This is a genomic window from Streptomyces sp. NPDC087845 (assembly GCF_044742755.1).
GTDB lineage: Bacteria > Actinomycetota > Actinomycetes > Streptomycetales > Streptomycetaceae > Streptomyces.
Genome location: NZ_JBIUVC010000010.1, coordinates 225,407 through 340,092, shown reverse-complemented (window position 1 = coordinate 340,092; position 114,686 = coordinate 225,407). Strand labels below are relative to the sequence as shown.

98 protein-coding genes, 1 tRNA gene and 4 pseudogenes (2 of these 103 running past the window's edge) are annotated in these 114,686 nt (G+C 69.4%); 52 read left to right on the top strand and 51 right to left on the bottom strand.

From position 1 onward, the window contains the following. A protein-coding gene (locus ACIOMQ_RS26310; RefSeq protein ID WP_402190611.1) for a PQQ-binding-like beta-propeller repeat protein crosses the window boundary here: on the bottom strand, positions 1-506 show its 5' portion. The gene continues 1,384 nt to the left of window position 1, outside the view; only the first 506 of its 1,890 coding nucleotides appear in the window; it begins with the start codon at positions 504-506; its stop codon lies beyond the left edge, outside the window. A gap of 227 nt (positions 507-733) precedes the next feature. Next, on the bottom strand, positions 734-2,551 hold the full coding sequence (locus tag ACIOMQ_RS26305) for an ABC-F family ATP-binding cassette domain-containing protein (protein ID WP_401266503.1): 1,818 nt from the start codon (positions 2,549-2,551) through the stop codon (positions 734-736). 151 nt (positions 2,552-2,702) lie between these two features. Here ACIOMQ_RS26305 and ACIOMQ_RS26300 point away from each other — a divergent pair, with 151 nt between their 5' ends. After that, positions 2,703-2,954, top strand: coding sequence for a type II toxin-antitoxin system Phd/YefM family antitoxin (locus tag ACIOMQ_RS26300; protein ID WP_401757394.1), 252 nt, complete (start codon positions 2,703-2,705; stop codon positions 2,952-2,954). Next, positions 2,951-3,211: a Txe/YoeB family addiction module toxin gene (locus ACIOMQ_RS26295; protein WP_362199798.1), complete on the top strand. Its 261-nt coding sequence runs from the start codon at positions 2,951-2,953 to the stop codon at positions 3,209-3,211. Before ACIOMQ_RS26300 ends, ACIOMQ_RS26295 begins: the two co-directional genes overlap by 4 nt. Here ACIOMQ_RS26295 and ACIOMQ_RS26290 read toward each other — a convergent pair. From ACIOMQ_RS26290 to rsmI, 5 genes are all read right to left on the bottom strand, one after another. Next, positions 3,199-4,098: a 4-(cytidine 5'-diphospho)-2-C-methyl-D-erythritol kinase gene (locus ACIOMQ_RS26290; RefSeq protein WP_402190606.1), complete on the bottom strand. Its 900-nt coding sequence runs from the start codon at positions 4,096-4,098 to the stop codon at positions 3,199-3,201. The two genes, ACIOMQ_RS26295 and ACIOMQ_RS26290, sit on opposite strands and share 13 nt — an antisense overlap. Next, complete coding sequence (rsmA, locus tag ACIOMQ_RS26285) at positions 4,095-5,090, bottom strand: 16S rRNA (adenine(1518)-N(6)/adenine(1519)-N(6))-dimethyltransferase RsmA (RefSeq protein WP_402190603.1); 996 nt, start codon at positions 5,088-5,090, stop codon at positions 4,095-4,097. Before rsmA ends, ACIOMQ_RS26290 begins: the two co-directional genes overlap by 4 nt. Positions 5,091-5,193: 103 nt before the next feature. Then, a complete protein-coding gene (locus ACIOMQ_RS26280) occupies positions 5,194-6,060 on the bottom strand; it encodes a TatD family hydrolase (protein WP_401266494.1) in 867 nt (288 codons plus the stop codon). 206 nt (positions 6,061-6,266) lie between these two features. After that, positions 6,267-6,650 carry a hypothetical protein gene (locus ACIOMQ_RS26275; RefSeq protein WP_362199786.1) on the bottom strand — a complete coding sequence of 128 codons (384 nt, stop codon included), beginning with the start codon at positions 6,648-6,650 and terminating at the stop codon, positions 6,267-6,269. A 177-nt stretch (positions 6,651-6,827) separates the two neighbouring features. Then, positions 6,828-7,706: a 16S rRNA (cytidine(1402)-2'-O)-methyltransferase gene (gene rsmI, locus ACIOMQ_RS26270; protein ID WP_401942741.1), complete on the bottom strand. Its 879-nt coding sequence runs from the start codon at positions 7,704-7,706 to the stop codon at positions 6,828-6,830. A 53-nt stretch (positions 7,707-7,759) separates the two neighbouring features. On the opposite strand from rsmI, the gene ACIOMQ_RS26265 reads away from it, so the two are divergent. From ACIOMQ_RS26265 to ACIOMQ_RS26235, 7 genes are all read left to right on the top strand, one after another. Then, the gene (locus ACIOMQ_RS26265; RefSeq protein ID WP_362199780.1) at positions 7,760-9,526 is read left to right on the top strand and encodes a phospholipid carrier-dependent glycosyltransferase; all 1,767 of its coding nucleotides are present in this window, start codon (positions 7,760-7,762) and stop codon (positions 9,524-9,526) included. 444 nt (positions 9,527-9,970) lie between these two features. Continuing rightward, complete coding sequence (locus ACIOMQ_RS26260) at positions 9,971-10,366, top strand: hypothetical protein (RefSeq protein ID WP_362199777.1); 396 nt, start codon at positions 9,971-9,973, stop codon at positions 10,364-10,366. Between the two features lie 371 nt (positions 10,367-10,737). Then, positions 10,738-11,013 (top strand): hypothetical protein, encoded by a 276-nt coding sequence (locus ACIOMQ_RS26255; protein ID WP_362199775.1) that lies wholly within the window; start codon positions 10,738-10,740, stop codon positions 11,011-11,013. A gap of 276 nt (positions 11,014-11,289) precedes the next feature. Further along, on the top strand, positions 11,290-12,927 hold the full coding sequence (locus ACIOMQ_RS26250; RefSeq protein WP_401266483.1) for a penicillin-binding transpeptidase domain-containing protein: 1,638 nt from the start codon (positions 11,290-11,292) through the stop codon (positions 12,925-12,927). Between the two features lie 225 nt (positions 12,928-13,152). Beyond that, a complete protein-coding gene (locus ACIOMQ_RS26245; RefSeq protein WP_401266481.1) occupies positions 13,153-13,650 on the top strand; it encodes a YbaK/EbsC family protein in 498 nt (165 codons plus the stop codon). Further along, a complete protein-coding gene (locus tag ACIOMQ_RS26240) occupies positions 13,647-14,498 on the top strand; it encodes an EamA family transporter (RefSeq protein ID WP_402190598.1) in 852 nt (283 codons plus the stop codon). The genes ACIOMQ_RS26245 and ACIOMQ_RS26240 overlap by 4 nt, the downstream gene beginning before the upstream one ends. Before the next feature lie 159 nt (positions 14,499-14,657). After that, complete coding sequence (locus ACIOMQ_RS26235; protein ID WP_402190595.1) at positions 14,658-14,867, top strand: DUF397 domain-containing protein; 210 nt, start codon at positions 14,658-14,660, stop codon at positions 14,865-14,867. Between the two features lie 203 nt (positions 14,868-15,070). On the opposite strand, the pseudogene ACIOMQ_RS26230 reads toward ACIOMQ_RS26235, so the two are convergent. Continuing rightward, positions 15,071-15,310, bottom strand: a pseudogene (locus ACIOMQ_RS26230) (hypothetical protein); the annotation flags it as partial. A 95-nt stretch (positions 15,311-15,405) separates the two neighbouring features. Here ACIOMQ_RS26230 and ACIOMQ_RS26225 point away from each other — a divergent pair. Then, a pseudogene (locus ACIOMQ_RS26225) lies at positions 15,406-15,990 on the top strand (Scr1 family TA system antitoxin-like transcriptional regulator); the annotation flags it as partial. After that, positions 15,939-16,130 (top strand): DUF397 domain-containing protein, encoded by a 192-nt coding sequence (locus ACIOMQ_RS26220; protein WP_402190671.1) that lies wholly within the window; start codon positions 15,939-15,941, stop codon positions 16,128-16,130. The pseudogene ACIOMQ_RS26225 and the gene ACIOMQ_RS26220, both read left to right, overlap by 52 nt. Before the next feature lie 92 nt (positions 16,131-16,222). Here ACIOMQ_RS26220 and ACIOMQ_RS26215 read toward each other — a convergent pair whose 3' ends face one another. Further along, a complete protein-coding gene (locus ACIOMQ_RS26215; protein ID WP_402190669.1) occupies positions 16,223-17,779 on the bottom strand; it encodes an MFS transporter in 1,557 nt (518 codons plus the stop codon). 292 nt (positions 17,780-18,071) lie between these two features. Here ACIOMQ_RS26215 and ACIOMQ_RS26210 point away from each other — a divergent pair, with 292 nt between their 5' ends. Beyond that, positions 18,072-19,064, top strand: coding sequence for an AsnC family transcriptional regulator (locus tag ACIOMQ_RS26210; RefSeq protein ID WP_362199749.1), 993 nt, complete (start codon positions 18,072-18,074; stop codon positions 19,062-19,064). Positions 19,065-19,115: 51 nt separating this feature from the next. On the opposite strand, the gene ACIOMQ_RS26205 is transcribed toward ACIOMQ_RS26210, so the two are convergent. From ACIOMQ_RS26205 to ACIOMQ_RS26185, 5 genes are all read right to left on the bottom strand, one after another. Then, positions 19,116-19,928, bottom strand: coding sequence for an SDR family NAD(P)-dependent oxidoreductase (locus tag ACIOMQ_RS26205; RefSeq protein ID WP_362199746.1), 813 nt, complete (start codon positions 19,926-19,928; stop codon positions 19,116-19,118). Next, positions 19,925-21,088, bottom strand: coding sequence for a serine hydrolase domain-containing protein (locus ACIOMQ_RS26200; protein ID WP_401266608.1), 1,164 nt, complete (start codon positions 21,086-21,088; stop codon positions 19,925-19,927). Before ACIOMQ_RS26200 ends, ACIOMQ_RS26205 begins: the two co-directional genes overlap by 4 nt. A 66-nt stretch (positions 21,089-21,154) precedes the next feature. Next, on the bottom strand, positions 21,155-21,925 hold the full coding sequence (locus ACIOMQ_RS26195; protein ID WP_401266456.1) for an energy-coupling factor ABC transporter ATP-binding protein: 771 nt from the start codon (positions 21,923-21,925) through the stop codon (positions 21,155-21,157). After that, the gene (gene cbiQ, locus ACIOMQ_RS26190; protein WP_402190592.1) at positions 21,922-22,683 is read right to left on the bottom strand and encodes a cobalt ECF transporter T component CbiQ; all 762 of its coding nucleotides are present in this window, start codon (positions 22,681-22,683) and stop codon (positions 21,922-21,924) included. The genes ACIOMQ_RS26195 and cbiQ overlap by 4 nt, the downstream gene beginning before the upstream one ends. A 1-nt stretch (position 22,684) precedes the next feature. Then, complete coding sequence (locus tag ACIOMQ_RS26185; protein WP_362199736.1) at positions 22,685-23,743, bottom strand: energy-coupling factor ABC transporter permease; 1,059 nt, start codon at positions 23,741-23,743, stop codon at positions 22,685-22,687. A gap of 182 nt (positions 23,744-23,925) precedes the next feature. Here ACIOMQ_RS26185 and ACIOMQ_RS26180 point away from each other — a divergent pair, with 182 nt between their 5' ends. Beyond that, on the top strand, positions 23,926-24,291 hold the full coding sequence (locus ACIOMQ_RS26180) for an SsgA family sporulation/cell division regulator (RefSeq protein ID WP_362199733.1): 366 nt from the start codon (positions 23,926-23,928) through the stop codon (positions 24,289-24,291). Positions 24,292-24,643: 352 nt separating this feature from the next. Here the strand turns inward: ACIOMQ_RS26180 and ACIOMQ_RS26175 are convergent, their stop codons facing one another. Both ACIOMQ_RS26175 and ACIOMQ_RS26170 read right to left on the bottom strand, forming a co-directional pair. Beyond that, the gene (locus ACIOMQ_RS26175; RefSeq protein ID WP_362199730.1) at positions 24,644-26,887 is read right to left on the bottom strand and encodes an MMPL family transporter; all 2,244 of its coding nucleotides are present in this window, start codon (positions 26,885-26,887) and stop codon (positions 24,644-24,646) included. Between the two features lie 138 nt (positions 26,888-27,025). Beyond that, a complete protein-coding gene (locus ACIOMQ_RS26170) occupies positions 27,026-27,598 on the bottom strand; it encodes a TetR/AcrR family transcriptional regulator (protein ID WP_362199727.1) in 573 nt (190 codons plus the stop codon). Between the two features lie 164 nt (positions 27,599-27,762). On the opposite strand from ACIOMQ_RS26170, the gene ACIOMQ_RS26165 reads away from it, so the two are divergent. The 3 genes from ACIOMQ_RS26165 to ACIOMQ_RS26155 all read left to right on the top strand — a co-directional run bounded on the left by ACIOMQ_RS26165 (position 27,763) and on the right by ACIOMQ_RS26155 (position 33,552). Next, complete coding sequence (locus ACIOMQ_RS26165; protein ID WP_362199724.1) at positions 27,763-31,053, top strand: S41 family peptidase; 3,291 nt, start codon at positions 27,763-27,765, stop codon at positions 31,051-31,053. 240 nt (positions 31,054-31,293) lie between these two features. Beyond that, on the top strand, positions 31,294-32,493 hold the full coding sequence (locus ACIOMQ_RS26160) for an NAD(P)/FAD-dependent oxidoreductase (protein WP_402190589.1): 1,200 nt from the start codon (positions 31,294-31,296) through the stop codon (positions 32,491-32,493). 162 nt (positions 32,494-32,655) lie between these two features. Next, entirely contained in the window at positions 32,656-33,552 is an 897-nt protein-coding gene (locus ACIOMQ_RS26155; protein WP_401266440.1) for an RNA polymerase sigma-70 factor, read from the top strand. A 133-nt stretch (positions 33,553-33,685) separates the two neighbouring features. Here ACIOMQ_RS26155 and ACIOMQ_RS26150 read toward each other — a convergent pair whose 3' ends face one another. Next, positions 33,686-34,165 carry an ATP-binding protein gene (locus tag ACIOMQ_RS26150; RefSeq protein ID WP_401266437.1) on the bottom strand — a complete coding sequence of 160 codons (480 nt, stop codon included), beginning with the start codon at positions 34,163-34,165 and terminating at the stop codon, positions 33,686-33,688. Then, positions 34,162-34,410 carry a hypothetical protein gene (locus ACIOMQ_RS26145; RefSeq protein WP_362199712.1) on the bottom strand — a complete coding sequence of 83 codons (249 nt, stop codon included), beginning with the start codon at positions 34,408-34,410 and terminating at the stop codon, positions 34,162-34,164. The genes ACIOMQ_RS26150 and ACIOMQ_RS26145 overlap by 4 nt, the downstream gene beginning before the upstream one ends. A gap of 117 nt (positions 34,411-34,527) precedes the next feature. On the opposite strand from ACIOMQ_RS26145, the gene ACIOMQ_RS26140 reads away from it, so the two are divergent. The 4 genes from ACIOMQ_RS26140 to ACIOMQ_RS26125 all read left to right on the top strand — a co-directional run bounded on the left by ACIOMQ_RS26140 (position 34,528) and on the right by ACIOMQ_RS26125 (position 37,419). Next, entirely contained in the window at positions 34,528-35,406 is an 879-nt protein-coding gene (locus ACIOMQ_RS26140) for a helix-turn-helix domain-containing protein (RefSeq protein WP_401942702.1), read from the top strand. Continuing rightward, a complete protein-coding gene (locus ACIOMQ_RS26135) occupies positions 35,363-35,566 on the top strand; it encodes a DUF397 domain-containing protein (protein ID WP_401942699.1) in 204 nt (67 codons plus the stop codon). The genes ACIOMQ_RS26140 and ACIOMQ_RS26135 overlap by 44 nt, the downstream gene beginning before the upstream one ends. 181 nt (positions 35,567-35,747) lie before the next feature. After that, positions 35,748-36,149: a hypothetical protein gene (locus ACIOMQ_RS26130; protein ID WP_362199703.1), complete on the top strand. Its 402-nt coding sequence runs from the start codon at positions 35,748-35,750 to the stop codon at positions 36,147-36,149. 235 nt (positions 36,150-36,384) lie between these two features. After that, positions 36,385-37,419, top strand: a complete 1,035-nt coding sequence (locus tag ACIOMQ_RS26125) for a threonine/serine dehydratase (RefSeq protein ID WP_401266425.1) — start codon at positions 36,385-36,387, stop codon at positions 37,417-37,419. A gap of 116 nt (positions 37,420-37,535) precedes the next feature. Here ACIOMQ_RS26125 and ACIOMQ_RS26120 read toward each other — a convergent pair whose 3' ends face one another. From ACIOMQ_RS26120 to ACIOMQ_RS26105, 4 genes are all read right to left on the bottom strand, one after another. Next, complete coding sequence (locus ACIOMQ_RS26120) at positions 37,536-37,802, bottom strand: hypothetical protein (RefSeq protein ID WP_362199697.1); 267 nt, start codon at positions 37,800-37,802, stop codon at positions 37,536-37,538. A gap of 85 nt (positions 37,803-37,887) precedes the next feature. Continuing rightward, the gene (locus ACIOMQ_RS26115; protein WP_362199694.1) at positions 37,888-38,781 is read right to left on the bottom strand and encodes an SDR family oxidoreductase; all 894 of its coding nucleotides are present in this window, start codon (positions 38,779-38,781) and stop codon (positions 37,888-37,890) included. Continuing rightward, positions 38,778-39,836, bottom strand: coding sequence for an alpha/beta fold hydrolase (locus ACIOMQ_RS26110; RefSeq protein WP_401987014.1), 1,059 nt, complete (start codon positions 39,834-39,836; stop codon positions 38,778-38,780). The genes ACIOMQ_RS26115 and ACIOMQ_RS26110 overlap by 4 nt, the downstream gene beginning before the upstream one ends. Further along, positions 39,833-41,356 carry a flavin-containing monooxygenase gene (locus ACIOMQ_RS26105; protein ID WP_402190584.1) on the bottom strand — a complete coding sequence of 508 codons (1,524 nt, stop codon included), beginning with the start codon at positions 41,354-41,356 and terminating at the stop codon, positions 39,833-39,835. Before ACIOMQ_RS26105 ends, ACIOMQ_RS26110 begins: the two co-directional genes overlap by 4 nt. A 168-nt stretch (positions 41,357-41,524) precedes the next feature. On the opposite strand from ACIOMQ_RS26105, the gene ACIOMQ_RS26100 reads away from it, so the two are divergent. Beyond that, positions 41,525-42,184, top strand: a complete 660-nt coding sequence (locus ACIOMQ_RS26100; RefSeq protein WP_362200007.1) for a MerR family transcriptional regulator — start codon at positions 41,525-41,527, stop codon at positions 42,182-42,184. Between the two features lie 34 nt (positions 42,185-42,218). Here the strand turns inward: ACIOMQ_RS26100 and ACIOMQ_RS26095 are convergent, their stop codons facing one another. After that, entirely contained in the window at positions 42,219-43,034 is an 816-nt protein-coding gene (locus ACIOMQ_RS26095; protein WP_362199685.1) for an exodeoxyribonuclease III, read from the bottom strand. 50 nt (positions 43,035-43,084) lie between these two features. Between ACIOMQ_RS26095 and ACIOMQ_RS26090 the strand changes: the two genes are divergently transcribed. Then, positions 43,085-43,567 (top strand): GNAT family N-acetyltransferase, encoded by a 483-nt coding sequence (locus tag ACIOMQ_RS26090; protein WP_362199682.1) that lies wholly within the window; start codon positions 43,085-43,087, stop codon positions 43,565-43,567. 60 nt (positions 43,568-43,627) lie between these two features. On the opposite strand, the gene ACIOMQ_RS26085 is transcribed toward ACIOMQ_RS26090, so the two are convergent. Next, a complete protein-coding gene (locus tag ACIOMQ_RS26085) occupies positions 43,628-44,413 on the bottom strand; it encodes an SAM-dependent methyltransferase (protein WP_401266416.1) in 786 nt (261 codons plus the stop codon). A 357-nt stretch (positions 44,414-44,770) separates the two neighbouring features. Continuing rightward, positions 44,771-45,340, bottom strand: coding sequence for a helix-turn-helix domain-containing protein (locus ACIOMQ_RS26080; RefSeq protein ID WP_362199670.1), 570 nt, complete (start codon positions 45,338-45,340; stop codon positions 44,771-44,773). Between the two features lie 71 nt (positions 45,341-45,411). Here ACIOMQ_RS26080 and ACIOMQ_RS26075 point away from each other — a divergent pair, with 71 nt between their 5' ends. From ACIOMQ_RS26075 to ACIOMQ_RS26065, 3 genes are all read left to right on the top strand, one after another. Beyond that, complete coding sequence (locus tag ACIOMQ_RS26075; RefSeq protein WP_362199667.1) at positions 45,412-46,305, top strand: NADP-dependent oxidoreductase; 894 nt, start codon at positions 45,412-45,414, stop codon at positions 46,303-46,305. Between the two features lie 93 nt (positions 46,306-46,398). After that, positions 46,399-47,523 (top strand): NAD(P)/FAD-dependent oxidoreductase, encoded by a 1,125-nt coding sequence (locus ACIOMQ_RS26070; RefSeq protein WP_362199664.1) that lies wholly within the window; start codon positions 46,399-46,401, stop codon positions 47,521-47,523. Positions 47,524-47,592: 69 nt separating this feature from the next. Beyond that, a complete protein-coding gene (locus ACIOMQ_RS26065; RefSeq protein ID WP_402190581.1) occupies positions 47,593-48,519 on the top strand; it encodes an NADP-dependent oxidoreductase in 927 nt (308 codons plus the stop codon). A 521-nt stretch (positions 48,520-49,040) separates the two neighbouring features. On the opposite strand, the gene ACIOMQ_RS26060 is transcribed toward ACIOMQ_RS26065, so the two are convergent. The 7 genes from ACIOMQ_RS26060 to galU form a co-directional block, all read right to left on the bottom strand. Next, positions 49,041-49,114: transfer RNA gene (locus ACIOMQ_RS26060), tRNA-Ala, on the bottom strand. 95 nt (positions 49,115-49,209) lie between these two features. Then, positions 49,210-50,340 carry a gephyrin-like molybdotransferase receptor GlpR gene (gene glpR / locus ACIOMQ_RS26055; protein ID WP_362199658.1) on the bottom strand — a complete coding sequence of 377 codons (1,131 nt, stop codon included), beginning with the start codon at positions 50,338-50,340 and terminating at the stop codon, positions 49,210-49,212. Positions 50,341-50,498: 158 nt separating this feature from the next. Next, positions 50,499-51,110 carry a GNAT family protein gene (locus tag ACIOMQ_RS26050; RefSeq protein WP_362199655.1) on the bottom strand — a complete coding sequence of 204 codons (612 nt, stop codon included), beginning with the start codon at positions 51,108-51,110 and terminating at the stop codon, positions 50,499-50,501. Between the two features lie 17 nt (positions 51,111-51,127). Further along, positions 51,128-51,685 carry a molybdenum cofactor biosynthesis protein B gene (locus ACIOMQ_RS26045; RefSeq protein ID WP_401266402.1) on the bottom strand — a complete coding sequence of 186 codons (558 nt, stop codon included), beginning with the start codon at positions 51,683-51,685 and terminating at the stop codon, positions 51,128-51,130. Continuing rightward, positions 51,682-52,182 carry a cyclic pyranopterin monophosphate synthase MoaC gene (gene moaC / locus ACIOMQ_RS26040; RefSeq protein ID WP_362199649.1) on the bottom strand — a complete coding sequence of 167 codons (501 nt, stop codon included), beginning with the start codon at positions 52,180-52,182 and terminating at the stop codon, positions 51,682-51,684. The genes ACIOMQ_RS26045 and moaC overlap by 4 nt, the downstream gene beginning before the upstream one ends. A 124-nt stretch (positions 52,183-52,306) precedes the next feature. Then, on the bottom strand, positions 52,307-53,620 hold the full coding sequence (gene glp / locus ACIOMQ_RS26035; protein ID WP_362199646.1) for a gephyrin-like molybdotransferase Glp: 1,314 nt from the start codon (positions 53,618-53,620) through the stop codon (positions 52,307-52,309). Between the two features lie 4 nt (positions 53,621-53,624). Beyond that, positions 53,625-54,527, bottom strand: a complete 903-nt coding sequence (galU, locus tag ACIOMQ_RS26030) for a UTP--glucose-1-phosphate uridylyltransferase GalU (RefSeq protein ID WP_362199643.1) — start codon at positions 54,525-54,527, stop codon at positions 53,625-53,627. Positions 54,528-54,632: 105 nt separating this feature from the next. Here galU and ACIOMQ_RS26025 point away from each other — a divergent pair, with 105 nt between their 5' ends. Next, the gene (locus ACIOMQ_RS26025; protein WP_362200004.1) at positions 54,633-55,220 is read left to right on the top strand and encodes a 5-formyltetrahydrofolate cyclo-ligase; all 588 of its coding nucleotides are present in this window, start codon (positions 54,633-54,635) and stop codon (positions 55,218-55,220) included. Here the strand turns inward: ACIOMQ_RS26025 and ACIOMQ_RS26020 are convergent. Next, positions 55,210-57,960, bottom strand: a complete 2,751-nt coding sequence (locus ACIOMQ_RS26020) for a penicillin acylase family protein (protein WP_362199640.1) — start codon at positions 57,958-57,960, stop codon at positions 55,210-55,212. The two genes, ACIOMQ_RS26025 and ACIOMQ_RS26020, sit on opposite strands and share 11 nt — an antisense overlap. A gap of 289 nt (positions 57,961-58,249) precedes the next feature. Here ACIOMQ_RS26020 and ACIOMQ_RS26015 point away from each other — a divergent pair, with 289 nt between their 5' ends. The 5 genes from ACIOMQ_RS26015 to ACIOMQ_RS25995 all read left to right on the top strand — a co-directional run bounded on the left by ACIOMQ_RS26015 (position 58,250) and on the right by ACIOMQ_RS25995 (position 63,669). Further along, complete coding sequence (locus ACIOMQ_RS26015) at positions 58,250-59,788, top strand: potassium/proton antiporter (RefSeq protein ID WP_401266392.1); 1,539 nt, start codon at positions 58,250-58,252, stop codon at positions 59,786-59,788. 434 nt (positions 59,789-60,222) lie between these two features. Then, entirely contained in the window at positions 60,223-61,506 is a 1,284-nt protein-coding gene (locus ACIOMQ_RS26010) for an MFS transporter (protein ID WP_362199637.1), read from the top strand. 66 nt (positions 61,507-61,572) lie between these two features. Further along, a complete protein-coding gene (locus ACIOMQ_RS26005; RefSeq protein ID WP_362199633.1) occupies positions 61,573-61,929 on the top strand; it encodes an FmdB family zinc ribbon protein in 357 nt (118 codons plus the stop codon). An 80-nt stretch (positions 61,930-62,009) separates the two neighbouring features. Next, a complete protein-coding gene (locus ACIOMQ_RS26000) occupies positions 62,010-62,843 on the top strand; it encodes an S-methyl-5'-thioadenosine phosphorylase (RefSeq protein WP_362199630.1) in 834 nt (277 codons plus the stop codon). A gap of 598 nt (positions 62,844-63,441) precedes the next feature. Beyond that, a complete protein-coding gene (locus ACIOMQ_RS25995) occupies positions 63,442-63,669 on the top strand; it encodes a hypothetical protein (protein WP_362199627.1) in 228 nt (75 codons plus the stop codon). Between the two features lie 442 nt (positions 63,670-64,111). Here ACIOMQ_RS25995 and ACIOMQ_RS25990 read toward each other — a convergent pair whose 3' ends face one another. Further along, positions 64,112-64,321, bottom strand: a complete 210-nt coding sequence (locus ACIOMQ_RS25990; RefSeq protein WP_362199624.1) for a hypothetical protein — start codon at positions 64,319-64,321, stop codon at positions 64,112-64,114. Between the two features lie 39 nt (positions 64,322-64,360). Beyond that, the gene (locus ACIOMQ_RS25985) at positions 64,361-65,146 is read right to left on the bottom strand and encodes a Rieske (2Fe-2S) protein (protein ID WP_401942851.1); all 786 of its coding nucleotides are present in this window, start codon (positions 65,144-65,146) and stop codon (positions 64,361-64,363) included. Positions 65,147-65,219: 73 nt separating this feature from the next. Between ACIOMQ_RS25985 and ACIOMQ_RS25980 the strand changes: the two genes are divergently transcribed. The 4 genes from ACIOMQ_RS25980 (at position 65,220) to ACIOMQ_RS25965 (ending at position 70,126) form a co-directional block, all read left to right on the top strand. Further along, positions 65,220-66,377 (top strand): low temperature requirement protein A, encoded by a 1,158-nt coding sequence (locus ACIOMQ_RS25980; RefSeq protein WP_401942674.1) that lies wholly within the window; start codon positions 65,220-65,222, stop codon positions 66,375-66,377. Between the two features lie 134 nt (positions 66,378-66,511). Beyond that, positions 66,512-67,705 (top strand): P1 family peptidase, encoded by a 1,194-nt coding sequence (locus tag ACIOMQ_RS25975; RefSeq protein ID WP_401942848.1) that lies wholly within the window; start codon positions 66,512-66,514, stop codon positions 67,703-67,705. A gap of 134 nt (positions 67,706-67,839) precedes the next feature. After that, positions 67,840-68,610 carry a DUF6227 family protein gene (locus ACIOMQ_RS25970; protein ID WP_362199612.1) on the top strand — a complete coding sequence of 257 codons (771 nt, stop codon included), beginning with the start codon at positions 67,840-67,842 and terminating at the stop codon, positions 68,608-68,610. 268 nt (positions 68,611-68,878) lie between these two features. After that, a complete protein-coding gene (locus ACIOMQ_RS25965; RefSeq protein WP_401942671.1) occupies positions 68,879-70,126 on the top strand; it encodes a serine hydrolase domain-containing protein in 1,248 nt (415 codons plus the stop codon). A 134-nt stretch (positions 70,127-70,260) separates the two neighbouring features. Here the strand turns inward: ACIOMQ_RS25965 and ACIOMQ_RS25960 are convergent, their stop codons facing one another. Next, positions 70,261-71,865 (bottom strand): MFS transporter, encoded by a 1,605-nt coding sequence (locus ACIOMQ_RS25960; protein WP_401757452.1) that lies wholly within the window; start codon positions 71,863-71,865, stop codon positions 70,261-70,263. A 92-nt stretch (positions 71,866-71,957) separates the two neighbouring features. Here ACIOMQ_RS25960 and ACIOMQ_RS25955 point away from each other — a divergent pair, with 92 nt between their 5' ends. Then, a complete protein-coding gene (locus tag ACIOMQ_RS25955; protein WP_362199603.1) occupies positions 71,958-72,920 on the top strand; it encodes a YafY family protein in 963 nt (320 codons plus the stop codon). A gap of 349 nt (positions 72,921-73,269) precedes the next feature. Here ACIOMQ_RS25955 and ACIOMQ_RS25950 read toward each other — a convergent pair whose 3' ends face one another. Then, positions 73,270-74,268 (bottom strand): sigma-70 family RNA polymerase sigma factor, encoded by a 999-nt coding sequence (locus ACIOMQ_RS25950; protein WP_362199600.1) that lies wholly within the window; start codon positions 74,266-74,268, stop codon positions 73,270-73,272. Positions 74,269-74,416: 148 nt separating this feature from the next. On the opposite strand from ACIOMQ_RS25950, the gene ACIOMQ_RS25945 reads away from it, so the two are divergent. Continuing rightward, positions 74,417-74,956: a GNAT family N-acetyltransferase gene (locus ACIOMQ_RS25945; protein WP_402190578.1), complete on the top strand. Its 540-nt coding sequence runs from the start codon at positions 74,417-74,419 to the stop codon at positions 74,954-74,956. Between the two features lie 96 nt (positions 74,957-75,052). After that, positions 75,053-76,135, top strand: a complete 1,083-nt coding sequence (locus tag ACIOMQ_RS25940) for a questin oxidase family protein (protein WP_401987128.1) — start codon at positions 75,053-75,055, stop codon at positions 76,133-76,135. A 31-nt stretch (positions 76,136-76,166) separates the two neighbouring features. On the opposite strand, the gene ACIOMQ_RS25935 is transcribed toward ACIOMQ_RS25940, so the two are convergent. Next, the gene (locus tag ACIOMQ_RS25935; RefSeq protein WP_362199594.1) at positions 76,167-76,952 is read right to left on the bottom strand and encodes a class III extradiol ring-cleavage dioxygenase; all 786 of its coding nucleotides are present in this window, start codon (positions 76,950-76,952) and stop codon (positions 76,167-76,169) included. Between the two features lie 136 nt (positions 76,953-77,088). Here ACIOMQ_RS25935 and ACIOMQ_RS25930 point away from each other — a divergent pair, with 136 nt between their 5' ends. After that, positions 77,089-77,601 carry a MarR family transcriptional regulator gene (locus ACIOMQ_RS25930; RefSeq protein WP_362199591.1) on the top strand — a complete coding sequence of 171 codons (513 nt, stop codon included), beginning with the start codon at positions 77,089-77,091 and terminating at the stop codon, positions 77,599-77,601. Between the two features lie 145 nt (positions 77,602-77,746). On the opposite strand, the gene ACIOMQ_RS25925 is transcribed toward ACIOMQ_RS25930, so the two are convergent. The 3 genes from ACIOMQ_RS25925 to ACIOMQ_RS25915 form a co-directional block, all read right to left on the bottom strand. Continuing rightward, positions 77,747-79,279, bottom strand: coding sequence for an MFS transporter (locus ACIOMQ_RS25925; RefSeq protein WP_362199588.1), 1,533 nt, complete (start codon positions 79,277-79,279; stop codon positions 77,747-77,749). Between the two features lie 262 nt (positions 79,280-79,541). After that, entirely contained in the window at positions 79,542-80,201 is a 660-nt protein-coding gene (locus tag ACIOMQ_RS25920) for a TetR/AcrR family transcriptional regulator (protein ID WP_362199585.1), read from the bottom strand. Between the two features lie 368 nt (positions 80,202-80,569). Next, a complete protein-coding gene (locus ACIOMQ_RS25915) occupies positions 80,570-80,749 on the bottom strand; it encodes a hypothetical protein (protein WP_402190674.1) in 180 nt (59 codons plus the stop codon). Here ACIOMQ_RS25915 and ACIOMQ_RS25910 point away from each other — a divergent pair. Then, positions 80,673-81,815: a M6 family metalloprotease domain-containing protein gene (locus tag ACIOMQ_RS25910; protein ID WP_402190666.1), complete on the top strand. Its 1,143-nt coding sequence runs from the start codon at positions 80,673-80,675 to the stop codon at positions 81,813-81,815. The genes ACIOMQ_RS25915 and ACIOMQ_RS25910 overlap by 77 nt on opposite strands. Here ACIOMQ_RS25910 and ACIOMQ_RS25905 read toward each other — a convergent pair. The 6 genes and pseudogenes from ACIOMQ_RS25905 to ACIOMQ_RS25880 form a co-directional block, all read right to left on the bottom strand. Beyond that, the gene (locus tag ACIOMQ_RS25905; protein WP_401266367.1) at positions 81,802-83,592 is read right to left on the bottom strand and encodes a class I adenylate-forming enzyme family protein; all 1,791 of its coding nucleotides are present in this window, start codon (positions 83,590-83,592) and stop codon (positions 81,802-81,804) included. The two genes, ACIOMQ_RS25910 and ACIOMQ_RS25905, sit on opposite strands and share 14 nt — an antisense overlap. Before the next feature lie 299 nt (positions 83,593-83,891). Next, a pseudogene (locus ACIOMQ_RS25900) lies at positions 83,892-84,677 on the bottom strand (macrolide family glycosyltransferase); the annotation flags it as partial. A gap of 546 nt (positions 84,678-85,223) precedes the next feature. Then, positions 85,224-85,775: a hypothetical protein gene (locus ACIOMQ_RS25895; protein ID WP_362199579.1), complete on the bottom strand. Its 552-nt coding sequence runs from the start codon at positions 85,773-85,775 to the stop codon at positions 85,224-85,226. Between the two features lie 422 nt (positions 85,776-86,197). Beyond that, the gene (locus ACIOMQ_RS25890; protein WP_401266364.1) at positions 86,198-86,440 is read right to left on the bottom strand and encodes a hypothetical protein; all 243 of its coding nucleotides are present in this window, start codon (positions 86,438-86,440) and stop codon (positions 86,198-86,200) included. Continuing rightward, a complete protein-coding gene (locus ACIOMQ_RS25885) occupies positions 86,440-86,790 on the bottom strand; it encodes a hypothetical protein (RefSeq protein WP_401266362.1) in 351 nt (116 codons plus the stop codon). Before ACIOMQ_RS25885 ends, ACIOMQ_RS25890 begins: the two co-directional genes overlap by 1 nt. Before the next feature lie 1,314 nt (positions 86,791-88,104). After that, positions 88,105-89,636 (bottom strand): annotated as a pseudogene (locus ACIOMQ_RS25880) (ISL3 family transposase). 641 nt (positions 89,637-90,277) lie between these two features. On the opposite strand from ACIOMQ_RS25880, the gene dpdE reads away from it, so the two are divergent. From dpdE to dpdD, 8 genes are read left to right on the top strand one after another with little or no spacing between them, the layout of a single operon-like run. Then, complete coding sequence (dpdE, locus tag ACIOMQ_RS25875) at positions 90,278-93,679, top strand: protein DpdE (RefSeq protein ID WP_401815731.1); 3,402 nt, start codon at positions 90,278-90,280, stop codon at positions 93,677-93,679. Further along, a complete protein-coding gene (dpdF, locus tag ACIOMQ_RS25870; protein ID WP_124722795.1) occupies positions 93,679-96,273 on the top strand; it encodes a protein DpdF in 2,595 nt (864 codons plus the stop codon). The genes dpdE and dpdF overlap by 1 nt, the downstream gene beginning before the upstream one ends. Next, entirely contained in the window at positions 96,273-97,139 is an 867-nt protein-coding gene (gene dpdG, locus ACIOMQ_RS25865) for a protein DpdG (protein WP_071339517.1), read from the top strand. The genes dpdF and dpdG overlap by 1 nt, the downstream gene beginning before the upstream one ends. Continuing rightward, positions 97,132-100,182: a protein DpdH gene (dpdH, locus tag ACIOMQ_RS25860; RefSeq protein WP_401815729.1), complete on the top strand. Its 3,051-nt coding sequence runs from the start codon at positions 97,132-97,134 to the stop codon at positions 100,180-100,182. Before dpdG ends, dpdH begins: the two co-directional genes overlap by 8 nt. Further along, positions 100,179-100,862, top strand: coding sequence for a hypothetical protein (locus ACIOMQ_RS25855; protein ID WP_193463172.1), 684 nt, complete (start codon positions 100,179-100,181; stop codon positions 100,860-100,862). The genes dpdH and ACIOMQ_RS25855 overlap by 4 nt, the downstream gene beginning before the upstream one ends. A gap of 6 nt (positions 100,863-100,868) precedes the next feature. Then, positions 100,869-105,344, top strand: coding sequence for a protein DpdJ (gene dpdJ / locus ACIOMQ_RS25850; RefSeq protein ID WP_402190569.1), 4,476 nt, complete (start codon positions 100,869-100,871; stop codon positions 105,342-105,344). Further along, positions 105,341-105,868 (top strand): phospholipase D-like domain-containing protein DpdK, encoded by a 528-nt coding sequence (dpdK, locus tag ACIOMQ_RS25845; RefSeq protein ID WP_079177548.1) that lies wholly within the window; start codon positions 105,341-105,343, stop codon positions 105,866-105,868. Before dpdJ ends, dpdK begins: the two co-directional genes overlap by 4 nt. A gap of 40 nt (positions 105,869-105,908) precedes the next feature. Then, a complete protein-coding gene (dpdD, locus tag ACIOMQ_RS25840) occupies positions 105,909-107,897 on the top strand; it encodes a protein DpdD (protein ID WP_402190563.1) in 1,989 nt (662 codons plus the stop codon). A 151-nt stretch (positions 107,898-108,048) separates the two neighbouring features. On the opposite strand, the gene dbpB (ACIOMQ_RS25835) is transcribed toward dpdD, so the two are convergent. Genes dbpB (ACIOMQ_RS25835) through ACIOMQ_RS25820 form a run of 4 tightly spaced genes read right to left on the bottom strand, consistent with a single transcriptional unit; the run spans position 108,049 to position 112,101 of the window. Next, the gene (gene dbpB / locus ACIOMQ_RS25835; RefSeq protein ID WP_193463174.1) at positions 108,049-109,152 is read right to left on the bottom strand and encodes a DGQHR domain-containing protein DpdB; all 1,104 of its coding nucleotides are present in this window, start codon (positions 109,150-109,152) and stop codon (positions 108,049-108,051) included. Between the two features lie 38 nt (positions 109,153-109,190). Then, entirely contained in the window at positions 109,191-110,411 is a 1,221-nt protein-coding gene (gene dpdA / locus ACIOMQ_RS25830) for a tRNA-guanine transglycosylase DpdA (protein ID WP_193463175.1), read from the bottom strand. Continuing rightward, the gene (dbpB, locus tag ACIOMQ_RS25825) at positions 110,408-111,541 is read right to left on the bottom strand and encodes a DGQHR domain-containing protein DpdB (protein WP_018551862.1); all 1,134 of its coding nucleotides are present in this window, start codon (positions 111,539-111,541) and stop codon (positions 110,408-110,410) included. The genes dpdA and dbpB (ACIOMQ_RS25825) overlap by 4 nt, the downstream gene beginning before the upstream one ends. After that, a complete protein-coding gene (locus ACIOMQ_RS25820; protein WP_229845971.1) occupies positions 111,541-112,101 on the bottom strand; it encodes a hypothetical protein in 561 nt (186 codons plus the stop codon). The genes dbpB (ACIOMQ_RS25825) and ACIOMQ_RS25820 overlap by 1 nt, the downstream gene beginning before the upstream one ends. Before the next feature lie 456 nt (positions 112,102-112,557). Here ACIOMQ_RS25820 and queC point away from each other — a divergent pair, with 456 nt between their 5' ends. The 4 genes in view from queC to ACIOMQ_RS25800 are tightly spaced (at most 3 nt apart) and all read left to right on the top strand, a layout consistent with a single transcriptional unit that may run on beyond the window. Next, entirely contained in the window at positions 112,558-113,253 is a 696-nt protein-coding gene (gene queC, locus ACIOMQ_RS25815; RefSeq protein ID WP_193463177.1) for a 7-cyano-7-deazaguanine synthase QueC, read from the top strand. Between the two features lie 2 nt (positions 113,254-113,255). Further along, positions 113,256-113,891, top strand: coding sequence for a 7-carboxy-7-deazaguanine synthase (queE, locus tag ACIOMQ_RS25810; protein ID WP_402190556.1), 636 nt, complete (start codon positions 113,256-113,258; stop codon positions 113,889-113,891). Next, a complete protein-coding gene (queD, locus tag ACIOMQ_RS25805; RefSeq protein WP_193463179.1) occupies positions 113,891-114,247 on the top strand; it encodes a 6-carboxytetrahydropterin synthase QueD in 357 nt (118 codons plus the stop codon). Before queE ends, queD begins: the two co-directional genes overlap by 1 nt. A 3-nt stretch (positions 114,248-114,250) precedes the next feature. Beyond that, positions 114,251-114,686, top strand: the 5' portion of a protein-coding gene (locus tag ACIOMQ_RS25800; RefSeq protein WP_402190553.1) for a GTP cyclohydrolase I FolE2. Its footprint extends 341 nt past the window's final position; 436 of the gene's 777 nt are visible here — the first part of the coding sequence; its start codon is at positions 114,251-114,253; its stop codon lies beyond the right edge, outside the window.

Sequence of the window (114,686 nt, the reverse complement as noted above, 5' to 3'; positions counted from 1 at the left end):
AGGTAGACACCGCCGCCGACGACCAGGAGCGCGGCGAGAGCAGCCCCGATGATCACTGCGGGCCTGCCCCGGAACGGTCCGCGGGAGGGGCCACTTGGACCGGGCGTCTGCGGTTGCTGCGGGTAACCGTGGGCGGGCGGTGCGGGCGCGCCGTACGGGCCGGGCTGCGGAATCCCGTACGGGCCCGGCTGTGCGGGGGCGTTGTAGGGGCCCGGTTGTGCGGGCGCGCCGTACGGGCCGGGCTGCGCGGGCTGACCGGACGCACCCGGCTGTGCGGGCACGTCGTACGGGCCCGGTTGCGCGGGCGGGTTGTACGGACCGGGCTGCGCGGGCGGGTTGTACGGTCCCGGTCGGCCGGGCGCGTTGTACGGGCCGGGCCGGGCGGAGCCGTACCCCGGTCCGGGTCCGGGCGGCGGGGGCGGCGGCGGCTGGGCCTGCCCCGGCGCCGGATCGTACGGGGCTCCGAAGCCTCCCTGCGGCGGTTGCTGGCCGGGCGGCTGGGTCATCAGCACGTCCCCCTTCGTGCGGACCGGGCCGGCATCTGCACCTGTGCCGGGCAAGCCTTCTTTCTACCACCCGCCCCACAGACCCCACCGGTCACACCTGTTCGCACCAATTCGCGCGGGTCACACGAGACATGCGGGTCACACGGGTCGTACCACTGCGACCGGTTCACACCACCGCGAACGGTTCACACCACTGCGACCCGTTCACACCGAAGGCGCCCCAGCGATCAGGCGTCCTCGGCCAGTTCCAGCCAGCGCATCTCCAACTCGTCGCGTTCCGCGACCAGTTCACGCAGCTCCGCGTCCAGCTTCGCCACCTTCTCGAAGTCCGTGGCGTTGTCCGCGATCTGTGCGTGCAGCGAGGTCTCCCGCGTCGAGATCTTGTCGAGCTGACGCTCCACCTTCTGCAGTTCCTTCTTCGCCGCACGTGCGGCCTGCGGGGAGACGGCCGCCACCGGCGCCGCCTTCTCCTTGGCCGCCGCGGGTGCGGCGGAGGGCGTGGCCGCCTCCTCCATCCGCTGCCTGCGCTCCAGGTACTCGTCGATCCCGCGCGGCAGCATCCGCAGTGTGCGGTCGCCGAGCAGCGCCATCACCCGGTCCGTGGTCCGCTCGATGAAGAACCGGTCGTGGGAGATCACGATCATCGACCCGGGCCACCCGTCGAGGAGGTCCTCCAGCTGGGTCAGGGTCTCGATGTCGAGGTCGTTGGTGGGCTCGTCGAGGAAGAGGACGTTCGGCTCGTCCATCAGCAGACGCAGGATCTGGAGCCGGCGCCGCTCACCGCCGGAGAGGTCGCCGACCGGGGTCCACTGCTTCTCCTTGGAGAAGCCGAACTGCTCGCAGAGCTGGCCCGCGGTCATCTCCCGGCCCTTGCCCAGGTCGACCCGGTCCCGTACCTGCTGGACCGCTTCGAGCACCCGCAGGTTCGGGTTGAGCTCGTGGACCTCCTGGGAGAGGTAGGCCAGCCTGACGGTCTTGCCGACGACGACCCGCCCGGCGGCGGGCTGGGTGTCGCCCTGCGTCCGGGCCGCCTCGGCGAGCGCCCGCAGAAGCGAGGTCTTGCCCGCGCCGTTGACCCCGACCAGGCCGATCCGGTCGCCGGGGCCGAGCTGCCAGGTGAGGTGGGTGAGCAGCGTCTTGGGGCCGGCCTGGACGGTCACGTCCTCCAGGTCGAAGACGGTCTTGCCGAGGCGGGCGTTGGCGAACTTCATCAGCTCGCTGGTGTCGCGCGGCGGCGGCACGTCGGCGATCAGCTCGTTGGCCGCCTCGATGCGGTAGCGCGGCTTGGAGGTACGGGCGGGGGCGCCGCGGCGCAGCCAGGCCAGCTCCTTGCGCATGAGGTTCTGCCGCTTGGACTCCTCGGTCGCGGCGATCCGCTCCCGTTCGGCGCGGGCGAAGACGTAGTCGCTGTAGCCGCCCTCGTACTCGTGGACCGTGCCGCGCTGGACGTCCCACATGCGCGTGCAGACCTGGTCGAGGAACCAGCGGTCGTGGGTGACGCAGACGAGCGCCGAGCGGCGGGCCCGCAGATGTCCGGCCAGCCAGGAGATGCCCTCGACGTCGAGGTGGTTGGTCGGCTCGTCGAGGACGATCAGGTCCTGCTCGGCGATGAGCAGCTTGGCCAGCGCGATGCGGCGCCGCTCGCCGCCGGAGAGCGGCGCGATGACGGTGTCCAGGCCGTGCTCGAAGCCCGGCAGGGCGAGCCCGCCGAAGAGCCCGGTGAGCACGTCGCGGATCTTGGCGCTGCCCGCCCACTCGTGGTCGGCGAGATCACCGATCACCTCGTGGCGGATGGTCGCGTCCGGGTCGAGCGAGTCGTGCTGGGTGAGGACTCCGAGGCGCAGCCCGCCGCTGTGGGTGACACGGCCGCTGTCCGCCTCCTCCAGCCTGGCCAGCATCCGGATGAGGGTCGTCTTGCCGTCGCCGTTGCGGCCGACGACACCGATCCGGTCCCCCTCGGACACGCCGAGCGACACGCCGTCGAGCAGGGCACGGGTGCCGTACACCTTGCTGACCTGCTCGACATTGACCAGATTGACGGCCATTTCACTCCTGCCCCGGGGGATCGATCGACTTCCCAGGGTACGGGGCCCGCGGGCGGGTTTCCGCGGGCGGCCTTGCCTTCCGGTGACCCCGGCTGTACGGCTTTCCGTACGTACAAGCTTCCTGTACGTCACTGCACACCGGGAGGCGCGTATGCGCACCATGACCTACACGGAATCGCGCGCCAAGTACGCCGTGACCCTGAGCGCTGTTGTCAACGACCGCGAAGAAGTCATAGTGACGCGCGCCGGCCACGAGCCCGTGGTGATCGTGGCGCTCGATGAGTACGAGTCCCTGAAGGAGACGGCCTACCTGTACCGCAGCCCCGAGAACGCGCGTCGCGTCCTGGCGGCGATCGACGATCTCGAGAACGGTGGCGGCACGGTACGGGAGCTCCTCGAATGAAGTTCGTCCGGCACGAATCCGCGTGGACGGACTACGTGTGGTGGCAGACCCAGGACCGGAAGGCCCTCAAGCGGATCAACGCCCTGCTCCAGGACATCGTCCGCAACGGAAACGAAGGGATCGGCAAACCGGAGCCCCTGCGACAGGATTTCCATGTGTACTGGTCCCGCAGGATCAGCGAGGAGCACCGGCTCATCTACCGCGTGATCGAGGACGAGGTACGTGTCGCCTCGTGCCGCTACCACTACGGCCGCTGAATCGTCGTCCCCGGCGCCGGGGACACCGCGGTCCGGGCGTTCCGGCACGTCCCCGAGGTGATCAGGGCCTCGGCCACCTTCCGCGCCGATTCCTCGTCCGCCACCAGGAACGCGGTGGTCGGCCCGGAGCCCGAGACCAGGGCGGCCAGGGCTCCGGCCGCGGTGCCCGCGGCGAGGGTGTCGGCCAGGGAGGGGCGCAGGGAGAGCGCGGCGGGCTGGAGGTCGTTGCTCAGGGCGCCGGCGAGGGCGGCGGTGTCGCCGGCCCGCAGCGCGTCCAGGAGCGCGTCGGACGCGGCGGGGGCCGGGACGTCCGTACCGGCCGTGAGCCGGTCGAACTCGCCGTAGACGGCGGGGGTGGAGAGCCCGCCGTCGGCGACCGCGAAGACCCAGTGGAAGCTTCCGCCGACGTCGATCGGGGTCAGCCGCTCGCCGCGGCCGACCCCGAGGGCCGCGCCGCCGACCAGGCTGAACGGAACGTCGCTGCCCAGCTCCGCGCAGATGGCGAGGAGCTCCTCCCGGGTGGCGCCGGTGGACCAGAGGGCGTCGCAGGCCAGCAGGGCGGCCGCACCGTCGGCGCTGCCGCCCGCCATACCGCCCGCGACGGGGATGTCCTTGGCGATGTGGAGGTGCACATCGGGTGTGATGCCGTGCCGCTCGGCCAGGGCGATCGCGGCGCGGGCGGCGAGGTTAGTCGCGTCCAGCGGGACCTTCGCGGCGTCCGGCCCCGAGCAGGTGACGCGCAGCTCGTCGGCGGGGCTGACGGTGACCTCGTCGTACAGGCCGACGGCGAGGAAGACATTGGCCAGGTCGTGGAAGCCGTCGGGGCGCGGGGCGCCGACCGCGAGCTGGACGTTGACCTTGGCGGGTACGCGGACGGTGACGCTCACTCGCCCCTCCCGGCGGGCTCGTTCCCGGCGGGCCCGTTTTCGGAGGGTTCGTTCCCGGCGGGCTCGTTCCCAGCCGGTTTGTTGCCGGAGGGCTCGTTCCCGGCGGGCCCGTTTTCGGAGGGCTCGTTCCCGGCCGGTTTGTTCTCGGCGATGGCGGCGAACTCCTCGACCGTCAGCGCCTCGCCGCGGGCCTGCGGCGAGATCCCGGCCGCGACCAGGGCCGCTTCGGCCGCGGGCGCGGAACCCGCCCAGCCGGCCAGGGCCGCCCGCAGCGTCTTGCGGCGCTGGGCGAAGGCCGCGTCGACGACCGCGAAGACCTCGGCCCTGCTCGCGCCCGTCGGGATCGGCTCGGTGCGCCGGACCAGCGAGACCAGACCGGAGTCGACGTTCGGGGCGGGCCAGAAGACGTTGCGGCCGATGGACCCGGCCCGCTTCACGTCCGCGTACCAGTTGGCCTTCACCGACGGCACGCCGTAGACCTTGTTGCCCGGCTTGGCGGCCAGCCGGTCGGCGACCTCGGCCTGCACCATGACGAGGGTCCGCTCGATCGACGGGAACCGCTCCAGCATCGTCAGCAGGACCGGCACGGCGACGTTGTACGGAAGGTTCGCGACCAGCGCGGTCGGCGCCGGGCCCGGCAGCTCCCGGACCAGCATCGCGTCGGAGTGCACCAGCGCGAACCGGTCCGCGCGTCCCGGCATCCGGGCGGCCACCGTGGCTGGCAGGGCGCCCGCCAGCACGTCGTCGATCTCGACGGCGACGACCCGGTCCGCCGCCTCCAGCAGCGCCAGGGTCAACGAGCCGAGCCCCGGACCGACTTCGACGACGACGTCGTCCGGGCGGACCTCCGCCGTCCGCACGATCCTGCGGACCGTGTTGGCGTCGATGACGAAGTTCTGACCGCGCTGCTTGGTCGGGCGTACGCCCAGCTCGGCGGCCAGCTCGCGAATGTCTGCGGGGCCCAGGAGGGCGTCGGGCTCAGTGGTGCTCACCCGGTAAGCGTACGGCCGCGGCGCGACCGGGGGCTCGCGCCCGGCGCGCGCACGGGATCCACCGCTCGACCGCGCACCGGCCCCGACCGGTGAGTGCGTACGGTCAGTAGTCGAATGCGCGAGCCGTGTTGTCCGCGACGGCCGACGCCAGCGTGTCCTCGTCCACGCCCTTCACCTCAGCCATGGCACGCAGCGTGACCGGGATGAGATACGGCGCGTTGGGTCGTCCGCGGTACGGCGCGGGCGTCAGGAACGGTGCGTCCGTCTCGACCAGGACCAGCTCCGTCGGCGCGACGGCCAGCGCGTCCCGCAGCGGCTGGGCGTTCTTGAAGGTGACGTTGCCCGCGAAGGACATGAAGTACCCGGCGTCCGCGCAGATCCGGGCCATGTCGGCGTCGCCGGAGTAGCAGTGGAAGACGGTCCGCTCGGGGGCGCCCGCGTCGGCGAGGACGCGCAGCACGTCCGCGTGCGCCTCGCGATCGTGGATGACCAGCGCCTTGCCGTGCCGCTTGGCGATCTCGATGTGGGCGCGGAAGGACTCCTCCTGCGCGGCCATGCCCTCGGGGCCGGTACGGAAATGGTCGAGCCCGGTCTCGCCGACCCCTCGCACGTGGTCGAGTGCGGCCAGCGCGTCGATCTCCGCGAGGGCCTCGTGCAGCGCCGCCGCCCCGCCCCCTTCACGGGCCCCCTGCCGCGACCACCCGTCGGGGTCGCCGTGCACGATGCGCGGCGCCTCGTTGGGGTGGAGGGCGACCGCCGCGTGCACGTTCGCGTGCGCGGCGGCGGTCTCGGCGGCCCAGCGCGAACCGGCCACGTCGCAGCCCACCTGGATCACGGTGGTCACGTTGACCGCCGCGGCCCTGGCCAGGCCCTCCTCGACGGTCGCGTCCTGCATGTCCAGGTGGGTGTGCGAATCGGCGACCGGCACCCGGAGGGGCTCGGGCAGCGGCGGGGCTTCGGTACGGCTCATGCCGACGATCGTACGAGGACCGCGCCGGACGCCTCGCCGGCAATGGAAGCCGGGTGCCTCGCCGACGGTGGAGGCCGGACGCCTCGCCGCCGATGGAAGCCGGACGCCTCGCCGTCGTGGGAGCCGGGCGCCCCACCTGTGGTGGAAGCCGGACGCCTCGCCGTCGTGGAAGCCGGGCGCCCCACCTGCGGTGGAAGCCGGGTGCCCTACTTGCGGTGGAACGGGTGCAGCAGGTCGGCCAGGTGCCAGTGATGCTGCGCGCCCGCGCGTGCGGCGGTGGCGGCCGCGGTCTCCCCTGCGCCGGTGTCCTCGATCGGCGGCCGTGTCGGCTGGGGGTTGTGGAGCAGCTTCTGGACGGTCGAGACCCGGCCGGACCCCATGATGCGGACCAGGTGTCCGTCGCAATTCATGCAGGTGGGCCTGGAAAGCGGCGAGGGAACCCGTTCCCCGTCCGCCTTGTATATGACGTAGTCGTTGTTCGAGCCGTCGACGTGGTGCTCTATCTCGTAGGCCTGTTCCCAGCCGTGTCCACACCTCATGCAGGCGAAGGCATACGCCTCATGGACGGTGGTGGGTGTGATCTCGCTCATGCCTGCTCCTTTGCTCCGCCGGACGAACACTCCGGAGAATGCGTCCCTGATCCAGTGGACGCCTTTACTGGCGGGAACGCATCGGAACGTGTCGAGTGTTGGAGCGGTTTTGGCCTACTCGTGGCAGAAAGGCCCACCTCGTGATTCCGGCTTTGCTCACCACGTCGGTTCGTTGACCTACGCAGGGCCGGTTCGCTCCGCATTCTTTGCCGCGACGACCGCGTCGAAGACTTCACGCTTGGGCAGCCCCGCGTCCGCGGCGACGGCGGCGATGGCTTCCTTGCGCCGCTCCCCCGCCTCCTCGCGCACCCGCACCCTGCGCACCAGCTCGGCCGCGTCCAGTTCCTCGGGTCCGGAGTCGGCCGCTCCCTCGACGACGACGGTGATCTCGCCGCGTACCCCTTCGGCCGCCCAGGCCGCCAGCTCGCCCAGGGGGCCGCGCTTCACTTCCTCGTACGTCTTGGTCAGCTCCCGGCACACGGCCGCCCGGCGGTCGGCGCCGAAGACCTCGGCCATCGCCGCGAGGGTGTCGTCGAGCCGGTGCGGGGCCTCGAAGAAGACCATGGTGCGGCGCTCGTCGGCCACCTCGCGCAGTCTGCCGAGCCGTTCGCCCGCCTTGCGCGGCAGGAAACCCTCGAAGCAGAACCGGTCGACGGGCAGCGCGGACAGGGCGAGAGCCGTGAGCACCGCGGACGGGCCGGGGACCGCGGTGACCTTGATGTCCTTCTCCACGGCCGCGGCCACGAGCCGGTAGCCGGGGTCGGACACGGACGGCATCCCGGCGTCCGTGACCAGCAGGACGCGGGCGCCGCCGGTCAGTGCCTCGACGAGTTCGGGCGTACGGGCCGACTCGTTGCCCTCGAAGTAGGAGACGACCCGGCCCGTGGTGTGGATGCCGAGCGCCTGGGTGAGGCGGCGCAGCCTCCGGGTGTCCTCGGCGGCCACGACATCGGCCGTCGCCAGTTCGGCGGCGAGGCGTGGCGGGGCGTCCGCCACATCGCCGATGGGGGTTCCTGCGAGTACCAGCGTTCCAGTCGTTCCAGTCACATGAGTCATCCTCCCAGCACGGGCGACAGCACTCGCACAGATGCGTTCCCTACGATGGCGCGGTGACGAGTACTGCGCCCGAGGCCCGGCAGGGCCAAGACGCCGGGGAACCGCACGGCGAAGAGCCCGCCTCCTGGCCGCAGCGGATGCGCCGCTTCGGCCATTCGCCCCGGCCCGGAATCGGGCTGCGTGAACGGCTGGTTCCGCCGTACACACGGCCCGGCGCCCAGCTGTGGGCGGTGCTCGGCATCTCCCCGCCCCTGGCCGCGCGCCTGGTGCGCTGGTCCGCCTGGGGCGGTCCGCTGCTGGTGGCGCTGGTCGCGGGGGTGCTGCGGTTCTGGAACCTGGGCAGCCCGCACGCCCTGATATTCGACGAGACGTACTACGCCAAGGATTCCTGGGCGCTGATCAACCAGGGGTACGAGGGCGACTGGCCCAAGGACATCGACAAGCTGATCCTCGCCGATCCGTCGAAGGTGCACGTCCCGGTGGATCCGGGCTATGTGGTGCATCCGCCGGTCGGCAAGTGGATCATCGGCATCGGTGAGCAGCTCTTCGGCTTCACGCCGTTCGGCTGGCGGTTCATGGTGGCGGTGCTCGGCACGCTGTCGGTGCTGATGCTGTGCCGGATCGGGCGGCGGCTGTTCCGCTCGACGTTCCTGGGGTGCCTGGCGGGCACCCTGCTCGCCGTCGACGGTCTGCATTTCGTGATGAGCCGCGCCGCGCTGCTCGACCTGGTGCTGATGTTCTTCGTGCTTGCGGCGTTCGGCGCGCTGCTGATCGACCGCGACTGGGCGCGGCGCAGGCTCGCCGCCGCGCTGCCGGTCGACGAGGAGGGTGTGCTGCGCCCCGATGACTGGGTCGCGGAGAACCTGCGGCTCGGCTGGCGTCCCTGGCGGCTCACCGCCGGCCTGATGCTGGGGCTGGCCTTCGCCACCAAGTGGAACGGCCTGTACATCCTGGTCGGCTTCGGTCTGATGACGGTGCTGTGGGATGTGGGCGCGCGCCGGACCGCGGGTGCGGTACGGCCGTACGCGGCGGTGCTGAAGCGGGATCTGCTGCCGGCGTTCGTCTCGACGGTCCCGGTCACGATCCTCACGTATCTCGCCTCCTGGACCGGCTGGATCGTCACCGACAGGGGCTACTACCGGAACTGGGCGCAGACCGACGGCAGGGGCGGCGCCTGGACGTGGCTGCCGGACTGGCTGCGCAGCCTGTGGCACTACGAGTACCAGGTCTACGAGTTCCATGTGAATCTGACCTCCGGCCACACCTACCAGTCCAATCCCTGGAGCTGGATCGTGCTCGGCCGGCCCGTCTCGTACTTCTGGGCGGAGGAGCCGGGCTGCGCGGCGTCGGAGACCGGGAAGTGTTCCCGCGAGGTGCTGGCCATCGGGACGCCGCTGCTGTGGTGGGCGGCGTGCTTCGCCCTGGTGTACGTGCTGTGGCGCTGGTTCTTCCGGCGCGACTGGCGGGCGGGGGCGATCGCCTGCGGTGTGGCAGCGGGCTGGCTGCCCTGGTTCTTCTACCAGGAGCGGACGATCTTCCTGTTCTACGCGGTCGTGTTCGTGCCGTTCCTGTGCCTGGCGGTGACGATGATGATCGGCGCGATGCTGGGTCCGGCGGCGGGGAGCGGTCCCCGCCAGGAACTCGGCCTGGTGACCGGCGATACGTCGGGCGAACGGCGACGAACGCTCGGAGCGATCGCGGCGGGCGTGCTGGTGCTCCTGATCATCTGGAACTTCATTTACTTCTGGCCGATCTACACGGGCACGCCGATCCCCGACGGTTCGTGGCGGGAGCGGATGTGGCTGGACACCTGGATCTAGTGCCGTGACCGGCACTAGATCCAGGTGCACCAAGAGGCCGCAGTCATCGACTGCGGCCTCTTGGTGATTGTTGGCCGTCATCGGTGCCCATTGGCGGCCCGCGGACGGCCCACAGACGGCCCGGCGGTCGGCCCGGGGAATGGCTCCGACACCCGCGTGACACCTGACACCGTCACGGAGGCCGTGACACCCAAACCCCTAAGGGCTGTCCCGTAGTCCCCGGTGGATCGGCGTGCGGCGTCGGATGCGGTGCATCGCACGGCGGAGGGACGCCCTAGTACTGGATGTGTTCGGGCGTTCCGACAACGCGGCGAGGCGCCGTAGCTGTCGTCGCACGCCCGCCAGGGGTTGCGGGACAGCCCTTAGTCGGGAGCGGGTGTCACTATCCTGCGACAGCGAAGATTGATTCATTGCCAACGAAGTTTGGCTGCAAGGCGAGGGTTGATGAGCCGCCGTATATCCCAAGGTGTTCTGGTCGTCGGGTCGATCGGTGTTCTGATCAACATCGTGGACGCGATCGGGACGGGGCGTCTGGAGCCGCACGATGCCTTCGCCCCGCTGGTCGTGCTCGGTGCGGGTGGTGAACTGCTCAAAGAGCGGCGGCCCAGGGCCGCGAAGGCGCTGTACGCCGTGGCGTCGGTGCTGCTGGTGGTTGCCGGATCCGTCGCGGGGGCCAGGGCGTGGGCCTCGTTCTTCAGGGGCGCGGCCCATGACTGGCTCGACCTCGGACTCGGGGTTCTGGTCGTGCTCTACGTGGCCGTCGGCGCGGGTCAGCTGCTCGCGCACCTGTCCCGCAGAGCATCGAAGTCTCGTAGAAATGCCGGCATGCTCAGCGAGTAGGGATTTCGAAGGGGCGGCGAGGGGGCGATGCCTGCATGACGATCCCTCAGGGGACGGTTCGTCAGCTGATATCCGTTTCTGGGTGAGGTTGGCGCAAGGCTGCTGGTCCCGGGGCTTCGGCCGGCTACTGCCGTGGTCTCTTCCCCTCGGCAAGAGACTGAACGGCAGACGGCCGGCCCTCCATCTGAAATGCCGTCGCAGCGACGACGGGGCGACGAGAACCGGGGCAGCGGGTACGGCGCTGGGGTGAACTGGTGGCCCTTGACAGCCACACCTGATGGCGCTGCGCATACGAATGTGTGTGGATGGTGACGGACTGCTGCATCGCAGCATCCCGCTCAACCACCCTGTACATGGAAGGGCTCTTCCCCATGCGTACTGCGCACCGCATCCTGGCCGTCTCCGCCCTCTGCCTCCCGCTCGTCATCGGCGGGGCGACCATCGCCTCCGCCGATGAGACGCCCGTCAACGTCCCCACCGCCAACTTCAACCATGGAGCGTTCTCCGTCGGCCCCAACGGCAGCGCCCTGCACACCACCGACGTCGACTTCGGCCCCGACGGCGCCTCCTTCCTCGAAGGCGTCCTCGTGATCGGCCCGCACGGTGTCGGGGGCAGCTTCACCGAAACCGGCATCGGCAAGCGCTGATCGCTCCGCAGCTACTGGCCAGTGGCTACTTGCCACTGGCCAGTAGCCAGTAGCGGACGGTGACAAGCAACAAGCGAGCACGCCTCGCCGCCGCCGAGGTGCTCCCCCAGACAGACCGGCACACCGCGATTCGACCGCCGTATTCACGGTATGCACCCCACACGTATCGCGTTCCGGTAACAACCATCTCGGCTGTCACCACCGTCCCGTAAGGTGCCCAGCGGCATCTCCTTGAACACGTTCAAGGAGGAACTCCTGGGGAGGGGGACTGCAAGGATGCGCAGTGGAGCGAAGGTTGCGATAGTCGGCGGAGTGTTCGCGGTCGTGGTCGGCGGGGTGGGCTACGGGGCCTACAACGTCCTGGGCGGGCTGAACGGCGGGGGCGGCGACGGTACGGACAGCAGGTCCGCCGCCGCCGAGGTGAAGACGGGGCCGGTCACCAAGGCGGAGATCGACGACACGTCGAAGAAGTTCCTCAAGGCCTGGGCGAGCGGTGACGCGGCTGTCGCGTCCCAGCTCACCAACAACGCGGCCGAGGCCGAACCGGCCCTGACCGGGTACCGCGAGAGCGCCCATGTCACCGAGGCGGTGATCACCCCGGGGGCGGCGGTCGGCATGAAGGTGCCCTACACGGTGAAGGCGACCGTGTCGTTCGGGGGCAAGACCAAGCCCTGGTCGTACGCCTCCGAACTGACCGTGGTGCGCGGCCTCACCACCGGCAGGCCGCTGATCGACTGGGCCCCCACCGTGATCCACCCGCAGCTGACGGCCGGTGCGTCACTGAAGACGGGGGAGGCGTCGACACCGTCGATCGAGGCCGTCGACCGCAACGGCAAGGTTCTCACCAAGGAGAAGTACCCCTCCCTGGGGTCGATCCTGGACGCGCTGCGCGAGAAGTACGGGGAGAAGGCCGGCGGCACGGCCGGCATCGAGACCTGGATCGAGAGCGCGGACGCGGAGGGCCCGAACAAGACCCTGCTGACCCTCACCACGGGCAAGCCGGGCACGTTGCAGACCACACTGGACGCGAACGCCCAGGCGGCGGCCGAGGTGGCCGTGAAGAAGTTCAGCCAGGCGTCGGTGGTCGCGGTCAGGCCGTCCACGGGTGCGATCCGCGCGATCGCCAACAATCCGGCCACCGGCTTCAACGCGGCGATGCAGGGCAAGCAGGCACCCGGTTCGACGATGAAGATCGTGACAGCGGCGCTGCTGATCGAGAAGGGCCTCGCTTCGGCCAACCAGAAGATCGAGTGCCCGCCCGACGCCATGTACATGGGCCGCACCTTCAAGAACCTGGACGGCTTCTCCATCCCCGACGGCACCCTGACGACCAGCTTCGCCCGGTCCTGCAACACGGCCTTCATCAAGCTGATCGACGACACGAAGGACGACGCGGCGCTCGCCAAGGAGGCCCGCGACGTCTTCGGCATCGGCCTGGACTGGCAGACCGGCGTCGTGTCCTTCGACGGCAGCGTGCCCGAGGCCACCGGGGGTGAGGCGGCCGCCCAGTACATCGGTCAGGGCACGGTCCAGATGAACGCGCTCAACATGGCGTCCATCACCGCCACCGCGAAGAGCGGCACCTTCCGCCAGCCGATCCTCGTCGAACGGGACCTCGACGGCCGGCCGATCGCCACCGCGTCCCGGTCGCTGTCCCCGTCCGCCTCCCAGCAGATCACCAACATGATGCGCCAGACCGCCAGTTGGGGCACCGGAAGGGCCGCGATGGCCTCGGTCGGCGGCGACAAGGGCGCCAAGACGGGCTCGGCGGAGGTGGACGGCCAGGCCACGTCCAACAGCTGGTTCACCGGTTTCAGCAATGACCTGGCCGCCGCGGCGGTCGTCCAGTCCGGAGGCCACGGCGGCGACGCGGCGGGCCCCGTGGTGGCGGCGGTGCTGCGCGCGGGGTCGTGACGCCCCGTCCGGCCCCAGGTGGGCCGGGCCGAGCGGGGGCCGAGCGGGGACGGTACTTCCCGCTCGGCCGGTCCCACCGGCCGGTCCCACCCGACGGGGGTCGCCCGCACCCGTGCCGGGCCGTGCTGGGCCGGCGGGCCGTGGACCTGTCCGGTCCCTGCCCCTGGTTCCGCACACGCGCAACCTCATCGCGTGCCCGTACCGCGTTCGCTAGCGTGCGGGGGCATGAACACTCCTGACACCAGCGCCGCCGAAGCCCACCCCCGATTTGCCGAGGCCCTGCGGGAACTGGGTCTCGATGTCGAGATCCGCCGGTTCCCCGAGGCCACCCGGACCGCCGCCGAGGCCGCTGCTGCGATCGGCTGCGAACTCAGCGAGATCGTCAAGTCCCTGATCTTCGAGGCCGACGGCGTCCCGGTGCTGGTCCTGATGGACGGCTCCTCACGCGTCGACGTGGACCTGGTGCGCGAGGAGCTGGGGGCCGGGAAGGTCAAGCGGGCGGGCGCTGATCTGGTCCGGGAGACGACCGGGTACGCGATCGGGGGTGTACCGCCCTTCGGGCACCGCACGCGGACCCGGGTGCTGGCCGACCGCGGGCTCCTGGACCACGACGTGGTGTGGGCGGCGGCGGGCACCCCGCACACCGTCTTCCCGCTCGACCCCAAGACGCTGATCGGGCACGCCGGTGGAACCGTGGTGGATGTGCGCGAGCAGTCCGCGTGACACCGCTGGTCGCCTTCGCCGTCCTGATCGCCGCTGTCACGCACGCCAGTTGGAACGCGATCGCGCACGCGATCAAGGACCAGCTGCTCTCCTTCACCCTGATCTCCGGGGGCGGGCTGCTGATCGGCGCGGCAGCCGCCTGTTTCGTCCCGTTCCCGGCCGCCGGGGCCTGGCCGTACCTGCTGGTCTCGGCCGCCCTGCACGTGGCGTACATGATGCTGCTGATGCGCTCGTTCACCCTGGGCGACTTCGGCCAGATGTATCCGATCGCCCGGGGTACGGCACCGCTGGTGGTGACGGTCCTCGCCGCGGTGTTCGTCGGTGAGCACCCGGACGGCTGGGCCGCCGCCGGGGTCGCGGTGGCCTCGGCGGGGCTGGTCGGGCTGGCCCTCTGGGGCATCCGGGGTTCCGGCAGGCGCCCCGACTGGCCGGCCCTGCTGGCCGCCCTCGCGACCGGTCTGGCCATCGCCGGGTACACCACGGTGGACGGCGTCGGCGTACGCGCCTCCGGCACCCCGCTCGGCTACATCGCCTGGCTGATGATCCTGGAGGGCCTGGCCATCCCGGCCTACGCGCTGTACCGCCGCCGCGCCGAACTCCTGCCCGCCCTGCGCCCGTTCGCCGTACGCGGACTGCTGGGCGCGGCCCTGTCGGTGACGGCGTACGGCCTCGTCCTGTGGGCCCAGACCCGGGCGGCACTGGCCCCGATCGCGGCCCTGCGGGAGTCGTCGATCATTGTCGGAGCGGCCATCGGGACACTGTTCTTCAAGGAACGGTTCGGCGCCCCGCGCATCGCGGCGGCCGGGCTGATGGTCGTCGGCATCGGGCTGATGCTGCACACGAGCTGAGCGCGAGGGGGCAGGGGCGGGCTCCGGGGCGGCTTCAGGGGCGGTACGGATCCGGAGTCCGCCCGCTGAAAGTTCTCGCCCATGCCCCTCCCCGTCATGGGCGTTGCATCGTGTGGGTAGGTCGCTTTCGCAGCTCCGCCTCCTACGAAAGGGCATGCCGTGACAGCCGAATCCCCTCGCTGGTTCAAGTCCTCCTACAGCAACAACGGCGGTTCCTGCATCGAGATCGCCGCCAACCTCGCCGCACCGCGCGGCATCGTCCCCGTTCGCGACTCCAAGAACCCCGGCGGGCCTGTGCTGCACGCCTCGCCCGCCGCGTTCATCGCCTTCATGGCGGGCGTCAAGGGTGGAGAGTTCGGCGCCGTCTGACCCTCGGAGGTCTGTCGGACGGGCAGACCTCCTGGGCGGCATCCACGAAGGAACGTGACACATCGCGAGTCGGTCGTCACGTTTCAATCGGGGTGCACGGAGAGGGTGTACGTGAAGTCGGTGTCGGGGACGACGACGAGGAACGGGTTGCCGCTCTTGATGTGCGCCTGGGCTGCGCGCTGGCCCTGCCGGTCCTCGTACCAGGCACGGAGTTCGGCGGTGCGGTCGGGCGTGGAACCGACCGGCAGCCGCTTCAGCCGCTCGGCCGGAGTCAGCGCCCGGACCCACTCGGGCTCCGCCTCCCACTCCACACCGCCACCGACCGGCCGCAACGACCAGTACGGACCGACGACCCCGCGGAACTCGCCCACCCGGTCGCCATGGCCGGTGTCCCGGAAAAGCGTTCCGGGCGAGGGGACTTGAAGGGGTTCGTGACGGGTCAGGCCACCGTCGTCGTCTTCGGGCACGTCAACTCCGTTCCGTAGTCGTCCCACTACCAAGGGGCTTCAGCGTGGCCTAGAGTCGAAGTGTCATCAACATGGCCGACGGAGAGGACACATTGGTAAACCGCAAGGAGTTGAACCCGGAAGCAAGCCCTCAGGCAGCTTTCGGCGCACGTTTACGCAGGCTGCGCGAAGAGCGCGGCTGGACCCAGGATCACGTCGGTGCGCTGGTCGGCTGCACGGGCAGGCATATCTCGGCACTCGAAACCGGTCGTAAATCACCGACTCTGCCGTTCTCGCGCCGCGTCGACGTGGCATTGGATACGACCAACACCGCCGATTCGTTCGAGCGCGAATGGCGCGAGATCAAGCACGGCAATCTGCTGGAGGGCTTCCCGGAGTACGTCGGATACGAAGGCCGGGCAACGGAGATCCGCCTGTTCCAGATCGGGATCGTCCCTGGTCTGCTTCAGACGCCGGAGTACGCGAAGGCTTTGGCAAACGGCCACGTGTGGCGCGGCTCCATCACACCTGAACAAGCAGAAGAGCGCGTCTCGTTCCTGGCTCAGCGACAGAGCGCCTTGGCGAGGGCGCGACCCCCCATGCTGATCGTGGTCCTGGATGAAAGCTGCATCCGCCGCCCGATCGGCGGCCCCGAGGTCATGGACTCCCAGATTCAGCCGCCGACCTCGCCGCCCCGCACGGCATCGTCCCCGTACGCGACTCCAAGAATCCTGGCGGCCCCGTGCTGCACACCTCCCCCGCCTCCTTCGCCAGCTTCGTCGCGGGCGTCAAGGCTGGGGAGGTCGGCGCCATCTGACCTGGACCGCCCCGACCCCACACCGCCCCGCCGTGCCACGCACGGCGGGGCGGTCGGGCGTCCGGAAGCCGACGCTTCAGGTCCCGCCGCGCTCAGCTCGCCGGGACCGACGCCAGGCGGGCCGGAGGTTCCTCGGCCGCCGGGGCCGCCGGCGCCGCCGGGGCCACCGGGGCCACCGGCTTGGCGGCCGGGCGCAGGAGCACGGCGCAGGCGAGGGCGGCCAGCAGGGCGAGCGAGGCCGAGACGGTCAGGCACAGCCGCATGCCGTCGAGAAAGGAGTCGCTCAGGGCGGTCAGGGCCGGTCCGGTGGCGGCGTCCAGGTGGAGCCCGGCCACGGCGCCGAGTCCCTGCTCACGGGCGGTGTCGAGGACGCGGGCACTCGCCTCGGCGGGCACCCCCGCGTCGGCGAGGCGGCCGGGCAGCGCGTCGAGGGCCCGGGTGGTCAGCAGGGTGCCGAGCACGGCGGGGCCGAGGGCGCCACCGAGCTGGCGGAAGGCGTTGTTCCCGGCGGCGGCCATCCCGGCCAGGTGGTACGGGACGGAGGACACCGCGGAGGCGGTCATCGGGGTGAGCACGGCGCCCATGCCGAGGCCCAGCAGGGCCAGCCGCCAGACGATCGAGCCGTAGGAGGTGTGCGCGTCGACGCCGGTCAGCGAGAGCATCGCGCCCGCCGCGACGACCAGGCCCGTGGTGATCAGGACCCGGGCGGAGACCCGGTGCATCAGGCGTCCGATGGGTGCGCCGACGACGAGGGCCACCCCGGACACCGTCACCATCCGCAGCGCCGCCTCGATCGTGGTCAGGTGCTGGACCATGCCGAAGTAGAGACTCAGCACGAAGAAGAAGCCGATCAGCCCGAGGAAGCTGATCATGGCGACCAGGGCGGTGGCGGTGAAGGCCGGGCTGCGGAACAGCGCCAGGTCGAGCATCGGGCTCGCGCTGCGGCGCTCCACGGCGACGAACACGGCCGCGGATACCGCGCCGAGCACCAGGGCCGTCACCACGGCGGGCTCGCCGAAGCCGTCCGCGCCGCCCTCGATGACGCCGTAGACGACCGCGGTGACCGCGACGGCCGCACTGATCTGTCCGGGCCAGTCGAGTCGGCGGCCGTGCGGGGCGCGCGAGTCGGGCAGCAGGAACGCCGCGACGACCAGCACGATCAGGGAGACCGGCACGGGCAGGAGGAAGATCCAGCGCCACGCGACGTGCTCCAGCAGCGCACCCGCGATCAGCGGGCCCACGGCGAGCGAGGCCATCAGGGACATGGCCCACAGGCCGATGAACCTGCCCCGTTCCCGGTGGTCGGGGACCGCGTGGCTGATCAGGGCCAGCGTCGTGGGCAGCAGCGCCGCCGCCCCCAGCCCGGAGACGGCCTGCCCGGCCCACAGGGCCTGCACCGAGTCCGAGGACAGCGAGATCGCCGCGCCCAGCGCACAGAAGGCCATGCCCGCCTGGAAGACCCGCTTGCGGCCGTGGACGTCGCCCCACACCCCGGTGGTCAGGATCAGCGCGGCCATCGGCAGCACGAAGGCGTCCGAGACCCAGGACAGCTGGGACGTGGAGGCGCCCAGGGCCCGCTGGACGGCCGGCAGGCTCACCGACACGGTGGTCACGGGGAGGTAGGCGACGAAGACGCCCAGGCAGGCCATGACGAGCGTGACGCCCCGCCCTGATCTGTCCTGTGTCGTTGCGGAGTTCACGAAGAGGTTCCTTCTGCTGCGGGGGTGGGTGCCGCGCGGGCACCGGCTGCGATGTGAGCACCGCCGTCCGGCGTGCGCCCGCTCCCGGGTGATCCGGCGTACCACCGCATTCCGCGCAGTACGCCGAATCACCCGCAAAGCCGCCGACCAGCTTCGCCCCGACCGTCGATGAATCCCCAAGCGATCCCGGCAAACGTCACAGAACCTCCGGATTGAGCGCCGCTCATGTGACCATTCATCCATGCCTGACGATCTGGACCGCAAAATCATCCATGGGCTGAACTGCTCGCCGCGGGTCTCCTTCCGCCGCCTCAGCGAGGTCGTCGGGGTGTCCGAGCAGACCGTGGCGCGCCGCTACAGCGCCCTGCGCCGCGGCGGCGTCGTCCGCGTCGTCGGGCTGAGCAGCCCCGCCGCCCACGGCCGGTCCGAGTGGATCGCGCGGCTGCGCTGCCGCCCGGACGCCGTGGGGCCGCTCGCGGATTCCCTGGCCCGCAGGCCGGAGGTCTCGTACACGAGCATCGCGTCGGGCGGTTCGGAGATCATCTGCATCATCCGTTCGCCCGCCGGGACCGCCGGCGACGACGTGCTGCTGAGGCGGCTTCCCCGGGCGGCCTCGGTCCTCGACCTGAACGTCGATCTTCTCGTCCACGCCTTCGGTTCCCCGGACACGGCCGGCTGGACCGGGCGGGAGGGCTCGCTCACCGACGAGCAGGTGCGGTTGCTGACCGCGGAGCGCCCCATCCCCGCCGGGCCCCCGCTCACCCCGACCGAGGAGGACCGCCCGCTCCTCGAAGCGCTGGCGGAGGACGGCCGCGCCTCCCACACCCGGCTCGCGGAGGCCACCGGCTGGTCCAAGCCACGCGTGGCCCGTCGGCTGGAGGCCCTCGAAGCGACCGGCTCGCTGGTCTACGACATCGACGCCGTGCCCGAACGCCTCGGCTACGAGCTCAACGCCACCCTCTGGCTCCAGGTCGACCTGCCCCGGCTCCAGGAGATCGGCGAGGAGCTCAGCGGGCACGACGAGTGCGCCTTCGCCGCCGCCATCAGCGGCAAGCACAACATCATGGCCGTGGTCATCTGCAAGGACACCCCGGACTTCTACCGCTACCTCAGCGGCCGGTTCGCCCGTACCGAGGGCATCAGGGGCTACGAGATCAGTGTGCGCGTGCGCCGTCTCAAGCAGGCCGCCTCCCTCATCCTCAACGGGCGGCTCGTCCACCCCGCGCTCGCCTGACCCGGGCGCGGGGCGGACCGGGCCCGTATCGGTCAGGCCCCCGAATATCGGTCAGGCCCCCGAAACCGCGTCCCGGAAGCCGTAGTCCGTCGCCGTCAGCCCGCCGTCCACCCGCAAGGTGGTCCCCGTGATCCAGGCCGCGTCGCGCGAGGCGAGGAAGGCGACGGCGGACGCGATGTCGTCCGGCTCGCCGATCCGGCCGAGCGGGTAGATGCTGCTCAGCCGGGACAGTTCCGCGTCACGGCCCGCCCAGGCGTCCGTGCGGACCGTACCGGGTGCGACCAGGTTGACGCGCACGCCGCGTGGTCCCGCGTGGCCGGCGAGGGTGCGGGTCAGACTGCCCAGACCGGCCTTGGCCGCGCTGTAGGCGTGATTGCCGAAGTCCTGTTCGCCGTTGACCGAACCGATGTTGACGATCGCGCCCCGGCCGGACGCGACCAGGTGCGGAAGGGCGGCGCGGGCGCACCGGTACGGGCCGGTGAGCGTGATGTCGAGGTCGCGCTGCCAGACCTCGTCGGGCTCGTCCTCGAAGAACGGGGCGTCGGGCGTGCAGGCGTACGCGTTGTTCACCAGCACGTCGAGGGAGCCGAAGGCGGCGACGGCGTGGGCGACCGCGGCCTCGACCGCCGCCCGGTCGGCCACGTCGCAGGACAGCGCCTCGGCGGCCCCGCCCGTCTCCCGTATCGCCGCGGCGGTATGCGCGGCGCGGTCGCCGTCCAGGTCGGTGACCAGGACGCGCGCGCCCTCCGAGGCCAGCCGGCGGGCCGTGGCGGCCCCGATGCCCTGGCCCGCCCCGGTGATGAGTACGCCGTATCCGTCGAACCGTGGGCCGGCGGGGGAAGGAATCGCGGAGGGAGAAGTCATAGCGCCGACCGTACTGCCCTGACCAGGGCCTGGGCACGGGGATCGGCGGTGACTCCCTTCTGCAGACCGTTCGTCACATAGCCCAGGGCGATACCGGATTCGGGGTCGGCGAATCCGAGCGAGCCGCCCCGGCCGGGGTGGCCGAAGGAGCCGGGGGCCAGCAGCGGGGCCGCCGGTCCGTGCAGCATGTAGCCGAGGCCGAAGCGGGTGTTGACGACCAGGACCCGGTCCGGTCCCGCCGACTCCTCGGTGCGGGCGAGGGTGAGCGTGGCCGGGGCGAACAGCCGGTGGCCGTCGACCGGGCCGATCATCGCGGCGTAGCAGCGGGCCAGCGCGCGGGCGGTGGCGATGCCGTTGGAGGCGGGGAGTTCGGCCACCCGGTAGGCGGGGTCGTTCTCGTCGGGGAGCGGGTCGATGGCTCCGAAGGCGCGGCGGGTGAGGGACTCCGGGTCGCGGTAGGCCTCGACGACGGACCGCTTGGGGCGCACCCGCAGCGTGCCGCCGCCGCCCGCGTCGGCCGGTGGTTCGACGGGGCCGATGCGGCCCACCCGGTGCGCCTCGTCCGCCGGGAGGCCGAACCAGAAGTCCAGGCCGAGCGGGCGGGCGATCTCCTCGGCGATCCAGCGGCCGACGGTGCGGCCGGTGACCCGGCGTACCAGTTCGCCGATGAGCCAGCTGTAGGTCTGGGCGTGGTAGCCGTGGTCCGTGCCGGGTTCCCACTGGGGGCGCTGGGCCGCGACGGCCTGCGGACCGGAGATCCCGTCGGCCGCCTCGGAGGGGGTCAGCGGGCAGTCGAGGGCGGGTATGCCGGCCCGGTGGGCGAGGAGGTCGCGGACGAGCACCCGCTCCTTGCCGGCCGCCTTGAACTCCGGCCAGTACGTGCCGACGGGGGCGTCGAGGTCGACCTGGCCGCGCTGGTGCAGCAGCAGCGGTACGGCGGCGGCTATGCCCTTGCCCGCCGAGCGGACGATCTGCACGGTGTCGACGGCCCACGGCTCGGTGCCGTCGACGTCTCTCGTACCGGCCCACAGATCGACGACCTTGCGCCCGTCCCGGTAGACCGTGACCGCGGCGCCGCGTTCGCCGCGCTGCTCGAAGTTACGGACGAAGGCGTCCCGGACCGGTTCGAATCCGGCCGCCACCGTGCCCCGTACGTCCACGCCTGCTCCTGCGCTCCCGCTCATCCCCCCATGGTGCATGCCCGCGCAGGTCGGACGTGTGGCGGGTCACCTCATGTTCACCGTCACGGAACGCGGATCGAATCCGAAGGGCAGCTCCAGACGGTGGCTGCGCATCAGCCCCTCGTCGCAGAGCAGATCCTGGGTACGGTCGTCGGCGGCGATGACACCCTCGCTCAGCACGACCGCGCGCGGGCAGAGTTCCAGGGCGTACGGCAGGTCGTGCGTGACCATGAGCACGGTGACGTCCAGGGAGCGCAGGATGTCGGCGAGTTCGCGCCGGGAGGCCGGGTCCAGGTTGGAGGACGGCTCGTCCAGGACGAGGATCTCCGGCCGCATGGCGAGGACGGTGGCGACGGCGACGCGGCGGCGCTGGCCGAAGGAGAGGTGGTGCGGCGGCCGGTCCGCGTACTCGGCCATGCCGACCTGTGTCAGCGCCTCGGTGACGCGTTCCTCCAGTTCGGCGCCGCGCAGCCCGGACGCGGCGGGGCCGAAGGCGACGTCCTCCCGGACGGTGGGCATGAAGAGCTGGTCGTCGGGGTCCTGGAAGACGATGCCGACGCGGCGGCGGATCTCGGCGAGGTTGCGCTTCTCGACCGGGAGACCGGCGACCCGGACGGTGCCCGCGCCGGCGTCGAGGATGCCGTTGAGATGGAGGACGAGGGTGGTCTTGCCGGCTCCGTTGGGGCCGAGCAGGGCGACGCGTTCGCCTCGGGCGACCGTCAGGTTCACTCCGAAGAGCGCCTGGTGGCCGTCGGGATAGGCGTAGGCGAGGCCGCTGACCTCCAGGGACGGTGCGGGTGCGGTGGGCAGGCTCATAGGGTCCATCCCAGCAGACAGATGACGAGGGCGAGGACGGGGAGGGCCGAGGCGTACGCCCACTGGGCCCGGGAGGCCGTCACCTCGTCGATGACCGGCATGGAACCGGCGTAGCCGCGGCTGACCATCGCCAGGTGGACGCGTTCGCCGCGCTCGTACGACCTGATGAAGAGCGCGCCCGCCGACGCGGCCAGGACGCCCCACTGCCGTATCCCGCGCGCCTCGAAGCCCCGGGAGCGGCGGGCGATCGACATCCGGCGCATCTCGTCGGTGATCACATCGCCGTACCGGATCATGAACGAGGCGATCTGCACGAGCAGCGGCGGCAGTCTGAGCCGCTGGAGGCCGAGCAGCAGGGAGCGCAGTTCGGTGGTGGAGGCGAGGAGGACGGAGGCGGCCACGCCGAGGGTGCCCTTGGCCAGGACGTTCCAGGCGCCCCAGAAGCCGGGGACGCTGACGGAGAGGCCGAGGACATGGGTCTGCTCGCCGGGCACCACGAACGGCATGAGCAGGGCAAACGCGACGAACGGCACCTCGATGAGCAGTCGCTTGAGCAGGAAGCCCGCGGGGATGCGGGCCAGGGCGGTGACGGCGCCGATCAGCACCGCGTAGAGCGCGAACGCCCACACCGCCCCGCGCGGCGTCGAGACGACGGCCACGACGAAGCAGAAGGCGGCCGCGAGCTTGCAGTGCGGGGGCAGGTCGTGGACGGGCGAGTGCCCGTGCCGGTAGAGCCGGTGCGCATGACCCGCGCCCATGTCAGACGGTTTCCCGGTCGTGCGAGGTGGCGGCGGGCGCGTCGGGGGTGCGGCGGCGGCGGACCACGTAGAAGACCCCGCTGCCGGCCACGATCGTGGCACCGACGCCGATCACCCCGGCGAGGCCGCCGGAGATACGGGCGTTGGACACGTCCTTGACGCCGTAGTCGGCGAGCGGGGAGTCCTTGGCGGCGTGCTCCTCGGCCTTCTTGTCGATGCCCTGGTCGGCGGCGACCTTCTCCAGGCCGTCGGGGTTCGCCGAGGCGTAGAAGGAGACGAAGCCCGCCAGGACGAGGGCGGTGACCAGGCCGGTGGCCCAGAGCCCCCGGGTGGAGCGGGCGGCGACCGGGGCGACGGGCTGCCGGGCCGGGGCGTCGACGAGTTCGCCGTCGACCCGGAGCTGGAGCGGGGCGGTGAGTCCGCGGGCGCCGTGGACCAGATCGGGGCGTACGGCGACGACGGCGCCGACGGTCAGTGCGGTGATCACGGCCTCGCCGATACCGATGAGGACGTGGACGCCGACCATGGCTGTGAAGACCTTGCCGATCGGGATGTCGGTGGTGCCGCCGATCCAGTAGATCAGTGTGAAGACGCAGGCCGCGGCCGGTACGGAGACCAGGGCGGCGACGAAGGACGCGGCCGTCACGGAGCGGCGGCTCCGCGGGAGCACGCGGACCAGCCCGCGGAAGAGGGCGTATGCGACGACGGTGGTCGTGATGCCCATGTCGAGCACGTTCACACCGAGCGCGGTGAGCCCGCCGTCGGCGAAGAGGATGCCCTGCATGAGCAGGACGACGGAGATGCAGAGCACCCCGGTGTACGGCCCGACCAGGATCGCGGCGAGCGCACCGCCCAGCAGGTGCCCGCTGGTGCCCGCGGCGACCGGGAAGTTCAGCATCTGCACGGCGAAGATGAACGCGGCGACGAGACCGGCGAGCGGCGCGGTGCGCTCGTCCAGCTCACGGCGGGCGCCCCGCAGGCTGACGGCGACGGCGCCCGCGGCGACGACTCCGGCGGCGGCGGAGACGGGGGCGTCGATGAATCCGTCGGGTACATGCATGGGGAGGCTCCGCTTCCTGCGATCCTGCGTTGCCGCGGACGATGTCGTGAACCGCTCAATGATAGGGCCTTGTTGCAAACCCTTCGCAAGAGCGGATGCGTCACAACTGACCGCTCCCCGCGCCACCGGCGGGAAATATGGGACATTGGATGACGAAGAGAACAGACAGGAGGAGTCGGCCCATGCCCCCCGTGATCCATGAACAGGCCGAGGCCTGGCTCGTCAATGACACCCCCGACCTCCCGGCGGTCCCGGTCGACCTGCTGTACGACGCCGACGACGACCCGCGCATGGTCCATGTCGCCTTTCCCGGCGGCATCGACTGGGCCTTCAGCCGCGACCTGCTGGAGCGCGGACTGCGCTCCCCCGCCGAACGCGGCGGCATCCGGGTGTGGCCGTGCGGCCGCACGCAACTGGTCGTGGAGCTCCGCTCGAAGGAGGGCGTGGAGGTGGTGCAGTTCGACAACGCGCCGCTGATCCGTTTTCTGCACCGCACCCACGGCGAGAACGCCGCCGGACCCGCGCGCATGCCCCGTATGGACGCATGACCCCCACGCGGTGACGCACCGCATGGCACAAGCCCCGCGCCACTCGCACGGGGCACCGCATGACAGAGGCCCCCGTGCCGCTCGCACGGGGGCCTTCGCCATTGCCCCGGCCCCCCGTCCCCACAGGCAACCGGCGCATCCGGGGCCGCGCTCCGCTCAGACGCGGACCCCGGAGGCTCTCTGCGGCGCAGAACCAGCTCGGCCGCAGGTCAGAAGCAGCTCAGAACCGGCTCGGACGCAGGTCAGAACCAGCTCAGAACCGGCGCGGACGCAGGTCGGGCACAGGTCAGAACCGGCTCGGACGCAGGTCGGACACAGGTCTGAACCGGCTCGGACGCAGGTCGGACGCGGCTCAGACGCGGCTCAGCTCGCGGTCGTCCTCGGCACCGCCGCCGCGCCCGTCCCGGCCGGTGCGGCCCTCGGACGTCTCGCCGAGCTGCTCGCGCAGCCCCTCGCCCTCCACGTCCACGTTCGGCAGGAGCCGGTCCAGCCAGCGCGGCAGCCACCAGGCACGCCTGCCGAGCAGGGCGAGGACCGCGGGCACGATCGCCATCCGGACCACGAACGCGTCGAAGAAGACGGCGATGGCGAGCGAGAAACCGATCATCTTGACCATCTGCTCGCTGGAGCCGATGAAGCCGGCGAAGACCGCCATCATGATCACGGCCGCGGCCGTGACGACCCGGGCGCCGTGCCTGAAGCCGGTGACGATCGCCTGACCGGGCTTCTCGCCGTGGACGTACGCCTCACGCATCCGGGTCACGAGGAACACCTCGTAGTCCATGGCCAGACCGAAGACCACGCCCACCATGAAGATCGGCATCATGGACATGATCGGACCGGTCTGCTCCACACCGAAGAGCGAGCCGAGCCAGCCCCACTGGAAGACCGCGACGACCGCGCCCAGGGCCGCGACGACCGAGAGCAGGAAGCCGAGGGCCGCCTTCAGCGGCACCAGCACGGAGCGGAAGACCAGCATCAGCAGCAGGAAGGCCAGGCCGACGACGAGCGCCAGATAGGGCAGCAGCGCGTCGTTCATCTTCTGCGAGAAGTCGATGTTCATCGCCGTCGAGCCGGTGACCAGAACCTCGGCACCGGTGTCGGACGTGATGTCCTTGCCCGTGTCACGGATCGCGTGGACGACGTTCTCGGTCTCGGTGGAGCTCGGCCGGTCCTTCGGGACGACGGTGAGCATCGCGGTGTCGCCGGCCTTGTTGAACTGGGCCGGGGTGACGGCGACGACACCCGGGATGCCCGAGATCTCGTCGGAGACCCGCTTGGCCGCGGTCTTGCCGTCGGAGCTGTTCGCGGTGTCGACGACGACCATCAGCGGCCCGTTGAAGCCGGGGCCGAAACCGTCGGAGAGCAGGTCGTAGGCGCGCCGCTGGGTGGTACTGGTGGGCTGGGAGCCGTCGTCGGGCAGCCCCATCTCCAGGGAAGCGGCCGGTACGGCGATGGCACCGAGGCCGATGACACCGGCCAGCAGCACCCAGACCGGCTTGCGCAGCACGAACCGCGCCCAGCGGGTGCCCATGTTCGGCTTCGCGTCGGGCCGGTTCTCTGCCTCGGCGGCCTTGCGCGCCTTGCGCCCCATGACCCGCTTGCCCGCGAAGCCCATCATCGCCGGGACCAGGGTGAGGGCGATGAGGACGGCGATCGCGACCGTGCCGGCCGCGGCGAAGCCCATCTTCGACAGCATCGGGATGTTCACGACGGCGAGGCCGACCAGCGCGATGACGACGGTGAGACCGGCGAAGACGACCGCGGAACCGGCCGTGCCGACCGCCCGTCCGGCCGCTTCCTCGTGCTCCTGGCCCTCGGCCAGCTCGGCGCGGTAGCGGGAGACGATGAACAGCGCGTAGTCGATGCCGACCGCAAGGCCGATCATCATCGCGAGGGTGGAGGTGGTGGAGCCCAGGTCGAGCACGTTCGCCAGGGCCGTGATCGTCGAGACACCGATACCGACCCCGATCAGGGCGGTGAGCAGCGGGAGTCCGGCGGCGATCAGCGAGCCGAAGGTGATGACGAGCACCACCGCGGCGATCGCGACGCCGATGATCTCGGTGGCCCCGGGTTCCGGCATCGCCTGGAGGGCGTCACCGCCGATCTCCACGGTCATCCCGCTCTTCTGCGCCGCCTGGCCCGCGTCCTGGAGGGCGTCCCGGGTCGCCTTGGTCAGCTCCATCGAGTTGACCTTGTAGGACACGGAGACGTACGCCGTGGAGCCGTCCTTGCTGACGGCGTTGCCGGTGTACGGGTCGGTGACCGAGGCGATCTGGTCCGAGCCGGACTTCAGCTCGCCGGCCAGCTTGTTCACCTCGGCCTTGTTCGCCGGGTCCGTCATCTTCTGGCCGTCGGGCGCCTTGAACACGACCCGTGCGGTCGCGCCGTCGGCGCTGGCGCCGGGGAAGCGCTGTTCCAGCAGGTCGAAGGCCCTTTGCGCCTCCGTACCCGGGATCGAGAAGGAGCTGGAGGTGGCGGTGGACGCGGAGGCCGCGCCGAATCCGGCGAGCGCCAGCAGGGCCACCCAGATCAGGGCGACATAGCGGCGGCGCCGGAAGGCGAACCGTCCGAGCTTGTAGAGGAATGTGGCCACGGAGGCGTACTCCCGGTCAGGTCGTGTGAGTGGAAAAGGGCGTGAGGAACCGGCCCGACGACGAGAGCGGCGTGTCAGGTAGGGCTTGGGGAGAAGGCCACGCGAAGGGGACGGATCGCGCGAAGGGGACTGAGGGGGTCAGACTCCGAGTGCGGGGAGCATCACGGAGTCGACGTAGTCGGTGAGGAACGCCTGATCGACGGCGCGGTCCTCGACCAGCTGCCGAGCGGCGAAGGCGCCGATCAGCATGTGCGGTACATATTTCAGCGCCGGATGGTCCGGACGCAGCTCACCCCGGTCCACGGCTCGGCGCAGCAGCGTGTCGAGGCCGGTCACTTCCGGCTCGATCAGCAGTTCGCGCAGGGCCTGGAGCAGATCGGGATTGGTGTGGACGGCATGGGTCAGGCCCCGCATCAGCGCGGAGTTCTTCTCCATCTGGCAGTCGTCGCTGCGGCTCAGCGCGGCGTGGAAGTCGCCGCGCAGCGACCCGGTGTCGATCTCTGCGAGGGACACCGGCTTGTTGTGCCGCAGGGCCATGACGACCAGCTCCGGCTTGCTCCCCCACTGGCGGTAGAGGGTGGCCTTGCTGGAATGGGTACGGGCGGCGACGGCGTCCATGGTCAGGGCGTCATAGCCGACTTCGCGGAGCAGGTCGAGCACCGCGGCGTACAGCTCGCTCTCACGCTCGGGCGTGAGCCGGGTGCGTGCCATGGGTCGTCCTCCTGTTCCCGTTCTCGTTCTCGCACATCAGTCAATCGAACGAAACTGTTTCGTACACATCGACGCTACCTCTCCCGTCCAGCGAAACGAAAACGTTTCGCTTGTGTTCCGCACCACAAGTTGCCGGGGCCCTCTCGCGCGGAAAGCATTGAGGGGTGAGTGACGACGTCGCGTATCTCCGTTTCCCGCACCTCCACGACGACCTGCTCTGCTTCGCGGCCGAGGACGACCTCTGGGTCGCTCCGCTCGCCCCGGAGGGGCAGCGGCCCGGCCGCGCGTGGCGGGTGACCGTCGACCGGACCAGGGTCGGCCACCCGCGCTTCTCCCCCGACGGAACCCGTATCGCGTACACGACCTGGCGCAGCCTCGACCCCGAGATCCACCTCGCGCCGGTCGAGGGCGGCCCGGCACACCGGCTCACCTACTGGGGGTCGACGGACGCCCGGGTCTGCGGCTGGACCCCCGACGAGGGGGACGCCTCGCAGATCCTCGCCGTCTCCTCGCACAACCAGCCGTTCTCGCACGACTCCTGGGCCTACACCGTCCCCACGGACGGCGGCCCCGGCGGCAAGCTGCCCTGGGGGCCCGTCTCCGACCTCGCCGTCGCCGACATCGACGGCGAACGGCGCACCCTGCTGCTGACCGGCAAACCACCGCACGAACCGGCCTCCTGGAAGCGGTACCGGGGCGGTGCGACGGGGCGGCTGTGGCTGCACGGCAGGCGGCTGCTCCCGGACATCGGCGGCCACCTCGACTCGCCCATGTTCGTCGCCGGCCGGATCGCGTTCCTCTCCGACCACGAGGGCGTCGGCAATCTGTACTCCTGCCGGCCCGACGGCAGCGATCTGCGCCGCCACACGGACCACGACGCCTTCTACGCCCGGCACGCCTCCAGCGACGGGCGCCGGGTCGTCTACCAGTGCGCGGGCGACGTGTGGCTGGTCGACGACCTGGCGTCGCCGGACGCGGTGCCGCGGAAGCTGGAGGTACGGCTCGGCGGGCCGCGCGTCGGACGGCGTACGCACCAGGTGCCGGCCGCCAGCAATGTCGACTCGCTGTCCGTGGACGAGACGGGCCGGGCCAGCGCCGTCACCGTACGCGGCAGCCTGTACTGGCTCACCCACCGCGACGGCCCCGCCCGGACGATCTCCGACACCCCGGGGGTCCGGGTCCGGCTGCCCGAGATGCTCGGCAGCGGCGGCCAGGTCGCCTACGTCACGGACGCGGACGGCGACGACGCGATCGAGATCGCCTACCTGCCGCGCGCCAGCGGCGACCGCGAGCCGCGCCGGCTGGCCTCCGGACGGATCGGCCGGGTCCAGGAACTGATCTCCGACCCGGACGGCGAGCGTCTGGCGATCGCGACGAACGACGGACGGCTGCTGCTCCTGGAGACGGACGAGGAGACGTCCACGGGCGAGCCCGTGGAACTGATCCGCTCCATCAACGGGCCGGTCCGGGACATGGCGTTCTCGCCGGACGGCGCCTGGCTGACCTGGTCGCACCCCGGGATCGGCCGTTCGCTGCGCCAGATCAAACTGGCCCGCATCCTGGGGACCGGTGCCCCGGTGATCGTCGATGTCACCAACGGCCGCTTCGAGGACGAGAATCCCGTCTTCACCGGCGACGGGCGCTACCTCGCCTTCCTCTCCTGGCGCGGTTTCGACCCGGTGTACGACGTCCACACCGGGGACCTCTCCTTCCCGCTGGGCTGCCGCCCGTACCTGGTGCCGCTCTCCTCGGCGACGCCCTCCCCGTTCGCCCTGTCGCCGGAGGGGCGCCCGGCCGCGGGCGGCCTCGACCCGGCCGACGACATTCCCGACGCCGGTACGGGCGAGGGGCCGTCGACGGTCACGGTCGAGTTCGAGGGGCTGGAGAACCGGGTGACGCCGTTCCCGGTCTCCGCGTCGAAGTACTCGGCCCTGCGTCCGGTGAGCGGCGGCGGACTCGTCTGGCTGCGCTGGCCGATCTCCGGCGCGCTCGGCGAGACGTTCGCCAACCCGGCCGACATGTCGGGCCGCCCCACGCTCGAACACTTCAACATCTCCAAGGCCAGGAAGACCGAACTCGTCGGCCATCTGGACTGGTTCGCGGTCAGCGGCGACGCCACGCGGCTGGTCGTCATGGACGAGGGCGAACTGCGCGCCGTCCCCGCCACGGAGATCGGCGACAGCGACACGACGGTCTACCTCGACCTGCGCCGCATCCTGCACGACGTCGACCCGGCGGCGGAGTGGCGGCAGGCGTACGGGGAGGCCGGCCGCATCATCCGCGCGTACTTCTGGGAACCGGACATGTGCGGAATCGACTGGGAGGGGGTGCTCGACCAGTACCGCCCGCTGGTCGAACGGGTCGCCTCCCCCGACGAGTTCGCCGATCTGCTGCGCGAGGTCCTGGGCGAACTGGGCACCTCGCACGCGTACGTCTCACCGGCCCGCCGCAACGAGGGCCCGCCGCACTACCAGCGGGCGATCGGACTGCTCGGCGCGAACCTGGCCTGCCGGGACGGCGCCTGGACCGTCCGGCGCATCCTGCCCGGTGACTCCTCCGACTCCAAGGCCCGTTCCCCGCTGGCCGGTACGGGCATCCGGGAGGGCGCGGTCCTCACCCATGTGGACGGCCGCCCGGTCGACCCGGTGACGGGCCCGTACCCCCTCCTCTCCGCGGCGGGCGGCACCACGGTCGAACTCACCTTCCGCCCGCCCGAGGGGGAAGGCCGCTCCCGCCGGGTCGCGATCGTCCCCCTGGTCGACGAACGCCCCCTGCGCTACCAGGACTGGGTCGCCAAACGCCGCGAGGTCGTACGGGAGTTGAGCGGCGGCAAGTGCGGCTATCTGCACATCCCCGACATGGGCGGCTCCGGCTGGGCCCAGTTCAACCGGGACCTGCGCATGGAGGTCTCCCGCCCGGCGCTGATCGTCGACGTACGCGGCAACGCGGGCGGCCACATCAGCGAGTTGGTGGTCGAGAAGCTCACCCGCACGATCCTCGGCTGGGACCTGACCCGCAACGCCCAGCCGGTCTCGTACGCCTCGAACGCCCCGCGCGGCCCGGTGGTCGCCCTGGCCGACGAGGCGACCTCCTCCGACGGCGACATGATCACCGCCGCGTTCCGCCTGCTGAAACTGGGCCCGGTGGTGGGCCAGCGGACGTGGGGCGGCGTGGTCGGCATGACCGGCCGGCACCGGCTGGGCGACGGCACGGTGATCACGGTGCCGATGAACGCGGCCTGGTTCGACACGTACGGGTGGTCGGTCGAGAACTACGGCGTCGAACCGGACCTGGAGGCGCTGCGCACCCCGCTCGACTGGGCCGAGGGCCGGTACGCGGTGCTGGACGACGCGGTGCGGGTGGCCCTGGACCTGCTGGCCGCGCACCCGGCGGCGACCCCTCCGACCTACGACTCGGTCCCGGACCGGCGCCGTCCGCCCCTGCCGCCACGGTGAGCGGGCCCCTGCACCGAACGGACGGGGGGGACGAGGGACAGGGACGGGGGGACGAGGGACGGGGACGACGGGGCGGGGCGACGGGACGGGGACGACGGGACGGGGACGACGGGGCGGGGACGACGGGACGGGGGCGCCCTTCCCGGCCCGGACCCTGCCCGAGTGATCTGCCTCACGCGCTGTCACAACAATCCCGCACGCGGTGTCTTGATGCCGAAGCCCGGCAACGAAGGAGACACCGTGAGCCAGAACACCGATGTGGTCGTGATCGGCGGAGGTTACGCCGGAGTCATGGCCGCCAACCGCCTGACGCAGCGCGACGACGTGACAGTGACGCTGATCAACCCGCGCCCGGCCTTCGTCGAGCGGATCCGTCTGCACCAACTGGTGGGCGGGTCCCACAACGCGGTCGTCGACTACGGAGACGTCCTGCGCAAGGGCGTCCGGCTGGTGGTCGACACCGTGACCCGGATCGACGCGGCCGGGCGCAGCGTGGCGTTGGCGACCGGCGGCACGGTCGGCTACGACTACCTGGTCTACGCGGTGGGCAGCGGCAGCGCCCACCCGGGCGTGCCCGGAGCGGCGGAGTTCGCCTACCCGATCGCCGGTCTGGAGGAGGCGGAGCGGCTGCGGCCGGTCGTCGACGCCGCGCCCGCGACGGCCGCGGTGACGGTGGTCGGCGCCGGTGCGACCGGCATCGAGACCGCCGCCGAGCTGGCGGAGGGGGGCCGCGCCGTGACCCTGGTCTGCGGCGAGGTGCTCGGCCCGTCCCTGCACCCCCGGGGCCGCCGCTCGGTCGCCAGACGGCTCGCCGGGCTCGGTGTGACCGTGCTCGAAGGCCCCGGGGCGAGGGTGGCGGCGGTGACCCGCGATGCCGTGCGGCTCGACGACGGCCGCGAACTCCCGAGCAGGGTCACCGTCTGGACCGCCGGATTCGGCGTGCCGGACCTGGCCGCCCGCAGCGGGCTGAGCACCGACGCCCTGGGCCGCCTCCTCACGGACGAGACGTTGACGAGCGTGGACGACGCGCGCATCGTCGCGGCCGGTGATTCGGCGGCACCGTCGGACCTGCCGTTCCGGATGAGCTGTCAGGCCGCGGTCCAGCTGGGCCCGCAGGCCGCCGAGACCGTACTCAGCCGGCTCGCGGGCAAGCTGCCCGCGCCCGTCGACGTGGGGTTCGTCGCCCAGTGCATCAGCCTGGGGCGGCGCAGCGGCGTCCTTCAGCTCACCAGCAAGGACGACACCGCCAAGCGGTACCACCTCGGCGGGCACGCGGGCGCGAAGCTCAAGGAATTCATTTGCAAGGGCACCGTCTGGCAGCTGTCGTACGAGGCACGCAAGCCGGGTGCGCGCACCTGGTGGGCCAAGGACGACAAGCGCCGACAGCTGCTGCGGGACAAGCGCGGCACGGCACCGGCCACCGCCGAACGGGCAGCATGAGGCCGTCCGGTGGGCCACGCACCGGTGGACCGGCCGCCTGTCACCGGCGGCCGGTCGCCGGTCATCGGCCGGCCGTCGACGGAGGAAAGAGGACCTTGCTGTGGACGCACGCGTGAAGACCTTCGGCAGCCAGGGCCGACCGTGAAGGAGAGAGGCCGGGACATGAGCGACCACGCCACCGATCAGGCGACCGAGGCTTTCGTCGCCCACCGCAATCTGCTCTTCACCGTCGCGTACGAGATGCTCGGATCGGCGGCCGACGCGGAGGACGTCCTTCAGGAGACCTGGCTGCGGTGGGTCGAGGTCGACCTGGAGCAGGTGCGCGACCGGCGCGCCTACCTGGTCCGGATCACGACCCGGCAGTCGCTCAACCGGCTGCGCACGATGACGCGCCGCAAGGAGGCGTACGTCGGCCCCTGGCTGCCCGAGCCGGTACTCACGGCACCGGACGTGGCCGAGGACGTCGAACTCGCCGAGAGTGTGTCGATGGCGCTGATGCTCGTCCTCGAAACGCTGTCGCCGACGGAGCGCGCCGTCTTCGTGCTGCGCGAGGCCTTCGACGTCGGTTACGACGAGATCGCGGCCGCCGTCGACAAGAGCCCCGCGGCCGTCCGCCAGATCGCGCACCGCGCCCGCCGGCACGTCGATGCCCGCCGCCCTCGCACGGCGGTCTCCCCGAGCGAGACCCGGGCAGCCCTGGAGTCGTTCCGGCGCGCGCTCGAAACCGGGGACCTCCAGAGCCTTCTCGACGTGCTCGCCCCCGAGGTCGTCCTGATGAGCGACGGCGGCGGCGTCAAACAGGCCGCGCGGCGGCCGGTCATCGGCGCCGACAAGGTGGCCCGTTTCATCGTCGGCGGCTCCGGCAAGGCCGAAGGCGCGCTCACCGTCGGCCCCACCGTGGTCAACGGCAATCCGGCCCTCGTCCTGCGTCTGGACGGTGAGATCGACGGCGTCCTGGCGATCCGTGTCGAGGACGCGCGCATCGTCGGCCTCTACTACGTCCGCAACCCGGAGAAGCTGACCCGCGTGGAATCCGAGACCCCGCTCACCCTGCGATGAATACCGGTGGTGCGCGTCGGCCCCACCCGGCCGGGGCCGTCCACGCGTTCCGATCACCGCCCTCGCGCTTGCCCGGGGTGCCGCGGGGCCGACCGGTGCGGTCCGGGCCGGCCGTGCGGCAGTGCTCCTCGCCTCACCCGTCCACGCCGTCCCGGGGCGGCGCACCCGGGACGGCTGCTGTTCCCGGTCCACCGGGGCCGACGGCGACCGGCTCGTCCACCGCCCGGCCCCACCCCGCGGGCACCGGCAGCTCGCACCAGACCGTCTTCCTGTGCACCCCTTGCTCCACGCCCCATCGCGACGCCAGCGCCTCCACGAGCGCGAGCCCACGCCCCGACTCGTCGCGGCCCCCCGCGGTTCGGGGAACCGGCCAGAGACCGGGCCCGGGATCGCTCACCTCGACGCGGATGCGGCCAGAGCGCGTACCGGCGACCCTGAGCGTGACCGGCGTCCCCTCACCGAGATGCACGATGACGTTGGTCAGCAACTCACTGACGCAGAGCAGCAGATCGGGCGAGTCCGCACCCCCGCACCGCTCGCGCAGGGTGTCCCGCATCTCCGGTACGGCCTTCGGCACGGCGAGCAGGTCCACCGTGAGCGGCAGCGGGGTCATCCACCGGCCGCCGCGTGCAGCACCTCGGCCAGCCGACGCGCGGTGGCCGCGTTGCAGTTGCCGAGCGCGACGAGCGGCGGCCGGGTCGTCCACGCGGCAAAGGTCAGCGGATCGACGCCGAGCGACGGCAGGGTGATGCCGTGCGCGGTGAGCGCGGCGCGGAGTGCGTCGACGTCCGCGCCGATGTCGTAGGGGGGTGAGTCATACGTGTGAGGGGTGCGGGTCGTGGGATGCGTGTCGTCCATGAGGGGCCGTCCACCTTTCGTTGCTTACTGTGACGAACGCCTCACACGGTGCCGCACGGGGCTCTACCTTGAAAGCGTTTCCCGCTCCACAACGCACAGCGCGAAAGGCGGTCAAGGGTGGCCACACGCAAGGAGATCGACGGCTCGGCGGGTGTCCCGCAGTTCTACGGCAAGGAACTCCGCTTCAAACGGGAGGAGGCGGGGCTGACCCTGGAGAAGCTGGTGGACGGCAGCTTCTACGGCATCACGTACCTGAGCGAGATCGAGCACGGTCACCGGCGGATGCCGAAGGATTTGGCCCAGCACGTGGACCGGGTGCTGGCGACGGACGGGTTCTTCGGTCGGCGGTGCGAGGACGTACGGAAGGCCCGACGCAAGGGGCACGCGGAGTACTTCGAACGCGTGCTGGACGCGGAGAAGCGTGCCGAGACCATCGAGCAGTGGTCTCCGACGGTCTTCCCCGGCCTGCTCCAGACGAAGTCGTACGCGGAAGCCGTAATCTGCGCCGAGCGGCTTCCGGAGCTTCAGGAAGAGACCGAAGTGAAGGTCAGTGCGCGGCTGGAGCGGGCGCAGCTCTTCGAGCGAAGCCACCGGACCCCGCAGTACTGGAACATCCTGAGTGAGTCCCTACTGCGTCTGCCGATCCTGCCGCCGCAGCAGATGGCCGAGCAGCTCGACCACATCGCCGAGCTCACCAGGCGCGGCCGGATCTTTACGCAGATCATTCCGTGGAACGCGGGAGCGCACCCCCTCATGCAGGGCAACTCCTTGGTTCTGGACTTCGCGGACGCTCCCCCATTCGCCTACACGGAGGGCCAGCACCACGGAGTTACCGCCGATGATCCGAGCCTCGTGAAGCAGTATCGGAGGTCGTACGATCTGCTGAGGGCCACCGCCTTGCCGCCGGAGGTGTCCCTCGCAATGATCGAGAAAGCGGCAGAGGACTACCGAAATGGCGTGCACCCCAATCGACTTGAGCACCGCGATCTGGCATAGGAGCAGCCACAGCAATTCCTCCGGCGGCGACTGCCTCGAAGTCGCGGACGGCCACCCCGGCATCGTCCCCGTTCGCGACTCCAAGCGCCCCGAGGGCCCGGTGCTCGTCGTTCCCGCGTCCGCCTGGACGCCGTTCGTCGAGGCCGTCAAAACATCCTGACCCGCCGCGAACGCCCCGACGAACCTCTGGGCGGGCAGCCGCAGTTCGTGGGCGTAAGCGGAACGTGAGCAGGACGTCAGCGGTGAGCTGAAGAGTAAGGGCGCCGACAGGCCCGGCCGTTTCACGGCCGGGCCGGGCCCGGCTCACCAACGTGGCGTTCGAGCGAACAAAGGGATTCAGGATGAAGAGAATCAAGGCCGCCCTCCTCACGGCCGCTGTCGTTGCGGGTATGACCGTGGCAGCCACCCCGGCGCAGGCGACCAGCTACTGCAACGTGGGTGGCGGCACCTTCATTTGCGAGTACGCCATGAGCGCCACGACGCTCCCCGACGGCACGAAGCAGGAATTCGGGATCGGTACCGACCGGGCCGTGTGGACGCGCTGGACAAACTCCTCCGGGGGTTGGACCTCGTGGACGTCCATGGGCGGAGAGTGGTACAGCGCGGCCGCCATCCGCACGCAGGAGGTGTACCCCTACCTCTTCTGCCTCGTCGCCAAGGGATCCGACGGCTGGTTGTGGGCAGACTGTCGTGACAACGGGGGCAACTGGACCGGCTGGTCCCACCTTCCCGACCCGTCCTGAGCCGAGCGGGCACCGGGCGCACATCAGCGCCCCGGTCCTGAGACCCTGCGTCGCAGTGGCCGAGGCGCCGTGCAGGTCACGGGGAGACTGACACGGCTTCGCCGGATCGGTAGGTTTTCCAGCACGCGAGGGGCAGAACGCGGACGGGCGGTGATCGTCTGCGCGTTCTTCCTGACCCGTACCGATCCGGCCCGGCTCATCGCCCGCCGTCGCCTCTCCCGGCAGGAGCAACGAAGTGCAGCAGCTCACGTACGACGACATCAAGGCCGCCACCGACCGGATCACCGGGCACGTCCGCCCGGTCGCCGTCGCTCCCGCCGACCCGGGAACGATCCGTACGGCGCACGGCGGCTCCCCCGACGAGCGCTCCGAGGAGCAGCCCTGCGAGGTCTGGTTCGCCCTGGAGTTCATGCAGCACACCGGGTCCTTCAAGGCGCGCGGCGCGCAGAACTTCATCCAGGCCCACCGCGAGGCCGGAACCCTGCCGGACGCGGGGGTGACCATCGCCTCCGGCGGCAACGCCGGGCTGGCCTGCGCGTGGGCTGCCCGGCAGCAGGGCGTGCGGGCCACGGTGTTCCTGCCGACCGTCGCCCCGGCGGTGAAGGTGGCCAAGCTCCGTGAGTTCGGGGCGGACGTGCGGGTGGTCGGCGCGGAGTACGCCGAAGCGCTCGAAGCGTGCGAGGAGTTCGCCCTCCGGTCCGGCGCACTCGCCGCGCACGCCTACGATCACCCGCTGATCGCCGCCGGGGCGGGCACTCTGCTGGAGGAGATCCACGCCCGGATCCCCGGTCTGGACACCGTGGTGGTCTCGGTCGGCGGCGGCGGCCTGTTCGCCGGTGTCGCCACCGCCGCCCGGCACCACGGAATCCGCACGGTCGCCGTCGAGCCGGAGAACTGCCGTGCGCTGAACGCCGCCATCGAGGCCGGTCAGCCGGTCGACGTCCCCGTCGACTCGGTCGCCATCGACGCCCTCGGCGCCCGCCGTGCCACCCCCTTGGCCCTGCACGCAGCACGCCAGGACGATGTCCGCTCCGTCCTCGTACCGGACGGCGAAATCGTCCGCGCACGCCAGGAGTTGTGGGACCACCATCGCGTCGCCGTCGAGCACGCCGCCGCCACCGCGCTGGCCGCACTCACCGCTCCGGACCTTCCGAACGGGTCGTCGGCCCCGGGCCACGGCTACCGGCCGCGCAGTGGTGAGCGCATCGCCGTCGTGCTGTGCGGGGCGAACACCGACCCGAGCGACCTGGTGCACCCGGCCGGGAGCTGATACCCGGTCGTCGGCCCGGCCGCGGAAGCCTGGATCCGCGCCACGCGCGAAGGGCGCGCCCGGAGTCCCGGGCACGCCCCTCACAGACAACGCACAGTGCCGTGCAACGCGTCGCGTCAGCGGTCGCGACGCTCGCGCATGTCGTCCGCAGCGTCCTGGACCCGGCCGCGGCCCTGCTGCGACGTCTTCGAGATCCGCTCGGACGCGCCCTGCGCCCGCTCCCGACCCTGGTTCCGAGCCCCGCCGCGGCCCTCGTGGCCCTCGCGGCCCTGGCTCCGAGCCTCGCCGCGGCCCTCGCGGCCCTCGTGGCCCTCGTTCGCCTTCTTCTTCGCCTGGTCGGCGAGCTCCTGCGCCTTGTCCTTGAACTGGTCTGCGATACCCATGCTGTTCACTCCTAGTGGGTGCGTGGGGGACGGTCCGTAAGGACCTCGACCAGAGTTACACGCCCCGACATTCACCGCATTTCGATCACTTACGCTGCGTACCCACCGCCCTCGCGTCCTGGTCCGCGGCGCCTCCGGCGCCCACGAGTCCCCTGCTCACGCCCTCCAGCCGCGCCCCGAATCTCCGCATCTCCCGCTGGCCGACGACCCCGATCACGGCGGGGAGGCAGCCCCGTACGGACTGCATCCCGCGCAGCCACCACTGCGCGTACACATGCGCGGACCGCCGCTCGATACCGGCCACGATCCGGTCGACCGCCGGACCCAGCGGATAGGTGCGGTTCGACGGCCAGGGCAGCCGCTGCCGCAGTTCCCGCATGACGTCGTCCTGGTCGGCACCCCGCACCATGTCGGTGTCGGTCCAGGACAGATAGCCGACCCCGACCTTCACCCCGCGGTAGCCGACCTCGGCCCGCAGGCTGTGCGCGAACGCCTCCACGCCCGACTTGGACGCGCAGTACGCGGTCATCATCGGCGCCGGCGTCAGCGCCGCGAGCGAGGCGATCTGCAGGAAGTACCCGCGGCTCTCCATGAGCACCGGCAGGAACGCCCGCCCCGTCACCGCCCCGCCGATCAGATTGACCTCGATGACCCGCCGCCACTCGTCCGGGTCGGAGTCGATGAACAGACCGCCGGACGCGACTCCGGCGTTGGCGACGACGACGTCGACCTTGCCGAACCGCTGCTTGACCTCCTCGGCGACGCGCGCCATCGCCGCGTGGTCCGTGACGTCCGCGTACCAGTGGTCGCTCTCCGCGTGCAGCCGCTCGGAGACCTTCTTCAGCTCGTCCGGCTCCAGGCCGACCAGCGCGAGCTTCGCGCCGCGCGCCGAGAGCTTGCGCGCCAGCAGTTCACCCACGCCGCGCGCCGCTCCCGTGACGACGACGACCTGTCCTTCGAGACTCCGCCAGTCACTCATGCGACCTCCTCCTTCTCCGCCGTACCGTCCGTACCATCCGCACGGCCCACGCCGCCCGTACCGCCCGTACCGCCCGTACTGTCCGTACCGCCCGCACTGCCCGTACCGCCCGTACCGCCCGTACCGCCCACGCCATCCGCACGGCCCGCGCCGCCCGCCGGAACGTACGCGGCGACGAGCTCGCGGATCTTCGCGGTGACCGCCTCCGGCGCCTCCACCGGTGTCATGTGCCCCATGCCCGCCAGTTCGGTGACGCCCAGGCAGTCGGGGAGCGCCGCCGCGAGAGCACGGGCGTGCACGGGCGGCGTCAGCCGGTCCTCCGTACCCGCGATCACCGCGGTGGGCACCCGCAACTCCCGTACCCCCGCATCGAGATCGAGCTCCGCGAGGACGTGGCCCCAGGCGACCCTGGCCGCCCGCGGGCACGCGTGCACGATCCGGGCGCAGGTCTCGACCCGTTCCGGGGCCGAACCCGCCCCCATCGTGCCGTACTTGAGTATCCGCCTGGAGACCGGTGTGACCGGCCCGAGCGGGGCGCGCGACCCGAGGAGCGCGCGGGTCGCCCGGGTCCGGACCGCCCCGGCCCGCAGCGGCACCACCAGCGACTCGTCGATCAGCCGCGAACTTCCGGTGCTGCACAGCAGGACGGCGGCCGCGTGCGCGCGCAGCCCGGCCCGCCGCGAGGCGGCCATCATCGTCATGCCCCCCATGGAGTGACCGGCGAGCACGGCCCGCTCACCCGGTTCGAGGGTGGCGGCCAGCACCGCTTCGAGGTCGTCGGCGAGGGCGTCCGTGCTGTACCCCTCACGGCCGACCGCGGGCGAACGGCCGTGGCCCCGCTGGTCGTAGACGACGACCCGGTGGTCCGCCGCCAGGTCCCGGACCTGCGCGGCCCAGAAGTGGGTGCTGCACGTCCAGCCGTGCGACAGGACCACCGCGGGGGCGCCGTCCCGCCCGTGCACCTCGACATGGATCCGGGCGCCGTCCGCCGAGAGCGCGGTCAGTTCGCGCGCCGGGACCGGCGGGGCGTCGTACCGCCGCAGCAGCCGGCTCATCCCACGACCTCCTCGGCGACGGGCCGCTCGGGGGCGGCGGCCCGCTTCGGTATCCGCACGACCTCGTACTCCGTGAGGTCGACCGACCGCGTCGCCTTGCGGAATTCGGCGGTGGTGCCCGGCCAGACGGTGGTGTTGCGGCCGTTGGCGTCCAGGTACCAGCTGGTGCAGCCGCCGGTGTTCCACACGGTGCGCTTCATCCGTTCCTGGACGCGGCGGTTCCAGGCGCCGACCGCCGAGGGGCGCGCGTCGAGTGCGACGCGGCCGCCCAGCACGTTCAACTGGCGCAGGTAGTCGGCCATGTAGTTCAGCTGGGACTCGATCATCAGGATCATCGAGGAGTTCCCGAGACCCGTGTTGGGGCCGATGATCGTCATCCAGTTGGGGAATCCGGCCGCGCCGGCGCCGCGCAGCGACTGCATGCCGTCCTTCCAGGACTCGGCGAGCGTGATGCCTTCCGCGCCCACCACCCGGTCGGCGATCGGCATGTCGGTCACGTGGAAGCCGGTGCCGAAGATGATGGCGTCGACCTCGGCCTCCGTGCCGTCGGAGGCGACGACCGTGGAGCCGCGCACCTCGGCCAGACCGGAGGCGACCACATCCACATTGGGCTGGGCGAGCGCCGGGTAGTAGGCGTTGGAGAGCAGGATGCGCTTGCAGCCGATGCGGTACGAGGGGGTCAGCTTGGCGCGCAGCGCCGGGTCCTTGATGGACCGGGCCATGCTGGACTTGGCTATCTTCTCGACCAGGCCCAGTTCGTCGGGGCGCTTGGTGAAGGCGCTTACCTGCAACTCCCTTATGCCCCAGAGCAGTCCGCGGCGCGCCGTGCCGGTGATGGGGAGTGTGCGGTGCAGCCAGCGCTCGGCGCCGCTGATCCTGCGGTCCATGCGGGGCATGACCCAGGGCGGGGTGCGCTGGAAGAGCGTCAGCCTGCCGGTCTTCGGCTGGATCGCGGGGACGATCTGGATGGCGGAGGCGCCGGTGCCGATCATCGCGACGCGTTTGCCGGTCAGGTCGTAGTCGTGGTCCCAGCGGGCCGAGTGGAAGACCTTGCCGGGGAAGCTGTCGAGACCGGGGATGTCCGGCGTCCTCGGGTCGGAGAGCGGGCCGGTCGCGGAGACGACGACGTCGGCGGTGAACGTGGCCCCGTTGCCGGTTTCGATGACCCAGTGGAGCGCGTCGCGGTCCCAGCTCATTCTCATGACTTCATGGTTGAGCCTGATGTGCGGGCGCAGCCCGAAGGTGTCCGCGACGTGCTCCAGGTAGGCGCGGATGTGCTCCTGCCCGGAGAAGGTGCGCGGCCACTCGGGGTTGGGGGCGAACGAGAACGAGTAGAGGTGGGACGGTACGTCGCAGGCGCAGCCCGGGTAGCTGTTGTCGCGCCAGGTGCCGCCGACGGAGCCGGCCCGCTCCAGGACGACGAAGTCCGTGATGCCTTCGCGGCGCAGCCGGACCGCGGCCCCGAGGCCCCCGAATCCGGATCCGATCACCGCCACTCGTACGTGCTCGTGCTGGGCCATGCTGCCGCCTCCCGCGGTACGTCACACGACTCCGCCAGCAATCACTGGCATTGTTGGGAGGGTAGAGCAGCTCCGTACTGATGGGTAGGGGTGCGACGAGGGAAAGTTACCGACGGTACGACATAGGGTGCGGGTGTGGCTGAAGGACGCGAGCACCGCGAATACCGGATGGAGGAGCTGGCCGAGGAGGCCGGCATCCCCGTACGGACCGTGCGCTTCTACCGGGAGCGCGGCCTGATCTCGCCGCCCCGCCGCGAGGGGCGCATCGCCTGGTACGACGACCACCACCTGGCCCGGCTGCGCACCATCGCGGGCCTGCTGGAGCGCGGCCACACCCTGACCGGCATCGCCGATCTCGCCCGCACCTTCGAGAGCGGGCGCGACGTCGCCGAGGTGCTGGGCCTGGGCGGGCCGACCGAGGAGACCCCGGTCCGCCTCACCCCCGAACAGCTCGCGGACCACTTCGAGGGCGAGGTCACCCCGGAGAACCTGGCCGCCGCCCTCGACCTGGGCTATCTGGCCACCGACGGCGACGAGATCGTCCACATCAGCCGCCGCCTCCTGGAGGTCTCGGCGGAGCTGGTACGGGAAGGGGTGCCGCTCGCGACGGTGCTCTCGACCGGCCGCCGCGTCCGCGAGCACGCGGACGCGCTCGCCGAACTCTTCGTGAGTGTTCTCGAAGCCCACAGCGACGAAGATGCCCGCGGCGACGAACCCGAACCGCCCCAACTCCGCCCGCTGGCCCGCGCGGTGGTGGACGCCGAACTCTCCATGGCCCTGGACCGCCGCCTGCGCCGCGAGGACACCACCCGCCCGCCGGCCCCCTGACGGAGCGGGCCCCGGGCTCCGCACCCCCGGAGACCTACAGGTCGAAGACCACCGTCACCGGCGCGTGGTCGCTCCACCGCTCGCCGTGCGTCGCGGCCCGCTCGACCCAGCCCTTCACCGCACGGGCGGCCAGCCCCGGCGTCGCCACCTGGTAGTCGATCCGCCAGCCCGTGTCGTTGTCGAAGGCCCGCCCGCGGTAGGACCACCACGAGTACGGCCCTTCCTCCTCCGGATGCAACGCCCGTACGACATCGACGTACGCGGCCTCGCCGAAGACCCGGGTCAGCCACTCCCGCTCCTCGGGGAGGAAGCCGGAGTTCTTCTTGTTGCCCCTCCAGTTCTTCAGGTCGGCCTCCTGGTGGGCGATGTTCCAGTCGCCGCAGACCACGACCTCCCGGCCGGCCGCCGCGGCCCGCGCCTTGAGGCCCTTCAGATACGGGAGGAACGCGGCCATGAACCGCTCCTTCTCCTCCTGCTTCTCCGTGCCGACCTCACCGGAGGGCAGGTACAGGCTCGCGACCGTGACACCGGGCAGGTCGACCTCGACGTAGCGGCCGCTCGCATCGAACTCCTCGGCCCCGGCGTCCCCGAAGCCGCCGAACCCGATCTGCACGCGCTCCGGCGCACGCCGGGTGTAGAGGGAGACCCCGGCCCGCCCCTTGGCGGCGGCCGGAGCGTGCACGGTGTGCCAGCCCTCGGGGTCACCCACCCCGGCGGGCAGCTGCTGCGGCTCGGCCCGCACCTCCTGCAGGCAGATCACATCGGCTTCGGTCCGGGCCAGCCACTCGACGAAGCCCTTCTTGGCCGCGGCGCGGAGCCCGTTTACATTGACGGTGGTCACAGTGAGCATTCCGGCACGATACCGACACTCGGTATCTGCATACATGTACCATGTTCTGCATGAATATCCACCCTCGCCCCTTCGACCACCCCGATGCCGTCAGACTCAACGCCCAGGTCCAGCTCGAATACGCGGCCCGGTACGGCGACGACGAGGGCGATGTCACACCGCTCGACGCCTCGATGTTCGAGCCGCCGAACGGTCTGTACCTCCTCGCCTACGACGCGCAGGGCCGCCCCGTCGCCACCGGAGGGTGGCGCTCCCAGGAGCGGAACGACCAGGGCTACTCCGACGGCGACGCCGAGCTCAAGCGGATGTTCGTGATACCCGAGGGCCGTGGCAACGGGCTGGCGCGCCGCATCCTGGCCGCCCTGGAAGCGGACGCGCGGGCGGCGGGCCGCAGCCGGATGGTGCTGGAGACCGGGGACCAGCAGCCCGAGGCCATCGCGCTGTACACCTCCAGCGGCTACACCCTGTGCCGGAAGTTCGGCCACTACCGCACGTACGAGAGCAGCCGCTGCTTCGCGAAGCCGCTGCGGTAGCGGACCCGGACGCTCCCGGGTCTCGGACCGCGCTCAGCGCACCCGCCCGGCACCCACGTATCAGCGCACCCGCCCGACGCCCACGTAGAAACCGCTGCGCTCCTGCGCCGGCGCGGGCTCCTCCTGGTACCACTCCGGGGCGTACACCAACCCGGGCTCGACGAGGTCCAGGCCGTCGAAGAAGGGCTCGACCTCGCTCCGGGTGCGCATCCGCAGCGGGATGGCCCCCTTCTTGTACGCGGTCTCGGTCTCCTGCCGCAGCTCCGGATGCTGGTCGGCCGTGCCGTGCGAGAGCACCAGGAAGCTGCCCGCGGGCAGGGCGTCGACCAGGGTGCGGGTGATGCCGTACGGATCCTGGTCGTCGGGCATGAAGTGCATGAGGGCGATCAGGGACAGCGCGACCGGCCTGCTGAAGTCCAGCAGCTCACGGGCGCGTTCGAGGATCGCCGACGGCTCGCGCACATCCGCGTGGAGGTAGTCGGTGACCCCTTCCGGGCTGCTGATCAGCAGCGCTTCCGCGTGGCGCAGGACGATCGGGTCGTTGTCCGCGTAGACGACCCGGGCGGTCGGCGTGATCGCCTGGACGACCTGGTGCAGATTGGGCGCCGTGGGGATGCCGGTGCCGATGTCGAGGAACTGGTCGATCCCGCCCCGTGCCAGCCAGGCGGAGGCCCGGTGCATGAACGCCCGGTTCCGCGCCGCGTTGCCCCGCGCCTCCTCGGGCAGCTTCTCCCCCACCTGCTGGTCGACCGGGTAGTTGTCCTTGCCACCCAGGAGCCAGTCGTAGACGCGCGCGGGGTGGGGCTTGCTGGTGTCGATCTGTGGCTTGGGCATTCCGGCCGTCACAGGCCCCTCCTCCGTACGGGGAAATCACGAGCAGCTGAGAAGAACTCCGCCCGACAGGGGAACACCCCCGGCAGGACCCATGGAAACGGGTGGGCGCCACCAGCGTAGTTGGCCCCGCCGACACCGCCGGGCCCCGGGCGCCCCGGGCGCCGCGGTAGCCGCGGTAGCCGCGGTAGCCGCGCACGACTGCTGCCGGTCTTCGGCCAGTAGGTCCTTGGCCGTGCCGTTCCCCGGGCAGCCGGCCGGGCACCCTGCGCCGGCCCCGCCGAAGTAGTTGCTCTGCAGGAGATCCTGACGTCCTTGAGCCTGCCGCCAGGGTGGGCCCGGCCTCGCAGGCGATGCTCGCAGAGTGGTAGGTCAGGTGACTTCCCAGGCCGCCTCGATCATCTGGAAGATCTCGTCCACCGCGGCCTGCGGATCGTCCGCCTCACGGGCCAGCGAATAGGCGTCGATCACGAACCTCGCGATCGTCCGGCAGGCCGTTGTGGTCTGCGACAGGCCGGGATCGGCAGCGATGGCCGTTGCCAGCGACTCCGCATGACGCAGCCGCATCGACTCCTCGTACTCCCGCAGGGCACGTGACTCGTCGATCATGCGGTAGACCGGGACGGTGCCGTCCGCCGTGCAGTGCCGGACCATCTCCTGGATCTCGCGGCGCAGTGCGGGGATGAGCGGTTCGTGCGGTGCGCGGTTGGTGACCGCCTGCGTGAGGCGTTGCTCGAAGTTGTCGTCCTGCTCGAACACCAGGGCCTCTTTCGAGGCGAAGTGGGAGAAGAGCGTGGTGACGGCCACGTCGGCCTCGGCGGCCACATCGCGAATGCCCACCGCGTCGTACCCGCGATCCAGGAAGAGCCGCAGGGCGGTGTCGGCGATCTTCTGTCGGGTCGCGGCCTTCTTGCGCTCACGGCGTCCGGGCGGCTCGGTCATGTCGCTGACACTAGCAAATCCAAAGGTGTAACTGTTTCTAAACAATAACCGTTAGTGTTACGGTCGGCTGCATGAAGAGAGTGAGCTTCGCCGAGTTCGGCGGTCCCGACGTTCTCCACCTCGAAGACGCCGAGGAGCCCCACGCGGGCCCCGGCCAGATACGCATCGCCGTGCGGGCGGCGGGCGTGAACCCCGTCGACTGGAGAATCCGTGAAGGCCAGTTCCAGAAGGTCCGCCCGGTCGTCCTGCCCGCCGGTGTCGGGCAGGACGCCTCCGGGGTGGTGGACGAGGCCGGCGAGGGCGCCGAAGGAGTCGAGGTCGGCGACCACGTGTTCGGGCGAGGCTCGAGCACCTATGCCGAGTTCGCCGTGCTGTCGGCCTGGGCCCGAATGCCCGAGGGGCTGACCTTCGAAGAAGCGGCCGGATACCCCTCCGTGGTGGAGACCGCGCTGCGCATCATCCGCCAGGCCGGTGTGCAGCCCGGCCAGACGCTGCTGGTCAGCGGAGCGTCCGGCGGAGTCGGCTCAGCGGTGCTGCAGATTGCCCGCGACCGCGGCATCACAGTGATCGGCACGGCCGGGGCCGCGAACCAGGACTACCTGCGCAGCCTGGGCGCCCTCGCCACGACATACGGCGAGGGCTGGGCCGAGCGGGTGCGGCAGCTCGGCCATGTCGACGCAGCGCTCGATCTGGCCGGCTCCGGCGTGATCCGCGCGCTCGTCGAGCTGACCGGGAACCCGCAGAAGGTGATCTCCATCGCCGATCTCGGCGCGCCGGAACACGGTGTCCGGTACTCCGGCGTGACCGGGAACGTACCGGAAGCCCTCGCCGAGGCCGCCGGCCTCATCGCGCGGGGAAAGCTCCACATCCCGGTCGAGAAGTCGTACCCGCTCGCCGAGGCCGCGGCCGCGCACATCGACAGCCGGGCCGGTCACACGCGCGGGCGCCGGGTCATCGTCGTCTGAGCCGTTTCCTGCCCGGTTGCACAGCCCGGCAAGCCGCCTTCCTTCCAGCGATCCTGCCCAGACCCACCCGGTGTGCGACACACAAGGAGCCCCATGCACACTCCTGTCACGATCATCGGCGCCGGACTCGGCGGCCTCGTCCTGGCCCGCGTCCTGCACCTCCACGGCATCCCCGTCACGGTCTACGAGGCGGAGTCCTCCCCGACGGCGCGTTCGCAGGGCGGGATGCTCGACATCCACGACCGCAACGGCCAACTCGCCCTCAAGGCTGCCGGTCTGACGGACGAGTTCCGCAGCATCGTCCTGGAGGGCCGCCAAGCGATACGGCTCCTCGGCCGAGACGGGACCGTCCTGTTCGACAAGGCCGACGACGGCACGGGCGAAAGCCCCGAGGTACAGCGCGGCGAACTGCGACAGATCCTGCTCGACGCACTCCCCGCCGGCACCGTCCGATGGGGCCACAAGGCCACCGGCGTCCGCACCCTCAACGAGGGCCGCCACGAGGTGACCTTCGCAGGTGGCACCGCCGTCGCCACGAGCCTGCTCGTCGGCGCGGACGGTGCATGGTCACAAGTGCGACCGCTGCTCTGCGACACCACGCCCGCATACGTCGGCCGGTCCTTCGTCGAGACCCACCTGCACGACGCCGACACCCGATACCCGGCCACCGCGAAAGCGGTCGGCGACGGAACGCTTGTCGCGCTCGACCCGGACGGAAACGGGAAGTGGTTCGTGGCGCACCGGGAGAAGGACGGGACCCTCCACACCTACATCACGCTGACCAAGCCGCAAGACTGGTTCGCGACCATCGATTTCACCGATGCCGCCGCAGCCGCCGCGCGGATCGCGGAGGAGTACGACGGCTGGGCACCGGAACTCACCGCCCTGATCACCGCCGGCGAGACCGCGCCGGTCCTGCGCCCCCTGCACGCCCTGCCGGTCGGGCACCGCTGGGACCGGGTGCCGGGAGTGACCCTCCTCGGCGACGCCGCCCACCTCTCGACCCCCAACGGCGAGGGCGCCAACCTGGCCATGCAAGACGGCGCCGAACTCGGCAAGGCCCTCGCCGCACACCCCGATGACATCGAAACCGCCCTCACCGAGTACGAACGAGAGCTGTTCCCCCGCAGCGCCGCGGCCGCCGCCGCAGTCGCCCACAACCCCACGTCCCAGGAGGTGATCAAGTTCTTCACCGAACGGGAACCAGCGGGAATCTGACAGTCCCGCAGAGGTGAGCGACTGCAAGCTCTCCTGCTGAACGACTTACTACGCGTACGGAGGTTGTCCGTGTTTGCTATGCAATACCACCGCTACGGCGGTTCCGAAGTCCTCTGCATGGAGGAGGTCGAAGAGCCGCACGCCGGGCCCGGGCAGGTCCGCATCGCGGTGCGTGCCACCGGCGTCACCCCGGTTGACCGGTACCTGCGTTCAGGGATGCTGCGGGACATCGCCACCCTGGACTTCCCCCACATCCCCGGCATGGATGCCGCCGGAATAGTCGACGAGGTGGGAGAGGGGGTGACCGGCACCGCCGTGGGAGACGAGGTCTTCGGCCTCGTCCCCTTCGCAGATCAGGGAGGCGCTGCAGCCCAGTACGCCGTGTTGGAGGCATGGGCACCCAAGCCCCGGTCGTGGTCCTTCGAGGAAGCGGGCGGCGCCGCAGGCAACATCGACACGGCCACGCGGGTACTGGAGGCCCTGGAAGCCGCCGAGGGCATGACTTTGCTGATCGAGGGTGCCGCCGGAGGCGTCGGCACCATCACCGCACAACTCGCCCGGGCCCGCGGCCTCACCGTGATCGGCACCGCGAGCGAAGGCAACCACGGCTTCCTCGACCGGCTCGGCGTCGTACCGGTCACCTACGGGGCGGGGCTGGCCGATCGCCTTGCCCCACTGGCTCCGCGCGGCGTCGACGTGGTTCTGGACGCGGCCGGTAAGGGCTCTCTGGCCGAACTGGTGGCCATCGCCGGCGATCCGCATCGCGTGGTGACCATCGCGGACTTCGACGCCGACCGACTCGGAGTGCGGTTCTCCCGCTCCGAAGCAGGGAAGTCGCCGGGCTGGGCAGGGCTGCCACTGGCGGCCGATCTCGCCGACCAAGACCGCCTCACCGTCCCGCTGCACGCCGTGTTCCCGCTGAAGGAGGCCGCCGCGGCTCACGACGTCAGCGCCACCGGCCATGCGCGCGGCAAGATCGTCATCACCGTGCCCTGACAGCCGTGGGCCTGGTCGGGCGGGCGCTTCAAGAGCGGGACGCTTGACATCGGCAACCCCAAGCACCGGCCCGGCCCGGGTCAGGCTGCCCGGACCTTCCTCCTCGCGGTCATGCTCACCGTCGCCAACCTGGCCGTCTTGGAGACCTGGCCCACCGAACGCGCCGGCCCGGACGAACTCACCGACACCGACTTCGAAACCACCGGCCCCTGCCACCGCTCAGCACCCCGAGCACCGCCCTGCCCGAAGCAAGCAACGGGCGCCACCCGCCCCCGCGTACCCACTGAACCCGGCTCCGTACGACAACCCCAGCCCACCCGCGCACGCCGAACTCCCCGCAGCTCGGCGTGCACAGCCATGCCCACGCCCACCCAACAGGCAGTAAGGCACACGTACATCCGCCCCGACCTGCGCACCCAGACCTCCCGACGAGCCCGGAAACGACGAAATCCCGCCCGATCAAAATGATCGGACGGGATTTCGTAAACCGCTTACGAGCTAACTCGTGAACGGCCTTGCGGTGGACCTGTGGGGATTTGAACCCCAGACCCCCTCGATGCGAACGAGGTGCGCTACCAGACTGCGCCACAGGCCCTTGCAACGAGTGAAACTCTAGCACCCCCACGGGGGTGCTCGGAAATCCGGTCCTTGCTGGTCAGCCGAGTCGGCCTCGCCGCAGGGGCCGAAGGCTCACTCGTTGGCGGCACGGGGGCGTTCCCCGTCCTCGTACTGGTCGAAGAGCGGCGTCCGGCCGCGGTCGCGGGTGCGGCGGGACTGGTTGGTGCGCTGGCGCGGCGCCGGGTCGACGGGAGGCGCCGCGGGGTGCGAGGTGCCCGTCTGGGTGGGCTCGGCGGTGCTGGAGCGGGCCGCGCTCCAGGTCTCCGGGTTGCCGACCTCGACGCCGCCCGTGGCGCGCGGGGCGACCGGGGCGGTGACGTACGTCGGCAGCGGGACCGGGACCGGCTCCCAGCTGTCGCCCTGCACCCGGCCGCGTTCGCGCTGCTGGTCGACCCACTCCGCGTGGTCCGTCTGCTCGACCAGGGCGCGGCGGCCGGCCTCCTGCGGGGAGACCGCGGGGGCGGGCTCCGGCTCGGGGTGGCGCGCTTCGGGCTCCTCGTCGGCCTCGGCGGGCGCCGACGCGGCCGGCTGGTGCCTGCGGGGACGGTTCTCGCGCAGACGCTGCGCCGCCACCTCGGCCCGCCGCCGGTCCATGGTGAAGGCGAACCGGCGTCGCTCCTGGGACCGCAGGTGCACGATGTACGCGCTCAGCAGCACCGCCGGAACCGCGGGCGCCCACAGGAAGCCGAGGCCGCCGACCGCCGCGACGACCGCGCCGAGGGTGAAGGCGAGGAAGAGGACGACGGTGGTGCGCCGGCGGCGCGCCAGGACCTGGAGGCGCTGGGCGCGCCGCACGCGCTCGGCGTCCGCCCCGCCGGAGCGCGGGCGCGCGCGCCGCGCGGAACCGGCCGCGGGTTCGGGACGCTCGCGGTCCGCGCGCTCGGGCGTGCGTACCGGGTCGTGCATCCGGGCTTCGGTATGCGCCGGAGGCGCGGCGAAGGCCCGGACGTCCACGGAATCCAATCGGTCCGTGGCGACGTCCGGGTCGGCGTCGGGCCCGGCCTCCTCTGCGGTGCGCTCCCGCAACTCCTTGGCGTACCGGCGCTCCATCGCCGCCCGTCCGGACAGCAGCCGGATGGCGGTGCTGAAGCGTTCCGTCGGACGGGCTTCGTTGAGCTCGTCCTGCCTGCGGAGCCACATCGGCACCAAGTAGGCGGCCCAGGCCCCGACGATGACTGCGTAGATGAGGCCGCTGCTGCTCACGTCTCACACCGTAGAGGGGTTTGCACGGGGGCATCCGCCAATTGGCCCGGTGTGTCGCACGATCCGGCTGATCTCAAGGACTTTTTTTGTGATTGTTCAGACCGGCAGTGCGTGTTTGCGCGTCCGTTTGCGGTCATATGCCGATCGATATCGAACACTTATTTTATTTCCCGTGGTGTTCCGGGTCGTGCCCGGTGCCAGCGCCGGAGCAGCCCGTCGGGCACTTCCTCCGCGGTGAGCGCGTAGATCAGATGGTCCCGCCAGGCACCGTCGATGTGGAGATAGCGCGGACGCAGGCCCTCCTCGCGGAATCCCAGTTTCTCGACAACCCTTCTGCTGGGCCCGTTCTCCGGCCGGATGCACACCTCGATGCGGTGCAGTCCGACCCTTTGGAAGCAGTGGTCGACCGCGAGGGCGACCGCGGTCGGCATCACACCGCGGCCCGCCACGTCCTGGTCGACCCAGTAGCCGACGTGGCCCGAGCACATCGAGCCCCAGGTGATCCCGGCGACCGTCAGCTGGCCGACCAGGCGGCCCTCGTACTCGATGGCGAAGGGCAGCATCCGGCCCGCGTTGGCCTCGGAGCGCAGATGCCGGACCATCTGACGGTAGGTGGGGCGCTGGGCCACCGGGCCGCCCGGTGCGGGCGGCGGCACGGTCGCCTCCCAGGGGCGCAGCCAGTCGCGGTTGCGCCGGTTGACCTCGCGCCACATGCGCTGGTCGCGCAGTTTCACCGGACGGAGGGTGACCTCTCCGTCCGTGAGGACCACCGGCCAGGTCGGGACGTTCAGCTCGGGCTCCCGGGTCGGGGGTGATCGCCGCCGCGAAGCTGGTCGACGGCGTGCACCAGGAGACGTGCGAGGACGGCGAGGCCGTCGCGCACCCCGCCGGTGGAGCCCGGCAGGTTCACGATGAGCGTGCGGCCGGCGACGCCCGCCAGGCCGCGGGAGAGCGCCGCCGTGGGCACCTCGGCACGGCCCTCGGCGCGGATCGCCTCGGGGATGCCGGGGATCTCGTGGTCGAGGACGCGGCGGGTGGCGTCGGGGGTGCGGTCGGTGGGCGAGATACCCGTACCGCCGGTGGTGACGATGACGTCGTACCCGGTGGCGACCCCGGCGCGCAGCGCCTGTTCGACCGGGTCGCCGTCGGGGACGACCCGCGGCCCGTCGACGGCGAAGCCGAGCTGCGTCAGCGCCTCGGAGATCAGGGGACCGCCCCGGTCCTCGTAGACCCCGGCGGAGGCACGGTTCGACGCGGTCACCACAAGGGCGCGGTAGGCGGACGGCGCGGTGCCGCCGGGGGCTCCGGCCGCTCCGCCGCCCGCCGCCCCCTCGGGCGCGGTCATGCGTCCGCCCCGTCCGGTGCGGTGCGCCGGTACTCGCCGGACGTGCCGCCCGACTTCGACTCGACCCGTACATCGGTGATGACCGCCGCCTTGTCGACCGCCTTGACCATGTCGATCACGGTGAGCGCGGCGACCGAGACGGCGGTCAGGGCCTCCATCTCGACGCCGGTGCGGTCCGTGGTCCGCACCGTGGCGGTGATCTCCACCGCGTCGTCGGCGACGCTCAGTCCGACCTCGACGCCGGAGAGGGCGAGCGGGTGGCAGAGCGGGATCAGCTCGGGGGTGCGCTTGGCGCCCATGATCCCGGCGATCCGGGCGGTGGCGAGGGCGTCGCCCTTGGGGACCCCTTCGCCGCGGAGCAGTTCGACGACGCGCGGCGAGACGAGGACCCGGCCGCTGGCGCCGGCCACCCGCGCGGTGACGTCCTTCTCCGAGACGTCGACCATGCGGGCCGCTCCCGCCTCGTCGATGTGCGTCAGCCTGTTCTGCGTACTCAACTCACTCCGCCTCGCGGTAGGGCGCCGGTTGCCCGCTCGGCGCGCGCCGGGGCGCGGGCCGGGGGCCCCGGGGGTGTCCCCGGGACGGCACAGCGGCAGATACCGTACCGCCACCGCCGGGGGGTCAGCGGAGCAGGATCACTTCGGTGTCCGTGCCGGGCTCGGCGGAGGTGACGTCCTCCGGCAGCACGATCAGCGCGTCCGCCTGGGCGAGCGCGGCGATCAGATGCGACCCGGAGCCGCCGACGGGGGTGACGGTGCCGGCCTCCGCGTCGTACGTACCGCGCAGGAACTGGCGCCTGCCGGCCGGGGAGGACAGCGCCTCGTCGGTGTTGAGCGCGGCCCGCACGGTGGGGCGGATCACGTCCTGGAGGCCCATCAGGACGCGGATCGCGGGCCGTACGAACAGCTCGAAGGAGACGTACGACGAGACGGGGTTGCCCGGGAGCGCCAGCAGCGGTGTGTGGTCGGGGCCGATCGAGCCGAAGCCCTGCGGCTTGCCGGGCTGCATGGCGAGCCTGCGGAAGTCGATGCCGCTGCCGGGCTCGTCCTCGTCGCCCACCGACGACAGGGCTTCCTTGACGACGTCGTACGCGCCGACGCTGACGCCACCGGTGGTGACGACGATGTCGGCGCGGATCAGCTGGTCCTCGATCGTGGCGCGGAGCGTGTCGGCGTCGTCGGTGACGGCGCCGACCCGGTAGGCGATCGCTCCGGCGTCCCGGGCCGCGGCCGTGAGCGCGAAGCTGTTGGAGTCGTAGATCCGGCCGCCGGTCAGCTCCTCGCCGGGCTGCACCAGTTCGCTGCCGGTCGAGATGACGACGACGCGCGGCCGGGGCCGCACCTTCACCGTCGAGCGGCCGATCGCGGCGAGCAGACCGATCTGCGGCGGGCCGATCACCGACCCGGCGCGCAGGGCCAGGTCGCCCGGCCTGACGTCGCTGCCGCGGGCCCTCACATGGGCGCGGGCCCCGACGGGGCGGTGGACGCGGACCTCACCGCTCGCGCCCTCGGGGGCATCGTGGTGGGCACGCATGGTGTCGGCGGGGCCGCCGCCCGTACCGCCGTCGGTCCACTCGACCGGGACCACGGCCTCGGCACCGGGCGGCAGCGGGGCGCCGGTCATGATGCGGGCGGCCTCGCCCGGACCGACGCTCCGGTCCCCGGGCAGCCCGGCGCTGCCGGCCATGACGTCACCGATGACGGTGAGCACCGCGGGAAACTCCTCGTCGGCGCCCTCGACATCGGCGACGCGGACGGCGTACCCGTCCATCGAGCTGTTGTCGAAGGGCGGCAGGGCGATCCCCACGACGACGTCCTCGACGAGGACGCAGCCCTGGGCGTCGTGCAGTTGCAGCTCGATGGGTTCGAGCGGCCGCACCGCGCCGAGAATGTCTTCCAGGTGCTCGTCCACCGACCAGATCGGGCTGCTGCTCAAGGTGCTACATCTCCTCGGTGACGTAACTGCGGAGCCAGGCCCGGAAGTCGGGGCCCAGGTCTTCACGTTCGCACGCGAGTCGGACGATGGCGCGGAGGTAGTCGCTCCGGTCGCCGGTGTCATAGCGGCGTCCCTTGAAGACGACGCCGTGCACGGGTCCGCCGATCTTCTCGTCCTCGGCGAGGAGTTGCAGGGCGTCGGTGAGCTGGATCTCACCGCCGCGCCCCGGCTCGGTCTTGCGCAGTATGTCGAAGACGGCGGGGTCGAGGACGTAGCGGCCGATGATGGCGAGGTTGCTGGGCGCCTCGGCCGCGTCGGGCTTCTCGACGAGGCCGGTCACGCGCACCACGCCGTCCTGCGCGGTCTGCTCGACGGCCGCGCAGCCGTACATGTGGATCTGCTCCGGCGCGACCTCCATCAGCGCGACGACGCTGCCGCCCTCGCGCTCCTGGACCTCGACCATGCGGGCCAGCAGCGGGTCGCGCGGGTCGATGAGGTCGTCGCCGAGGAGGACCGCGAACGGCTGGTCGCCGACGTGCGGTGCCGCGCACAGCACGGCGTGGCCGAGACCGCGGGGGTCGCCCTGCCGGACGTAGTGCATGGTGGCCAGGTCGCTCGACTCCTGGACCTTCTGGAGCCGTTCGGCGTCTCCCTTGCGGGTGAGCGCGGACTCCAGCTCGTAGTTGCGGTCGAAGTGGTCCTCAAGGGGGCGCTTGTTGCGGCCGGTGATCATCAGGACGTCGGAGAGGCCGGCGGCCACCGCTTCTTCGACGACGTACTGGATCGCGGGCTTGTCGACGACAGGCAGCATCTCCTTGGGAGTGGCTTTGGTCGCCGGCAGAAAGCGGGTACCGAGCCCTGCGGCCGGGATGACGGCCTTGCTGATCCTGGTGTGCGACTGAGTCATGCGCAGAACCATAACCGGTGCCCATGGGCCGAAGACGAGACTCCGGTTAACTTTGTACGTCTATATGAGCATACGAGAGATCCAGGGTGCCCCTTGAACACCGAGATGTCCCGAAAGACGCTCCTCAGACGCGAACTGCTGGCCGCGCGAACCCTTCTGACCAGGGAAGACGTAGAAAACGCCGCAGCGGTTCTGTCCCGGGGCGCATTGCGTCTTCCGGAGTTGTCCGGAGCCCGCACCGTCGCCGCGTATGTCTCGGTGGGGAGCGAACCGGGCACCCGCCCCCTGCTGGACGCGCTGCGCGCGCGGGGCGTACGGGTGCTGCTGCCGGTGCTCCTCGCGGACAACGATCTGGACTGGGCGCCGTACGAGGGAGCCGGCCGGCTGGTCCGGGCCGGCCGCGGGCTGCTGGAGCCGGACGGCGAGCGGCTCGGTCCCGACGCGGTTCTGGACGCCGACGTGGTCCTGCTGCCGGGTCTCGCGGTGGACGGGCGCGGGATGCGGCTGGGGCGCGGCGGCGGCAGCTACGACCGGGTGCTGGCCCGGCTCGCCGCGGCGGGGGCGCACCCGGCGCTGATCGTCCTGCTGTACGACAACGAGGTGGTCGCGCAGGTTCCCGAGGAACCGCACGACCACCCCGTGGACGCGGTGGTGACTCCGGCCATGACCCGCCGGACGGGCCCTACGGTTTGAGGGTCAGGGTGTCGGTCGTCGACTCGGTGACGGCGTTCGTCCCGAACGACCAGTCGAGCAGATCGCCCTTGACCCACTTGTCGGTCTGATCGGTGTAGTGCGCGCTGAACGCGTGTCCCGAGGCGCCGGTGAGGTTGATCCAGCGGGACTTGTCCCAGTCCCCCACGTTGACCACCATCCGCATCGACGGCACCCAGACGACGTCGTAGCCGCCCGCCGCGTTCCAGCCGGTGGCGTTCACCGCGGCCTCACCGCCGCCGAGGTTCCACGGGCCGCGGTTGAGGACCCGCTGGAGCAGACCGGGGCCCTCGGTTCCGAGGGTCTGGTTCTTCAGGGTCAGCTGGTGCAGCCGGCCCCAGCTCCACGTGGTGATGTCCTTGCCGAGCTCGGCGGTCAGCTCCCAGCGGGCGTCCGCCATGGCGCGGGCGAAGAGCTGGTCGCGGTTGTCGGTCGCCTCGTCCCGGCCGCGCTCCGGCGTCTTCCACCAGTCGCTCTTCGGGTCGTCCATCAGGTTCGCGACCACCTGGTACCAGCGGTCGCCGCCGTCCGGCTGCGCCGTGTCCGCCGCACGCCGGCCGCACTCGCGCACCAGCTTGCCCTGCTCGTCGACCGGGCCCGAACTGTCGACCCGCGGCACGTACAGGCACTCGCCCTCGACCCGCAGCTCCTTGGGCAGCTTGTCACCGAAGGCCAGCTTGAGGATGTTGCGCCAGACCGCGTTGAAGTACGCGGCCGCGGCCGAGTCGGGTTCCTGGGTGTAGTCCCAGCCCTCCAGGAGCTTCTGTGCCTCGCGGACGCTCTTGTCCGAGATGTTGATCTTCATCAGCTCGGGCACCAGCAGCGCGGCGATCTCGCTGGTGTTGTCCATCTGCATCTTCTGCATGTCTTCGGTCGAGATCTTCCCGCCGCCCTTGATCTTCGACTCGATGAGGTCGTTGATCCGCTGGCTGCGGCTGCCGTAGCCCCAGTCCTCGGTGAGCAGGTGGGGGTACTTCTTCTCGTCGACGACGGCCTGGTTGGCGGTGACGATGTAGCCGCGCTTCGGGTTGTACTCGTAGGGCAGCTCGTCGAACGGAACCGGGTCCTTCTTCCAGCCGTACTCCGAGGACCAGCCGGGGCTGGGCATCGTGCCGTTGCCCTTGAGGCGGACCGGGATCTTTCCGGGAGCCTGGTAGCCGATGTGGCCCTTGGTGTCGGCGTAGACGAGGTTCTGCGAGGGAACCTCGAAGTGCGCCGCCGCCTTGCGGAAGGACGGGAAGTCCTTGGCCCGGTTGAGCTCGAAGACCGCGTCCATGGAGTGGCCGGGATCCAGCGCCGTCCACTTCAGGGCGACCGCGTAACCGTCGGCCCGGTCCGGGGCCGAATTGCCGACGGGGGCCTTCTGTCCGACCTTCTCCAGTTCGCTGCTGCGGTCGGAGACCAGCGGACCGTTGTTGGTCTCGCGGACGGTGATGTGCCGGCTCTTGCCGCCCGCGACCTTGATGGTCTCCTCGCGGACGGTGAAGGGCTTGACCTTGCCGTCGTACATGTAGCCGTCGCCGGAGACCTTCTCCAGGAAGAGGTCGGTGACGTCCGCGCCCAGGTTGGTGAAGCCCCAGGCGATGTCCTGGTTGTGACCGATGATCACGCCGGGCATGCCGGAGAAGGTGTAGCCGGCGGTGTCGTACTGGCACTTCGCCGAGATCTCGCGGCAGTGCAGCCCCATCTGGTACCAGAGCGAGGGCAGCTGCGGCGCCAGGTGCGGGTCGTTGGCGAGCAGCGGCTTGCCGGTCGTCGTGTAGTCGCCGGAGACCACCCAGGAGTTGGACCCGATGCCGTTGCCGTTCGGACCGAGGAGCGCCGGGATCTGGTCGAGGGTGTCGGAGAGCGAGGAGAGCTGGGTGTTCAGGCCCTCGGTGGCGCCCTGCGCGGTGCTCGAACCGATGGTGTCGGACGGTGTCGCGTCCGGGTCGAACTTCCCGGTGACCGGAGAGATCGCGCCCTGGTCGACGATCGGCTTGTGCTTGTCGTACCGGTAGGGCGGGTACAGATCCTCGATCTGCTTCGCGTCCAGCCTGCTGGTCATCAGCGAGCGGTCGATCTCGTCCTGCATGTTGCCGCGCAGGTCCCAGGCCATGGCCTTGAGCCAGGCGACCGAGTCGACCGGGGTCCATTCGGCCGGCTTGTAGTCGTTGGTGAAGCCGAGGGCGGCGTACTCGACGGAGATCTCCTTGCCGTCGCGCCCCTTGAGGTAGGCGTTGACGCCGTCCGCGTACGCCTGGAGGTTCTTCTTGGTGTCCGCGGACAGGACCTTGTCGTACTCCTCCTGGGCGACCTTGCGCCAGCCGAGCGTGCGCAGGAAGGAGTCCGTCTCGACCTGCCCGGACCCGAACATCTCGGAGAGCCGGCCCGCCGTCATGTGACGGCGGACGTCCATCTCCCAGAAGCGGTCCTGCGCCTGCACGAAGCCCTGGGCGCGGAAGAGGTCGGCGTCGGAGTCCGCGTACAGCTGCGGGATTCCATAGGAGTCGCGCTTGACGTCGACGGTGCCGTCGAGGCCGTCGAGCTTGAGCGACCCGGTCGTCTGCGGGTACGAGGCCCGCACGGTCGATACGGACCAGAACGCGCCGTAACCGATACCCGCGACAAGCGCCAGCACCAGAACGATCACGATCAGGCGGGCACGTCGCCCCTTCTTCCTGCCGGTCTTCCCACCGGCGGAACCGGTGGTGCCGGAAGAGGCGGTTGTGTTGGCGGGCATCGCTGTCCTTCGAGGGGCAGGTGGTCCTGGGAGTGCAGGAGCAACCATAGGCGCAGCACCGGGGCGGCTCTGACGCGGCATCGGGATGGGTTCGAATTCCACCGCGCTCGCACGAACGATCGAACGCGTCAAGAAAGCGTTAAAGATTAGGTAAGGTAACGAAGTACCGGCCGGGATCGGCCGATGCCGAGGGTCGATTCGGCAGGCGTCCGCAGGGAAGGAACGGCCACTGACTGTCCACGCGCTCAACGAACTCCTGCTCGCCTGCTCACTGGTCCTGCTCGTCGCCGTGGCGGCGGTGCGCATCTCGTCCCGCAGCGGGCTCCCCAGCCTGCTCCTGTACCTCGGCATCGGGATCGCCATAGGGCAGGACGGCATCTTCGACGTCAGGTTCAACAACGCCGAACTGACCCAGGTGATCGGCTACGCCGCACTGGTCGTGATCCTCGCCGAGGGCGGCCTGGGCACGAAGTGGAAAGAGATCAAACCGGCGCTGCCCGCTGCCGCGCTGCTCTCGCTCGTGGGCGTCGCGGTCAGCGTCGGCGTCACCGCGGCCGGGGCCCATTACCTGGTCGGCCTGGACTGGCGGCAGTCGCTGATCATCGGCGCGGTCGTCTCGTCGACGGACGCCGCCGCGGTCTTCTCCGTGCTGCGCAAGGTGCCGCTGCCCGCTCGCATCACCGGTGTGCTGGAGGCCGAATCGGGCTTCAACGACGCCCCCGTGGTGATCCTGGTGGTGGCCTTCTCGACCGCGGGACCGGTGGAGAGCTGGTACATACTGATCGGCGAGATAGCCCTGGAGCTCGCGATCGGCGCGGCCGTCGGCCTCGCCGTCGGCTGGCTCGGCTCGTTCGGACTGCGTCATGTGGCGCTGCCCGCGTCCGGCCTGTACCCGATCGCCGTGATGGCGATCGCGGTGTCCGCGTACGCGGCCGGCGCCATGGCCCACGGCAGTGGCTTCCTCGCCGTCTACCTGTCCGCGATGATCCTCGGCAACGCCAAGCTGCCGCACTGGCCCGCCACCCGCGGCTTCGCCGACGGGCTCGGCTGGCTGGCCCAGATCGGCATGTTCGTGCTGCTCGGGCTCCTGGTCACACCGCACGATCTGTACGACGACTTCTGGCCCGCGGTCGTCGTGGGACTGGTGCTGACCGTGGTGGCACGGCCGCTGGAGGTCTTCATCTCGCTGGCACCGTTCCGGCTGCCCTGGCAGGAGAAGGCGTTCATGTCCTGGGCGGGGCTGCGGGGCGCCGTACCCATCATTCTGGCGACGATTCCGATGGTGTCCGGGGTCGAGGGCTCGACCCGGATCTTCAACATCGTCTTCGTTCTCGTCATCGTCTACACCCTCATCCAGGGACCGACCCTGCCCTGGATGGCGAAGGTCCTGAAGATCGCCGACGATCCGGCCGAGGCCTCCGACCTGGGCATCGAATCGGCACCGCTGGAACGGCTCCGCGGCCATCTGCTGTCGGTGGCGATCCCCGGGATGTCGAAGATGCACGGCGTGGAGGTCGGGGAACTCCGGCTGCCCGCCGGTGCCGCGGTCACCTTGGTCGTACGGGACGGCAAGAGCTTCGTCCCGGCGCCGTCGACCGTGCTGCGGCGCGGCGACGAACTGCTGGTGGTCACCACCGATCCGGTGCGCGACGCCACGGAGGAACGGCTCCGCGCGGTCGGCGAGGGCGGCAAGCTCGCGGGCTGGCTGGGAACGACCGGCAGCGGCGGCGAGAACCTCGCCGGGCCCCATGTGGCCCATGATGTGGCGCACGCGCTGAAGGCCGCGGCCAGGCGCGGCAAGACCGACGGGCCGAGAACGCACCGCTGAGACTCCCGGGACACCAGCTGAGATTCCCGGGACACCAGGAGTGAAGGGCCGCCCGCTGCCGAGGCGGGGCGGGGCGGGCGCGGGGGCTGGGGCCGGGCGCGAGGGCTTGGGGCGGGGGCTGGGGCGGGGGGCTGGGGCCCTGGGCGCCATCAGAGGTGTGCGGGAGCGCCCGCCTGTATCATCGAGGAAACCTGATCGGCCCCTGCCACGGGGCCGGTCGGCCCGAACGACCAAACCGAACGACCAACTCTGCCTGACGCAGAGCTGGCGCGACCGTATGGCGGTCGTGGCGTCCTCCGCCTCTGCTGAGCGCCCGGCATCTACCGCAGTCCCGCGCGAAGAGGACAGCTCTCGGCAGCACCCGCACGCCCCCGCACCACCGTGCCGGGCCGGCCCCGGGAGCTCGGCCACCAGGCGGCAGAAAGGCAAGGACCGTGGCATCCACGGTCTCCGACCGCCCGGGTTACGGGCAGTTGCTGCGCACCCCGGGTGCGTGGACGTTTCTCCTGCCGGGCTTCGCCGCACGGCAGCCCTTCGCGATGCTGACGATCGGCATCGTGCTACTGGTCCAGCACACCACCGGTTCGTACGGCAGCGCGGGCTCCGTCGCCGCCGTGACCGGTGTCTCCATGGCCCTGTTCGCACCGCAGACCGGCAAGCTCGCCGACCGGTTCGGCCAGCGCGCCGTGCTGCTGCCCGGCGTCCTGGTGCACGCGGCGTCCGTCTCGGCACTGACGGCGCTCGCGCTGGCGGACGCGCCCCTGTGGGCCCTGTTCGCGGCGGCCGTCCCCACCGGTGCGTCCGTTCCGCAGGTCGGGCCGATGGTCCGGGCCCGTTGGGCGGCCCTGCTGGGCGCGGCACCGGGGCGCGAGGCCTCACCGCTGCTGTCCACCGCGGCCGCCTTCGAATCGGTGACGGACGAGTTCACCTTCGTCATCGGCCCGGTGCTCGCCACCGCGCTGTGCACCGGGGTGCACCCGGCGGCGGGCCTGATCACGGAGGCCGGGCTGACCCTGATCGGCGGACTGCTCTTCGCCGCGCAGCGCCGCACCCAGCCCGCGGTGCGCGCCACCGCGTCCGGCGCCTCCGAGCGGCACGCGTCCGCGCTGTCCGTACCCGGTGTCCGGGTGCTCGCGGTGGCCTTCCTGGGGATCGGCGCGGTCTTCGGCGGCATGCAGGTCTCACTGACCGCCTTCGCCGAGGAGATCGGCCGGCCGGGGGCGAACGGTCTGATGTACGGGGTCTTCGCGGCCGGCAACATGCTGGCCGGAATCGCCTGCGGCGCCATCGCCTGGAAGAGCGGGCCACGACGGCGGCTGATCGCCGGGTACGCGGCGCTGACCCTGACCGCGTCCGGGCTGTGGGCGGTGCACTCCGTGCCGCTGCTGGCCGGGCTCGGCCTGTTGGTCGGACTGTCCATCGCCCCCGCGCTGATCAGCGGCTACACGCTGGTGGAGGCGCTGGTTCCGGGGTCCGCCCGTACCGAGGCGTTCACCTGGCTGACGGGCTCGGTCGCCCTCGGCCAGGCGGCCGCGGTGACGGTCGCCGGGCGGCTCGCCGACGCCCACGGCGCGAGCACCGGATTCGTCGTGCCGCTCGTGGGGACCGTGCTGGCGCTGGCCACCCTGCTGGCACTGCGTTCGAGGCTCGCGCCCGCGGCCTCGGGGCGGACCGTGGCACGTGGTGTCGGTCACCGGGAGCCGGTCACGGTGGACTGATCCAGCGGAATACGTCAGTATGGAGCGTCGTTAGCACTCATTGAGTGAGAGTGCCAGGAGGAGCAAGTGCCGACCTATCAGTACCAGTGCACCGAATGTGGCGAGGGCCTTGAGGCGGTGCAGAAGTTCACCGATGATGCCCTGACCATGTGCCCGAGCTGCGACGGACGCCTGAAGAAGGTGTTCTCAGCGGTCGGCATTGTCTTCAAGGGTTCCGGTTTCTACCGGAACGACAGCCGTGGCTCCTCGTCGAGCAGCACGTCGGCGTCGTCCTCGGCGAAGGCATCCGGTTCCGCTTCGTCCGATTCGTCGTCGACCGGATCGGCGTCGGGGTCGGACACGAAGTCGTCCGCTTCCGCTCCGGCCACCGCGTCTTCGTCTTCTTCGTCGTCGTCCTCCACGAGTGGTACGTCGGCCGCCTGATCCACACCGCGCTTCCCGAGGACCCCACCGATCCGTTCGGTGGGGTCCTCGGCGTTTTTCCGCGCGGCTAGTGTGATCGCATGGCGAACGCAGAGATCGGTGTCATCGGCGGCTCGGGCTTGTACTCCTTCCTGGAGGACGTCACGGAGGTGCGTGTGGACACCCCGTACGGACAGCCGAGCGACTCCCTCTTCCTCGGCGAGGTCGGCGGGCGCCGGGTCGCCTTCCTGCCCCGCCACGGGCGCGGCCACCATCTGCCGCCGCACCGCATCAACTACCGGGCCAACCTGTGGGCGCTGCGCTCCGTCGGTGTACGCCAGGTGCTCGGCCCGTGCGCGGTGGGCGGACTGCGTCCGGAGTACGGACCGGGCACGCTGCTCGTACCCGACCAGATGGTGGACCGCACCAAGACCCGTACGCAGACGTACTACGACGGGGAGACCCGGCCCGATGGCGCGGAGCCGAACGTCCTGCACCTGGGCTTCGCCGATCCGTACTGCCCCGAAGGGCGCAGGGCGGCACTGGCGGCGGCCCGCGCCGAGCGCTGGGAGCCGGTGGACGGCGGGACGCTGGTGGTCGTCGAGGGGCCGCGCTTCTCGACCCGGGCGGAGTCCCGGTGGCATGCGGCGATGGGCTGGTCGGTGGTCGGGATGACCGGGCACCCGGAGGCGATCCTCGCCCGCGAACTGGGCCTCTGCTACACGACGATGACACTGGTGACGGACCTGGACGCGGGGGCCGAGGCCGGGGAGGGCGTCTCGCACGGGGAGGTGCTGAAGGTGTTCGCGGCCAATGTGGACCGGCTGCGGTCGGTGCTCTTCGGCGTGGTGGCCGCCCTGCCGGCTGAGGCGGACCGCGACTGCCCGTGCTCGCATGCGCTGGACGGGCTGAAGACGGGGATCGAGCTCCCGTGACCGGGTGACGGGGTTTTCCACAACACCGGGGCCGTCCACAGGCTTCGGCGGGAAGCCCGTGGACGGTGGATCGTGAGGGGTGTTCGTCCGAAACTCCTCACGGCAGGTGGTGTTGGCCATGTTCCCGTCGTCCCAGTCGTTCCCTCCCGTGCCCTTTGAAGGCTCCGTGCCCTTTGAAGGTTCCGTGCCCCTTGAAGGTTCCGTGCCCCTTGAAGGTTCCGTGCCCTTTGAAGGTTCCGCTCCGGCCATGGCTCCTGGACCTCCGGCGTCGGCTCCCCCGCCCTGCGGTGTGCCCGCGTTCGAGCCGTTGCGGGTGCGAGGAGGCGGTGGGCATCGGTTGCGGAGCGCGTTGTGGCGGCAGCGCCGCTCGATGGCCGCCGCACTGACCCTGGCAGCTGCCGCGCTGGCCGCGACGGGGCTGGGCGGGGGCGGCGGAAGTGGCGTGGGCGGCGATTCCGCGCAGGGGGCGGGGTCGGTGACAGAGGCAGGGACAGAGGCAGGGGCAGGGGCAGGGGGTAGAGCCGGGGAGGCGCCGGAGCGGGCACGGGGGCCTGCTCCGCTGGTCTCCGCGCCGGTCAGGATCGCGGATGCGGGGACGGTGCGGCTGTTACGGCCGGGTGACCGCGTCGATGTCATCGCCTCCGGGAGAACCGGGGCCGATGCCCGGATGCTGGCGAAGGGCGCGCGGGTGGCGGATGTACCGCAGGCCCCGCCCGAAGGTTCCACGGAGGACGGCGCGCTGATCGTGCTGTCCGTTCCCCGGAACACGGCCGCGTCGCTGGCCGGTGCGGGTATCTGGGCCAGGCTGGCGGTGACCCTGTGCTGACTCATGCTGATGGAAGGTCAGATAACCGAGTCCTGTGGGGTCCGGTGCTCAGCGCCACTCCCGGCTTGGTGATCACGGCGGCCGTCGTCTGCTTCCTGGTGATGCCGCCCGTGTTCCTGATGGTGCTGCCCGTGGCCACGTACCTCACCAGGCGGGCGGCCGTGCGGGGCCGCGAAGGAAGGAGTCCAGGAGACGCTGGAGGCGAGCGGGCTGGAGGTGCCGAAGGAAACGCTGGAGGCGAACGGGTTGAAGGTGCCGAAGGAAACGCTGGAGGCGAGCGGGCTGAAGGTGCCGAAGGAGACCCGCGACGCCCTCGTCCAGCGGCGCGGAGGCCCGGCGGGCGGGGCTTCCGGCCAGGAACCCGGCCGCGGTCACGCCCGGTGGCGGGACATCCGGCGAGAGGACCGGCAGCAGCACCGTCGGACCGCCACGGAGCGGGGGCTCAGATGTGGTGGGGTGGCTTCTCGTCGAGGAAGCGCGCCAGATCGGCGGCGCTGCCGCCGGCCGGGGCCCGCTCGCCCCACCCTCGGTCCGTATCGTCCGCGGACTGCTGGTCCAGCGGATCGTCGAAGATCAGAGCCGGTTTTGGCTTCGGCCGCGCCGGCTGGGACGGCTTCGAATCGCGCGGGCCGGGAGTGGGGGCGGTGCTCATACACCCAGGGTACGGCGGTGGTCAACGGTACGGCAGCGGTCAGCGATCCCTCGGGTCGAGCAGCCACAGCCCGAGGACGACGAGGAACGACAGGCAGAGGAAGCCGGAACCCCACCAGGCCGTGCCGGTGTTGCCCTCCATCCACGATGCGCCGGACAGGGGTGCCTCGGCGCCTCCGCCTCTGACCGCGGGGCAGCCGATGCGGGACGCGAGGTCCGGGCGGTCGGCGCTGAGCCGACGGCACAGTCCGTGTTCGATGCTCTCGCCCGAGCGGGTCGTGCCGACCGCCCGGATACTGCCGTCGGTCTGCTCGGTGAGCACCACCTTGGGCAGTGCGCGGGGCGGCGGCCCGGCGGTGACCTCGCCGGTGCGGGCGTCGAAGACACCCTCGCGGCAGGGGCAGTACAGCTCGCCCACCGAGCCGCGGTCCTTGCGCCAGAGCACGGCACGGGCGAGATGGGTGCAGATCGCGGAGTAGCCGACGAGGGTGCCGTCGTCGGGCCGGACGGCGAGCGCCCGGTCCTCTTCGTCCGGGTAGTGGAAGGCGAGGGATTCGCCGGGAAGAAGCCGAGTGGCGATCTTCTTCGGCCCGGGGCCTTGGCGTCGCCGGGTTCGCCGTGTCGCGGAAGGATTCCGCCGGCCACGCCGAGACCGCCGACGGCGAGACCGCCCGAGACGGTCGTGACGATCCGGAGGTAGTCGCGCCGGGTGGTGAGGGAGTCGGCGGCGATCCGGTCGTGGAGGGCTTCGCGCGGCCCGGCCCGGCACCCCGTGCCGGCCTGCTCTCTCCGTGGTCTGCGCACCGTCGTCCGCCTGTGGAAGCATCCACAGGAATTTCCCGACCAGCGTCCGGGGCGCGCCCCCGAGCGCCACCGACCCCGTCTGGTGTGCTGATGCCATGCCCGGAATGTCTGCCCGCAGCCGCGCCGAGAAACATCGTGTGGCGACCCCGCTGGAGCTCTTCTTCGACCTCTGCTTCGTCGTCGCCGTGGCACAGGCGGGGCGACGACTGCTGCACGCCGTCGCCGAGGGCCACGTCGCCACCGGCGTCGCCAGCTACGCGGCCGTCTTCTTCGCGATCTGGTGGGCCTGGGTCAACTTCAGCTGGTTCGCATCGGCTTACGACACCGACGACCCGCTGTACCGCGTGGTCACGTTCGTCCAGATCACCGGGGTGCTCATCCTCGCCGCCGGGGTGCCGCGCGCCTTCGACGCGGGTGACTGGACGGTCGGCGTCGCCGGCTACGTCGTGATGCGGCTCGCACTGACGAGCCAGTGGCTGCGCGCCGCGTACTGCACCCGGGGGGCCGAGCGACGCGTGGCCCTGCGGTACGCCGTCGGAATCGTCGTGGCGCAACTCGGCTGGATCGGCATGCTGTTGCTGACCGACAACACGGGCGGAGCGCGGGCCGCCGTCTTCGTTGTACTCGTGCTCGCGGAGCTGTCCGTTCCGGCGATCGCCGAGCGCGACCGCCCGACGAACTGGCATCCCCATCACATCGGTGAGCGGTACGGCCTGTTCACGATCATCGTGCTGGGCGAGACGATCGCGGCGGCCACGGTCGCGGTCCAGGAGGCGGTGGACGAGCACGACGCGTTCGGCGAGTTGCTGCCGATCGCCGCGGGCGGGCTGCTGATCGTCTTCTCCGCCTGGTGGGTCTATTTCGCCGTGCCGATCCATGACTACCTGCGCGGCAGCAGGGAAGCGTTCATCTGGGGGTACGGACACTTCCTGGTCTTCGGCTCCGCGGCAGCGATCGGCTCGGGCCTTGAGGTCGCGGTGGAGGAGACCGTGGGCAAGGCCCATGTCTCGGGCACGGTGGCCGCCGCCGCCGTGACCGTGCCCTCGGCGCTCTTCCTGCTGACGGTGTGGGTGCTGCACGCCCGCCACTTCAAGCGTGATCTCGCGGAGCAACTTCCCCTCCCCACGGCCGCGCTGGCGATCCTGGCCTGTACGTTCGCCGGGGAGTGGGCGGTGCTTGCGGCCGGCCTGGTGGCGGCGGCGACCGTGGCCGTGGGGGTGGCACTGTCCCGGCGGCCCGCCGTGGCGGAGTGAGCACGCGGGTGTGGTGCGGTGAGCACGCGGACGGAGAATCGTGAGGTGCGAGTGGTGAGTCCTGTGAGGAGCATGTGGTGACGGAAGAACCGCAGAAGCCGACAGATCCGTCCGTCGCGCAGCACGCATCGCCCCTGTCGCCGGGGCCACTCGACGCGCCGACCGGCGCCACCGGTCCGCTCGACGCACCGGCCGACACCGCCCATCCGCCCGACGCACCGGCCGACGCCACCGGGCCGCTCGACGCGCTCACCGACGTCGCCGGGCTGCGCGTCGGTCATGCGCGGGTGGCGGGTGCGGGTGCGCTGAGCGGCACCACCGTCGTCCTCGCCCCCGAGGGTGGTGCGATCGCGGCCGTCGACGTGCGCGGTGGCGGCCCCGGCACCCGGGAGACGGACGCGCTCGATCCGCGCAGTCTGGTGCAGCGCATCGATGCCGTCGTCCTGACGGGCGGCAGCGCGTACGGCCTGGACGCGGCGTCCGGTGTGATGGCCTGGCTGGAGGAGCAGGGGCGAGGGGTGCGGGTCGGGCCCGATCCGGCACAGGTGGTGCCGGTCGTCCCGGCCGCGTGCATCTTCGACCTGGGGCGGGGCGGTGACTGGCGAGCCCGCCCGGACGCCTCGACCGGCCGCGCCGCGGTGGAGGACGCGGCGGGTACGGAGCCGGGGGCGCCGGTCGTCGAGGGCAACGCCGGCGCCGGTACGGGTGCGGTCGCCGGGCAGCTCAAGGGCGGGGTGGGCACGGCGAGCGTGCGGCTGGCGTCCGGGATCACGGTGGGCGCGCTCGTCGTGGTGAACGCGGCGGGTTCGGTGGTCGATCCGCGTACCGGAGTGCTGTACGGGGAGTACGGCGCGGCCGAACCTCCGGCGCACCCCGCACCCGAGGTCCACCGCGCGGCGCGGCAGCGCCTGGCCGAGGCCCGGGAGGCGGCCGCACGCCCCCCGCTCAACACCACGCTGGCGGTCGTCGCCACGGACGCCGACCTCACCCGGGCCCAGGCGCAGAAGCTCGCGGGTACGGCGCACGACGGTCTTGCGCGCGCCGTCCGCCCTGTACACCTGCTGACCGACGGGGACACCGTTTTCGCGCTGGCCACCGGCGCCCGGCCACTGGATCCGCAGAACCCGATCGCGCTCAACGACCTGCTGGCGGCCGGTGCGGACGCGCTGACCCGCGCCATCGTGAAGGCCGTCCGGGCAGCTCAGAGCGTCAATGGCCGCCACGACGGTGGCAGCTACCCCGCGTACAGCGATCTCTACGGCGCGAGCCGGTCCCCGTCCCGGCCGTCGGCGTACAGCCGTCCGGAGCCCGACTCGCCTCCCGGGTAAGGAAGTTCGGACGAACCGCCAGGAACCATCTGCGTGCGTCATACGTTTTCCTGAACCCCGGTCACGATGTCGGACCCAGGGACTACGTTAAGCACGCACCAAGTAACACGCGGCGACGGCCTGGAGACAGCACCTTGAGCGATCCGTACGAGACAACCGAGCAGCACCTCGAGCGACTCCTGCGACGGGCACTCAACTCTTTCGACCTGCCCGACAGCACGGTCGAGAGACTCGGTACCGCGCTCGCCCACAGCAGTTCCCTGCACTCCTCGCACCACAGTTCCGTACTCCACCGCGAGACCTACCGGCACACGTATCTGCTGTCCGACGGCACCCCTCTCACCCTGTGGGAGCTGGTGCACGGCGGTCCGCGAAGCATGATGCGCCCGCTCTCCCGGACGGAGCCCGACCTCCGGCACCACGAGCTGTACGACGACGAGGCCGATGTCCATATCGCCGCCGCCCGGCTGACCGGCGGTTTCGGTGAGGTCCCGGTGTTCGGGGACGACGGGCCGCAGGCCGACCTGGAGATCCTCACGGTTCTGATGGCGGCTCCCCCGGCCCCGATGCCCCGGATGTACGCCCCGGACAACTCCGCCGACCATGCCCGCCGCGTCCTGCGCCGCGCCGAGAACAGCGACGGTCCCGGCGAGGAGACCGCGCGGCTGCTGCGCGCCGCCTTCGCCCACCACATCACCCAGGTCTTCGGTCGGCAGTGCCGGGTGGACGGGCGGGACGCCGGATTCACCCTGTACGAGCACGCCTTCCTGCTCCTCGACGGCAGCGAGACGAGCCTGTGGGAGGTCGAGCACACAGCCACGCCGGACGGTCGCCACATGTGCGAGGTGTACGGCGACGAGGACTCCGCGCGCGGGGCCATGGAGAGCCGCACACGCATCTGCTGACCCGGGACGGCCCGGGACAGTCCGAGTTGGCCCGGGACGGCCCGAGTCGGCCCGGGGAACGGGCCGGGGCGCGGTCCGAGTTGGCCCGGTGCGGCCCAGGGCAGCCCGAGTCGGCCTGCTTGATGGTGCGCTCAAGGTCCAACCGTCACGCCGCGCCCGGCAGGCCCGGCGCCGGACTGGTGACGGCCCGCGCTGGGGGGCTGTCCCCCATTCCGATCCTGGGGTTTGCCGGATCGCAGCCCGTGGGGGGCGAAACTAGCGTTCAGCCATGACTTCGACTCTGCGAAGGCACCTCGCCATGGCGCTCGTTGTCGCTACGCTGCTCGCCACGGAGGTGGCCCCCGCCCTGGCCCATCCCGCCGGCCCCTCCCCCGTGGAGCAGTTACGCCAGGACACCGAGGCGATCCACGCCCTCGGCGTCAGCGGTGTGCAGGCCCGCATGATCGCGCCTGACGGTCGGCAGTCGGTCGCCACCAGCGGCACCGCCGACCTGGACACCGGCCGCCCGGTCCCTTCCCATGGCTACTTCCGCATGGCCAGCACGTCCAAGACGCTGGTCGCCACCGTGGTCCTCCAACTGGAGGCCGAGGGCAGGCTGTCCCTGGACAACACGGTCGACCACTGGCTCCCGGGAGTGGTGCGGGGCGACGGCAACGACGGCAGCCGGATCACCATCCGCCAATTGCTCCAGCACACCAGCGGCATCCACGACGACCTGCCCGGATACACCACGCCGGAGGAGTACTACCAGCAGCGCCACGACGTGTACGGCCCCGAACAGCTGGTTGCCCGCGCCATGGCCCACGCGCCGGACTTCCCGCCCGGCGAGGGCTGGGAGTACTCCAACACCGGCTACGTCCTGCTCGACATGATCATCCAGAAGGCCACCGGCCAACCCGCCCACCAGGAGATCGAAGACCGCATCCTGCGCCCGCTCGGCCTCGACCAGACCCGGTGGGCCGGCACCTCACCCGCCCTGCCCCGGCCGCACGCCAAGGCCTACCAGCTCTTCGGCCCCGGTTCCGTGGTGGACGTCACCCACCAGGTACCGGTGGATCACGAGAACCTTTCGTGGGTCACGACCACGCGGGATGAGAACGGCTTCCTCCGCGCGCTGCTCGCGGGCCGCCTGCTACCGGGGCGACAACTGGCCGAGATGAAGCAGACCGTCCCCGTGAACGCGGAGGTCCAACAGCTGTGGCCCGGTGGCCGATACGGGCTCGGCCTGGTCGAACGCCCCCTGAGCTGCGGAGGAACCTACTGGAGCCACGAGGGCGGGGACGGCGGCTACATCACCCTCAACGGCGTCACCGGCGACGGCAGGCGAAGCGCCGTGGTCTCCATGTCCGAGGCACGCGGCGACACCCCGGAGCACATCCTGGAGCAGGAGAACGCGGCCGGAGCCCTGATCGACCACGCACTGTGCGCCGGGAGCCCCAGCACCCTTCACCAGGAGCGCCTCGATGCTGCTCTGACAAGAACCCCGGCGCCTCCTGAACCCGTCGGCGCCTCCTGAACCCGTCGACATCACCCGCCCGTGGGTTCCGTGGTCGGGGCGCCTTCCAGACTCGTCGACACGTGACGTCACAGCTGCGCTGCTCGGCAGAGCCACGGGCGCCGCCGCTCTTCTCCGCATCGAGGCAAGAGGCATCAGGGAGTGAGGGCGGGCTCCTTGCCGGGCTCGGGCTCGTCCACGGCGTGCGCAGACCTGTCCACGGCGGCCGGAGAACCCTCACCCGCGGCCCCGGCCGTGGTGTCCACGTCGTCTCCGCCGCCCTCCACGTGCTGCCGGGGCCGGGCCGGCAGCGCGAACATCACCAGGAAGATCAACGCGAGCACCCCGGCCACCCACCACAGCGAGTGCTGGAACGCCTCCGCGAACGCCGGGCCCACCTGCTGCGGCGCCAGCCGGTCCCCGATCGAGCCGAAGAAGACGACCGAGACCAGTCCGAGCCCGAGCGCATTGCCCATCTGCTGCACGGTGTTGATCAGCCCGGAGGCCGAACCGGAGTGCTCCTTCGGCACCTCGGACAGCACCGCGTCCGTCAGCGGGGCCACGATCAGGCCCATCCCGATGCCCATGACGACCAGCGGCAGCGCCATCTGCCAGGACGTGATGCCCATGCCGTACCGGTCGGACTCCCAGATGTAGACCAGCAGGCCGACGATCATCAGCAGCGCGCCCGCCTGGAGGACCTTGCGGCCGAAGCGGGGCACCAGCTTCTGTACGGAGATCCCCGCGGCGAACGAGACGGCTACCGAGAACGGGACACCGGTCGTGCCGGCCCTCAGCGCGCTCCAGCCGAGCCCCATCTGCATGTAGAGCGTCCAGACCAGGAAGAAGATGCCGAGCCCGATGCCGAAGGTCAGCTGCACGGCTATGCCCGCCGCGAAGCTCTTGACCCGGAACAGCGACAGCTCGACCAGGGGCGAACCGTCCTTGCGCGCCTTCTCCCGCTCGAACACCACCAGGACCAGGAACACCAGCAGGCTGCCGATCATCGACGCGTAGCCCCAGAGCGGCCAGCCCAGCTCGCGTCCACGGGTCAGCGGGTAGATCAGCATCAGCAGCCCCAGGGTCACCAGGGCGACACCAATCAGGTCGAGTCGGAGCGCCTTCGGGGCCTTGGACTCGGTGATGAACTTCCGTCCCAGGATCAGGCCGGCGATGCCGACCGGCAGGTTGATCAGGAAGATCGGCCGCCATTCGAGACCGGCGATGTTCCACTCGGTGAGCAGCGCGCCCAGCAGCGGTCCCGAGACGGCCCCGAGGCCGACGATCGCGCCGAAGAGGCCGAAGACCTTGCCGCGCTCGTGCGCCGGGAAGGTGGCGTGCACGATCGACAGCACCTGCGGGACCATCAGCGCGGCGGTGCCGCCCTGGAGGATGCGGGAGGCGACCAGCATCTCCGGGTTGGCGGCGAAACCGCAGAGCGCGGAGGCGAGCGTGAAGCCCCCGATGCCGATGAGGAACAGCCGCTTGCGGCCGTAGATGTCGCCCAGTCGGCCGCCGGTGATCAGCCCGGCCGCGAAGGCCAGGGCGTATCCGGCGGTGATCCACTGGATCGAGCTGAACGAGGCACCGGTGTCCTGCCGGATGCTCGGGATGGCGATGTTGACGATCGTGACGTCGACCAGGTCCATGAAGGCCGCGGTCATCACGATGGCGAGCGCGAACCAGCGTCGCCGGTCCGACGGGTCCGAGGACACCGCGGGCCCGGACGCCGTGGACGGCAGAGATGCGGAAGAAGGCATATGAAGAAGTTAAACAGTCAATAGGTCAGAACATGACCCAATGGCTGGGCAGCCTGGTGAGACGACCGACACCCGGACACGAGGATGGGCCCATGACGGACACGCCGGCACGACTGCTGAATCTCCTGTCGCTCCTCCAGACGCCCCGCGAGTGGCCGGGCAGCGAACTCGCCGAGCGGCTCGACGTCAGCCCACGCACCATCCGTCGCGACATCGACCGGCTCCGCGAGCTCGGCTACCCGGTCGAGGCCTCGCGCGGCTCGGTGGGCGGATACCGCCTCGTCGCGGGTACCGCCATGCCGCCGCTGCTCCTCGACGACGAGGAGGCGGTGGCCATCGCGGTCGGCCTGCGGGCGGGCGCCGGGCATGCCATCGAGGGGGTCGACGAGGCGTCCGTACGGGCTCTGGCGAAGCTGGAGCAGGTGCTGCCTTCGCGGTTGCGGCACCGGGTCTCGACCCTGCAGAACGCGACCGTGCCGCTGACCCGTGGCGACGGCTCGACGATCGATCCGCACACGCTGACGGTGATGGCGTCGGCGGTCACCGGCCGCGAGCGGCTGCGGTTCGCCTACCGTGCGGGCGACGGCGCCGAGACGAGGCGGGAGGCCGAGCCGTACCGGCTGGTGAGCACGGGGTGGCGCTGGTATCTCGTCGCCTACGACCTGGGGCGGGAGGACTGGCGGACGTTCCGGGTCGACCGGGTCAGCGAGCCGTTCGCGACCGGGGCCCGGTTCACACCGCGCGAGCTGCCCTCGGGGGACGCGGCGGAGTTCCTCGCCGGCTCCATCACGCGTCGGCAGCCGGAACTGGCGGTGGAGGTGAGCTTCGCCGCCCCGGCGGACTTCGTCGCCGCACGGCTGCCGGCCGTGTTCGGCCCGCTGGAGCCGACCGGTGAGAACAGCTGCCGGCTGCGGGCGGTGCTGTCGGACTCGCTGGAGTGGGTGGCGCTCCGGCTGGCACTGGTGGACTGCGAGTTCACCGCGCACGAGCCGCCGCAGCTGGCGGAGTACCTGAGCGATCTGGGCGCCCGGCTGACGCGCGCCACAGCACGCTGACACACCGCCGCCCGCACAGGGGTGGGGCGGCGACCGACGCGCGAGCGGCAAAAGGCGCACGAGCACCAAGGGGCGTGCGGCCGACGGGGCGTGCGGCCGACGGGGCATGCGGCCGACGGGGCATGCGGGCGGCGGGGCATGCGGGCGACGGGGCATGCGGGCGGCGGGGCATGCGGGCGGCGCACGAGCGCCAAAGAGAAATACGGCCGGCGCACGAGCAGCAAAGAGCATGCGGTCGGCGCGCAGGCAGCAGAAAAGAATGAGCCCCGGCGCCAGGGGGGGTGGGCGCCGGGACTCAGCTCAGGGGGTCACACGAAGCGACCTATTTCGGAGGTTACTGGACCAGGGCTCACGCCGCAGCGTCAAAACCCGTGTCGTGGGCCATTCGCTTCAGTTCGAGCAGCGCGTGCTTCTCGATCTGGCGGATCCGCTCACGGGTCAGACCGTGCTGCTTGCCCACCTCGGTGAGGGTCCGCTCACGGCCGTCCTCGATGCCGTACCGCATGCGGATGATCGATGCGGTGCGGTTGTCGAGCTTGCCGATCAGGTCCTCCAGCTCCTCGCTGCGCAGCAGCGTCATCACCGACTGCTCGGGCGACACCGCGGAGGTGTCCTCCAGCAGATCGCCGAACTGCGTCTCGCCCTCGTCGTCGACGGACATGTTGAGACTGACCGGGTCACGGGCCCAGTCCAGCACGTCACCGACGCGCTCGGGCGTGGAGTCCAGCTCGGCGGCTATCTCCGTGTGCTCCGGCTCACGGCCGTGCTCACGGTTGAATTCGCGCTGCACCCGGCGGATCCGGCCGAGCTCCTCCACCAGGTGGACGGGGAGCCGGATCGTACGGGACTGGTCGGCTATGGAACGTGTGATGGCCTGACGGATCCACCACGTCGCATACGTGGAGAACTTGAAGCCCTTGGCGTAGTCGAACTTCTCGACCGCGCGCACCAGGCCCGCGTTGCCCTCCTGGATCAGGTCGAGCAGGGGCAGCCCGGCCCGCGGATAGCGGCGTGCGACGGCAACGACGAGCCGGAGGTTGGAACGGATGAATATGTCCTTGGCGCGCTCGCCCTCGGCGACCAGCGCCTCCAGCTCCTCGCGCGTCGCTCCACCGGCTTCGCTCTCCACCGCGCCGTCGAGTATCTGGCGCGCGTACACACCCGCCTCGACGGTTTGCGACAGCTCGACCTCCTTCGCGGCATCGAGCAGCGGCGTACGCGCGATCTCGTCCAGGTACATGCCGACCAGGTCGCGATCGGCGATCTCTCCGCCCGAGGCGCGAACACTGCTTGCCCGGTTGGTCCCACCGGTGGCGGACGAACGACGGGCGACGGCACGGGTTGCCATGCGTGCTCCCTTGCTGAGTAGGTCGCGACACCCTCTCGGGTGCCCTGCATCCGATGGAAACAACGACTGGAATCCGGACAGAATTCCCATGCCTGGCATTCATTTTCGCGATCATGCAGTACCCTGTGCCGCCGCGAGGGGGGTGCGTATGCCGAACATCCGGACAGAAGCGCAGGTCAGGCCGGGCATCGAAGATGATTTGGTGGCACTCACGGACATCTACAACCATTACGTGCGTGAGACCGCGCTCACATTCGATACGGCCCCCTTTACACCTGAACGGCGCCTGCCGTGGCTTCGTTCCCACCCTGAAGACGGCCCGCACCGCCTCCTGGTTGCTCAGGATGTCCGCATTGTCGGCCCCGCCTCGGTCCTGGGGTACGCGACCAGCAGCGCTTTCCGCCCGAAGGCGGCGTACGCGACCTCGGTCGAGGTGAGCGTGTACTGCGCCCCGTGGGCCGTCGGACGCGGCATCGGCACGCTCCTGTACTCGTCCCTGTTCGAGGCACTGGCCGGCGAGGACGTGCATCGCGCGTACGCGGGCATCACCCAGCCCAACGACGCCTCGACCCGGCTGCACGAGCGCTTCGGTTTCCGCCATGTCGGTACGTACGCCGAAGTGGGCCGGAAGTTCGGCACGTACTGGGACGTGGCCTGGTACGAGAAGCCGCTGGGACCGCGGCCCTAGGGCCCGGACCGAACCCGGCCTGGGTCCGCGGCCCGTTACGCACCATGGGCGCCGCGCCTAGCGTGCTTCCGTATGAGCGAGCGCAGGAACGACCGCATGGACGACGCGGCGGGCAGTGACGACGCGACGGCCGACGACAACACGACCGCCCACGACACCACGGGCACCCTCGACATCACGGGCACGCTCGACGAGGCGCTGGAGCGCCTCCACACGGCGGGTCCCGAACGGAACGGCTGGCTGAGCAATCACGGCCCGATGGCCGTCGAGGCGCTGGTCCGGCACGGTCAGGCACCGGCAGTCCACCGATGGCTCGACCACTACAGCCACAAGCTGGAGGACATGCCGGACACCTCGTCCCGGGTGACGGCGGAGAACTGGCGCGAGGCCCTGGGCGACCCGCGCCGGATCGCGGACTGGACGCTGCACTTCGAGCGGGAGACGGCCGAGCGCCCGTGGCGGGACGTCCTGGCCGAGTGGTGGCCGCGGCTGCTGCCCGGTATCGCGGCGGGCGCCACCCACCCGGTGATCCGGGTCGGCCACTCCGTACGCACCCTGCTCGCCGGTGAGGCGAGCGCACCCCGGATCACCGAGCTCGCCCACGGCCTCGGCTACTGGGCCGCCCGCCACCAGCCGCTGCCCGAGCCGGCCCCGCTGCCGCCGGCGCCGAGCGCCGCGGCCGCGCTGGACGCCGTCCCGCCGGTGCCCGAGCAGAGCGGCGGCATCCGGGACCGGCTGGCGCAGCTCAGCGCGTTCCCGGTGTGGCCGCAGCGGTTCACCGGCGACCCGGACGAGGCGCGGGCCCGGCTGGCGGAACTGGTGCGCGCCGCGACCCACCGCTACGCCACGCACGGGCACGGCGAACCGATCATGCTGGTGCACGCCGCGACCGCGCCCAATGCCGTGCTGCGCACGTTGCCCGCACTCCCCCGTGCGCTGTGGGCGCCGAGCCTGGGGGCCGCCTGGGCGGCGAGTGCCGCGGTCACCGCGGCGTACGGCCCGGCCGAGCCGGCCCCGTACGCGCCGGCGCACGCGTCCGCCGAGGAGCTCTTCGCGCGGGCGGCGGCGCACGGCGACGATCACACGATCAAGTTCACCGACACCGCGCTGGACGTCGGCGACGCCACGGCCCTCGCCGCCGCGCTCCGCTCGATCGAGCTGAACCCACCGGCCCTGTGACGGCCCCGCCGCCCCACTGACGGACCCGCCATCAGTCGCCGAACTGCACCGACCGCTTGGCAAGTCCCATCCAGAACCCGTCGATGACGCTGCGGCCCCGGTCCAGCTCGTCCTCCGCGGCGCCGAGCGTCACGAAGAGCGGCGCGAAGTGCTCGGTGCGCGGGTGGGCCAGCCGGCCGGCCGGGGACTTGTGCTCGAAGTCCAGCAGCGCGTCGATGTCCTGCGCCCGGAGCGCCCGGTTCCCCCAGTCGTCGAACTCCGCCGACCAGCCGGGGGTGCCGCCGCCCACGTGCCGCAGGGCGGCCAGGTTGTGGGTGAAGAAGCCGCTGCCGACGATCAGGACGCCCTCGTCGCGCAGCGGCGCGAGCTTGCGCCCGATGTCCATCAGCCGCCGCGGGTCCAGCGTCGGCAGGGAGATCTGGAGTACGGGGATGTCGGCGTCCGGGAACATCTCCACCAGCGGGACGTACGCCCCGTGGTCGAGCCCCCGGTCCGGGATGTCCTGGACCGGGGTCCCGGCGCCGCGCAGCAGCTTGCGGACGTTGTCCGCCAGCGCCGGGGCGCCCGGGGCCGCGTACCGCACCTGGTAGTAGTGCTCGGGGAAACCCCAGAAGTCGTGAACGAGCGGGACGGTCTCCGTGGCGCCGAGGGCGAGCGGGGCCTCCTCCCAGTGCGCGGAGACCATCAGGATCGCCCGGGGCCGGGGCAGCCCGGCGGACCAGGCGGCCAGTTCGCCGGGCCAGACCGGGTCGTCGGCCAGTGGCGGTGCGCCGTGGGAGAGGTAGAGGGCGGGCATGCGCTCCGCGGTGACAGTCATGGCACTCCCCATCCGCTGCTGATCGAGGTAAGTCTTCTACTGGTGTCTTTGAGAAGGAAGGATTCTTTAATCTTCAAGTTCCTACCTCCGGAGACCTTAGCTCTATCTAGTTAAACTTTCAAGAAAAGGTCGTACAGTGGAGTACATGACCACGGCATCCCCCGGCGAGCCCCGCTGGCTCTCCGACGAAGAGCAGAGCGTCTGGCGTGCGTACCTCCACGCCACCACGCTCATGGAGGACCATCTCGACCGTCAGCTGCAGCGCGATGCCGGCATGCCGCACATCTATTACGGACTGCTCGTCCAGCTCTCCCAGGCACCCCGCCGCCGGAAGCGGATGACCGAGCTGGCCAAGGATGCCAAGATCACCCGCTCCCGGCTCTCGCACGCCGTCGCGCGGCTGGAGAAGAGCGGCTGGGTGCGCCGCGAAGACTGCCCGTCCGACAAGCGCGGGCAGAACGCGGTCCTCACCGACGAGGGCTACGAGATGCTGCACCGGTCCGCACCGGGCCATGTCAGCGCCGTACGCCAGGCGATGTTCGACCGGCTCACGCCCGAGCAGGTGCGCTCGCTGGGCGAGATCATGCAGGTCGTCGCCACCGGGCTCCAGCCGGAGGGCACGGACGCGGATCTGCCCTGGCTGCGCTGACCGCGCGGCAGAGGCCCGCCGAGCACACATCTGGCACGCACCGAGCACGCACCTGGCACGCACCGGACATGGCTCTGCCCCGGTTCCACCGAGCGGAACCGGGGCAGAGCCATGTTTCCTTCACCCCTCACGTCGCACGACGACGTCAGTGGGCGACGACCGGGACCTTGAACTCGTCCTCGACGCCGTCGGCGTCACCCGAGGCGGAGGCTCCGGACACCGCGGTCGCCGAGGGGCGCCCGGCGTTGATGAAGGTCACCGCGATCGCGGAGGCCACCACCAGGATGCCGACGGCCCACCAGATGGCACCGGTGAAGCCGTGCACCATCGACTGGAGCTTCAGCAGCTCGGGATCGGTGGCGCCGAGCGCGGCGTGCGAGGTGGCGTACGCCGTCGCGGCCGAGGCGGCGATGGTGTTCAGCAGCGCCGTACCGATCGCGCCGCCCACCTGCTGCGAGGTGTTGACCATCGCGGACGCGACACCCGAGTCCCTCGGCTCGACCCCGTGCGTGGCCAGCGACATGGCCGGCATGAACGCCGTGCCCATGCCCAGACCGAGCAGGAGCTGCGCGGGCAGGATGAGGGTGGTGTAGGAGGAACCGATCTCCAGCTGCGTCAGCAGCAGCATGCCGACGGCGGCGGTCAGGAAGCCGGGGCCCATGAGCTTGCGCGCCGGGACCCGGGTCATCAGCCGGGCACCGATCTGCGTCGACCCGGTGATCATGCCCGCGATCATCGGCAGGAAGGCGAATCCCGTCCTGATCGGCGAGTAGCCCCTCACGACCTGCAGGTAGTACGTCAGGAAGAGGAACAGACCGAACATCGCGATGACGGCCAGCCCCAGCGAGAGGTAGACGCCACCGCGGTTGCGGTCCAGCAGGACGCGCAGCGGCAGCAGCGGCGACGCGACCCGCGACTCGGTCACGACGAACGCCAGGAGCAGCACACCGGAGGCGATGAACATGCCGATGGTCAGCGCGTCCGACCAGCCGGCGGACTCGGCGCGGGTGAATCCGTACACCAGCGAGACCAGACCCAGCGCGGACAGGACGACGCCCGGGATGTCGAGCGACGAGCGGTTGCGGCTGCCGGCCGGCTCACGGATCACGAAGTACGCGCCCAGGGCCGCGACGACCGCGAACGGAATGTTGACGAAGAAGGTCCAGCGCCAGTTCAGCGCCTGGGTCAGGAAGCCGCCGAGGATCAGGCCGACCGCGCCGCCGCCACCGGCGATCGCACCGTAGATGCCGAACGCCTTGGCGCGCTCCCTGGCATCGGTGAACATCACGGCGAGCAGCGACAGGGCCGCCGGGGCGAGCAGTGCGCCGAAGACGCCCTGGAGCGCACGGGAGCCGAACAGCATGCCCTGGTTCTGCGCCGCGCCCCCGAGCGCGGAGGCCAGCGCGAAACCGATCAGGCCGACAACGAAGGTCCGCTTGCGGCCCCAGAGGTCGGCTATCCGGCCTCCGAAGAGCAGCAGCCCGCCGAAGGCGAGGGCGTAGGCCGTGATGACCCACTGCTTGTTGGCGTCGGAAATGCCCAGGGCCGTCTGGGCGTGCGGCAGCGCGATGTTCACGATCGTGGCATCGAGCACGACCATCAGCTGCGCGAGGGCGATGAACGCCAGCGCTTTCCAGCGGCTGGGGTCCGGGAGTCGGATGTCGGCTGTTTTTGACATGGAGGTATCCACCTAAGGGCGCACGCGGGCGCGCGAAAGTCATGAACCGAGAGGTCGGCGAACGGGCGGTCGGGCAGTCGGGCAGTCGGGCAGGGACGGTCGAGGAAAGCGGCCGTCGGTGAACAGGCGGGAAGTCGGCGACAGGACAAGTGGTGAGGAAAGTCGACGACAGGACGAGTGGTGAGGGGAGGTGAGAGAAAAGACGTGGTCGGGGCGGGGCGGGCGCGCCACCGGGCCCCGGCTCAGGGGCCCGGTGCGGGCGTCACGGCCGGCGCAGATCCTCCAAGGTCGCCGCCGTTCCGGGCAGTCGGGACCGGGCCGGAGCCTCCAGTCCGTCCAGGAACAGCTGGAGGTGGCGGTGGGTGAACCGGTCGATGTCCAGACATCCGATACCGGGCAGCGGCCGGGTGAGCTGGGAGAGGGCGACCAGTACGTCACCGACGGCGATGTCGGTGCGCAGGCGCCCCGCGGACATGGCGCGCGACACGAGCCCTTCGACGGCCTCTTCGAGGCGTCGGCGCTCGGCGAGCAGTTCGGGGTGGTCCTTGTCGAAACCGCCGGACAGCATCGGGCACAGCGCGCCGATCCGTTCGTCGGCCGCCGCGTGCACGAAGCGGCTGAGCGCGGCGAAGGGATCGGCCTCCTCGGCCGTCGCCTCCTCCGCACGGTCGGTGGTACGGGAGGTGACCGCGAGCACGACCTCGTGGGTCAGCGCGGCCCGGTCGGGAAAGTTCCGGTAGAGCGTGGCATTGCCGACGCCGGCGCGGCGGGCGACCTCGTCGAGCGGCACATCCGGCCCGAACTCGACGAACATCTCACGCGCCGCCGTCACGATCCGCTCCCGGTTGCGCAGCGCGTCGGCCCGCGGACGGGTCGTCCGGGGCTGCGCCGCTCCGGTGGCGGTGCGGGTGACGGCTTCCACGACGGCTCTCCCTGCCTTCCGGGCCTTCCGGCCCTCCTCGCAACGCTCTTCTCCGCTGCGACGTCGCAACGGTCTTCTCCACTGCGACGCTCTTCGTTCTCCACGGCGCCCCCCTTCCGTAACCGGGGAACACCTCCCCGGTTCGCGGGGACACAGGTTCAAACGGGGAAAGGATCCCCGGTTATTTCCCACCACAATGTGACCTGAACCACATCTCCGAGACGGAAAAACCAACCGATCGGCGCACTCAACGAGCGGTGCCGCACCACCCGTCACAGGCTGATCCGCAGAGCGCAGTCAGGGCCGGCCGACTGCCGCGGACCCCGAGGCGCCTATATGCAGATGCCCCGCCACCGGATACGCAAGCATCACCACCCGATCGCGCTCACTTCGGCAACAGTCCTGGTCATCGCCTCCATGGCGTCGGCCAGCAGCACCCTTCCGACGGTCGGCCGGGCCTCGGCCGGCCCGGTGGCCACCACCCGGCCGGCGGGGATAGCCCCGTGCCGGATACCCACGGCCATGGGCGTACAGATGTCGGAAGGCATGCCGACTCCGAAGGGCTACGCCCGCTCCACCGGCAGGATCCATGCCCTCAACCTGATGGTCGACTTCCCGGACGCACCGGGCACCGAACCGGCGATGGACCGGTACGACGAATTCTTCCCGCAGACCGTCAACTGGTTCCGGACCGCCTCGTACGGACGGCTCACCTACGTCCCCGACGCCCCCGTGAAGTCCTGGCTGCGGATGCCACTGCCGTTCTCGGGGTACGGGATAGAGCGCGGATCGATGTACGAGCCGGGCTACCACCACCTCGTCCAGGACATCGTCACGGCCGCCGACCCGAAAGTGGACTTCAGCAAGTACGACCTGGTCAACATCCTGGTCACACCGAACGCCGGCCCCTCCGCCCTGGACACCGTCCTGTCCGTGACCTTCTCCGGCAACGCCGACGCACTGCACGCGGACGGCGTACCGCTCGCCAACACGTCCTTCATCTACAGCCGCCAGGACGACGGCTCGGGATCGCTCAAACAGACCGGGTACCGCGTCCTGCCGCACGAGAACGGCCATGTCTTCGGCCTTCCCGACCTCTACACCATGGAGGGCGGCGGCGCGGTCGGGCACTGGGACATCATGTCCGAGGACTGGGGGGCCAACAACGACCTGCTGGGCTGGCACAAGTGGAAGCTCGGCTGGCTGGACAGCAAGCAGATCAGCTGCGCCGCCAGGCCCGGCACCAGCGAGCACGTCCTCGAACCCCTGGCCACCCGGGGCGGGACGAAGCTGGCCTTCGTACCGCTGAGCGACGAGTCCGGCTACGCGGTCGAGGTACGGACACAGGCGGGCAACGACCACGCGGTCTGCCGGCCCGGCGTGCTGATCTACAAGGTCAGCTCGGACGTCGACACCGGACAGGGGCCGGTGTCCGTCGCGGACAGCACCAAGGACAGCGGCGGCTGCACCCGGCTGCCCAACGTGCACGCCGAGCTCTCCGACGCCCCCTTCCAGCCCGGCCAGACCTTCACCGACCGGGCCGACGGAATACGCATATCCGTGGTCGACAAGGACGACAAGGGCAACTACCGCGTCCGGATCACTCGCCCCTGACCCCGTCCCCGGCCGCTCGCCGCACCTCCGCCTCGGCGGGCCCGCGCAGCTCACGCTTGAGGATCTTCCCGGTCGGGTTCCGGGGCAGCGGTTCCTCGCGTACGAGCACATGGGCCGGGACCTTGAACGCGGCCAGGCTCCGCCCGACGTGCGCCCTCAGCTCCTCGGCCGTGACGGCGGCACCGGCCCGCAGCCGGACGACCGCGGCGACCTCCTCGCCCAGGACCGGGTGCGCCACCCCCAGCACCGCCGCGTCCTCCACGTCCGGATGGTCGTGCAGGACCGCCTCGACCTCCACGCAGTACACGTTCTCCCCGCCGCGGATCACCATGTCCTTGATCCGGTCGACGACATCGACCCGCCCCTCGCGCACCACCGCGAGATCGCCGGTCCGGAACCAGCCGCCGGTGAAGGCCCGAGCGGTCGCCGCCTCGTCCCGCCAGTAGCCGCGGACCAGGGACTGGCCGCGCAGCCACAGCTCACCGACCTCGCCCTCGGGCAGCGCCTCGCCCGCCGGACCGGCGATCCGCACCTCGGTGGCGGGCGTCGGGCGGCCGGCACTGCCCGGGTGGAGCCGGTATTCGGCGCCGAAGTTCGCCAGGACACCGCCGCTGGTCTCGGTCAGGCCGTAGCCGTTGCGGGGCTCGATCCGGTCGCCGTGGCGGGCGGTCAGCCGCGCGACCAGGGCGGGCGGGGCGGCGGCCCCACCGGTGCTCAGCATCTGGAGGCCCTCCAGGCGGTCGCCCGCCCGCTCGGCCGCGTCGAGCAGCTGGAGCGCGGTCGCCGGGACACCCGCGTAGTGCGTGACGCCGTGCGCGCGGATCAGCCGCAGCGCCTCCTCGGCGTCCCACTTCCGCATCAGGACGAGGGTGCCGCCCGCCGCCATCGCCGCGTAGAAGCCGGTGAACGCGGCGACGTGGAAGAACGGGAATGTCAGCAACGACACCGGGGCGGGCCCCTGCCCCGGGACGATCCCGCGCCCGAGCGCGGAGGCGGCCGCGTGGTAGCGCGGGTTGAGCACGGCCCCCACCTGGGCGAGGTGGGTGGCGACGGCGCCCTTGGGCCGGCCGGTGGTGCCGGAGGTGTAGATGATCGTCGCGTCGTCCTCGGGCCGGACCTCGACCTCGGGAGGAGCGGCGAGCGGATCGGGCGCGGGCAGGTCCTCGTACCGCTCGACGCCGTCCGGAACCGCCCCCTCCGCGTGGAAGACGACGACGCGCGCCCCGTGCTCCGCCGCCCACCCGGCAACCCTCGGCAGCCGCTCGCCGTCCACCAGGAGCACCCGCGGCCCGGAGTCGTCCAGCGCGTACGCGAACTCGTCCTCGGTCCACCAGGCATTGAGCGGAACGGCGACCAGACCGGCCAGCTGCGCGGCCCAGAAGGCGATCTGCCACTCCGGGTGGTTGCGCATCGCGACGACGGCCCGGTCGCCCCGGCGGAGCCCGTACGTCCCGGTCATCCGGCACGCCAGCGCGGACGCGGCGGCGAAGAACTCGGCGTACGAGCAGCTGCGCTCCCCGGAGATCAGGAACGGCCGGTCCCCGAAGGCCCAGGTGGTCTCCACGAACTCACGGAGCGTCCTGGGCCCGTCCGCGTACACGAGCGACCCCGCGTGCACCCCGTCCTCCGCCCGCACCACGGCGAACGGGGCTCCCGGGCCGGTCAGCATGGCTTCGACACGGGCGGCGGCATCCACGACGGCGGCGGACGGGGGCCTGGCATCCGGGGGCCTGGTGTCCGGGGCGGAGGCGGCGGGGATCGGGTCGATGTGTGGCACGAACGACCTCTCTAAGCGCTTGCTCAGTACATTCGCGACGGTATGCCCGCACCCTAACCCCGTCAAGGGAACCGTCCGGCCCGCGTCGGCAACCCCACGACGGCATCGGTGGCGACATGGGTGACGACATGGACGACGACATGGGTGGAGTCCTCGGGCACTCCGTTCCGCTCCGCCGGGAGACCGGCGCCCGTGCCTGCCCGAGGCCGGACGCACCGGGGGCGGCGTCGATGCCTGCCCGTTCGCCCGCCGCCGGGCCGGGGTGGTGAAGCAGCACCCCGGCCGACGGCGGGCTGGGATCAGCCCAGCATCTCCTCGACGAGGTCGGCGGCGCGCATGGTGCCCCCCTCGGCCCGCGTGTCGGCACGGAGCAGCGCCGAGCGGCGGGTGACCTCCACGTCGGCGACAAGTTCGCGCAGGACGGCCCGCAGGGTCCCGGCGGTGGCTTCCGCGGTGTCGACGCGGCGGGCCACGCCCAGCTCCACGAGCCGGTCGGCGTTGATGAACTGTTCGGCGGCCTGCGGGACGGCGATCATCGGGACACCGGTGAACAGCCCCTCGCTGCTGCCGCCCATTCCCGCGTGGGTGACAAAGGCGTCGGCCTGTTCCAGGATCGCCAACTGGGGCACCCAGGAGTGCACTTCGACGTTGGGCGGGATCTCGCCGAGCTCCCGCGGGTCGGTGTGCTTCCCGATCTGGAGGACCACGTGCCAGCCGGGCAGGTTTCCGTACGCGGCCAGGCACTGGCGGTAGAACTCCGGTTGGCGCGTGAACGCCGAGCCCAGGGAGATCAGAAGCACGTTCCCGGCATCGGCGGGACGTGTCCAGGCGCTCCTGCTCCTGCTCGGGCCGAAGCAGGGGCCGACGAACGTCACCGCACCGGTGTCGACCCGGTCGGCGTGCGGTTGCATCGCCCGGGGAATCAGGGCCAGGGCCCGCGCGGGAGGGCCGGAGAAGGCGTCCACGTCCCTGGTGGACGCCCCGCACTCCGTGAGCCACCGCTCGAACCTCGCCCGGTATGCGTCGGCGCCCGGCAGTTGCCGCAGGTGGGCTGCGACGTCCTGGTCGTAGCCCTTCCAGGCCACAACAACCCGCGGCACCTGCGCAGCACCGAGCACTCGCGGGAGTTGACCGAGCCCGTCCTTTACGCGCTGTCCAAGGGCAAGCCCGATCTTCGCGAGAGCGGGCAACACCGGCGATGCTCTCGACGAACTGGACTGTCCGGCAGCGACTCCTGACGCGGTGGACGTCGGGGCAATCGACAGAGAACGTCAAGGCGACGAAGGAATCTCAGCACGGCCCCCAAGTCGACCTGGTCGCGCCGGGCGAGGACACGTTCGCTGCCTGTCTCGGCAGCACGGAACCGTGCAAGACACACGGCACCAGCGACGCCGCCACCCTTGCCTCCACCTCCACCTCCGCCTCCGCAGCGCTGATCTGGTCCAAGCACCCCGACCACCTCGGCCACGGCGCCGTACGCCCCCCGCATCGCTCTGCAGAACCCTGGCGGTCCGGGCCCCGCCAACGAGTACTCCCTCCCGGACCTCGCAGCCGCAGCGTCGCAGTCGCCGTCCAAGGGCTGCACTCGTGCGGTGAGCACACCAGTCCGCCTCCCCCGCGAGGGTGGCCGGTCAGCCGACCGGACCCGCGTCGGCGCCGTTCTTCTTCATGCACGCGTCCTCGAAAGCCATCAGGGTGATCCCGCCGTCCTCCCCGGAGGTCCGGTACTCCGCAACCATGGTCCAGCCGCGCTGCTTGAGGACGGCCCGGGCTTCGTCGATCACCCCGTCGTCCACACCCTTGCGCTCCGTCCGTTCCTGGGGCTGCTGCCAGTCGCGCTCGCGCAGCTCGCCCACCACCGCCTCAAAGCGGGCGACGTCGACCGGGGTGGCCTTGCTCCCAAAGCCCTTGAAACCGACGCCGCACGATTGCGGCGAGCCGGCCGAAGCACCCTCGTACACACGGGCGAATTCCGGTGCGTTCGCTGGAACGCCCGCGGCCGTGGCCGAGGCGTCGAGGTCCGTGCGCACGACCTCCTTCGTGAGCGGCCCGGTGCCCTTGGGCCGGGGCGACACCGACACCGGGGCGGCGGCCCCTCCGGTGCCGACGTCGCTCGTGCCGCAGCCCGCGGCTCCGAGCGCAATGACCGCTATCGTCACGGCGACCCACTTCGTCCTGCGCACAGTCGTCCCCTCCCAGGTCGCGGGGGTCGTGCGCCCCCGCGATCAAGAGAGGAGTGTGCCACGGCGTACCGACGCGCGGCCCCGGCCCCTCAGGCGGGAACATCGGCTCCCCGCCAGCCGGCGGGCGTCCTGAAGCTCTGCGACGGCCTCTCGTCCGAAATCACCGCTCCCAAGCGACGCTTGACTGAGGCACTGGACGATGCGGCCACGCTGGCATACTCCTCAACGAAGACGGCACCGTCACGTATCCCGCCGACGGCAGGAACGAGCTCACCGGTGAGCCGATCCCTGGCGGCACAGTCCCGGACAGCGAATCAGCACACTCCCGATTCGACCAGCACCGACCCTCGAAAGTGTCCCGGCGTACGGAGCCGAAGCAGCTCGCCTCATCTGCATCGGCTACGCCTGGCTGAACAACTCCATCACCCGTGCCAGAACCGGCCTGACCCTCGGGCCCGGGCCCGGTCGCGGAACCAGGCACCCGTCCCCACCAGCACCGCGACCCCCACCCCGTACAGGGGTAGCCACAGGGTCGTTGTGGCCGCCAGGCACTCGGCGACGGCCTTACGGGCCTGGTTCTCCTGCACGAACGCCAGGGCCGGGCCGTCGCTGCCGGCCAGGTTCCCCAGCGCGGCCTCTGCCTGGGGGGCCTGGTACCTGCCCATCAGCTCACAGTCGCCGCGCGTGCCTGGCATCGGAAACAGCCAGGCCTGGTGCTGCAGCAGGGGGCGAGTGCGACTGCCACGCACAGGCCGACGACCAGCGCGTACGCGACCAGGCCGCGCATGTATGCCGAGCGGATGACCGGCGTCCACTCCGCCCGTCGCTGGAAGGCGAGCATCACCGCCAGGAGCGTCACCCCGATGAACGTGGCGAACCACTGCCACGAGCCCTGGGCGAGCGCGAACGTCAGCACCGCGGCGAGCCCGATGCCGATGACCCCGGGAGCGGGAATGCCATCGCCTGCTATCGCGGATGCCGGCCTCGGGGGCACTCGGGGGCTGGGATCGCTCACGAACCTCTCCTGCACGGGAAGCCGTCAGCACCCCCGCGGGGCGTCGAGGGGCCTGGATGCCATGCCGCAGGGGCCGGGCGTCCCGCCCGGATGGCCCGCTCCGCCCGGCACCGCGCCAAGTTGCCGGAACGCCCGAGGACGTCCAGTCATTGGGTGCCTCTCCGCCTCGCGATGTACGGCACCAGACAACGCGGGCCTTGTCGGCCCGGCCCGAAGGAAACGGCCTAAACGAGCTGTACCAGGTCGTTGGTGACACGCGCGGCAGGCGCTTGAACGGGCAAGGGCCTTCCGGCTCAGTGCGGGCTGTGCATCGGCGAGGTCGTTGGGCAGCCCAGTCAGCTACCTCAGCGAGCCCGTACTGGAGGGTGCCGTTGAGGCAGTCGGAGGCGCGGCGCAACGACGTGTCTTTCTCGGCCCCGCCAACGGACGGGCTTCGACGGAGCTTGGTGGTGGCCCATTCGTCGATGTAGTGGCAGCGGGCATCGAAGGAGGCGGCAAACCGGTCTACGCCAGCGGCTCAACGAACTAGCTGGCACCGATTCTGCACAGCTCCCGAGAGACAACTCGATCACCCGAGCACGCAACGCGATCTTCCCCTGACGACCTCGGCGGGTCGCCCCTCACAGCCACCGCAGCACTCCACGCAAGATGCCCGGCAAGCAGCATCCCTCAGTGCGCCCGGCACGCCACCCGCTACACTGGCGGCGGCGAGCAGACCCTCACAGGTCGATCGTCAGCCTGTCCAAAACATGTCAACAATCGGCTCTCTACATCCCGCCGTTTTAGACACATTTTTGTACAGATCCCCGCCTTCGTGGGATGTGTCGAAAATTCCGTCGTCGCAGCTCACGCCTGATGCCATGCGACGCCTCCAAACGCTGCAGCGCTGAATCCCAAACGCCTCTGCTGTGTTTTGCGGCTCACGACATGTGTCGCACTCGGCAGAACGAGGCGTAATACACCGCAGTCTGTGCACGCCCCGGTAGCAGGGCAACCCCGGTTGGCCGCACACGGCTGGCGCTCTGGGGGTGAGGGGCTCACCCCGAGGAAGGCTCAAATATTGCTACTTGAATAGTCGGCTGTGCAGTCTTGCAGGGTGCCCACTTCCTCCACCACACAGCGGCTCATCGACCGCCGCGTCTACCTGCTCCTCCTCGATGACCAGGACCGCCCCGCGAAGTCTCGTCGGAGGGTGCCGTCCTCCTCGGCTCGGCCTACGCAGAAGGATGACTTCCCGATGGCCGCGTCTTTCTTCGCTAGGGACTGTAAATCGTTCGGCTCTGTCCCGTAATCGGTGGTAGCGCTGTGTAGCGGTCATTGAAGGAGGATGCGGTGGCGGAGCAGGGGGAACCCGGCTCGGCCGTGCATCTGCCTCATGATTCGTTTGGTTCTGGTGTTGACGCCTTCGGTGCGGCCGTTGTGGTACGGGAGGTGAGTCCGGCGTTGACGGCGGCGCGGTCGAGTTCGAGGCCGTTCGCGAAGGAGTGCAGATGAGGCAGATCGACTGCGCGGACCTGGACGATCCAGCGTGAGAGCCCGTCGGCGTTTCCTTCGCGAGGCGTCAGGAGCTGGGCGAAGTCCGCAATGCGGGCGGCCAGTTGGGTCATCTCGGGGCAGGCGGCGGTGAGCCGGGCCAGAAGGTCGTGATGTTCGGTCTTGAGGTTGTCGGGCCTGGTGAGGAGCATCCGGGCGAGCCGGCGTGGGGAGATGTGGCTGCGGTCGGCGTCCGCGCGGCCTTGGTTGATGTACTTGTGCAGGAGGTTGAGGCAGCCTTCGTAGCCGAGGGACTTGATCTCTTCGAAGAGGTGCTTGACGGGGACGGCAGGGTCCTCAGCCCGGCGTTTGCGCAGGTGCTCGCGGTAGGGGTCGACGAGGCTGGTGCGGTATTTGGGGACGCGGAGCATCCGCTCGGGCCGGTCGGCTCGTGCGTAGCGTTTGACGGTGTTCAGGGCCAGTTGCAGACGGCGGGCGCATTCGAGCAGGCCCACGCCCTGATTGAGCAGGTCATGGACCTGGTGCCAGCGTTCCAGGGTGGTTCGGGCGCGTGGCCCGTCGTAGATGGGTGCGTCCAGTACGGTGGCCCAGCAGCTGCTGTGCGCCTTCACCTCGCTGAGGGCGGCTTCGCACAGGTTGTGCCACAGATGCCACCTGTCCGCGACCTGGACCGCGTCGGGCAGGGCGCGGCGGATGGCCTCGGCGTAGGTGGCTGAGCCGTCGCGGCACACGACCTCGACGCCCGAATGCTCGCGCAGCCACGCCTCCAGCGTGTCGGCCGTGCGGTCAGGCAGCACGTCGATCCGCTCATGTGTCTCGGCGTCGATCACCACGGTGGCATAGCGGTGCCGCCGGCGCAGGGCGAAATCGTCGACACCGATCACGCGGGGCACCCTCCCGGTCGGCAACGGGATGCGCAGCAGGGTGCGCAGGGCCGTGTGACGCGACAGGCCCACCGCGAGTATCGCCAACAAACGTGATCCCGCCCGGCCCGCTAACTCTTTGACCACGGCCTTGACCTGCGTGGTCAGACGAGCGGTGCGTCGCTGGTATCGCTCCAGCACCCCGGGCACCTGTTCGCGGAAGGTGTGGCGGCAGCCTCGCGTGGGGCACACCAGACGCCGCACCCGCACACGGACCACCACCCGTCGCCCGTCGACCGGAACGTCGGCCACCGTCCGCCAGTGATAGCCGTGCACCCGTCCCGACGAGGCCCCGCACACCGGGCAGACCGCGGTGTCCAGCGGCGTCCGGGCCCGCGCCACGATCTGCTCACCCTCGTCGGCCACATCCTCCATGACCAGCGGGGACAGACCTGAAAACACCGTCTGCACAAGCTCGTTGACATCCATCACATGAAGGTCAACGACCCTCACAACTCTCCGTCACCACCGAATGTGAGACAGGGCCGTTCGATTGACAGACCCCGTGGCCGGAGATATCCGTACGCCGGCGCGCTGCTGGCTGGGCGTGGGGACAGCCAGCCAGCGGGTGCCCCCTCCCGACGCTGCCCGCCTTCCACCGTCAGCGAAGGCGTCCACACGCAACTGCCGTTCCTTACGCATGCGGGGCCGTTGTCAGTGGGATGCGGTAGACGTTGTGTCGTCAACGGGTCGAGGGGGGAAGCCGGTGGCGGCACCGTACAGTCCGGTCAGCACCCTGCGCCGCGGAGAGCACATCCCTCCTGCGTCAAAGTCTTTCATTAGGGTTAAAAACCTGAACTTCGGGGATGAAATGCCTCTGGCGCACGGTGAGAGCAGTCGGGGGTGGCCGCGTGGAGTATGGGTGAACTACCCCACCCGGCCGGCGCATGGGGTAGCGCCCTCTTCGGCGTCCGACCTGCGGAGACGATGACCAGGTGACTTGTCTGCCCTATCATCCGTTGCGCGCTGCACAGGTGGGGTGTCACTACATCCGGCCGCCGCAAACGGCACATCCTCAAGGGTCCGACAAACTACGGAACTTGTGATCAAATGGTGAAGGATATGCAGCTATGGCGCCGGGGGGCGCTGCGCCCTGGGGAGGGGCGACCTGCACAACAAGCGGGGGCGAGATCGTGAAGCAGGGTCACGTGAGCGGCGTAAGACGACTCGGTACCTTTGTGCGGATATCGGGGGGTCCGGGGATCGGCAAAGTCGGGGAGGTAGATGGAGAGCGCGTGCGCGTTGACTACTTCGAGTCGCCGACCGCGACGATCGCACAATCGCAGTGGGTGGCGGACCACCTGGTGCACCGGGTCCTCCTGGAGCGCGAGGAGCGCATCTGGTGGAGGAGTCCGGACGGGCTATGGAACGCGGGTCGCGTCATACAGGCAGAGCCCGCCCGGCGTTCCTACATCGTCAGGTTCCCCAATGTGGACTACGACCTGCCTGTTCGTGAGGAGCATCTCCACGTTCGGTGGGATCGCCCGGTGCTGGATCCCGCTGCGGATCTGACCGTCCGTGGTGGAAGCACGACGCCGTACCGAGACGCGAGACTCCCCGTCCTTAAAAACCTCGTCCGGCAGCGTGGTGCCTGTGCCGACATGAGTACGTTCCTCTCGTCGACGGTGGAGATCTTTCCGCATCAGGTGAACGCCGCGCTCACGGTCCTCTCCGACCCGGTACAGCGGTATCTGCTGGCCGATGAGGTCGGCCTGGGGAAGACGATCGAGGCCGGGTACGTCGTTCGTCAGATCCTCATCGATAATCCGGCTGCGTGCGTGGTGGTCGTCTCGCCAGTCGCTCTTCGCCGACAGTGGCTGTCTGAGCTCAAGGACAAGTTCCACATCGGGGACTTCCCTGATGCGACGATCGTCGTCACCAGCCACGAGACGCCCGAGAAGTGGGCTGGATACAAGCATGCCGACCTCGTCGTTGTGGACGAGGCCCATGCGCTCGTGCAGGCAGGTCCGGATGAGACGCCTTACAAGGAGTTGTGCGCACTAGCGCACTCGGCCGAGCGACTGCTGCTGCTGTCCGCCACCCCCGTGACGTCGGGCTACCTGACGAACCTTGGCCTGCTGCACCTGCTCGACCCAGAGCTCTACTCGTGGGAGAGGCGTCAGGACTTCGAGGACCGTTATCGCATGCGCGAGCAGTTGGCCAACTCGGTCTACTCCCTGAACCCGCAGTACACGTATGTCATCCGGGACAGCATCGACGAGATTCGAGCACAGGTACCCTCGAGTGACGTGCGTCTGGCCCAGCTCGCAGACGAGGTCCTCGACATGCTCGACGAGGATGACGAGGTGAGCGACCCCGATCAGCAGGATGAGTTCGCCCGTCGGGTTACCGAACTGCGCGCTCACATCAGTGAGACGTACCGGATCCACCGCCGAATGATTCGAAACCGGCGCGAGGCGGTGCTACAAGAGGCCAGCGGCCCGGACGCCGAGGCACTTCCCTATGAGGTGCGCGGCCGCCAGCGTCCCGAAGCCCTCTACTCCCCCTCCCCCGTCGTAGAGGCAGGGAGTGAATTCGTGATGCTCTGGTGGAACTCGGTGCGCGAGCACCTGGAGAACGAGGGGCTGAGCGATCAGCTCTCGAAGTACGCCATGCCCTTGGCGGTTCTCACGTCGCGGGCGCCCGCGCTTCCGTACGACGCCATCGATGCGCTGCGGTGGCGGGTGAGGGCCGACGCCGATGCTGGCGAACGTGCGGGGCTCTCACTACGGGAGCGGGAACTGCTGCGCGGTGTGCCGGTAGTTGCCTGCGAACAGACCCTGCTGGCCGAGGCTGAGGAAGACTGGCCTGCGGGGGGCGAGCCGAGCACGGAGAATCTGAAGGACATCATCCGGGCGTTCCTTCCTGTCATGCGGAAGGCACAGCGCACCGTGGTTTTCTGTGGACCCGGCCGACTAGCTGGCGCGCTCACAGGTCGGTTGCGCTCCGACTTCCCGAAAGTAGTGATCACCGAGCACACGCGTAGCATCGGCGCGGCTCAGGCTGCAACCGACGTCGCTCGTTGGGCAGACCCAACGCCTGGGCAGGCGGTTCTCCTCGTCGATGACACGGCCGAAGACGGCTTGAACCTGCAGGCAGCCGACTGTGTTGTCCATCTGAGGCTTCCCTGGTCCCCCAACCAACTCGAACAGCGTCTTGGCCGCGTTGATCGCTATCCCGGTCCGGCTCTGCCTGGAGCGGTTGGTCCCGCGCTTCAGTTCCGACTGGCTGAGGAGAACGGCCCGGACGGCTCTTTCACGGAGGCATGGGCCGCCCTTCTCGGGGATGGTTACAGGGTCTTCGACCGTTCTGTTTCCACTCTGCAGGACGCCATAGCCCAGTCGGTCACCAGCGTATGGACTGGTGCAGTCGAGGTCGGGCCGGAAGGGCTTGTGACGCAACAGGAGGCCGTGGATGCACGGCTCGGCAAGGAACGCAACGAGATCCGCAAGATGGACCTTTTGGAGTCCATCCACGTGTCGACGCAGCGCCTGCGCAGCGTTCCGGCTGCGCTGGCGAAAGTCGAGCTTGATTGGTCCGAGACGCAAAAGGCGCTCCTCGCGTACACGGACGCCACCGGAGGGGGTATCAAGCTCCGTTACCTCGATCGTTCCATCCAGGGATCCCCGGCTTGGCGCTTTCTGATCAACGACGGCTCGACCCGTCCGCTTCTTTCTCCTCGTCACTGGAAGCGGGTCAAGGATCGCCTCCCTGACGATGAGATCGCTCACGCGATGTTCAACCGGTCACGCGCGCTGCGCAGTCGCGACGCACGACTGTTCCGCGTCGGCAATCCCTTGGTGGACATGCTGTCCGATGCCGTCCTCAACGACAGTCTTGGGCAGAGTGCCGCCTTCAGGCGGATCGACCGCGGGATGCCGCCGGGGCAGGGACCGCAACCGTACTTCGGTTTCGATTTCCTCATCGAGGCGGACACCTCTGCCGCACTGAAGCACGTCAATGGCAGTGCGGACGCCGGAAGGGCTCTGCGTCGCCAGGCGGATCGGGTCTTCCCTCCTGTCATCAGGCGCGTTTGGATCGAGTCGGGCACGAACCGGCCCGTGACCACGGACGCCCAGTTGGCCTTCCTGAATCGTCCGTACGACAAGAGCAAGGGTGACCGCAACTACAACAGCCAGCGTGCTGCGGAGTTGTTCGAGGTCTTCGGAGGCCAGGAGCACGCGGCCAAGTACGTGCGTGACGCCCAGCAAGCAGCGCTGGGGTTTCTGCACCAGCACACGGATCTCACGGCAGTCTGTCAGGACGCTCAGCACAGGGCACTGGAGGTCTCCGCGGTTTTGCACTCGCAGGCCCAAGCGCGGCAAGCGGCTGGCCGGCTTCTTCGTGACACCGAAAGCCTGGTCACCGACGCGGAGGTGCTGACTTCTCTTGCCGAAGGGCTGTCGCGACCCGTTGTCCGGGTCGTGGCCGCTGCCTGCCTGGTGCGCCGCGGATTGGAATTGGCCTACTGATGTCTGAAGACACATGGGTGAGAGCTCAGCACCTGCTCAACGAGTGGCCCGAGGTGAAGCCGGACATCCTGGACAAGGGCGTTCTTCGCCGTTTGGGGGACGCCCTGGCTGGGCTGCAGAGCGGCGCTAGCGGCTGGCTGGACATTGCCTCGTTGACGCGACAACTCCTGTTGGTCCACCAGGCGCTGGGGCGCACGGGCCATTTGTCCGTGCCGTTGCGAGCGGGCCTGCCCACCGCTGATCAGTGGCGGCAGGGCGGTTGCAACGTGCTGGTCGACGGAAGTCGCGTCCTTCTACGAGGTCAGGAATGGGCCCCGGTTGAGGGTGACGGACCGGCGCACGAAGCAGGGCTTGCACAGGTGCGTGAAGCAGTCCTCGGCAAGGACTCCACCTTGCGCCGTGTCCTGGAAGCCGCGCCGGCCGACCCGTTTTGGAAGGACGTCCTCGGATACGACCACTACCTTTCCAAGGGGCAGCGCCAAGCGGCCCGCTCGGTCGTCCTGATGCCGCCGGGTGAGACCCTTCTGATCTGCCTACCTACCGGCCACGGCAAGACGCCGGTGGCACTGGCCGGTGCCATGCTAGCTGGCCGGAACAGTGGCGTGTCATTGATGGTCGTGCCCACCGTGGTCCTGGCCATCGACATGGAACGACGTGTCCGTGAGCTGCTGAGCAGGCGTGATCCCGGCGCTCTGCACAATCGGTACGCATATTTCGGGGAGTTGGACCAGGCCGACAAAGAGCAGATGCGCGCGGACATTTCAGCCGGGCGACAGGCACTAGTAATCGCCTCTCCCGAAGCTGTGGTCGCCGGACTCAGCACAGCCCTTCGCGATGCCGCCCAAGACGGTCACCTGAACTACGTCATACTGGACGAAGCACATCTCGTCGAACAGTGGGGCAACGAGTTCCGCTCGGAGTTTCAGAGCCTGGCTGCCCCACACCGGGCTTGGCGAGAGATCGCTCCCAAGGGTCGTGCGCCCAGGACAGTTGCAATGAGTGCCACGCTCACCGAACAACAGGTGACGACGCTACGGGATCTGTTCGGTTCCGGTGAGCGCACCAAAGTGGTCTGGGCTTCCGAACTGCGCAGCGAGCCTACCTACTTCTTGGACGACTTCGGCTCGGAAGAGGAGCGGTCCGCAGCAGTTTTGAGGGCTGTGGTACGCCTACCGAAACCGATGGTGCTGTACACGACCCAGAAGAAGCACGCCACCGAATGGGCCGAGGCTCTGCGGACGGCAGGGATGCACCGGGTCGCCGTCGTACACGGGAACGTCAACGACGCCAGGCGTCGTCGCGCGCTCGAGGGCTGGTCAGGCCGCACGAGCCATGGTGCTGTCGCGACCGAGTACGACGTCGTCGTCGGCACCTCCGCCTTCGGGCTGGGAGTCGACCTCGACGATGTACGCAGTGTCGTGCACGCGTGCGTACCTGAGACCGTGGACCGCTACTACCAGGAGGTCGGACGTGGCGGCCGCGACGGCAGTCCCTCGATTTCCTACCTGGCATCAGCGCCTGGCGACCATGGCACAGCCCAGTCACTGAACGAGCAGAAGATCCTCATGGCAGACACCGCTTGGGGACGGTGGCGGGCGATGTTCACCAAAGGACAGCACCTTCACGCGAACAGGTACTTGCTCGACTTGACGCTGCGGCCACCGCGGTTGCCCGTTGGGTACGCCACGCACAAGGACTGGAACGTTCGTCTGCTCAATCTGATGGATCGCATGGGGATGATCAAGGTCTTCCCTCCCACGCCTCCGGTTCGTGAGTCCGAGGAGGATCCCTCGGTCCGGCAGGAGCAGATGACGGCGTTCTACGAAACTGCGCGAGACCGGATCGAGATCGAACTGGTGGATGGGCAGACCAACGATGAGACATACTTCCACGACGCCTACAACCGCATCCGCTCGGATATCAAGGATGCCCAGCGGAGCTCTCTGCAGAGGATGTTGAGCGTCTTGCGCCACGAGCGGTGCATTGCGGACACCTTGGCCGAGTACTACTCGATCACGGGAGCCAATGGGGGGCGTCACTACACCATGGCAGCCTGCCGCGGATGTCCTCACTGCCGACGTCAAGGGCTTCCGCCGGGAGGGGTCGCATCCCTGTACCGCAAGCCGCTCTCGCCGGATCCGGCCACTGTTGAGTGGTCCCCGCCGGCCAGTCCTTTGGCCCACTTGCACCCGCAGACCTCGCACTTCAGCATGTACTGGCAAAGCCCTGCGGAACACAAGGACAACGTGTTGCCCGTGCTGGTGAAACTGGCGCGGTCGGGTATCTCTCACTTCGCCGGCCCTGGTGTTCGCGAAGAGGTGGCCCAGCAGATACAGCAACAGGCACCAGGTCATCCGGTGCTCGTCGATCACGACGGCGGCCTTGTGGGCAGTGGCACCACCGCCACGATCGTCTGGGTTGCTGATGCCGCGACGCCGCGCCTCGATGAGGAACTCCGGTACCGGCTTGAGGACGGGGAGCCTGTGTACCTCCTCCTTCCTCGGCAAATCGAGGACCCGACCAGGCCCGGGGTGCCCTTCGTGACTACGCACCCGTCGTTGAACATCCAGCAAGTGAGAAGCGAGTTCAGATAATGGCATTGCTCAACACGCCCGTGCCGTATCCCGGCGAGATCTGGGCTGTCGTACGCTTCCTGGCCTCGCAGTCCGGGCCCGTGGCGTCTGAGACGCTGCGCACCTTCCTCGAGCCGCACAATCTCGACGCGAAGAAGACCACCACGGTCCATTACGCGCTCAACACGCTGCGGTCACTGGGGCTCGCTGAGGAAAGCGGCGACGGCGAGGCCTGGATCTTGTCGGGTGCCCTTGCAGACCTGCGTTCGGACGACTATGCCGCCTTCCAGCGCGCACTGCGCGCCGCTGTGCTGGGCCTTCATGGGCACCAACCGGCCGAGATCGCCGATGACCTGCGGCGGGCTCTGGTGTGGAGCCTGAGCCGGGATCCGTTCTCGGAGTCCTTCAGTTGGGCCCTCGTGGACAGCCGGCACCAAAAGAATGCACCCGATGGAGAGTTGGTCTTCGTGAACGGTTCACGATGGTCACCGTTCGTGGCGTGGGCGGGAACTCTTGGGTTGGGCGCCTCGGCTCCCCACATCGCCCAACGCTATGTTCCGGACTGTACTTGCGCCGTGCGGCAGGTGCTGGAAGAGCACCTGCCGGCAGACACTCCTGCGGATGCTCTAGAAGTCTTGCGCCTGCTGCGTGAACACCTTCCTGTCCTTCCTGGTGGAAGCATCTCAGAGAATTCGGGCTATGGACTGCCCGACGACCGGACGGTCGACACGGCACTCTCCTTCGCCCTGATGCGAGGCGAACACGAGAAGTGGCTCGTCATGAGCAGCGATTCGGACGCCAAGCAGCCGATCAAGTTGCAGGACCCCGAGCGTCTGTCCATGCGTCTTTGTTCCTCCATCACCCGGCAGGAGGCCACCAATGTCTGACTTCAAGGGATACGTCTGCTGGGACGTGGAAAACGTCATCTCCACGATTCAGACGGAGGCGGTCGTCGCCTCGCCTGCCGTCTTTCTCTCCACGCACACCCCGTTGAGCATCCAGCGTTCCCGGATTACTGGCCGGTCGTTCAACAGCACAGGCGAGAGCGTCACGGAGGAGAACGTCCTCGACGAGTTCCTGAACCGACGGACGAACACCAGGACGCTGCTCCTGCCGGTGGTCGGTGAGTCAGGCTCTGGCAAGTCCCATCTGGTCCGCTGGGTCAGGGAGAACATCGAGCCCGCCGAAGACCGAAAGATCATCTACCTCGAAAAGTCTAAGACGAGTTTGCGACATGTGATCGACTCCCTCCTCGACGGTGTCGAGGACGAAGAGATCGAGCAGATCCGCAAGGACATCCGGCACGTCACCGGGAACTTCACCGCTGCCTCGCTGGCGCGCCGCCTCATCACCCAGTTGAGCGTCGCTCTGGCGGACCTCGGTAAGGAATCGGTCTCCGGGAAGAAGCGTCAACTCGTCGGACCCCAAGGCATCTCGCTGCTTCTGCAAGATCCGCTCCTGCAGGCGCAGATGCTTGAGTCCGGCAAGTTCATTCCCCAATTCGCCCAGCACTTCTTGAGCGATCGAGAGTCCGGCGAGGAGCGTCGTCCTCGCTTCTCTCTGGAAGACCTCCCCTTGAGCCCGGATGCCATCGCCGGCGACATGGCAGCCCCTACTCGGCAGATCTTCGGCGTCCTCATGTCCAGGGATGAGTTGCAGGTGCTGGCCGTGGAGTTGCTCAATGAGCAATGGGACAAGGCCGTTCAAGAACTGTCGGCGCTGGGAGGCGGTCGTCTTCTTGGTGCGATGCAGAAGGTGCGCAAGATCTACGCCCGCCAGGGCAAGGAGATCATCCTCCTGGTGGAGGACTTCGCTCTGATCCAAGGTGTCCAGGGTGACCTGCTCGACGCGATCACCGAGACGTCGGAGCGGGAAGGGCATGCGGTGCTCGCGCCCATGCGAACCCTCATGGCGATCACCAGTGGTTACTTCCACGACCTTCCGGAAACGGCAGCCTCCAGGATCGCTACCTCCACCGGAGGATTCGTCTACAACCTGGACATCGTCCTGGGAGAAGGCCAGACAGGGACAGAGGACATCGCCACGTTCGTCGCGAGGTACCTCAACGCCGCTCGAGTTGGGCGTGGTGCGCTGGAAAGTGCGGGTAGCGGTTCGATTCCGAACAAATGTGACGATTGCATTGCAAAGAGCCTTTGTCATGATTCTTTCGGTGTTTCCGCGGACGGGTTCGGCCTCTACCCGTTCAATCGTCCGTCTCTGACGCGTGTCGTTCACAGCCTGGCTCCGCAGGAGAACCCGTACGCCTTCGTACCGCGCAACGTTTTGGGCAGCGGAGTCATCCCGATCTTGGCCGACGCGTACAGCGCCATCAGCAAGGGCGAGTTCCCGAGCGCCTTCTTCCAGGAGAACTACAAGTCCGTCAGAGGCGTCGACCAGGCATTGCCCAACAGCGTCAGCGAAGATATCGATACGCACGACCCCTTGAACGCCAAGCGCCGGCGGGCGGCGCTGGAGTTTTGGGCCGATGCACCGCCCCAGTTGGTGAATCTGCGGCAGGGCATCAGCGAAGCGTTTTCCCTACCTGCCCTGGCTGTTGACGGCCTGCACGAAAAGCAACAGGTTTCCCCGCAGAAAGAGCAGAGCACTCCCCTGCCACCACCTCAAAAGGAGGTGCCCGCTCTGCAGAGAAAGCTTCAAGTGGTGGAAGACTGGGCCGCAACAGGTTCTCGCCTCACCACGGACGAGGCAAAAATCATTCGCACCATCATTTCGAAATCGGTCCCTTACCGGGAGGATTGGCTAACGCCTCCGGTCAAGCCGGTCAACCTCACCGACACCGAAAAGGCCGGATGGTATACGAAGAACGTCAAATCCAACCAGGTCTCAATCGAAGATGCGAGTTCAGAGGCGATGAGTGCGGGCGCACCCATCGTTCTCAAGCGCAACCCTGCGACTGGCGAGTTCTTTAAGAGCCTCCTGCGCCTGTCCGCGGACGCGGTAGATGGGGTGCGCGGGAAGGACATCGTTCGTCTCGCTAGCATCGCTGACGCGGCCAGGCCCGCTATGCGAGAGCGCGTTGCGCAGAGCCTGGAACGCACCGAAAAGGACTTGATCGCTGGGTTGCGTGTTTCTTTGCTCGGCGCTGCGCTGGCCGGACGTGTCGTTCCCGGTATGCCGATCGAGACGCTGTACGCAGCAGCATTCGATGTAGGGAACGAGTGGGTACGGCCGGACGTGTCGTCGCGCACTGAGGCATGGCTGGAGAGACTCAATGTGCACATGCAGCATCGCAGCAGTCTCGTGGAGTCGTTGCTGAGTTCGCTGGGAATCGGACAGGGTTCCACCGGAGCGGTCCACGTCGTTGACGCTACCCGTGCCCTTCCTCTCGTAAAGGAGGCAGCGGCGCATTGGGACTTGTCGGCCGTGGAACTTCCGCAATGGGTCAAGAGCGCTGGCCAGCCCCTGCGTGCAGGGTGGCAATCCGTAGTGCGCGGTCAACTCCAGGAACTACGTACGCTCTTCGGCGAGATCCGAGAGCGCTTCCCCAGGGCGAGCGGCCCCGGTGACCGCCTCGTCCAGCAAGTGTCCACGGCCCTGCAGATGGCAAAGGCAGAGGGCATCACGGGACCCCTGGAGCGTGAGTTGGACAGTCGGGCTGTAGCAGTCGCGGAAGCCGACTGGACCACGCTGTCCGTACTGGAGAAGGACCTGTCTCGCGTCACCAACAGCCTCCAGGACTCGTCGGCCGAAAGCCTCCTGGCTGTGGTGGCCCCGATTCGGTCCCCACATCTGCGGGAGATGCGCGACTACCTCACGGTTGCCGACTCCTTGCTGGACACGGCCCTGGCTGCGGCGCGGATGCAGAACCAGAACGCGGTCAGCGACGCTGCGGAGCAGTTGGCAGGTCTGTTGGGGGAATGGAAGCAGGCCGTAGATGACGCTAGTACGCACGCGGAGGCAGGCAAGTGAGCAGCGTTACGGTTCTGGAGAAGGCTCAGGAACTGCAGAACATCGCCCGCAGCATCTCCGAAGGCCAAAAGGAGCGGGCCGAACAGGAGCGGGTGCTCCAGCGTATCGATGAGGTGCGTGCAGCCTTGCAGGCCGCGATGGTCCAGCAGCAGATCGCGGTTTTGCTGCGTGAGCGCACCGGTCAGGCTCTGGACGTGTCTGGGTTCGAGGCTGCACGGGCCAAGCTCGAGTCGAAGTCGCGAGGTGGCCTGCCCGGCGACCGGGCTTTCCTCGATGCCAAGCGCGCCTTGGACGCATTCACCAGCGAGCTGAGTACTTCGCTCAGACAGCTCTGGAAGGCATGGGCCACCGCACAGATCCAAGAGGTCTCTCCGGCTCGGTTCGTCACTCTTGGCACCGATGAGCGACTGGAAGCGGCCGCGCTCTACGAGTCGATGAAGACCAAGGCGAATCGCTCCAAGGTCGACAGTGCCAGCATCCTCACATTCTGTACCGATCGCGACGCGCTGCTGAGGCTCCTCGAGCACGCACCGGACGATGCTCCGGAAGAACTCCTCGAGCTCATCAACCGGCTCGACGCAGGCGGGGTCACTCTTCGAGAGCTCAGCGACGCGGACATCACGCTGCTGCGAGACTACGACCAGGACTGCTGGTTTACCGTCACTCGGAAGGCGGACTGACGACCTGTGGCACCCACGACACTGCGCCGCGCCGTTTTGGGCAAGGCGCTTACTGCCCTGGAGGACCGGGAGTTGCCCCTCCTGTCCTGGGGCGTCACAGACGGCATGCTCAGCGAAGAAGAGGTGATGGACGCTCTCTGGTCGGTCATCGACAAAGACGAAGACGCGGCATCGCTGTTCTCTGACGCCGACCAGTTGAGGCAGGCGCTCCTTAGCCAGCAACTTCTTTTCCAGGTCCCCTTCGGCGGAGTCGATCAGTACCGGACAAGGTTCGCAGAGGGGGTTCGGCTGACTGCCTCCCTGCGGCAGATCTTCGGCCCTTGGCCCGGTGCTCCACTGCAGCCGGACTGGTGGGAAAGAGGTAGGCCGCTGGTCGCCGACTACCGCCTGCACGTCTCTGAGCGTCGCTATCCGACGCGTGACATCTCGGCTGCCCAGGCGATCGCCGAGATGGAGGTGACATCGGGGTGGACTGAGAATCACTCAAAAGTCGCCGGGGTGCTGATCGGTTCGTACTCGCTCTCGCGCTTCCAGGTCGACGCCACCAAGGCAGTCACCAACTCCCTGGTCCACGGGGGTTCGCGTGGCGTCGTTGTCGGTGCCGGCACCGGCAGCGGAAAGACCCTCGCGTTTTACCTTCCGGCATTCGCCGCGATGGCCAATGACCGGCGCGCGGGTGTGCATACGCTCGCGCTCTATCCGCGCATCGAACTACTGCGTGACCAGTTGCGCGATGCGATCAAGAACGCACTCGAACTCCGGGAGCGGGGCATGCCCAGTCCGCGGATCGGTGTGCTCTACGGGCGTACGCCGCCGGGTCTCGGCGACGTCACCCAGGGGATGTACGAGTGGCCAGTGCAGGGTGGGGCCCGCGTCTGTCCCTATCTGACGTGCCCCGCCGGGGATGGCGGCACCATGCTCTGGTCGGAACAGGACAGGGCGCTCGGCTCGGAGGCCTTGCGGTGTTCCGTGTGCCATCAGGAGATCCCTGACGGTGTTATGGCTCTTACCCGAGAGTCGATCAACGGGGCTCCGCCCAAGCTGCTCTTCACCACGACGGAGATGCTCAACCGCAACAGCACGGGGTCGAAGTTGAGCAGGACCCTCGGCTGGAACTGGAATGGTCCCCGCGTCGTCCTGCTCGACGAGGTGCATACGTACTCCGATGCCACGGGCGCGCAAACAGCCTTGCTGCTCCGGCGTTGGCGTCACGCACGTCGTGGCCCCGTGACCTTCGTCGGGCTCAGCGCCACCCTGCGTCAGGCCGACCGCTTCATGGCGGAACTTGTCGGGCTCCCTGCGGAAAGCGTCGCCCTCATCGAACCGCGCGGCGCGGACATGGAGGCGGAGGGCCGCGAGTACCACCTCGCGCTGCGCGGCGACCCCTTGTCGGGTACGAGCCTGCTGTCCACCACTATCCAAACGGCGATGCTCCACGGACGCTTGCTCGACAGGACTCGGCCTGCCGGGACGACGCTTCATGGGACCAAGGGGTTCCTCTTTACAGACGATCTCGACGTCACCAACCGCCTGTATGACGACCTGCGAGACGCAGAGGGAGGGCAGTACGGGAAAAACCGCAGAAAGCGGGGTGCTGCGGTTCTGGCGTCTCTCCGTTCCATGGACCTTCCTGCGGAAGAAGATCGTTACCTCGTGGGCCAGTCCTGGAACCTTCCGGAGCTGATTGGGCACAACCTCAGTTCCGACCTGAGCGAGCGACCTTTGAGGATCGGCCGGACATCCTCCCAGGATGCGGGCGTCGACGCGGACGCCGATCTTGTCGTTGCGACGGCCTCTCTCGAGGTCGGCTTCAACGATCCCGACGTCGGACTGGTCGTCCAGCACAAGGCGCCTCGAGACCCGGCTTCCTTCCTGCAGCGCCGGGGCCGGGCCGGACGTGAGAGGGGCACGCGCCCGCTCACAATCGTTGCTCTCTCTGACTTTGGGCGAGACCGACTGGCCTATCAAGGGTATGAATCCCTCTTCGCTCCTGAGGTGACGCCTCGCACCTTGCCTGTGCACAACCGCCACATCATCAAGATCCAAGGCGCTCGAGCGTTCGTCGATTGGCTCGGCACCCGACTTCGTGAGCAGGGCCTGTGGGTCAGCGCCCGCATCTTGTTGTCGGGAAATACCCGACCAGACTATAGAGATGAGCAGTTGCCCAAGGCCCGACAAGCGGTCATCAAGGATCTGGAGAGCCTGCTCGACGGGGATGACATCCTGCTGCGCTCCCTGGCGGGCCATCTGCGAGGCGCGCTGGGCCTGAGCGCCGACGAAGTGCAGGTCCTCCTGTGGGAGCAGCCGCGGTCTTTGTTGTTGGCAGTGGCTCCCACGCTGTTGCGGCGTCTTTACGCTGGCGCGTCGCCGATCCACAAGGATCCCGGCACGGACCAGCGTGCCTTTTTGCCTGAGTTCGTCACGACGTCGCTGTTCGCTCCGCTGAATCTTCCGGAGGTCAGCTTTGCGGTGCCCTTTGCCACTTCCGACGACGAGGAAAAGCTGCCGGTCGGGCGCGCACTGCGTGAAGCTGTGCCTGGCCGGGTCAGTCGCCGGTTCGGATACCGCGATGATCGTCACCGCACGTGGCTGGAGGTTCCCACCGGGGTCCGTGACGCCGTGATCGATCTGAGTCACATCCTCGACGCCGAGGAGCGGCAGGGTTGTTGGGGCACCGGCCGCGCGGATGTGCAGGCGGTCGAGGTCACGCGCCCGCGACGGATCAAGCTGGCTCAGCCGGACAAAGAGATCGCGACCTCGTCCCAGGGTGTCCCCTTGTGGGCAACCCAGTTCGTGGACAACCCTGCGGGTCCTCCGGTTGCGGCGGACGTGCCCAAGGTTCCCGAGTGGCGGGAGCGGGTGATCTCTGTCGGGTTCGCCGCTCACGCTTCAGGTAACCCGACCGAGGTGCGCCGGATGACGTATGGGGCTGTGGCCGACGTCATCAAGGGCACGCCGGGGAAGCGGCACAAGGTGGCGGTCAGCTACATCCACGAGGGAAAGAGGGCAGCCATGGGCTTCTCCTCGTCCGTCGACGCTGTCCAAATTCAGGTCAAGCCGCTGGATCTGTCGCTGCCTGGCGTAGTGGAGCATTTGAACTCTCCCGAGTGGCGTTCGAAGGCGTTCACGAACACCGTCATGGAGGACAGGCGGATCGCTGAAGCGGCCAACTCGTTCCAGCGTGGGTGGTTGTCCTTGGTGTACCTCTCCGCGTTCGCGCTTGAGGGACTTGAAGGCAAGAAGCCCGAGGCGATTCACGCGGAGTTGTCACAGGGCGCCTGGCGGGACAGCATCCTTAAGGTCATTCCGCTGCTGTACAGGCAGGATCCGTCCGCCTCCCCTACGGGCGCCGGCAGCCCTGCCGACCGCGTTATCAACGATCTGCAGGCACTCAGCCAACACCCCGATGTCATCGCCGTGCTCGACGACGCTGGTTCACTGCTGTTCGGCGAGAAGCTCCATGCCCGCACGGTTGGCCTCGCCCGGCGCGCCTATCTGGACACCTTGGCCGCTGCGATCCTGGAGGCAGTAACACGAGCCTGTCCCGACGCCCGAGACCAGGACCTGACGCTCGACGTGGTGCCGGGTGCCGGCTCGGGAACGGACCAGATCTGGATCAGCGAGACGTCCGAGGGTGGGCTCGGCGTCGTGGAGAAGTTGGCGGAGACGTACGGCCGTGATCCTGCCCGATTCTGGAGTCTGGTTGGTGCGGCTTTGCGTCCCAACAGCTTCGAGCAGACTGATGCACGGCTGACGAGTCTGCTCGGTCATGTGGTGGAGGCCGAGCCAGGCGGTGAGCTCGCTGAGGCGATGAGCGAGATGCGTGATGCGGCTTCGGCTCAGAACAGCCAGGATGCACTGAACCGCATCAGGTCGGCCTGGACCGACCTGGACGGTGCGCCTCGGCACGGTGATGTTGCATCCCTTGCGATGCGTCTGCTTCGACGCGGATCCGACAGTCTGACCGACGCGACTGCCCTTGCTCTGGTGAAGGCGTGGGATCAGTTGGAAGAAGCAACTGGGATTGAGGTCGACTCAAGGGTCATCGCGTACGCCGTTGGCGCGGGCAAGGTGCAGTTGCCTCGTACGATCAGCCCGGACCAGGCTTTCAGCATGCTCTGGCCCCGAGGTGACCAGGCACGGAACTACCATTTCGACTCTTACCAGCCATATCGCGCGGTGGACAACCCGCAGATCTTGGATCGGCTTCTGGCGGCCGCCGTGCACACGCAAGCGTGGCCACGCCTCGATGCCACATCGTCGGATTGGCACACCAGCTACGCCGAGTTGCTCTCCTCGCATCCTGCAGTTGAAGTGGTCGTTCCTCTAGTTCAGCCCGAACTGCTGCGCCATGTGATGCTGACCATCCCTGTTCTTCGTGTGGACCGTGGAGACCTGAAGTTGTTCGGCGAGGTGACACAGGTACTCAGGGACAGCCGCGAGGTCGTCATCAAGGCCGTCATCAAGGAGTCTGAGCAGTGACTGTCCTTCGTCGTACACTCCGCACGAATGCGCGTAGCGCCCTGCGTGCGGACTCGCTGATTCGGACGGCGCTGCTGGCTCAACTCTCGTCGCCGGGCGGCGAGGTCTGGTTGGTGTCTGCATGGGTCAGCGATGTGGATCTGGTCGACAACGCTGACGGTTCCTTCGACTACCTCTTGGGCGACAACCCTCCGCTGCAGTGCCGCTTGTCCGACCTGCTGCTGATGCTGGCACAGAGTGGCACCGCCGTTCGTGTTGTGACCCAGGATGCTCCTGCAAACGCGATGTTCTTGGAGCGCCTCGCTCTGGGCCGTGGACCGGGTACGGATCTCGAGGTGTTTTTGGACCAGGACATTCACGAGAAGAGCCTGATCGGCCCGGGCTGGATGTTCGACGGCTCCATGAACTTCACGCGCAACGGCCTGGCCCGGAACAAGGAGCAGATCAGCTATACGTTGGACGAATCGGCTGCGGCACAGGCAGTAGTGGACTACCAGCATGAATGGACGGCACGTGGCGTCTAAGGCAGAAGTTGCGGAACAGAGAGCCGGTACGCAGGAGTTCGTGGACCACTTCCTCCATCCAGACCGCAACGCCGCTGGTAAGTACCCTAAAGGCATCACGCTGCTGAGGAATGCAGCCGTCAGTCACCGTAGAGCGCCCATGGTGCTGCCCTGGCTGAATGAGCAGACCCAGCGCATGGCGTACTACGTGATTCCTCGCCGGCGTGAGCAACTCACTTCTGTTCGTGATCTTCTGGTGGCCTTTGTCGGGCCCTCTCTTGCGAAGTACGGCTACGACGTGCCTGTTGCGCTCGACAGGCCCCATGAGGCCTCGATCCACGAACGCTATGGAGCGGGAAGCACGTTCGTCGTCCAGACGACCGCCGACATAGAGGAGAGGAAGCGCCTGAGGTCTGCGCTCGAACGGATGGTGACGGTGGTGGAGCGGAGCCCCGAGCGGGCCTGGTCTGCGCCCAAGCCCTTGGGGCGTCTTCTCGCAGACTTCGAAGCGGCCCTCGTAAGCGGTGCACCACAGACCGCCAAGACGCTCCTTCAGCAGATCGATCGCCAAGGCGGCCTCTCGCCGACCAACGTCAAACATTTGGAGATCAGGCTTCTGACGGCGCAGGGAAGGGCGAACGGCGTCCTTTCCCTGCCAGGGCTTCGAGAAGTGCTGCTGCAGGACCCGCCTGTTCCGGTGAAGGACATGGTGCTGTCAGCTCTCTTCACAGCGCACATCGAACCTGCGCTTGCTGCAGGGGAACTGGCTGGTGCCGTGGACGCGTTGAAGGCGCCCAACAGCCATTTCTCGTTGCTGGCAGACGGAGACCTACTGTCGTTCAGTGAGCAGGCTGTCACTGTCCTGCTCGTCGGTATGTACGGGCGAGGTGACGGGGAGGAACTTTCCCGCAGCATCGCTCTGCTCGATACCGAAGGCCGTGGGGACCTCATACCCGACGCACTGGTGTCCTATCGCCGCCAGGCCGTTCCAGCGGGCGCGGTGGAAGCGGAACCTGCTGAGCCAGACATTGCAACTACAGCGGAGCCCGAGCCCGATGGCGTGTCTACCAAGACATCACTCAACTCATGGGCAGAAATAGTCAAGGCTGTCGCCCAGGGAGACAAGACCGCCTTCGAGCTTTGCCGCAGGATGGACGTCCGCCGAGGCGATACCCCGGTACAACTGGATGCGGTGTCCGACGGGGAAATTGCAGACGTATTTGCCGGCCTTACAGACACCGAGTACGAGGTCGTATGGCAGTACGCGCTCGGGCCGTTCCTGCAGGAACTCACCCGCTCAGACCTCACCCTCCGACAGACACTGACCACGATCATGCGGAGCATTGTCAACCAGCGCTGCGACCCAGCGAACCTCGCAGTTCTGGACCTTCTCCTGGAACTGTTCCTTCGCTCCGCCCCAAAGGCTGCGGAGTACGAAGAGTTCCTGGAACAGTTGAGTGTGCGATTCGACGAATGGGTCGCGCCCGAGACCGCCGGGCAGGCCCTCGACTTCGTCGACCGCCTGGTGGCATGGGCCGCACCAGCACCCGCAGCCCGCGTACAGACCGCCCAGCTCCTATTCGGTCCGTTGCATGTCCATATGCGACGCCTCGAAGAGGCATACCTGTCAACGGCTCGGTCTCTTAGCAATGAGCTCGGGCTCGGGATGGAATGGCCTGAGCAGGCTCCCTCGGAGAACGATGAAACCAAGCCGGTTGTCGGAGCCGCGCAGATCTTGGTCTACGGTCTGGACGAGGGCGTGCTGCAGCGTGTCCAAGACCGAATCACCCGGCAGTTCCCCCTTGTGAAGGTGGTGCTCTCAACAGAAAAGGTCGCGTCGAAGCATCTGAAGGAGACAGCCCGAAACTCGGATTTCAGCGTGGTAATCACGCAGTGCGCTGCTCACGCGGCCACCAACTGCATCGGTCAGTACGCCAAGGAGATCGTCTACCCCCGAGGAGCCGGCTCGGTCTCCGTGACTCACGCGGCCATCACCACCTTGTATGAGCATGCTGCCAAGCAGCAGGAACTACCTCCCCAACTGCGGTGATACACCTTGCGCCGCGACCGATGGTCCCGGCACAAGCCTGCGCTGCAGCATCGCTCCGCCCAGCTGACAGCGGCCGAAGGCGGCCACAAACGCGGGAAGTGGACCTGCTGTTCACCGTGCCCGAGACGGCACGGTGAACACGGCCAGCCGGTCAGCCCCGCACACTGCGCACCAGCAGGTCGGTGAGCAGGCGGATGTCGTTGGGGGTGTTTTGCAGGCCGTTCCAGCGGCGCTGTTCGCCGTCGGGGAAGCGCCACATGCCGGAGGTCCAGGCGGTGACCGGCATCAGGCTCAGGATGGCGTTGCGGACTCGGTCGCAGTCAACGTCTTCGGCGGCCATGCCGTCGGTGAGGCTATCCATGACGAAGCCCATGGCTTGGATGCCTGCTCCGTGGCTGAGGCGGGACTGGCGGGGCGGGAGCTTCCAGGCGTCGCTGAAGGTTTCCTGCACGATGGTCCAGAAGGAGCGCAGGTGCAGCAGCATGCGTTCGACGTCGCCGGAGCCGTCTTCGGGGTTGCGGTACTGGTAGAGGGCCCCTTCGAAGAGGCTGTGCTCCAGCATGCGCAGCAGGCTGGTGTCTTTGATGTTGCCGTGGGGGGAGGTGGGGCTGGCGACGCGGCCGTAGAAGGGGCCCTTGCCGTCGGTGTTGAGGCGGGTCATCAACTGCGCTGGCAGGCGCTTGCGGGCGTAAGAGGGAGGGAGGTGTCCACTGGTTTCGGGCAGCAGTTCGTGGATGAGGCCCTTGGGTAGCGGCTTGGTGGAGTTGACCAGGATGAACTGGGAGCGCTGGTCTTGTTGATCGTCCGCGATGAATCCGACGGCGGCTACGGGGAATTCGGCCAGGTCCGCGTCGCGGATGGCGGCGCTGCGCTGTTGTCCGTCCACGATCAGGGCGGGCTTTCCCTCATCGGGAAGGGATTCGTCGACGGGGATGACCAATTCTCCCGGGACGGAGTAGTCGACGCCAGCAGCTCGGCGTGCTCCGGTCTCGAACCTGACGGACTCGTCGAACGCCAGGACCAGGGCGTTGGGCAGCATGGCGTTGTCGGACTCGAGGTAGCGGCGGATGCCCCGGATGTGGCTGAGGACTTCGGGCCGCTGGTAGCCCTGCAGGCTGCTGCTGTCATCCCGCCGGACGCGGGAGACGGCGGCGAAGCTGTGGATCTTCTTTCCGTCGACAGCGAAGCAGTAGATCTTTCGGTCTCCCTGACGCACTTCAAGTGCGGGGAGCCTGAGTTCGTAGCGGTCGGCCATCGCATCTCCTGACATGGATAAAAAGTAGAGGGCGGATCTTACCCGAAGGTGAGTGATCGCATTTTCGCTTCGAGCACGGTCAAATTATGGAATCCGCGACGCTTGTTTCGCTCACTCCCCCGGAATATCACGATCTCAATTCCGTGCTTCTCGCACAGGGCGCAGGGGCAGCCGCGCCAGGGCGCATCGCTCAAGGTGCGCTCGTACGCTTCGAGGTAGCTCTTCTTTTTCGGTCCGAGTACAAGGGATTCATAGGTTCCGAGGGCAGCCAGGACCTCCTCCATGGAGGTTTCCTCGCGATCGAATTCGCGCAGGGCGCGCAGGCTGGCTCGCTCGGCGGTGATTGCTTCTGCCTGCGACACATTCCCGGACAGGATGAGCCGCTTGAGTGCGGGGTTTCCGTCGACCTGAGGAACTCTGATGGCCGTGTAGGAGTCAGTGGCCGAGTGGTAGTTGTTGCGGTCATCCATGAACGCCTGACGGAAGGCGGAGGTACTGTCGAAACTGGTCACGCCGTGGCGGGCGAACTGTTCCATGCTGTCCACCCGGTTGATGCCGAGGAGATGCAGTTCTGTTTCCGGGGAGCGGATGTCGTCGATGGCGCGCAGACAGGAGAGGATTTCGTGCGATTTGAGGGGGACCATGCCACCCAGTGCGATCCGCCGGTAACCCATCTTCTGCAACTGCTTCACACTGTGCGCGTAGCTTTGCGGGCCCCAACCCTGTGCTGCACCGACCGGTTCGAAGCGCGCGCCTGATTTTTGTGTTGCGGTAATGAATTCTTCGGCAAGTTCCAGGGAGATTTGCTGCCGGGTGATCCAGGCGTCTTCGGGCCGCTTATCAGACTCTTCGGAAATGTATCCGAAGATAATGTGGTCGATACTAATTCCCGCATCGAATCCACAACGGCCGTAGAAGTCCATGACTTCATCCACCTCGTAAGGCGGGCGCTCTTCGTCTATATAGTTGAAGGCACCACAGTCACCGATGGTGGCACAGGCTTCGGGGAGACGGAAGAAATTGCTCACGCCCAGGCGGTAGAAACGCTCGCGCTGCGGGGAGGAGTATTTCCCCGAGCCTTTCACGGATCCGTCGACGACCGCCTTGCTGACGAGGATCCCGTCGTAGGGGATCGGCGTCACAACCTGGTGAGCGTAGACGTCGTCCCGTTGGCGCACTCGGTAGGGCGAGTACTCGTCGTTGACGAAGTCATAGGTGGGGCTCACCAGGTCCTGACTGTCAGGAAAATAGAATTTCACGCGGCCTTTGCCTTTTCCTGCACATAGATACGGAGGAGGTAGTTCGACAGGGTACTGATGTGGCGCGGGTTGTTCTGGAGTTCGTTCCAAGGGATGTTCAGGTCCGGCCAGCGCCCGTCGGTCCAACGGCAGTGCGGTGCGACTAGTGCGAGTTCGGCCCGTGCCTGCTCGAGCGCATGGGGGGATGCAGGAGGGATGGCCATCATTACGCGATCCATGAGACGCCCCATGGAGCGGATGCCCACTCCGTGCATCAGCCGACTCCGGGTCGCCGGCAGGCCCCACGCTTCCGGGAAGGTGTCGCGGACGGCATTCCAATAGATGACAAGGATCTGCCGGATGGTGGCGGTGTCGACGGTGCCGTTGGACAGATTTTTATAGGGGAAGAAAACACCCGAAGGGGAGTTGAGGGATTCCTGTATGGCCGTGGTAAGGCTGTTGTCGGTGACGACAGCCTCCGCTTTCTGCTCGGCAGTAGTGGAAGGGCGGCGCACCAACCCGTGGAAGGGCGAATCCTTGTCCTGATTGAGGGCTTCGACCAGGACCGAGGGGAGTTTCCTGGCGGACAGTTTGGTCGGCAGCACCGTGCCGACTTCGGGAAGCAGTTCGGTGACGAGGTTGGTCGGCAGCGGAGAGACCGTGTTCACGCGCAGGAACTGGTCTCGCTGGGTTTCCAGGTCTTCGGCGACAAACCCGGCGATGGTCACGGCCAGGCGGGTGTTGCGGGTACGTGCCAGAGCGAGACTGCGCTGCTGGCCGTCGACGATCCAGGCCGGCCGGGGGGCATCGGGGGAATCGGGCAGAGGGATCTCCAGCGTCCCGGAGGTACACAGGCCGTCGCTGCTGCTGGGGCCGGGGCTGGACTTGAACCGCACACTGGAGGGCAAAGCGAGGATCAGTCCGTTGGGAAAGAGGACCTCGTCACTGTCGAGATACTCCAGGATCTGCTTGACGTGCTGCTTTTTCTCGGGGCGCTGGTAGCCGATGAGCCTGCCGGCCTCGTCCCGGGAGATCCGCGCGACGTCGGCGACCTGGTGCACCTCTTCTGCCGCCAACGTGAACACATACAGCGGGATCGTGGGGTGCTGCTCGATCCGCAGGGCCCGACGCTTAAGCACAGTGAAAGTCATCAGCGGCCAATCGTTGATGTGTACAGGTCTGCGAAGCGCTTCTGTTCACAGGCCATCCCCTTATCTCTGAAGAGACGCAGTAGACGAGTGCGGGAGGAGTCGGGGTGGAGGGCCTTCATCTCTTTGATGAAGGCGATCACCAACTCGTCCGACATAGGTGTGCGGGCGTAACGTTCGGGCCGGGCCGCCTGAGAGGCCCAGGCATCCCAACGCGCCTGTGCCTCAGGGCTGATGAGGCGGCCCGGCGTGCAGTGCTCGAGCCAGGAGGCTGCCATGCGGGTGTTCAAGCTGGTGAGGGTTCCGCCGAGGGCCTGCCGCAGGGCGGCATTGGCCGGCACACGCAGCACCCCGTCCAGATCGCAGGCGCCCCCGATCAGCACCACCTCGGCGTCGGCGGCCGCGAGCCCGCGCAAGTCCCGCTGCATGGCCTGGGCGTAGGTCTCTGACAGCACCACCAGTGCCCGTCCGGCGGCCGCGGCGATCTTAGACAGATCGCTGGTGCCGTCCAGGTGTTGCAGGTGATCCCACCACCGGGATGCCTCAGGACTGGAGAAAGCCACGGAATCTGCGTGGCGTGGTACGAAAGTCGCTGCATACGACGGCGCCAGGCTGGAGACTTGCCGTAGGCCCAGGCCGGCCGAGGCTACATAGAGGCGAGGGACAAACCCTGCTCGAGCTGCGGCGTCGGTGAGAGCGAGCGCACGCCGCCACTGATCCCCCTGGTAGAGGTCTTGCAGTTTCGCCCGCCGGCCCTGGACTGCCTGCAGGCGACGTGCCCATTCCGCGGCTCGCTGCGGCAGGTCGCCGGTGGGCAGGGTGCGGGCTTGCAGGTCCGCGGGGGGCGGTGAGGCCTTCCGGTCCGTGCACGTGACCACGATGGGCAACTCGTTCACTGCGGCTCGACCCCTGGCTTCCGTAACTCGATTTTTGTTGTGGTTACTGTAGCCGGTAGTTAGGGGGGTAGGCTGCACCTGCCTCAACTGAGGAAACTGGACTGCAGATAGGGGAGTGACAGCATGGACCGTCCCGCGATCGTGTTGCTGAGCGGCGGCCTGGACTCGACCACGGTGCTGGCCATCGCCAAAGACCAGGGATTCACTCCCTACGCGCTCAGCTTCCGCTACGGCCAGCGGCACAGCATCGAGTTGGAGGCGGCTCAGCGCGTGGCGCAGACCCAGGGCGTGGCCCGGCACGTCATTGCCGACATCGATCTGCGGGTCTTCGGCGGCTCTGCCCTGACCTCCGACATCGAGGTGCCCAAGCACGAGACGCTGGAGGACGTCGAGGAGGGTGGGGTGCCGATCACGTATGTGCCGGCCCGCAACACGATCTTCCTCTCATTCGCGCTGGCGTTCGCCGAGACGGTCGGTGCCAGCGACATCTTCACCGGGGTCACAGCCGTGGACTACAGCGGCTACCCCGACTGCCGCCCCGAGTACATGGAGGCCTTCGCCACCATGGCCAACCTGGCCACCCGAGCCGGGGTGGAAGGAACCTCCCAGATCACCCTGCATTCCCCCCTGATCGCGCTGTCCAAGGCCGACATCGTGCGCGAGGGCCTGCGACTGGGCGTGGACTACTCCCTTACTTCCTCCTGCTACGACCCCGACGAGCAGGGGCGGGCCTGCGGTAAGTGCGACACCTGCCTGCTGCGCCTGAAGGGCTTCGCTGAAGCCGGCGTGAAGGACCCCGTCCGGTATCAGAGCGCCTGAACATGACCTATCTGATCAAGGAAATCTTCTACACCCTGCAGGGAGAAGGCAGCCACGCAGGGCGTCCGGCGGTCTTCTGCCGCTTCTCCCGCTGCAACCTGTGGACGGGCCGGGAACAGGACAGGGGCCGCGCCATCTGCCAGTTCTGCGACACCGACTTTGTCGGCACCGACGGTGAAGGCGGCGGCCGCTTTCACACCCCGCAGGACCTGGCCGATGCCGTCGAGGCCGCCTGGCCCACGACCGATCGAGCCCACCGGTTCGTGGTGTGCACCGGCGGAGAGCCCCTGCTGCAACTGGACGAGGAAGCCATCGAGGCTCTGCATGAGCGCGGCTTCGAAGTCGCAGTGGAAACCAACGGCACCCGCCCGGCCCCCCGAGGAATCGACTGGCTGTGCGTCAGCCCCAAGATCGGTTCCACTCTGGTCCTCACCCAGGGTGACGAACTGAAACTGGTCTACCCGCAGGCTGGCGGTGACCCTGCCCAGTTCGAAGAACTGGACTTCCGGCACTTCAGGCTGCAACCGCTGGATGACGCTCACCGCGAAGCCCACACCCGTGCCACCGTCGAATACTGCATGAAGAACCCGCGCTGGACTCTCTCCCTCCAGACGCACAAGTATCTGGGAATTCAGTAATGGAAATCTTTCGCGAGTTCACCTTCGAAGCAGCGCACCGCCTGCCGCGCGTGCCTGAGGGCCACAAGTGTGCCCGCCTCCACGGCCACTCCTACAAGGTGATCGTGCACGTCGAAGCCCCCGTCGATGCAGAACTGGGCTGGGTAATGGACTTCGGCGACATCAAGCGGGCCTTCAAGCCCATCGATGCTCAACTCGACCACTACTACTTGAACGACATCGAAGGCCTGGACAACCCGACCAGCGAGAACCTGGCCCGCTGGATCTGGGAACGCCTGATCGGCGAACTTCCCGCACTGTCCGAGATCACCGTGCGCGAAACCTGCACCTCCGGTTGCACCTACCGAGGCGCGTAAGGCATGCACGACATCCAAAACGAACCCGACCGCCGCGGCATTGCCATCGACGAGGTGGGCATCAGCGGCCTGCGATACCCCCTCACCTTCGACGATGGCTACACACGACAGCAGGGCATTGCTGACATCAGCGCCACCGTCGGCCTGCAAGCCGACCGGCGCGGCACCCACATGAGCCGCCTGATCGCGCTCGTGCACGAGGAAGTCGCCACGCTGACCCCGCAGGAGTTTCCCATCGCCCTCAAGCGTGGCCTCGCCCTGCTCGACGCACCAGCCCTCACCCTCACTCTGTCCCTGCCCATCGCCACTGCTGTCACCGCCCCCGCTAGCCAGCGGGAATCCTGGCAGACCCACGACGTCACCGTCACCGGCCGCATCACAGCTTCCGGATGCACTGTCACCACCTCGGTGACCACGCACGTCACCAGCCTGTGCCCCT

Excerpts from the sequence above, each read along its gene's own strand:
- ACIOMQ_RS26110 (WP_401987014.1), bottom strand. The coding sequence starts at position 39,836 with ATGAGCCGGCTGCTGCGGCGGTACGACGCCCCGCCGGTCCCGGCGCGC.
- ACIOMQ_RS25955 (WP_362199603.1), top strand. The coding sequence starts at position 71,958 with ATGACGGACACGCCGGCACGACTGCTGAATCTCCTGTCGCTCCTCCAG.
- ACIOMQ_RS25990 (WP_362199624.1), bottom strand. The coding sequence starts at position 64,321 with ATGAGCACCGCCCCCACTCCCGGCCCGCGCGATTCGAAGCCGTCCCAG.
- ACIOMQ_RS25965 (WP_401942671.1), top strand. The coding sequence starts at position 68,879 with ATGACTTCGACTCTGCGAAGGCACCTCGCCATGGCGCTCGTTGTCGCT.
- ACIOMQ_RS25945 (WP_402190578.1), top strand. The coding sequence starts at position 74,417 with ATGCCGAACATCCGGACAGAAGCGCAGGTCAGGCCGGGCATCGAAGAT.
- ACIOMQ_RS26045 (WP_401266402.1), bottom strand. The coding sequence starts at position 51,685 with ATGACCGCGCCCGAGGGGGCGGCGGGCGGCGGAGCGGCCGGAGCCCCC.
- ACIOMQ_RS26305 (WP_401266503.1), bottom strand. The coding sequence starts at position 2,551 with ATGGCCGTCAATCTGGTCAATGTCGAGCAGGTCAGCAAGGTGTACGGC.
- ACIOMQ_RS26070 (WP_362199664.1), top strand. The coding sequence starts at position 46,399 with ATGCACACTCCTGTCACGATCATCGGCGCCGGACTCGGCGGCCTCGTC.
- queE (WP_402190556.1), top strand. The coding sequence starts at position 113,256 with ATGACCTATCTGATCAAGGAAATCTTCTACACCCTGCAGGGAGAAGGC.
- ACIOMQ_RS26280 (WP_401266494.1), bottom strand. The coding sequence starts at position 6,060 with ATGAGCCGTACCGAAGCCCCGCCGCTGCCCGAGCCCCTCCGGGTGCCG.
- ACIOMQ_RS26100 (WP_362200007.1), top strand. The coding sequence starts at position 41,525 with ATGGAGGAGCTGGCCGAGGAGGCCGGCATCCCCGTACGGACCGTGCGC.
- ACIOMQ_RS26180 (WP_362199733.1), top strand. The coding sequence starts at position 23,926 with ATGCCCCCCGTGATCCATGAACAGGCCGAGGCCTGGCTCGTCAATGAC.
- ACIOMQ_RS26105 (WP_402190584.1), bottom strand. The coding sequence starts at position 41,356 with ATGGCCCAGCACGAGCACGTACGAGTGGCGGTGATCGGATCCGGATTC.
- ACIOMQ_RS26300 (WP_401757394.1), top strand. The coding sequence starts at position 2,703 with ATGCGCACCATGACCTACACGGAATCGCGCGCCAAGTACGCCGTGACC.
- ACIOMQ_RS26170 (WP_362199727.1), bottom strand. The coding sequence starts at position 27,598 with ATGGCACGCACCCGGCTCACGCCCGAGCGTGAGAGCGAGCTGTACGCC.
- ACIOMQ_RS25925 (WP_362199588.1), bottom strand. The coding sequence starts at position 79,279 with ATGTCAAAAACAGCCGACATCCGACTCCCGGACCCCAGCCGCTGGAAA.
- queC (WP_193463177.1), top strand. The coding sequence starts at position 112,558 with ATGGACCGTCCCGCGATCGTGTTGCTGAGCGGCGGCCTGGACTCGACC.
- dpdH (WP_401815729.1), top strand. The coding sequence starts at position 97,132 with ATGTCTGACTTCAAGGGATACGTCTGCTGGGACGTGGAAAACGTCATC.
- cbiQ (WP_402190592.1), bottom strand. The coding sequence starts at position 22,683 with ATGGGCGCGGGTCATGCGCACCGGCTCTACCGGCACGGGCACTCGCCC.
- ACIOMQ_RS26195 (WP_401266456.1), bottom strand. The coding sequence starts at position 21,925 with ATGAGCCTGCCCACCGCACCCGCACCGTCCCTGGAGGTCAGCGGCCTC.
- ACIOMQ_RS26145 (WP_362199712.1), bottom strand. The coding sequence starts at position 34,410 with ATGGACGACACGCATCCCACGACCCGCACCCCTCACACGTATGACTCA.
- ACIOMQ_RS26025 (WP_362200004.1), top strand. The coding sequence starts at position 54,633 with ATGTCCCGAAAGACGCTCCTCAGACGCGAACTGCTGGCCGCGCGAACC.
- dbpB (WP_193463174.1), bottom strand. The coding sequence starts at position 109,152 with ATGGCCGACCGCTACGAACTCAGGCTCCCCGCACTTGAAGTGCGTCAG.
- ACIOMQ_RS25890 (WP_401266364.1), bottom strand. The coding sequence starts at position 86,440 with ATGGGCAGGTACCAGGCCCCCCAGGCAGAGGCCGCGCTGGGGAACCTG.
- ACIOMQ_RS26295 (WP_362199798.1), top strand. The coding sequence starts at position 2,951 with ATGAAGTTCGTCCGGCACGAATCCGCGTGGACGGACTACGTGTGGTGG.
- ACIOMQ_RS25980 (WP_401942674.1), top strand. The coding sequence starts at position 65,220 with ATGCCCGGAATGTCTGCCCGCAGCCGCGCCGAGAAACATCGTGTGGCG.
- dpdF (WP_124722795.1), top strand. The coding sequence starts at position 93,679 with ATGTCTGAAGACACATGGGTGAGAGCTCAGCACCTGCTCAACGAGTGG.
- ACIOMQ_RS26120 (WP_362199697.1), bottom strand. The coding sequence starts at position 37,802 with ATGGGTATCGCAGACCAGTTCAAGGACAAGGCGCAGGAGCTCGCCGAC.
- ACIOMQ_RS26090 (WP_362199682.1), top strand. The coding sequence starts at position 43,085 with ATGAATATCCACCCTCGCCCCTTCGACCACCCCGATGCCGTCAGACTC.
- dpdG (WP_071339517.1), top strand. The coding sequence starts at position 96,273 with ATGGCATTGCTCAACACGCCCGTGCCGTATCCCGGCGAGATCTGGGCT.
- queD (WP_193463179.1), top strand. The coding sequence starts at position 113,891 with ATGGAAATCTTTCGCGAGTTCACCTTCGAAGCAGCGCACCGCCTGCCG.
- ACIOMQ_RS25915 (WP_402190674.1), bottom strand. The coding sequence starts at position 80,749 with ATGCCTTCCGACATCTGTACGCCCATGGCCGTGGGTATCCGGCACGGG.
- ACIOMQ_RS26080 (WP_362199670.1), bottom strand. The coding sequence starts at position 45,340 with ATGACCGAGCCGCCCGGACGCCGTGAGCGCAAGAAGGCCGCGACCCGA.
- ACIOMQ_RS26215 (WP_402190669.1), bottom strand. The coding sequence starts at position 17,779 with ATGGCCTGCCTGGGCGTCTTCGTCGCCTACCTCCCCGTGACCACCGTG.
- galU (WP_362199643.1), bottom strand. The coding sequence starts at position 54,527 with ATGACTCAGTCGCACACCAGGATCAGCAAGGCCGTCATCCCGGCCGCA.
- ACIOMQ_RS26260 (WP_362199777.1), top strand. The coding sequence starts at position 9,971 with ATGAGCCGCCGTATATCCCAAGGTGTTCTGGTCGTCGGGTCGATCGGT.
- ACIOMQ_RS26255 (WP_362199775.1), top strand. The coding sequence starts at position 10,738 with ATGCGTACTGCGCACCGCATCCTGGCCGTCTCCGCCCTCTGCCTCCCG.
- ACIOMQ_RS26150 (WP_401266437.1), bottom strand. The coding sequence starts at position 34,165 with ATGACCCCGCTGCCGCTCACGGTGGACCTGCTCGCCGTGCCGAAGGCC.
- ACIOMQ_RS26210 (WP_362199749.1), top strand. The coding sequence starts at position 18,072 with ATGCCTGACGATCTGGACCGCAAAATCATCCATGGGCTGAACTGCTCG.
- ACIOMQ_RS25985 (WP_401942851.1), bottom strand. The coding sequence starts at position 65,146 with ATGCTTCCACAGGCGGACGACGGTGCGCAGACCACGGAGAGAGCAGGC.
- ACIOMQ_RS26095 (WP_362199685.1), bottom strand. The coding sequence starts at position 43,034 with ATGCTCACTGTGACCACCGTCAATGTAAACGGGCTCCGCGCCGCGGCC.
- ACIOMQ_RS26185 (WP_362199736.1), bottom strand. The coding sequence starts at position 23,743 with ATGCATGTACCCGACGGATTCATCGACGCCCCCGTCTCCGCCGCCGCC.
- ACIOMQ_RS25950 (WP_362199600.1), bottom strand. The coding sequence starts at position 74,268 with ATGGCAACCCGTGCCGTCGCCCGTCGTTCGTCCGCCACCGGTGGGACC.
- ACIOMQ_RS26205 (WP_362199746.1), bottom strand. The coding sequence starts at position 19,928 with ATGACTTCTCCCTCCGCGATTCCTTCCCCCGCCGGCCCACGGTTCGAC.
- ACIOMQ_RS26130 (WP_362199703.1), top strand. The coding sequence starts at position 35,748 with ATGAAGAGAATCAAGGCCGCCCTCCTCACGGCCGCTGTCGTTGCGGGT.
- dbpB (WP_018551862.1), bottom strand. The coding sequence starts at position 111,541 with ATGACTTTCACTGTGCTTAAGCGTCGGGCCCTGCGGATCGAGCAGCAC.
- ACIOMQ_RS26275 (WP_362199786.1), bottom strand. The coding sequence starts at position 6,650 with ATGAGCGAGATCACACCCACCACCGTCCATGAGGCGTATGCCTTCGCC.
- ACIOMQ_RS26075 (WP_362199667.1), top strand. The coding sequence starts at position 45,412 with ATGAAGAGAGTGAGCTTCGCCGAGTTCGGCGGTCCCGACGTTCTCCAC.
- ACIOMQ_RS26155 (WP_401266440.1), top strand. The coding sequence starts at position 32,656 with ATGAGCGACCACGCCACCGATCAGGCGACCGAGGCTTTCGTCGCCCAC.
- ACIOMQ_RS25940 (WP_401987128.1), top strand. The coding sequence starts at position 75,053 with ATGGACGACGCGGCGGGCAGTGACGACGCGACGGCCGACGACAACACG.
- ACIOMQ_RS25935 (WP_362199594.1), bottom strand. The coding sequence starts at position 76,952 with ATGACTGTCACCGCGGAGCGCATGCCCGCCCTCTACCTCTCCCACGGC.
- ACIOMQ_RS26135 (WP_401942699.1), top strand. The coding sequence starts at position 35,363 with ATGGCGTGCACCCCAATCGACTTGAGCACCGCGATCTGGCATAGGAGC.
- ACIOMQ_RS26245 (WP_401266481.1), top strand. The coding sequence starts at position 13,153 with ATGAACACTCCTGACACCAGCGCCGCCGAAGCCCACCCCCGATTTGCC.
- dpdE (WP_401815731.1), top strand. The coding sequence starts at position 90,278 with ATGGCGCCGGGGGGCGCTGCGCCCTGGGGAGGGGCGACCTGCACAACA.
- ACIOMQ_RS26000 (WP_362199630.1), top strand. The coding sequence starts at position 62,010 with ATGGCGAACGCAGAGATCGGTGTCATCGGCGGCTCGGGCTTGTACTCC.
- ACIOMQ_RS26020 (WP_362199640.1), bottom strand. The coding sequence starts at position 57,960 with ATGCCCGCCAACACAACCGCCTCTTCCGGCACCACCGGTTCCGCCGGT.
- ACIOMQ_RS25960 (WP_401757452.1), bottom strand. The coding sequence starts at position 71,865 with ATGCCTTCTTCCGCATCTCTGCCGTCCACGGCGTCCGGGCCCGCGGTG.
- rsmI (WP_401942741.1), bottom strand. The coding sequence starts at position 7,706 with ATGACTCATGTGACTGGAACGACTGGAACGCTGGTACTCGCAGGAACC.
- ACIOMQ_RS26250 (WP_401266483.1), top strand. The coding sequence starts at position 11,290 with ATGCGCAGTGGAGCGAAGGTTGCGATAGTCGGCGGAGTGTTCGCGGTC.
- ACIOMQ_RS26115 (WP_362199694.1), bottom strand. The coding sequence starts at position 38,781 with ATGAGTGACTGGCGGAGTCTCGAAGGACAGGTCGTCGTCGTCACGGGA.